Origin of the sequence: Rhodococcus sp. ACPA4 (assembly GCF_002300185.1) — a bacterium.
GTDB lineage: Bacteria > Actinomycetota > Actinomycetes > Mycobacteriales > Mycobacteriaceae > Rhodococcus_F > Rhodococcus_F globerula.
Window position 1 is genome coordinate 1 of sequence record NZ_NSDY01000003.1, and the last position, 115,343, is coordinate 115,343.

94 protein-coding genes and 4 pseudogenes are annotated in these 115,343 nt (G+C 60.1%); 51 read left to right on the forward strand and 47 right to left on the reverse strand.

Going from position 1 to position 115,343, the window contains the following annotated elements; genetic code table 11:
- Window positions 1-564 precede the first annotated feature (564 nt).
- Window positions 565-1,107, forward strand: coding sequence for a DUF6630 family protein (locus tag CJ178_RS30140; RefSeq protein ID WP_095888754.1), 543 nt, complete (start codon window positions 565-567; stop codon window positions 1,105-1,107).
- A gap of 124 nt (window positions 1,108-1,231) precedes the next feature.
- Here CJ178_RS30140 and CJ178_RS33425 read toward each other — a convergent pair.
- A pseudogene (locus tag CJ178_RS33425) lies at window positions 1,232-1,462 on the reverse strand (transposase); the annotation flags it as partial.
- A gap of 349 nt (window positions 1,463-1,811) precedes the next feature.
- Between CJ178_RS33425 and CJ178_RS30150 the strand changes: the two are divergent.
- Window positions 1,812-2,504, forward strand: coding sequence for a hypothetical protein (locus CJ178_RS30150; protein ID WP_095888756.1), 693 nt, complete (start codon window positions 1,812-1,814; stop codon window positions 2,502-2,504).
- 146 nt (window positions 2,505-2,650) lie between these two features.
- Here CJ178_RS30150 and CJ178_RS33830 read toward each other — a convergent pair whose 3' ends face one another.
- A complete protein-coding gene (locus tag CJ178_RS33830; protein ID WP_179300875.1) occupies window positions 2,651-2,788 on the reverse strand; it encodes a hypothetical protein in 138 nt (45 codons plus the stop codon).
- Between CJ178_RS33830 and CJ178_RS30155 the strand changes: the two genes are divergently transcribed.
- The 5 genes from CJ178_RS30155 to CJ178_RS33095 all read left to right on the forward strand — a co-directional run bounded on the left by CJ178_RS30155 (window position 2,777) and on the right by CJ178_RS33095 (window position 8,153).
- A complete protein-coding gene (locus CJ178_RS30155) occupies window positions 2,777-3,058 on the forward strand; it encodes an IS30 family transposase (protein WP_095888757.1) in 282 nt (93 codons plus the stop codon). The genes CJ178_RS33830 and CJ178_RS30155 overlap by 12 nt on opposite strands.
- A 611-nt stretch (window positions 3,059-3,669) precedes the next feature.
- Window positions 3,670-4,542 carry a hypothetical protein gene (locus CJ178_RS30165; protein WP_095888759.1) on the forward strand — a complete coding sequence of 291 codons (873 nt, stop codon included), beginning with the start codon at window positions 3,670-3,672 and terminating at the stop codon, window positions 4,540-4,542.
- A 547-nt stretch (window positions 4,543-5,089) separates the two neighbouring features.
- Entirely contained in the window at window positions 5,090-6,355 is a 1,266-nt protein-coding gene (locus CJ178_RS30175) for a hypothetical protein (protein WP_095888761.1), read from the forward strand.
- Between the two features lie 271 nt (window positions 6,356-6,626).
- On the forward strand, window positions 6,627-7,241 hold the full coding sequence (locus CJ178_RS33090; RefSeq protein ID WP_257013666.1) for an ISL3 family transposase: 615 nt from the start codon (window positions 6,627-6,629) through the stop codon (window positions 7,239-7,241).
- 27 nt (window positions 7,242-7,268) lie between these two features.
- The gene (locus CJ178_RS33095; RefSeq protein WP_218833765.1) at window positions 7,269-8,153 is read left to right on the forward strand and encodes a transposase; all 885 of its coding nucleotides are present in this window, start codon (window positions 7,269-7,271) and stop codon (window positions 8,151-8,153) included.
- 321 nt (window positions 8,154-8,474) lie between these two features.
- On the opposite strand, the gene CJ178_RS30185 is transcribed toward CJ178_RS33095, so the two are convergent.
- Window positions 8,475-12,044 carry an Lsr2 family DNA-binding protein gene (locus CJ178_RS30185; protein WP_095888762.1) on the reverse strand — a complete coding sequence of 1,190 codons (3,570 nt, stop codon included), beginning with the start codon at window positions 12,042-12,044 and terminating at the stop codon, window positions 8,475-8,477.
- 299 nt (window positions 12,045-12,343) lie between these two features.
- On the opposite strand from CJ178_RS30185, the gene CJ178_RS30190 reads away from it, so the two are divergent.
- Window positions 12,344-13,252, forward strand: coding sequence for an HNH endonuclease (locus CJ178_RS30190; RefSeq protein ID WP_095888763.1), 909 nt, complete (start codon window positions 12,344-12,346; stop codon window positions 13,250-13,252).
- Window positions 13,253-13,287: 35 nt separating this feature from the next.
- On the opposite strand, the gene CJ178_RS33430 is transcribed toward CJ178_RS30190, so the two are convergent.
- The 7 genes and pseudogenes from CJ178_RS33430 to CJ178_RS30220 all read right to left on the reverse strand — a co-directional run bounded on the left by CJ178_RS33430 (window position 13,288) and on the right by CJ178_RS30220 (window position 26,817).
- Window positions 13,288-13,581: a hypothetical protein gene (locus tag CJ178_RS33430; RefSeq protein ID WP_257013680.1), complete on the reverse strand. Its 294-nt coding sequence runs from the start codon at window positions 13,579-13,581 to the stop codon at window positions 13,288-13,290.
- A gap of 253 nt (window positions 13,582-13,834) precedes the next feature.
- Window positions 13,835-13,879, reverse strand: a pseudogene (locus CJ178_RS33760) (hypothetical protein); the annotation flags it as partial.
- On the reverse strand, window positions 13,870-14,064 hold the full coding sequence (locus CJ178_RS33435; protein ID WP_373557496.1) for a hypothetical protein: 195 nt from the start codon (window positions 14,062-14,064) through the stop codon (window positions 13,870-13,872). The gene CJ178_RS33435 and the pseudogene CJ178_RS33760, both read right to left, overlap by 10 nt.
- Before the next feature lie 849 nt (window positions 14,065-14,913).
- A complete protein-coding gene (locus tag CJ178_RS30205; protein ID WP_257013574.1) occupies window positions 14,914-15,228 on the reverse strand; it encodes a PhoD-like phosphatase N-terminal domain-containing protein in 315 nt (104 codons plus the stop codon).
- A gap of 76 nt (window positions 15,229-15,304) precedes the next feature.
- Entirely contained in the window at window positions 15,305-19,828 is a 4,524-nt protein-coding gene (locus CJ178_RS30210) for an NACHT domain-containing protein (RefSeq protein ID WP_095888767.1), read from the reverse strand.
- Window positions 19,829-20,368: 540 nt separating this feature from the next.
- On the reverse strand, window positions 20,369-25,378 hold the full coding sequence (locus CJ178_RS30215; RefSeq protein ID WP_218833766.1) for a hypothetical protein: 5,010 nt from the start codon (window positions 25,376-25,378) through the stop codon (window positions 20,369-20,371).
- 356 nt (window positions 25,379-25,734) lie between these two features.
- Window positions 25,735-26,817 carry a hypothetical protein gene (locus tag CJ178_RS30220; protein ID WP_095888768.1) on the reverse strand — a complete coding sequence of 361 codons (1,083 nt, stop codon included), beginning with the start codon at window positions 26,815-26,817 and terminating at the stop codon, window positions 25,735-25,737.
- A gap of 815 nt (window positions 26,818-27,632) precedes the next feature.
- Here CJ178_RS30220 and CJ178_RS30230 point away from each other — a divergent pair.
- From CJ178_RS30230 to CJ178_RS30245, 3 genes are all read left to right on the forward strand, one after another.
- Entirely contained in the window at window positions 27,633-28,361 is a 729-nt protein-coding gene (locus tag CJ178_RS30230) for a hypothetical protein (RefSeq protein ID WP_095888770.1), read from the forward strand.
- Between the two features lie 46 nt (window positions 28,362-28,407).
- On the forward strand, window positions 28,408-29,802 hold the full coding sequence (locus CJ178_RS30235) for a hypothetical protein (protein WP_143547557.1): 1,395 nt from the start codon (window positions 28,408-28,410) through the stop codon (window positions 29,800-29,802).
- Between the two features lie 599 nt (window positions 29,803-30,401).
- Complete coding sequence (locus CJ178_RS30245) at window positions 30,402-30,695, forward strand: hypothetical protein (protein ID WP_095888773.1); 294 nt, start codon at window positions 30,402-30,404, stop codon at window positions 30,693-30,695.
- 323 nt (window positions 30,696-31,018) lie between these two features.
- Here CJ178_RS30245 and CJ178_RS30250 read toward each other — a convergent pair whose 3' ends face one another.
- Window positions 31,019-32,533, reverse strand: coding sequence for a UvrD-helicase domain-containing protein (locus CJ178_RS30250; protein WP_143547558.1), 1,515 nt, complete (start codon window positions 32,531-32,533; stop codon window positions 31,019-31,021).
- Window positions 32,530-34,632 (reverse strand): ATP-dependent nuclease, encoded by a 2,103-nt coding sequence (locus CJ178_RS30255; RefSeq protein ID WP_095888775.1) that lies wholly within the window; start codon window positions 34,630-34,632, stop codon window positions 32,530-32,532. Before CJ178_RS30255 ends, CJ178_RS30250 begins: the two co-directional genes overlap by 4 nt.
- Between CJ178_RS30255 and CJ178_RS32955 the strand changes: the two genes are divergently transcribed.
- The 5 genes from CJ178_RS32955 to CJ178_RS30280 all read left to right on the forward strand — a co-directional run bounded on the left by CJ178_RS32955 (window position 34,631) and on the right by CJ178_RS30280 (window position 38,605).
- A complete protein-coding gene (locus CJ178_RS32955; protein WP_179300876.1) occupies window positions 34,631-34,798 on the forward strand; it encodes a hypothetical protein in 168 nt (55 codons plus the stop codon). The two genes, CJ178_RS30255 and CJ178_RS32955, sit on opposite strands and share 2 nt — an antisense overlap.
- A gap of 399 nt (window positions 34,799-35,197) precedes the next feature.
- Window positions 35,198-36,121 carry a hypothetical protein gene (locus CJ178_RS30270; protein ID WP_095888778.1) on the forward strand — a complete coding sequence of 308 codons (924 nt, stop codon included), beginning with the start codon at window positions 35,198-35,200 and terminating at the stop codon, window positions 36,119-36,121.
- An 87-nt stretch (window positions 36,122-36,208) separates the two neighbouring features.
- Entirely contained in the window at window positions 36,209-37,195 is a 987-nt protein-coding gene (locus CJ178_RS30275) for an ATP-binding protein (RefSeq protein ID WP_257013578.1), read from the forward strand.
- Window positions 37,196-37,324: 129 nt separating this feature from the next.
- On the forward strand, window positions 37,325-37,447 hold the full coding sequence (locus CJ178_RS33440; RefSeq protein WP_257013581.1) for a hypothetical protein: 123 nt from the start codon (window positions 37,325-37,327) through the stop codon (window positions 37,445-37,447).
- Between the two features lie 156 nt (window positions 37,448-37,603).
- Complete coding sequence (locus tag CJ178_RS30280; RefSeq protein WP_095888779.1) at window positions 37,604-38,605, forward strand: hypothetical protein; 1,002 nt, start codon at window positions 37,604-37,606, stop codon at window positions 38,603-38,605.
- A 68-nt stretch (window positions 38,606-38,673) separates the two neighbouring features.
- Here CJ178_RS30280 and CJ178_RS30285 read toward each other — a convergent pair whose 3' ends face one another.
- The 5 genes from CJ178_RS30285 to CJ178_RS30310 form a co-directional block, all read right to left on the reverse strand.
- Window positions 38,674-39,630, reverse strand: a complete 957-nt coding sequence (locus CJ178_RS30285) for a hypothetical protein (protein WP_095888780.1) — start codon at window positions 39,628-39,630, stop codon at window positions 38,674-38,676.
- A 245-nt stretch (window positions 39,631-39,875) separates the two neighbouring features.
- Window positions 39,876-40,163: a hypothetical protein gene (locus tag CJ178_RS30290; RefSeq protein WP_095888781.1), complete on the reverse strand. Its 288-nt coding sequence runs from the start codon at window positions 40,161-40,163 to the stop codon at window positions 39,876-39,878.
- Window positions 40,164-40,638: 475 nt separating this feature from the next.
- Window positions 40,639-41,193, reverse strand: a complete 555-nt coding sequence (locus tag CJ178_RS32960) for a DUF2510 domain-containing protein (RefSeq protein ID WP_179300877.1) — start codon at window positions 41,191-41,193, stop codon at window positions 40,639-40,641.
- 680 nt (window positions 41,194-41,873) lie between these two features.
- Window positions 41,874-42,959: a 5-methylcytosine restriction system specificity protein McrC gene (locus tag CJ178_RS30305; protein ID WP_095888784.1), complete on the reverse strand. Its 1,086-nt coding sequence runs from the start codon at window positions 42,957-42,959 to the stop codon at window positions 41,874-41,876.
- Window positions 42,960-42,969: 10 nt separating this feature from the next.
- The gene (locus tag CJ178_RS30310; RefSeq protein WP_095888785.1) at window positions 42,970-44,772 is read right to left on the reverse strand and encodes an McrB family protein; all 1,803 of its coding nucleotides are present in this window, start codon (window positions 44,770-44,772) and stop codon (window positions 42,970-42,972) included.
- 67 nt (window positions 44,773-44,839) lie between these two features.
- Here CJ178_RS30310 and CJ178_RS30315 point away from each other — a divergent pair, with 67 nt between their 5' ends.
- The 8 genes and pseudogenes from CJ178_RS30315 to CJ178_RS30345 all read left to right on the forward strand — a co-directional run bounded on the left by CJ178_RS30315 (window position 44,840) and on the right by CJ178_RS30345 (window position 52,445).
- Window positions 44,840-45,193 (forward strand): transposase, encoded by a 354-nt coding sequence (locus CJ178_RS30315; protein WP_257013582.1) that lies wholly within the window; start codon window positions 44,840-44,842, stop codon window positions 45,191-45,193.
- Between the two features lie 310 nt (window positions 45,194-45,503).
- Complete coding sequence (locus CJ178_RS30320) at window positions 45,504-45,905, forward strand: hypothetical protein (protein ID WP_095888786.1); 402 nt, start codon at window positions 45,504-45,506, stop codon at window positions 45,903-45,905.
- A 250-nt stretch (window positions 45,906-46,155) separates the two neighbouring features.
- Window positions 46,156-46,764: pseudogene (locus CJ178_RS33445) on the forward strand (uracil-DNA glycosylase); the annotation flags it as partial.
- A 1,560-nt stretch (window positions 46,765-48,324) separates the two neighbouring features.
- Window positions 48,325-48,573, forward strand: coding sequence for a hypothetical protein (locus tag CJ178_RS33450; protein ID WP_257013668.1), 249 nt, complete (start codon window positions 48,325-48,327; stop codon window positions 48,571-48,573).
- Between the two features lie 286 nt (window positions 48,574-48,859).
- Complete coding sequence (locus tag CJ178_RS30330) at window positions 48,860-50,035, forward strand: hypothetical protein (RefSeq protein WP_095888787.1); 1,176 nt, start codon at window positions 48,860-48,862, stop codon at window positions 50,033-50,035.
- Window positions 50,032-50,226, forward strand: a complete 195-nt coding sequence (locus CJ178_RS30335; protein WP_095888788.1) for a hypothetical protein — start codon at window positions 50,032-50,034, stop codon at window positions 50,224-50,226. The genes CJ178_RS30330 and CJ178_RS30335 overlap by 4 nt, the downstream gene beginning before the upstream one ends.
- Window positions 50,210-50,536, forward strand: coding sequence for a hypothetical protein (locus tag CJ178_RS30340; RefSeq protein WP_095888789.1), 327 nt, complete (start codon window positions 50,210-50,212; stop codon window positions 50,534-50,536). Before CJ178_RS30335 ends, CJ178_RS30340 begins: the two co-directional genes overlap by 17 nt.
- A 121-nt stretch (window positions 50,537-50,657) precedes the next feature.
- Window positions 50,658-52,445 carry a DUF3293 domain-containing protein gene (locus tag CJ178_RS30345; RefSeq protein ID WP_179300879.1) on the forward strand — a complete coding sequence of 596 codons (1,788 nt, stop codon included), beginning with the start codon at window positions 50,658-50,660 and terminating at the stop codon, window positions 52,443-52,445.
- Between the two features lie 200 nt (window positions 52,446-52,645).
- On the opposite strand, the gene CJ178_RS32550 is transcribed toward CJ178_RS30345, so the two are convergent.
- Window positions 52,646-52,945 carry a hypothetical protein gene (locus CJ178_RS32550; protein ID WP_143547561.1) on the reverse strand — a complete coding sequence of 100 codons (300 nt, stop codon included), beginning with the start codon at window positions 52,943-52,945 and terminating at the stop codon, window positions 52,646-52,648.
- 114 nt (window positions 52,946-53,059) lie between these two features.
- Between CJ178_RS32550 and CJ178_RS30350 the strand changes: the two genes are divergently transcribed.
- Complete coding sequence (locus tag CJ178_RS30350; RefSeq protein WP_143547562.1) at window positions 53,060-56,527, forward strand: DEAD/DEAH box helicase; 3,468 nt, start codon at window positions 53,060-53,062, stop codon at window positions 56,525-56,527.
- Window positions 56,528-56,613: 86 nt separating this feature from the next.
- On the opposite strand, the gene CJ178_RS30355 is transcribed toward CJ178_RS30350, so the two are convergent.
- The 3 genes from CJ178_RS30355 to CJ178_RS30365 form a co-directional block, all read right to left on the reverse strand.
- Window positions 56,614-57,174, reverse strand: coding sequence for a DUF5067 domain-containing protein (locus CJ178_RS30355; protein WP_095888792.1), 561 nt, complete (start codon window positions 57,172-57,174; stop codon window positions 56,614-56,616).
- Window positions 57,175-57,638: 464 nt separating this feature from the next.
- A complete protein-coding gene (locus tag CJ178_RS30360) occupies window positions 57,639-58,103 on the reverse strand; it encodes a TIGR02391 family protein (RefSeq protein WP_218833767.1) in 465 nt (154 codons plus the stop codon).
- A gap of 23 nt (window positions 58,104-58,126) precedes the next feature.
- Complete coding sequence (locus tag CJ178_RS30365) at window positions 58,127-58,402, reverse strand: hypothetical protein (protein WP_095888793.1); 276 nt, start codon at window positions 58,400-58,402, stop codon at window positions 58,127-58,129.
- Between the two features lie 132 nt (window positions 58,403-58,534).
- Here CJ178_RS30365 and CJ178_RS30370 point away from each other — a divergent pair, with 132 nt between their 5' ends.
- Window positions 58,535-59,398, forward strand: coding sequence for a DNA adenine methylase (locus CJ178_RS30370; RefSeq protein ID WP_095888794.1), 864 nt, complete (start codon window positions 58,535-58,537; stop codon window positions 59,396-59,398).
- Here the strand turns inward: CJ178_RS30370 and CJ178_RS30375 are convergent.
- Window positions 59,388-60,200 carry a hypothetical protein gene (locus CJ178_RS30375; RefSeq protein WP_095888795.1) on the reverse strand — a complete coding sequence of 271 codons (813 nt, stop codon included), beginning with the start codon at window positions 60,198-60,200 and terminating at the stop codon, window positions 59,388-59,390. The two genes, CJ178_RS30370 and CJ178_RS30375, sit on opposite strands and share 11 nt — an antisense overlap.
- A 391-nt stretch (window positions 60,201-60,591) precedes the next feature.
- On the opposite strand from CJ178_RS30375, the gene CJ178_RS30380 reads away from it, so the two are divergent.
- Window positions 60,592-61,005 carry a hypothetical protein gene (locus tag CJ178_RS30380; protein ID WP_095888796.1) on the forward strand — a complete coding sequence of 138 codons (414 nt, stop codon included), beginning with the start codon at window positions 60,592-60,594 and terminating at the stop codon, window positions 61,003-61,005.
- Window positions 61,006-61,327: 322 nt separating this feature from the next.
- Here the strand turns inward: CJ178_RS30380 and CJ178_RS33765 are convergent, their stop codons facing one another.
- Together CJ178_RS33765 and CJ178_RS30390 are read right to left on the reverse strand one after the other, a co-directional pair.
- Entirely contained in the window at window positions 61,328-61,891 is a 564-nt protein-coding gene (locus tag CJ178_RS33765) for an HNH endonuclease (RefSeq protein ID WP_373557499.1), read from the reverse strand.
- Between the two features lie 68 nt (window positions 61,892-61,959).
- A complete protein-coding gene (locus CJ178_RS30390; protein ID WP_179300880.1) occupies window positions 61,960-63,501 on the reverse strand; it encodes an AAA family ATPase in 1,542 nt (513 codons plus the stop codon).
- Window positions 63,502-65,117: 1,616 nt separating this feature from the next.
- Between CJ178_RS30390 and CJ178_RS32555 the strand changes: the two genes are divergently transcribed.
- The 3 genes from CJ178_RS32555 (at window position 65,118) to CJ178_RS30405 (ending at window position 67,839) form a co-directional block, all read left to right on the forward strand.
- Window positions 65,118-65,435: a hypothetical protein gene (locus CJ178_RS32555; protein ID WP_143547563.1), complete on the forward strand. Its 318-nt coding sequence runs from the start codon at window positions 65,118-65,120 to the stop codon at window positions 65,433-65,435.
- 404 nt (window positions 65,436-65,839) lie between these two features.
- On the forward strand, window positions 65,840-66,067 hold the full coding sequence (locus CJ178_RS33455) for a hypothetical protein (protein WP_257013585.1): 228 nt from the start codon (window positions 65,840-65,842) through the stop codon (window positions 66,065-66,067).
- Between the two features lie 1,517 nt (window positions 66,068-67,584).
- Complete coding sequence (locus tag CJ178_RS30405) at window positions 67,585-67,839, forward strand: hypothetical protein (RefSeq protein ID WP_095888799.1); 255 nt, start codon at window positions 67,585-67,587, stop codon at window positions 67,837-67,839.
- Window positions 67,840-68,458: 619 nt separating this feature from the next.
- On the opposite strand, the gene CJ178_RS32970 is transcribed toward CJ178_RS30405, so the two are convergent.
- Window positions 68,459-69,109 (reverse strand): hypothetical protein, encoded by a 651-nt coding sequence (locus CJ178_RS32970; RefSeq protein WP_179300882.1) that lies wholly within the window; start codon window positions 69,107-69,109, stop codon window positions 68,459-68,461.
- 418 nt (window positions 69,110-69,527) lie between these two features.
- Between CJ178_RS32970 and CJ178_RS30420 the strand changes: the two genes are divergently transcribed.
- From CJ178_RS30420 to CJ178_RS30430, 3 genes are all read left to right on the forward strand, one after another.
- Window positions 69,528-71,405, forward strand: coding sequence for a DUF2075 domain-containing protein (locus CJ178_RS30420; RefSeq protein WP_095888801.1), 1,878 nt, complete (start codon window positions 69,528-69,530; stop codon window positions 71,403-71,405).
- Between the two features lie 107 nt (window positions 71,406-71,512).
- A complete protein-coding gene (locus tag CJ178_RS30425) occupies window positions 71,513-72,376 on the forward strand; it encodes an HNH endonuclease (RefSeq protein ID WP_143547565.1) in 864 nt (287 codons plus the stop codon).
- 339 nt (window positions 72,377-72,715) lie between these two features.
- Window positions 72,716-73,534: an HNH endonuclease gene (locus tag CJ178_RS30430; RefSeq protein WP_179300883.1), complete on the forward strand. Its 819-nt coding sequence runs from the start codon at window positions 72,716-72,718 to the stop codon at window positions 73,532-73,534.
- A gap of 428 nt (window positions 73,535-73,962) precedes the next feature.
- On the opposite strand, the pseudogene CJ178_RS30435 reads toward CJ178_RS30430, so the two are convergent.
- From CJ178_RS30435 to CJ178_RS30465, 6 genes and pseudogenes are all read right to left on the reverse strand, one after another.
- Window positions 73,963-74,181 (reverse strand): annotated as a pseudogene (locus CJ178_RS30435) (helix-turn-helix domain-containing protein); the annotation flags it as partial.
- A gap of 167 nt (window positions 74,182-74,348) precedes the next feature.
- Window positions 74,349-74,630: a type II toxin-antitoxin system RelE family toxin gene (locus CJ178_RS30440; protein WP_257013590.1), complete on the reverse strand. Its 282-nt coding sequence runs from the start codon at window positions 74,628-74,630 to the stop codon at window positions 74,349-74,351.
- A complete protein-coding gene (locus CJ178_RS30445; RefSeq protein WP_373557497.1) occupies window positions 74,627-74,902 on the reverse strand; it encodes a type II toxin-antitoxin system Phd/YefM family antitoxin in 276 nt (91 codons plus the stop codon). The genes CJ178_RS30440 and CJ178_RS30445 overlap by 4 nt, the downstream gene beginning before the upstream one ends.
- A 166-nt stretch (window positions 74,903-75,068) precedes the next feature.
- Window positions 75,069-76,358, reverse strand: coding sequence for a Vps62-related protein (locus tag CJ178_RS30450; protein WP_095888805.1), 1,290 nt, complete (start codon window positions 76,356-76,358; stop codon window positions 75,069-75,071).
- 584 nt (window positions 76,359-76,942) lie between these two features.
- Window positions 76,943-77,587, reverse strand: a complete 645-nt coding sequence (locus CJ178_RS30460; protein WP_095888807.1) for an RES family NAD+ phosphorylase — start codon at window positions 77,585-77,587, stop codon at window positions 76,943-76,945.
- Window positions 77,588-78,217 (reverse strand): helix-turn-helix domain-containing protein, encoded by a 630-nt coding sequence (locus tag CJ178_RS30465; protein ID WP_095889102.1) that lies wholly within the window; start codon window positions 78,215-78,217, stop codon window positions 77,588-77,590. It lies immediately after the preceding gene.
- A 1,081-nt stretch (window positions 78,218-79,298) separates the two neighbouring features.
- Between CJ178_RS30465 and CJ178_RS30470 the strand changes: the two genes are divergently transcribed.
- The gene (locus CJ178_RS30470) at window positions 79,299-80,045 is read left to right on the forward strand and encodes an MptD family putative ECF transporter S component (protein ID WP_143547566.1); all 747 of its coding nucleotides are present in this window, start codon (window positions 79,299-79,301) and stop codon (window positions 80,043-80,045) included.
- A gap of 1,070 nt (window positions 80,046-81,115) precedes the next feature.
- Here the strand turns inward: CJ178_RS30470 and CJ178_RS30480 are convergent.
- Window positions 81,116-81,535, reverse strand: a complete 420-nt coding sequence (locus tag CJ178_RS30480) for a hypothetical protein (RefSeq protein ID WP_095888810.1) — start codon at window positions 81,533-81,535, stop codon at window positions 81,116-81,118.
- Window positions 81,536-81,922: 387 nt separating this feature from the next.
- On the opposite strand from CJ178_RS30480, the gene CJ178_RS32975 reads away from it, so the two are divergent.
- A complete protein-coding gene (locus CJ178_RS32975) occupies window positions 81,923-82,066 on the forward strand; it encodes a hypothetical protein (RefSeq protein ID WP_179300884.1) in 144 nt (47 codons plus the stop codon).
- Window positions 82,067-82,251: 185 nt separating this feature from the next.
- On the opposite strand, the gene CJ178_RS30485 is transcribed toward CJ178_RS32975, so the two are convergent.
- The 4 genes from CJ178_RS30485 to CJ178_RS30510 form a co-directional block, all read right to left on the reverse strand.
- Window positions 82,252-82,611 carry a histone-like nucleoid-structuring protein Lsr2 gene (locus CJ178_RS30485; RefSeq protein WP_095888811.1) on the reverse strand — a complete coding sequence of 120 codons (360 nt, stop codon included), beginning with the start codon at window positions 82,609-82,611 and terminating at the stop codon, window positions 82,252-82,254.
- Between the two features lie 118 nt (window positions 82,612-82,729).
- Entirely contained in the window at window positions 82,730-83,869 is a 1,140-nt protein-coding gene (locus CJ178_RS33465) for a hypothetical protein (protein ID WP_257013594.1), read from the reverse strand.
- Window positions 83,862-84,782, reverse strand: coding sequence for an N-formylglutamate amidohydrolase (locus tag CJ178_RS30500; RefSeq protein WP_095888813.1), 921 nt, complete (start codon window positions 84,780-84,782; stop codon window positions 83,862-83,864). Before CJ178_RS30500 ends, CJ178_RS33465 begins: the two co-directional genes overlap by 8 nt.
- 448 nt (window positions 84,783-85,230) lie before the next feature.
- Window positions 85,231-87,225, reverse strand: a complete 1,995-nt coding sequence (locus CJ178_RS30510; RefSeq protein WP_095888814.1) for a cutinase family protein — start codon at window positions 87,223-87,225, stop codon at window positions 85,231-85,233.
- A 196-nt stretch (window positions 87,226-87,421) separates the two neighbouring features.
- On the opposite strand from CJ178_RS30510, the gene CJ178_RS32980 reads away from it, so the two are divergent.
- Window positions 87,422-87,949 carry a hypothetical protein gene (locus tag CJ178_RS32980; RefSeq protein WP_179300885.1) on the forward strand — a complete coding sequence of 176 codons (528 nt, stop codon included), beginning with the start codon at window positions 87,422-87,424 and terminating at the stop codon, window positions 87,947-87,949.
- Window positions 87,950-87,975: 26 nt separating this feature from the next.
- On the opposite strand, the gene CJ178_RS30520 is transcribed toward CJ178_RS32980, so the two are convergent.
- The 5 genes from CJ178_RS30520 to CJ178_RS30540 all read right to left on the reverse strand — a co-directional run bounded on the left by CJ178_RS30520 (window position 87,976) and on the right by CJ178_RS30540 (window position 94,038).
- Complete coding sequence (locus CJ178_RS30520) at window positions 87,976-88,701, reverse strand: hypothetical protein (protein ID WP_257013596.1); 726 nt, start codon at window positions 88,699-88,701, stop codon at window positions 87,976-87,978.
- A gap of 99 nt (window positions 88,702-88,800) precedes the next feature.
- Window positions 88,801-90,024, reverse strand: coding sequence for an insoluble domain protein (locus CJ178_RS30525; RefSeq protein ID WP_095888815.1), 1,224 nt, complete (start codon window positions 90,022-90,024; stop codon window positions 88,801-88,803).
- 76 nt (window positions 90,025-90,100) lie between these two features.
- A complete protein-coding gene (locus tag CJ178_RS30530; RefSeq protein WP_095888816.1) occupies window positions 90,101-91,513 on the reverse strand; it encodes a chromosome partitioning protein ParA in 1,413 nt (470 codons plus the stop codon).
- The gene (locus tag CJ178_RS30535) at window positions 91,513-91,869 is read right to left on the reverse strand and encodes a hypothetical protein (RefSeq protein WP_095888817.1); all 357 of its coding nucleotides are present in this window, start codon (window positions 91,867-91,869) and stop codon (window positions 91,513-91,515) included. The genes CJ178_RS30530 and CJ178_RS30535 overlap by 1 nt, the downstream gene beginning before the upstream one ends.
- 57 nt (window positions 91,870-91,926) lie before the next feature.
- On the reverse strand, window positions 91,927-94,038 hold the full coding sequence (locus CJ178_RS30540) for an FtsK/SpoIIIE domain-containing protein (RefSeq protein WP_095888818.1): 2,112 nt from the start codon (window positions 94,036-94,038) through the stop codon (window positions 91,927-91,929).
- Window positions 94,039-95,274: 1,236 nt separating this feature from the next.
- Here CJ178_RS30540 and CJ178_RS30550 point away from each other — a divergent pair.
- From CJ178_RS30550 to CJ178_RS30585, 8 genes are all read left to right on the forward strand, one after another.
- Window positions 95,275-95,601: a hypothetical protein gene (locus CJ178_RS30550; RefSeq protein WP_095888820.1), complete on the forward strand. Its 327-nt coding sequence runs from the start codon at window positions 95,275-95,277 to the stop codon at window positions 95,599-95,601.
- A gap of 44 nt (window positions 95,602-95,645) precedes the next feature.
- Window positions 95,646-96,047, forward strand: a complete 402-nt coding sequence (locus CJ178_RS30555; RefSeq protein WP_095888821.1) for a hypothetical protein — start codon at window positions 95,646-95,648, stop codon at window positions 96,045-96,047.
- Window positions 96,044-99,097: an ATP-binding protein gene (locus CJ178_RS30560; protein WP_095888822.1), complete on the forward strand. Its 3,054-nt coding sequence runs from the start codon at window positions 96,044-96,046 to the stop codon at window positions 99,095-99,097. Before CJ178_RS30555 ends, CJ178_RS30560 begins: the two co-directional genes overlap by 4 nt.
- A gap of 86 nt (window positions 99,098-99,183) precedes the next feature.
- Entirely contained in the window at window positions 99,184-101,202 is a 2,019-nt protein-coding gene (locus CJ178_RS30565; RefSeq protein ID WP_257013597.1) for a hypothetical protein, read from the forward strand.
- Between the two features lie 3 nt (window positions 101,203-101,205).
- Window positions 101,206-102,042: a hypothetical protein gene (locus CJ178_RS30570; protein ID WP_095888823.1), complete on the forward strand. Its 837-nt coding sequence runs from the start codon at window positions 101,206-101,208 to the stop codon at window positions 102,040-102,042.
- Window positions 102,039-103,622 (forward strand): peptidoglycan DD-metalloendopeptidase family protein, encoded by a 1,584-nt coding sequence (locus CJ178_RS30575; RefSeq protein ID WP_095888824.1) that lies wholly within the window; start codon window positions 102,039-102,041, stop codon window positions 103,620-103,622. The genes CJ178_RS30570 and CJ178_RS30575 overlap by 4 nt, the downstream gene beginning before the upstream one ends.
- A complete protein-coding gene (locus CJ178_RS30580; protein WP_095888825.1) occupies window positions 103,619-104,209 on the forward strand; it encodes a hypothetical protein in 591 nt (196 codons plus the stop codon). The genes CJ178_RS30575 and CJ178_RS30580 overlap by 4 nt, the downstream gene beginning before the upstream one ends.
- Window positions 104,210-104,367: 158 nt before the next feature.
- Window positions 104,368-104,988, forward strand: a complete 621-nt coding sequence (locus CJ178_RS30585; protein WP_095888826.1) for a hypothetical protein — start codon at window positions 104,368-104,370, stop codon at window positions 104,986-104,988.
- A 193-nt stretch (window positions 104,989-105,181) separates the two neighbouring features.
- Here CJ178_RS30585 and CJ178_RS30590 read toward each other — a convergent pair whose 3' ends face one another.
- Window positions 105,182-106,213, reverse strand: a complete 1,032-nt coding sequence (locus tag CJ178_RS30590) for a DUF3068 domain-containing protein (protein WP_095888827.1) — start codon at window positions 106,211-106,213, stop codon at window positions 105,182-105,184.
- Window positions 106,214-106,339: 126 nt separating this feature from the next.
- On the opposite strand from CJ178_RS30590, the gene CJ178_RS30595 reads away from it, so the two are divergent.
- The 3 genes from CJ178_RS30595 to CJ178_RS30605 are packed head-to-tail and all read left to right on the forward strand — an operon-like array spanning window position 106,340 to window position 108,494.
- Complete coding sequence (locus CJ178_RS30595; RefSeq protein ID WP_095888828.1) at window positions 106,340-106,822, forward strand: hypothetical protein; 483 nt, start codon at window positions 106,340-106,342, stop codon at window positions 106,820-106,822.
- Window positions 106,819-107,895, forward strand: coding sequence for a hypothetical protein (locus CJ178_RS30600; protein ID WP_095888829.1), 1,077 nt, complete (start codon window positions 106,819-106,821; stop codon window positions 107,893-107,895). Before CJ178_RS30595 ends, CJ178_RS30600 begins: the two co-directional genes overlap by 4 nt.
- The gene (locus CJ178_RS30605; protein ID WP_095888830.1) at window positions 107,892-108,494 is read left to right on the forward strand and encodes a hypothetical protein; all 603 of its coding nucleotides are present in this window, start codon (window positions 107,892-107,894) and stop codon (window positions 108,492-108,494) included. Before CJ178_RS30600 ends, CJ178_RS30605 begins: the two co-directional genes overlap by 4 nt.
- Here the strand turns inward: CJ178_RS30605 and CJ178_RS30610 are convergent.
- From CJ178_RS30610 to CJ178_RS32565, 3 genes are all read right to left on the reverse strand, one after another.
- On the reverse strand, window positions 108,491-108,853 hold the full coding sequence (locus tag CJ178_RS30610; RefSeq protein ID WP_095889106.1) for a helix-turn-helix domain-containing protein: 363 nt from the start codon (window positions 108,851-108,853) through the stop codon (window positions 108,491-108,493). The two genes, CJ178_RS30605 and CJ178_RS30610, sit on opposite strands and share 4 nt — an antisense overlap.
- Window positions 108,854-109,101: 248 nt before the next feature.
- A complete protein-coding gene (locus tag CJ178_RS30615; RefSeq protein WP_095889107.1) occupies window positions 109,102-109,533 on the reverse strand; it encodes a helix-turn-helix domain-containing protein in 432 nt (143 codons plus the stop codon).
- Window positions 109,534-109,826: 293 nt separating this feature from the next.
- Window positions 109,827-110,426: a hypothetical protein gene (locus CJ178_RS32565; RefSeq protein WP_143547567.1), complete on the reverse strand. Its 600-nt coding sequence runs from the start codon at window positions 110,424-110,426 to the stop codon at window positions 109,827-109,829.
- An 86-nt stretch (window positions 110,427-110,512) separates the two neighbouring features.
- On the opposite strand from CJ178_RS32565, the gene CJ178_RS30630 reads away from it, so the two are divergent.
- The 4 genes from CJ178_RS30630 to CJ178_RS30645 all read left to right on the forward strand — a co-directional run bounded on the left by CJ178_RS30630 (window position 110,513) and on the right by CJ178_RS30645 (window position 112,159).
- Window positions 110,513-110,821, forward strand: a complete 309-nt coding sequence (locus CJ178_RS30630; protein WP_095888833.1) for a hypothetical protein — start codon at window positions 110,513-110,515, stop codon at window positions 110,819-110,821.
- A 128-nt stretch (window positions 110,822-110,949) separates the two neighbouring features.
- Window positions 110,950-111,261, forward strand: a complete 312-nt coding sequence (locus tag CJ178_RS30635) for a hypothetical protein (RefSeq protein ID WP_143547568.1) — start codon at window positions 110,950-110,952, stop codon at window positions 111,259-111,261.
- 11 nt (window positions 111,262-111,272) lie between these two features.
- Window positions 111,273-111,833, forward strand: a complete 561-nt coding sequence (locus tag CJ178_RS30640) for a hypothetical protein (RefSeq protein WP_095888835.1) — start codon at window positions 111,273-111,275, stop codon at window positions 111,831-111,833.
- A complete protein-coding gene (locus tag CJ178_RS30645; RefSeq protein WP_095888836.1) occupies window positions 111,830-112,159 on the forward strand; it encodes a hypothetical protein in 330 nt (109 codons plus the stop codon). Before CJ178_RS30640 ends, CJ178_RS30645 begins: the two co-directional genes overlap by 4 nt.
- Window positions 112,160-113,880: 1,721 nt before the next feature.
- Here the strand turns inward: CJ178_RS30645 and CJ178_RS30660 are convergent.
- Both CJ178_RS30660 and CJ178_RS30665 read right to left on the reverse strand, forming a co-directional pair.
- Window positions 113,881-114,126 carry a hypothetical protein gene (locus CJ178_RS30660; RefSeq protein WP_095888839.1) on the reverse strand — a complete coding sequence of 82 codons (246 nt, stop codon included), beginning with the start codon at window positions 114,124-114,126 and terminating at the stop codon, window positions 113,881-113,883.
- Window positions 114,127-114,768: 642 nt separating this feature from the next.
- The gene (locus CJ178_RS30665) at window positions 114,769-115,020 is read right to left on the reverse strand and encodes a hypothetical protein (RefSeq protein ID WP_257013599.1); all 252 of its coding nucleotides are present in this window, start codon (window positions 115,018-115,020) and stop codon (window positions 114,769-114,771) included.
- Between the last annotated feature and the right edge of the window lie 323 nt (window positions 115,021-115,343).

Sequence of the window (115,343 nt, forward strand, 5' to 3'; positions counted from 1 at the left end):
CCGCGGCGCTCTCCCGATGCTCCGCATCGGGACCGGAAGCGGCTCGCTCCGCTCCCCGCCAGGGAGCCGCTGCGCGGCTCGCCGTGGGTCCAGCCAGGCTGCCGTCGATCGAGTCGCTTCGCTCCTCTAGATTCCTGAATCATATTTGTCACCAAAGGATTTGATCGGAACGTAAAATCGGTACCCAAGTACCAAACGAGGCTGAGGAAGGGCGGAGTGGCACGAAACCACGCTCTCTCCCGCCTGCCAGCTCATCGTCGTCATGCTCTCAATCATACAGGGCGCACTCCAAAATTGCAAAACAATTCGAAAACACGAAACACTGAAAAATTAAGCACCACAACAATATTCGAAACTCAACAAAACTTCGATGTGCACAACAGCCGAAACCAGCACTGCACCAAATGAACACCCAAAGTTTATGCCACACAACAATATTCAAGAACACCCAAAAACCGGTCCCCAACCCACCCCGCAACAACCGAGCGAACCCCGCGGCACTCCCCCACCACCTGATGGAAACCAGGACGGACACCTGTCGGTGACAGCGAATACTCTCCCCGCATGCCCGACACACAGCAGATAACGCAGGCTTTGTCCGAGATCGTCGAACTCATCGCACCCGGCTCGAAGCCGAGCCAGGCACGATTGGCTGAAGAAATCGCCGGTCGTGGAATCGCGGGCACATGGGCTCCGTCCAGTGCGTTGCTCCGTGCCCTGTATCCCGACGGCCCCGACATCCGCGCGGCCGGCGGACTTTACGAGGCCGGCATGGCCTATTGCGATTGCAACGACACCCCTGGCATGATTCGCGAATCCCTGATCGAGCTGCCCGCCTGCCCAGCAGCACTCGACTGGGACTGGGTCAACGAGTTCGACGAGTCCGACGACCGCTGGGACCCCGAAGAACTCGAAAACTTCCTGTGGCCACTCGCCGCACGGTGCCGCGAACTCGGCTCCGCGCTGATCATCCTCGACACCGGCTCGGACGGCTACGGCATCGGATTCGTCTCAGCCGACCACATCGACCGAATCGTGAAGTTGGCGCAGATCGCGAACTGCGACCTCAGCGTCGTACACCCGGGCGTAGAAACCTTCCTGGTCTGACCGAACACAACCACACCGGTCATCGAAGCCGTCCAGCAATTCATCACGACTGGTCCACAGACGACAAAAGACCCCGCACCAGGATTGAACTGCTCCCCGCAAGTCGGAGAGGCGAAATAGGAGTCTAGGCGGCGAGGGCCTGGGTTCGGTACTGCACCGGGCTCAGGCCCTCGAGCTTTGTGGAGATACGTACGTGGTTGTACCAGTGGATGTACTCGTCCAGCGCCGTAGCCAGCGCATCGATATTGAGATATCGGACGTGGTGAAAGACCTCCTCTTTGAGGTGGCCGAAGAAATTCTCGATCACAGCGTTGTCGAAGCAGTTGCCCTTCCTCGACATCGACTGGGTCGCACCGGAATTCAAAAACACCCGAAACCGCCACACACGAGTGATCAACACCCCCACCACCGAGCCCGAACACAACGCCCAGCACCACCCCGCCGGCCCCACCCCACCGGCCCCCAACTCGCCGGCGCCCCACTCGACGAACACACCACCCCCGGGACGTGTCATCACCGCAGGTCACAAGCCCACAACACCACAACTCCCCTACACAAACCTGTCTTCCTCCGCCGCACGCATGAGCTTCAATACGGGCTTCTTCGCCACCTGCCACCCGGCGTGAACCAGCACTGGTGGATGCGCCGATAATTCCGTTGATCACGGCATCATTCGGATGACCGTACAGAAGTAGGGGCACAGCATGCGGCGCGTAGCTATCGCGGGGTGCATCGCAGCGTTGGCGATCGGATTGAGCGCATGCAGTGGTGGTGGCGCAGCCGCCGGAGCCGCGTCGAATTTCGTTCCGAACCTCCTGAACGCGGGGTTCGGTGACGGGTGGACAGATGAGCAGACCAAGGAGGCGATCACCCCGCCGCAGCGCATCCAGATCACCGGGAACCTCGACCTGACCGAGACGGCCGAGTCGATCGGATACGGCCCAGCGGAGCAGCGACTACCTATGTCGTCAGGTGCGGTCACCTCCAGTTTCCCGACCACGGGGAATAGGGTTCGCATGTTCACCGCCAGGGATAACGTTCTGCATTTGAGCTGGATTTGCGAGTGGGTCCCGGATGATCCGGATGCTGAGAATTGCCAGGATTACCACGTCGCCTTCGATATCTCAGGGTCGGAACCGGAGGTTCTGGCAGCATCAAACTCGGTCGAGGATCTGCTGTATGAGCTGCCGCGGTCGACGACTCTGAGGCATCCGCGGGTTGTGGTCACCGATCCGTCCGAACTGCCGCGGTCGGTGATCCATACGGACAAGGCCACCGGGGCAACCACAGCGTTGCTGCTCGCCGTCGCACAGCCGCGGGAGACCTCCGCCAACGTCTACTTCGTGGTGAACAACTCACTGAAGCTGTACTTCGGCGAGCTGGAGCCCAGCCGATAGACCGCGACGCGAAAACAGAAGACCCGCAACAAATCTGAACTGGTCCCCGAAAGTTGGACTGGCGAAATAGGACCAATCGAACTACCCAACGGCCTGGACCGGCCCGGTTGCCGCGGGCCGGTCCACTACCAACTACCGATCCACGTTCACACGAACCACAACAACGCGATACGCGTGGTGATGGCCAGACCCTTCGGCAGGCACTGATCGAGCGAATGGGCGATCTTCCACCGGATCTGCTGCGATCGATCACCTGAAACCAGGGCACCGAGATGGCTCAGCACCGGGCGATCACCACCGCACTGGGCGAGCCGGTGTACTTCTGCGATTCGCGATCACCGTGGCAACGCGGCTCGAACGAGAACCCCAACGGTCTGCTGCGGGACTACTTCCCCAAGGGCACTAACCTGAGCATGCATTCGCCGCAGCATCTCCCGGCGGTCGAGAACGAACTCAATCGCCGACCCCGCCAAGTAATCCAAGACTGCACTCCCACAGAACTATTCGAGTCACGGCTAACCTCAATCCACGTCACCTGCTGCAACGATGACTAGAACCCGCCCCGTCGTCAACAACGTTCTCACTCGCGAGCTGGGCCGCTCGCTCGACGCGCGACAGTCCGTCTCGTTCGTTGAGTTCCGAGTCTTGCGGCCTGTCCGTGCAGAGGGTGGCGTGGGCAGGCCACGACGGAGCTACTGGCTACCCGGTGCTTGTGAATTCAAGTTGTCGCGTAGTGCAAGGGCTGCGTAGGTGGCGCACTGGCCAGCGTGTCATTCATGTTGACCGTGTCCTTTTCGAGCTCGGGGAGTTGACCAAGGCTCCAGAGCTCGCGCGGAATTAGTTTCGCAAATTCAGTCTGCATGAACTGGTGGTGCCAGACTTCAGTCGTGCCGCTCTCATCCGTTACGTGCTCCACCATGCGTACGAACCGCGCCGAAGCTGTGAAATGTCCGCTTACGGCCATTTCTTGAATATGACAAGATGCCCTATAGTGTCCACCTTGCACTCGCACATTCTGGCGAAATGTCCGATATCTTCCTTTGTAGCGGCCGATTCTCGTGCTACGGATGGTCGAACTTCAATCAGAGGGAAACATGACCTTCCAGATCGACAGCGCCAGTGCGGTTCCCGTTCCATCGCCTGATAGCCGTTTGGGAGGGGACATATGAGCGTCGGAGGTGACATCGATCCCGGAATGGGCGAAGCGCCCGATGGCGATGACGCGGAGGCGCAGTTCCAGGCGGATCTTGCCGCCGCCGAAGCTGACGAGAACCAGAACGCGATCGAGATAGAAATGGCTGTTCTCGGCGCAAGTCGTGCTGCTCTGGCTGCCGACCCGGCGCTTGCCCAACAGCAAGCGAGACCGCTCGTCGCCGTGGCAGGTGCTGTCGCGCCAGTGGCTGCCGACGTCGCCGTGGATCCAGTACCCGACCCCGACGACGATGCGCAGAACAATGCGCTCGCCGCTGTGGAGGCGGTGGCAGCCGAGGCTCCGCAGGCTGACCGCGACTACAACCTCAATCGATGGGCGCTGATGTTCGGCGCCGGAGGCACGCTGGTTGGCCTCGCATCGATGATCTACACGGCAGTGAAGGATCACGAGAGCGGCTCAACCGACCCGTCACCCAACGTGCCACCGGCGGTCGATGCGCAGATTTCGCGACTGTGCGCGCTCTGGGGCACCGGAAGCGACACGGCCTTCTGGACGCACCTCGCCGATTACGTCGACCACGACGCGACGACCAACGACCCGCTGACCTTTGGCGACCAGGTGCAGTTCATGAACTACACGATCGACCTGTGGCCCGACACGAAGGGTTGGATGTGGGACACCGCGACGGACCGAGCGCGGGTGGTCTCGGACCTCATTGCCGAGTACGGCAAGCAGAAGAAGACCTCTGACATGTACCGGCTCGTCACGACCTACCAGCATGTCGACGCGTCAAGCGGTGTTGCGACGGTGATGCCTCGCGCTGTGGCGGCAGCGCGTCTGCGCCTGGCCCTCGCGGTCGTCCTCTATCCGGTCGTACCCTCATGACCGAGCCGCTCCATATGCAGACGGTCGCCGACCAGCTCGCCCACTACCCGACAACTGCCGGATATTGGGCCGGCTTCGCCGACACCATCACCGAGTCAGAGAACGTGGCCCCCATCGTCACGCTCCAACAGCAGATCGATTTCTGCAGCATCACGATGGCGGCCAACAAACCGACGACGACGTGGACAACTGAGCAGGTGATCCTCGGCGCGATCTACACGGGCTACGACGGCACCAACACGACCGTTCTGCAAGACCTGTGGCGTGCTCAGCAGCAGAACAGTAGCCAGTTCTTGCCGGACACGGTCGACCCCGGTATCGCCTACATCGGGCACCCGTCCGTCTACCAGGACAGATACACCTCAGCGCGTGTGCTCCGGCTCTCTCTGGCGATCCGGAACGGCATTCGGCTGTCCGCAGTTGTAGGGGGGCAGGGTCGGTTCCGTACAATCCGAAGGGGGGAACGTCGCCTGCCTCGCCTGGTGGCGACTCCGCCTCCGGCGCCATCAAGTCGGCACTGTCGCTTGCGGCAACGCTGTCCTTCGCAATGCCCGCACCGTATGGGGCGATTGCGGCAGCAGGCTTCGATCTCGTGTCTTTGTTCGTCTCGCCGGGAACGACCTCGACGGAGGTCATCCTCAAGGAATTAGAATCGGTCAAGACACAGCTCGAGGAATACATCGCGCAGGTCGCATTCGATAAGGACTTCGCCGACATTTCTATCTGCGCCGGCGCAGTCAAAGACCAGTTGAACATTATGCAGGCGATGAACTGGCAGGCATTTCCTAACCCAGGCTGGGTTGCGCTGCTGCAGGACAACACCCAGCCCGGCGCCTCCTGTGCCTACACCGCAACCGGTCAAATCTGGGAGTTGTGGCTCACCACCACCGAACAGTTGGGCGCGTTGGACGCATGGGTGGCAGGTGAGTCGGTCGTCCTGATGTGCATGAAGCTGCAGATTCAAACCGCCGCGACGTTGGAGGCTCAGGCTCGAGCGAAACTCGACTGGCAAGGTGTCTACGACCAGCAGGTCGCCTGGTGGACCTTCTACAACATCTTCAAGCAGGAGGTCGAGGAGAAGTCGGCTGCGGTGCTCGCCTGGATCATCGACCAGATCGACGATCGGTTCGTGCGGGTGAGCGGGGTGCACGATGACTTTGACCATATGCTGGACCGTGGCGAAACATTCACCGATACCGGCGCCGGGGACGACCCCCAGGAAACCCACTTTCTCGCGAGTGGCGGTTCGGACTTCCCTGGTCCCGATTACGCGCCGGTCGCCGACACCCACTCCCTGGCCGGAGCGACGATTAGCCCGGTGACCGCCAATTATCACGCCTACATGGGCGCACTCGGGACGGATCTCGACCGTTGCTATGCCGGCGCAACCTCAGCAGTGAACGCTTGGACGGCCGCAGCGCAGACATGGCAGATAGCGCTGCCCCCGATAGCACCTGACAAAGCTCCGGCGGTAAAGATGGAACCAGGCGACGGTACCCCCTGGCCAGCTGGATCCGAGGTGAAGTATTCGTACGCTCTCGGGAACTCGCGCGGCGTCGCGACGCCATCGTTGACCGATGATCCCCATGGGATGCCAACGAACTGGACCATGCCCCAACCGCCGCCGGCCGGCTGCTATCCGACGCTGACCTTCGATACCGCGACGGACGCCGAGCTCGGTGGGGTGACCCGGTACCTCTATCGCACGCTCTACCAGGGCACCCCGTTGGCTACGACACTTCAATGCATCGCTGCGATGCCGGTGGCCCAGGCCACGTTCACAGACGACTTCGTCCACCCACCGAGCGGCTGACGCCGACTGCCGGCAAGCACTTCAACGACCGATTTTCGGCGCCGCGCAAGCCTCATGTCACGTACCGAGTATCTGTTCGCTGTGAACGACGGTCGAAAACCGGTTCTGGCCCAATTTCCGTGACGGCTCCACCTTCGCGCCGCGTGTCGTTCCGGTAGGACGTGGACCGTGCGGGAGATGATCGTTCTAGTGTTCTGACCTGCGTGTCCTTCTTCCGCATCTGGCGGGTGTCGACATCGATTCGGTCGATGCGGCCGCAGGTGGGGTCCGTATTCGTGCGTCGCCGCTGTCGACTTCGGCTAGCTGTCCGACGTGTGGTGTTTCGTCGAAACAGGTCCACAGTCGGTACGAACGAACGCTCGCTGATACGGCTATAGCTGGCCGATCGAGTTACGTCGTATTGCGGGTGCGTCGGTTTCTGTGCTCGAACAGCGGCTGTGACCGACGCACATTTGTCGAGCAGATAGACGGACTGACCACGGCTTACGCACGGACCACTCCGCTGCTGCGTGAAATCCTCGAGAAGGTCGCGCTGGCGTTGGCCGGTCGAGCCGGATCGAGGTTGGCGTCTGCGCTGGGAGTTTCCGTCGGACGCTCTACCTTGTCACGGCTGGTCCGAGCGTTGCCCGACCCTCCAACCGGTGTGGTAACGGTGCTCGGTATCGATGACTTCGCGCTGCGGAGACGATATCGGCATGGGACCGTTCTGGTCGATATGGACACTCACCGGCCGGTCGATGTTCTCGCCGACCGGAAAGCCGGCACCGTCGCCGAGTGGCTCATCGCGCATCCCGGAACCGAGGTGATCTGCCGCGACCGTGCCGGCACATATGCCGAAGCAGCACGCACCGGAGCGCCCGAGGCGATCGAAGTCGCCGACCGCTGACATCTATGGCACAACCTCGCCCAGGCAGTGGAGAAAACCGTTGCAGCCCATCACCATTGCCTGAAAAAGGAGCCCGAGTTAGAGCCTGAACCTTCGATCGAACGCACCTCGTCGGAGCAACTGAGGATAGTCGCCGACCAGGTACACGCCACCCGTCAGGAGAGTTCGATACTCGCCGTCCGCACGAAGAATCGTTTCCAGGCGGTCACAACTCTCAAGAACGAAGGCATAGGAATCGATGCGATCGCACGGCAACTTGGATTGGCACGGGAAACAGTGCGCCGCTTCTACTACGCGAGCAGTGTTGACGAGTTACTGGGAGCACCGCGGGCGGGCCGGCCCACCTTACTGGACGAGTTTGCCGAGTACCTGCACGAACGGTTCAACGACGGGCACACCTCCACGGCTGCGCTCTACGAAGAACTTCGAACACGTGGATATCGAGGCAGCCACAGAACGGTCCGCGACTACTTGAGACCTCTGCGCACCCTCGGCGCCGTGCCGGCCAGGAGACAAATTCCGAAGGTCCGGCGAATCACCTCGTGGATGTTGCGTCATCCCGATAACCTCACTGCCGACGAGCAGATCGGACTCAAACAGGTCCTCACCAGCTGTCGACATCTCGAGGCCACCGCAGGGCATGTCAAATCGTTCGCGGAGATTCTCACAGAACGCCTTGGTGCACAACTGAACTCGTGGATGTCAGCCGTCTCGGCAGATGACCTTCCACACTTGCGCCGCTTCGTTCGAGGGCTCGAAACAGACCACGCTGCGGTACTGAATGGACTGACTCTGCCTTACAGTTCCGGCGCGGTCGAAGGGCATGTCAATCGGATCAAGATGCTCAAACGGCAAATGTACGGACGAGCCGGATTCGACTTGCTCCGCAAACGAATACTCCTCAGCGACTGATGCTTTCAAACTAAATCACGGAAAGTGGGCCAGAACCAGTTTTCGACCGTCGTTCACAGCACTCATCGAAAGTTTCCCAAGAACGCCCTGCAATACTGCACCGATCCTCGCTGGAGTCTTCTACCCAGTCCCTGTTCGACTTCTCGTTGAGTACTGCGAGCGGGGCTCTAATGGCCACGCGATGCTGATCAAAAGGCGAGGATCGTCGAACGCATGAAAACTTTCCAAAGCTTCTGGTGCACAACATGTTTAGGTAAAAACTTGGGCGCAAGCTTGCATCAGTGCGAACGATCGGTGAACGATCGGTGCAATTCTAATGTTTCAGTTTGTTGCTCGCGCCATTCGTCGCTTGGTTCCGCTCGTCTCTCCCCACCCCTGGAGTCGAGCGCGAACGCTGTGGCTGGGATCTAATTCGAGAATCTCCTTGATTCGATCAGTCGATTCCGACCTCTGAGCCTGGAAAAGCGCGCCCGCCAGTGTTCGGCGTACCCTGACCTCAGGGTCATGGGCAAGTTTGACTGCTAAGCGCTCGTTACGAGTGCTATCACGACTACAGAGAACTGCTGCAACCTGCCGAAGAAAAATACTAGCGCTGGCCGCGAGCTGACCAACTGGGATGTCCGCAGTTAGTGATGCGGGTAGACCGTTCAGTACGTGGGCTGCCGAATACAGGTCGTCCTCTTTGCCACTGTGAAGGAAGTCAAGTGCTTGATCCCGGATCCACACGTACTGGTCATCGTTGTCCGCCGAACTGAGCGCGAGAAACAATCCTGGGCCACGCATGGACTTTGGTCCAAAATCTACATAGTCCATTCCGGAAGCATCATTCGGGAACGCATCGTCGTGGGCACTCCCGTCCTTTTCGCCATCGACGAACGCAGCACACCACGAATAGACCTCTGCTCGAGTGGAACTCGGCAGGGTCGCGACCAAGACACTCGCGCCGACCAGAGCACTTCGCCGGTTCCGAGCTACCTCGCGGTTGTCATCCGCCACTGCCAAGAGCTTCCGCAGGCAAACATCGCGATCGGAAGTATCAAGCCCCCTGACCAACGCTGCGTCAGCACTTACTTCGATTCCAGAGTTAGCGTGACTTGAATCCGGCTCAGGACGTTCAAGAATCCGATCCCGGGCAGCATTGGCCGCAGCACGCACCTCAGGACTCTCCGGCGCGATTTTTTGCAGGATCTCCGCCGCTGGATAGCGGCCGTCAGCCGCAAGCTTTCGCACACGATCTTTGAGCCCCGCACGCTCAACGTCAGTTAGAAATGAACTGACGTCAGGCATCCCGATAACTCTGTTGTATTGCTCTGCGCCCAACAGAGCGAGGGTATCGGCCATATTCAATGCCATTAGAGCGTCGTAGGTGTCATTTTCCGCTAGATTAAGCAGCCGTTCCAGCGCCGCCAATGTCAATTCGGGGTGAGCGGTCGCGATCGCTACGCATGCGCTGGCGTGCGCGGCGTCGCTGTACTGGTAATGATGAGGCTTGCGAGGTACGTCGCCCTGGAGAAGATCTAGCACCTCCTTTGCTTGTTCGACAGTCCCCCTCCCGGCCAATGCACAAACACTCTTGGTGGCTTCGAGCGACAGGGACTGCTGCAGGTCTTGGAGCAATTTCCCAGCTCGACCACGCCGAACCAGCTCCATAAGTTCACTCAGCCGCGCCGACGCGACGTTGTCATCGAGTAGATCGACCTGTCCGCCGAGTATCTGACACAGAGCCCGCAGCTCCCACCACGGTCCTCCGTCCAGCGAGCCGACGGGCAGAAGATGGTCACCGGCCACCTCGATGAGGTTGGTGAGTTTCTTTGCGCTGCCTGCCCTCACATAGCAAGCGGCAGCGCGGTCTAGCTGCGAATTCTTCTCGTACAAGTCACCAAACAATTCCCACGCTTGACCTTCCTCTGCCCAGTGCGCGGAAACAACGCTGTCGACGAGCCACCGTCGTGTGGCGACCATCGCCGCAAACGCTGGCTTGCGCACAATCTCATTGAGGGCATTCTCGCGAACATTCCGGTACCGAGGAAGGAGACGCTGATCGGGAGTGATTCTCAAAGACTGCGCTGATCTATGCTCCTCGTCTGGACCAAACGCTAGAAGACCGTACGCAAGCTTCAACCTTCTCAATGAGTACAACCACCACGCCGCATCCTCCAGCAATCCGGCCTGTACTCCCACATAGACGGCATCGCGCCAGTTCTTCTCAACTTTGCGTACGAGGCTCTTGGCGGTGACTGCAGGAGGGTTGAGCGAACGACGCCGCGCTTCCCGGGCATGTACGAGTGCAGAGAATCTCTTATCCGCTATTTTGTAGTTGCCTGCCTGCCAAAACAGCTGATCACGTTCCTCCGAATTGTATTCGGCCACGAGAAGCCGCAGCCGGATCGCCAAGTCCTCAACGCCGCGAATCGACAATTTGTCCGACTGCGCAATAGCGCCCTTGAGCAGGGCATCAATCTTGGGAAGATCATCGGTTCTATCCACCAGCATCGATTCTCCCAGGAGCAATACAAGAAGAGGTTGGTACTCCGGAAGGAACTTCGCTGATGTGTCTTCAAGGGCATCGCGGAGTACATCTGCTCCGCCGATGGGACTGCCGGCGGTCTCTGTTGCCGCACGTATCAATGCGACATGTCGCTTGACCTCGTCCGACCCCTTTCGTGGTTTACCGGTCACTCGGGAGACAAGATCCTCTCCGGCAAGTTCTTCAAGTTTCCTACTCAGCAGGTCAGCTGTGTCGTAGTCGGCGTGATGGAGGCTAACCGCGGCAATACCACCAGCAAGTGCTGCGGCCTCCTCAAGCAGCTCGGCTGAGAGCAGTGAATTAAATTGTCTTTCACGTAGCGAAATAGCATGTGACCGGAAGCCTTTGTCATGAAGAACCTCTGCAGCACGCGCAAAGAAACCGGCAGCTTTGTGCGGATCGGAATCGTCGATTGCCGTCTCAGCCTCGTGAATCAACTGGGCGACATCGCCAGTCTCCAGCGGACCGCCAAGTAGGTGCTCAGCCTGCAGCACTCGGTCGGGAGGAGAGGCAGGAACTCCGCGTTGAGTGACGTCTGTGCAGAACCCCTCGGCCGTCTCGCGGGTCCAGAACTCCGCTACGATATCTTCACGCCGCCGGAGAACCGCGTTGAACGCCTCTGAACCCCAAAGTCGTAGTTTGAGCTTCGGATATTTCTTCTGGAGGGCTTGACGCTCGTCCTCGAATTCCGTCCGCTGGACTGAGGAGCTAACTGCCACGACGAAGCGGTAGACCGACGCTTTGAACGGCAGTTCGCCCGCGACGAACGTCTCGACCGCCTTTCGGAACTTGGCCCTAGTAAAGGATTTACCGAAGTAGTCTTTGCATTGCACAACGCTGTATCGGCCGTCTGGCTCCTCAATGGCAAGATCGATTCCGTGTTGCGTTTGCCCCTGTGTGCCGTACCTATGAACCTGAACGTCCTCAATTCGGATCAGTTCCTGACTCACTCTCAACGTGAGTTTTTCGAACTTCTCCCACCCAATGTTAAGATCCAAGTCACCGCCATGTAATCGATGACCATGCATAGAGTTCGCAGGCAGCAAGAAGACCTTACCTGGATCATCCATAAGCGCGACCCAGTTTTCCGGCTTGCTTGCCGGGGCCTTTCTCGCCGTCACCTTTTTCACAGGAGATTTTTTAGCCGAAGCCTTACCGGAGGTTGCCTTCTTCGCCGCAGCCTTGCCCCCAGGCACCTTCTTCACCGGAATCTTCGTTGCCTGAGCGTCGTGGAAAGCTTGCTCGATCTCGGCCGAGATCCGGCCGCGTGCGGACACTTCGTAGCCCTCTCCGATCGCCCATTCACGAATCTGCCTGGCAGCCGTCTTCCCTGAACCTGCAGAACCCCTCGATGCTACCGCCACCGTGATCTCCTTCTTTTCCAGGCAATCGTTGAACGCACAGTAACCGCTGACTTCTGTCGGCTACTAAGAAGCCCATCCGAGTGATACCGAATCGCACCGGCGAGTCCATTGAATCCCGCTGTGCAAAGAACACCAGGCACGAGAATGCCAACTTCCATTGCTGATTCCGGGAACACAACAGACACGGAAGGCGGCAGAACGGCTCGAGGGACCATCGCGAAGCGCATGAGCTCCGTGCCCAAGCACAGCCCGCAGATGGGATTGCGCCGAGTGTCACCGCCTCTGAATAGAGTTGCTGCATGAACGGATGGTTGTTTACGTCGGTCACTGGAACGACTAGTTGGCAGAGCAACACGGGCTACGACGACGTACTCGGTACTCAATACCCGTACGACAGCGGCGTCGCCTATCACCTTCAGGTGCAGCCGGGCGACGCGATTCTGATCCGTGAAGACGACGTAGTTATGGGCGTTTCCCGTATCGATCAGATCGACACGATGCCGGGAGTAAAGCGACGGAGGCGGTGTCCGGCCTGTAGGCGCACTGGTATCGAATCTCGAGTCCGGACCGCGGACTGGGTATGCACGCATAAAGACTGTGGTAAGCGTTTTCCGGAGCCGGACGAGGTTGACGAGACTGTCATCAAATATATCGCGCGTTACCGCACCCACTGGCAGGCGTTGGATGGCGCGATCAGTTTCTCGGAGCTGAAGCCATGGTTGTCCGGTGTCGCACAGAATGCGATTCGCCCATGCAGCCTTGACGCGATCGCGAACCTTCTGGCAGGTGTTAATGTCTCACTGCCCGAAACTAATACGCCAGGTCCGGCGTTGCCGATCTCGGGTGGTCGACGGCTTACGGAGATCCACGCCCGCGTAGGCCAGGGCAAGTTCCGAACTGCACTGCTACGCAAATACGGACTGTCCTGCGCCGTAACCGGACCGTGCCCAGCGGAGGCGCTGGAGGCGGCGCACCTTGTTCCGTTCGCTAAACACGAGACGCACGATGTCGACAGCGGTTTGCTTCTGCGTTCCGACATCCACCGCCTGCTCGATGCAGGCTCCCTGGCTATCAGCCCAGACACCGGAGCCGTCGAGCTCTCCGCGGAGCTGTTGAACTACCCCGCCTACCGTGACCTCCACGGCAAGCAAATAACCCAGAAACCTACTCCTGCTGCCTTACGCGCAGCTTATGGTGCCCCCGCCTAGCTGGTGGCGAGACTCCGGTCTCGCACTCGTTAGTCTCAGGGTCCGAGGCTCGGTTCCTGGCGGCGTAGCAGTCGCAAGGCAGCCCGTTCCAGGAGATCGTCGTCATTGCCACCGCTCCACTGCACCACTTCGATCGGGGGGCCTGATCCACTCCGTTGAGCTGCCTTACAGTTCGACAGCGGGGCATTCGTGACCAAAAGTGTCGGGGTGCCGGTGCCCGCCGCCATGGTCATAAGTTCTCGGACGTACGGCACAGTCAATGTGCCCTGCAGGTGCTTCACTTCGACATTGATCTGGTTCCCGTCCGCGGACAGGACGAAATCGGGCATAAAGCCACCGCGGGGTGGGAAATCGGGTCGTCAGATGGCGGCTGATCTGCTGCGGACTCCACCGTTGTCCCAGTAACTGTGACACGGTGTCGAACAATTCGGCAGAGGATTCGATTAGTCGCTGACGATGGCGTGCCCGCGGAGAGACGGCCCGTCGGTGGGCTTCGTGGGGGCGATATGTCCCGGAGGGTAGAAGCGTGCGTCGAAGTTCGCGTGAGATCGTCGACGGCGATCGGTTCAACTGTGTAGCGATCTGCCGGATACTCAGCCGTTCGTGTCGTAGATCGGCTACTTGAATACGTTCGTCTTCCGATAGGAACGCGGGCTGATGGCGCGGACTGCGAGTCGGTCCAACGGAGCGACGGTCCGTACCAGTTGTCCGGCGCGGTAGACCGAATAGCCGCGGGCCCGGTTGGTTCCGGACGAGCGGGATACTCCAACTTTGCGGGCGGCGGCGCGGATGCTCCATCCACGGCTCCGCAATTCGATGAAGCGGCGGCGCTTGTCGGAGAGTGGGCGCCGGCCTGGCCCCTTCGTGACACACGACGAGACAACATAACCCCCAGAATCTCAGGCCTGTTGCAACGATCGATTGAGACCACCACCCCTCGACTCAGACGATCGAGAGCGTGCACAACGACTGCACGACATCAACATCCATGTGACTGTTCGGCTGAATGGTCAAGCCGCGTCCGACCGAGGCAAGCTGCTTGGTGCCCTCCCGGATCTCGCCTGGCTCTTGATCGATCATCCTCAAGGTCGCGCGTTAGGCGATATGAGTGCCGTGTTTACCGATCCCGATGCGATGCGCTCCGAGATGTCCCGCCAAAAGAAGATGTTCGAGGCTCAACTCCAACGGTTGATACGGCTACGCAATGCCGCGATGCACGGAGGACCGACATCATTGGCAGCGTGCGCGTCGGTGCGTCCATTCCGCGTATGCTCGCCTTCCACTCCCTCACACTCGTCTCCCGAGCCCTTCTTGAGGCCGTCCCAGTCGCAGAGTTCTTCGACCGCTACCGCACCAGAAACACCGAGCTCCTCGACCACATAGCGCGGGCGGTGAACCCTCTGGACTCATCGTCAGCGATCCAGTGCTTGCGATCGCCCGCTATCAGGTGGACACGGAAGCGGGGGCTTCCTAAACTGGAACATTTATCAAACTACGTCGCGGTAAACACTCGCCTCCGTGTCTGCAAGTGATCGCGTCAGTAAACGATGGGACACAACAGTATCCGTGTGTTTCGGTGCTGCGCGCGCCGGTTCCTGTGCTCGACCACGTCGCCGCCCCGGCTTTCATACCCGACGCGGGCGACTGGTGCGGTGAACGTCTCACACTCGAGGAGCCCGCGCAGCAACGGGGTGCATCGGGCATACATGTCGATCAACCCCTCGATTGGCTCGCGAACGTTCGCGGCGGGGGCAGTCGGTGGTGGACGAATCGAGTCCCGTCACATTAATTTTAGCAATGTGGTCCGAACTTGCCGAAGCCACAACACTTCCCGACGCCACCGCAGTCGCAAAACCCTCATCGGTCGCGACATGCCAGTTCGGCGTCACGACCCGCCCGATTCCCGAATCCGGGGTCACGTCGGTCGTCGGGGTGATGCGGGTCGAGATGACGACGGCGTCCGGCAGCGCTTCCACTCGAAGCTGTTCGCGCGGAAGCGATTCCCATTGCAGGCCCTGCGTCTACGTTCATGAATGTGGCCCGGATAGAAACCTACTCCGTATGTGGTCGCGAAACGGTGAGAACTACTGGCCGGAGACTAACCGCGTTCACCTGGGAAAGACTCGCTGCCTGATCGCCCAGAGCTTTCAGCAACGTGCCGGGCATCAGTTTCTTCGCCTGTGTCTTGCGGCGATCCCCCGTGGCGTCCCAGAGTTCAATTGGGTACCACCCAACGAGGTAGATTCCGGCATCTGTTCCAGCTTCCGGTAGGTACCTGTCCGACAGCTGATCTTCGAGCGATGTCATGATTCCCGGATTCCAGGCGCCTTTCACCTCGATAACCAATTTCACAGGCGTATCCGAAGCCATTGCAGTGCCGTCACCCGGCGGCGGCAGCGTATCAATGAGGATGTCTGTGCGATCCCCTGCTCCGTATGCGTCTGTGGGTTGAACTAGAACCTCGCGGTTCACCGCGACACGGTGACCAGCGAGTCTCAGCGTCAGCTCGTGTGTGAGGTATGCACACAGTGCCGCTTCAGGTTTTGGCCGCCAGAGGTCGGGGATGGCTTCAACCTCTGGGGTCGTCGCGGAGCCTTTTGTCCGGCGCTTACCTGGTGTTCTGTCCCACAGAAGTTCGCCGTGGGAGGGAAGGTCGCCTTGGATTTCTCCTAGGATCTCCTGCACGACGTCCAACAGGTCCATGCTAGTGCGGATCACACGCCGTGCCGGGTCCTGCAGCACTCGGATCACATCGTCCACTTGCACTTGGCTCCAGTTCGCCGCAGCATATTGTTTTCTGGCCGCGACAAGTGCCGAAGCAACAGAGAGTCGATCCGGGTTGCGGCTCGCCAGTCGCCGCAGCTCATGTACGGCCTCCCGAGTTCCCCGCCGGCTCAGTTCGAAAAGCACACCGTCCCTCCAGCGCCGTGCCTCGTCGTCTGGGGTCACCCGCCTCACACCGAGATGGAACACGTCCTTTTCTGGGATATACAGAGTGCTGAGCCACAAATACAGGTCCGCCAATTCAGCCTCATTGAGAGTGCGTTGGACTATCTGAGTACTTTCGCTCCCCACACATTCCTCTGTCAGTTGGCGACTGAGATCTCTATCGGTGCTTACGAGGGCTTTTACTCTCTTCCAGTTTGTCTCGGCATCCACGGTTAGCAGCGCACATGCGGCCAGGACCGCCAACCGTCCGGACGTCGCTTCTCCTGTGTGATTCTCCAGCGTGATGTCTACAAGACCCGCCGCAGGCGCACTGCCAGCTTTCAGCAAGGAGACAAGGAGGCTGTACCAGGTGCGCACTGCAGCCTCGCGTATGTCATCGGTATCGGCCAGACTTAGCTGCTTTTCTGGACCTGACTCCGCGCTAAGACCGCCTCCGTTTTCATTGCCCTGAATGATGCCAAAGTATGCAGATAGTTCAGTAAGGATACCTTCTACGGCTGTTCGCAATTCCACAGTCCAGGTTAAGTCCACGGCGTTCAGTTCAAACGGCTGGCGCCCCTTCGTCAGCGCTGCCGAAACAAGTTGCGTGATGCGCCGAGCGAGGGCTTCGGGTGCGTGAACCGCTGCCTGGCGTAGCAGGTACTTCCTTTCGGTTTCATTGAAACTGGTTGACGTGCCTAAGTATTCGGTGAGGATGGCGGCGGGCCACGAATGCCATACCGCTGGGGGCAACTCGGTAAGGCGATTTTCGCTGTATAGCTCGGCCAGGAGCGCATAGCCAGCCCAGGACCTCTTGTCACCTGTGGAGTGGACGAGCCAAGAATCCGCGTGGTCGTGTTCATCAGTGAGGTAGCGAAGCGCGAGCTCGGGGAGGTCAGCCAACTCATCGTTCAGGGCGGCGGCGCACGTCCAAGTGCGGATGCGGCCGGTCAGATCTTCTCTCTGGCCCGTCTTGGGATTGAAGCGCAGGCCCCAAATGAACCGGTACACACTGTCGTTATCGCCGGTTCTCGCCTCTGAGAGGAGTCGGGCTAGCTCTGCAAGGTGCTCGTCGGCTTCGGGATTGAAGTTGTGCGTAGAACGTCCTTGGCGTAGAGCGTGGGCAAGCGAACTGTCGAGGGCTATCGGTTCGAAACTGGACTTCAGATACGGCCAGGCAGGGTGTTCTTCGTCGTAAGCCAGTTCAACTGCTTGTCGATCGTCGCGCGGAAACAGATAGGCTGCGAGCTCGCCGTAAGCGGCGACGAGTGACTTGTCTCCACACGTGGCTGACTCGACAGCCTGCGCCAATGCCCAGGTAAAGTCGGTGCCGTCCAGTAATTGATTCCGGATAGCCGACTCAGGTATGAAGGCCCCATCCCATCGCAGTGCCGAGCGAAATTTCCAGTCTTGCAAGATCATCCATGTCGCTTGGCGCGGATCGCGTCCTAGACGAGCAGTTTCCTCTACGAGGGCCTGCGCAAAGACCCTGCGGAGCCGCTGAGTTTCGACGGGCTCTTGTCCTTCCTCGTCGGGCTGCAGGCAATCTGGGATTCGGACTTCGCCATGGCCCTCGAATAGTCGCAAAACGATCTTCGCCAAGATCTCGATGTATTGCATCGTGTCCGGGCTGCGGAGAGTGCGATCGATCACGGATTCGATCAGGGAGTTTTCGATCCGGTCGGAGGAGAATACGAATCCAGTCGTCGGCGCCTTCGGATCGAGGACAGCTGTCTTCGCCCAGTCGAGAAGATCGGGCAGGCACTCATTCGCACAGCGGCTGGGTATGTTCCTCAAGAACTGGGTGTAAGCGTTGTGCACATGCGGGGCGGGTGGTCGGAGCGCTGCGAGCATCGTCGCAAGGTCGAGATGCTCGGGCCATAACAATGTCAATACCGTGCCCCGCAGCTCATGGTCGGGATCAGACAGCACCGCAAAAGAGGGGTCGTCGAGCGAATTGAGCATGCGCGCGAGCACCGGCACGGCATGCGCAGCATCGCAAGCGAACGCCGCGCTCGCTGCGAGACGTCGCTCGGTCTGGTGCCATGCGTTGTTCTCCGCCAACCGCAAGAGTGCGACGGCCAGTCGCGGGTGTTGTACGTCAGCCTCCTGCGCCAGTTCGATGGCCAACCGAATTCGCGCTGTGGTCTTCCAGTCGGGTGCACCGTCGTTCGGGGCGGTCTCAAGTACGTCAGCAAGTTGGTCCGCCAGGCCGGGGTGGTGCAGGTCCCAGCGGGATAACTGCCAGCGTGTGTCATTGAGTTCGATTTGCGCTGCGCGTTCAAGAAGCCTGCTAACAGTCAGTCGGCGGACCTCATCAGAACGCACCAGTGCGCTGTGCACCGCAAGGCTTTCGGGGTCGGCGGCGGCCAACCAATCGGTAGCAGTGGGGTTCATGGCCACCAACCATGCGGCGGTTTCTCTCAAAGGCGCAGGGATACTCGCCGAGTCGCTGTCTGGCGTACCGACGAGAAAAATACTCTCAAACTGTCGTTGTGTCGTTCCCCGGTCGGTGAGGTAGCGGGCAGCGAGATAGGCGGTGACGGACGAGTGACGAAACACCACCCTGTTGTCATCGGGCACAGTGAACAGTGCCGTTGCCAATGTTTCTTCCACCACTTGAGGAGTGGCCTCGTATGACCCCGCGGCCGTCCACTCCCTCCCACCCGCCAACGCATCACCGGGTAAGTCGAAGGCACCAGCCCCGAAGGCGGTGCCGCGCCATACCGTCCGGTGGCCGGACAGCAACATCCAGGCGGCAATTCGTCCCGCAACCGCAAGTCGCTGCTGAGCGGTCGCAACCACGGCTCGATTCAGTCGATGGAGATCGGGATCCTCGACTAGCCGATGAACACCGCTGGCAAATATCTCCTCGGGTGTGTCAGGCAATCGACCGGAGGACTTGTAAGTGAGGACGAGTAATTCCAGAGTCAGCGGAATGCTTGCCAGCACGGTCGCCCTTGCTGCCTCTGCCTCTTCCACCAGAATTTTTCCTGGTACACCGGCGCTATCAGCCAGAGCTTCCGCCTCTTCTCGAGTGAGCGGAGCTAGGTCGACGCATCTGCACGTCCCGAATGCTTCAACCAGCGCCAATGTCATTGGCACCGGGTAGTCGGCCGTCCTACAGGCCATAAGAAACCGGACACGAGTGTTGTCACGGCTTTGAAGGGCCTTCACTAATTGCTTAGGCAGGCGCCGAAGAAATGAGCTCTCATCAGCTTGGTCCAGAACCACCGTGAGCACTCCTGTGGGTCCGGTGGCGGAATCTCCTGCCAGGGGCAACGCGTCAAGGTAGCAGCGCAACTCCTCTACATACGACGATTCGGTCAGGTCCCCACCAGACACCCACAGACATGCGTCACTCTCCCCGTCCCAACAGTCCCCCACCCGAGGTAGCTCCGAGGTGAGATCGACCAGAACCGAGGTCTTCCCCGCCCCCGGCTCACCTAGCACAACCACTGCCCCGGACGCGGCAACAACAGATGGAAGCGCCAAAGCGCCGGCCTGCAGTCTTTCGGCATCTACGATGATCTCCTCATCGCGCGAGCGAAATGCGTCGACCGTGCGCAGAATTGGATCTTCGGTGGCCTCTACCGCGCGGACCCTGCACACACGCGGCACGTGAAAACCAAACACATCATCCGTCATGCCGGAATTCTGTCAGCAACGCCGATCTCGTATCGCGACGACCGGCAGGACGAGTGATCGTCCTGCCAGCGGGATGAATCAAGGGTGAAAGTAACGACTCCACCAGTTGGAAGCTCGGCACAACTCCGCTCAGATCTTTTGTTTCGACCGAGTCCTGGTGCAATTCGCTCGCAAACACACGCAAACACAACAGTCGCTGCTCCCGAATTCACCGACACGGCCATATACGCCGTGGTGGTCGGTTGCACCTTCGTGTGCCGCCAACTTCTTGTGTTATCTGAGAATCGTGTCTCGCGATTTCGCTGTAGGTCAACCGTTTCCGCTGTTCTGTCACCGGATGCCCGGAAGAAATAAGTGAGGCAGTCGCTCGACCTGTTTGGTGGCGAAGGTCCACAGAATCCGCGAACGACTCGATTCGCTCACACTCCTAGCCTCCGAACTGATTGCAGCACTCAGTGATTAACTGATGTGACCCGGCACCGGGTGCAGCTCATCCTGAACTCTCGGGAGCATTCGGACACCGACGTAAGTTCTGCTGCCCTAAGTGCTCAACAACGCAAGGTCTGAGTTCCCGGCGACCACGAGAGCGTCAACCAGGGCTTGCCATTCCGGGAGTGTCCCGTGCTCCTCTGCTGCTGCGCGGATCTCTTTCAGCCATTCATTGGATAACCACGATTGGGCGACCGCGACTCGGTCGCCTTGGATGCAAAGGTCTGCAACCCAAGCAAGGCCGCGGGTGGCTTGCTCCCTTATTGGCAGCATGCGTACGAGCCGGATCAGTGCGTCGACGCAGCGTTCCTTGCCCCTGCCAATAGGAAGCCATCGATCCACTAGATCGGTGAGTTGAGTTGGCTCGACCCAGTCGATGGGCGGGCCGGACAGTTCGTTGTACATACCCTCCGTCCAGGCCGGTGGGTTTGGCAACAAGGCCGCCGCGGCCCAAGAGCCCCAAATCCCCTCGTTGTACACACTGGGTTCGTCGTCCGCGTAAGTGAGGGCGTGTGTGAGCAGCTGTGGCCACGCGCTTCTCGCCGCTACGGCCAGGACATTGTTCTCTGCACCGGCAGCAGCGAGCCCTTGGAGGATAGTCGTCAGCAGCCCCGACACGCTTCGCAGGACGTCGAGATGTTCGAGTATCGGGCTTACGTTTCCGTCCGCTGCGTAGGACTGCAGCAGTACACGCGCTGCGACGAGCGTGTGCATCCCTCCGTGATCCGGAGTCCAGCCTCTATTTTTGTGTCGCACCATAGCGCTGCGTTGGACCGCAAGCAGATCGGCCAGATATTGCTTGGCGTCGTTCGCGGCGCAGTGATTGGTAGCTGCCGCGGCACCCAGTCCGCGAATCGCGGGGTCGAGAACTGCGATATCAATCGATTCGCCGTTGAGTTCCTTCAAGCGCGAAATGACGTCACCCTCGATTCTCACCCTTGGATTACGTTGGTTGTCGAGGCTCCACGGTCCGATCTCGGCGCGGCGAGCCGATTCAATAATCCATGCGAGTGCGGTCTTGTGGATGCAGGTGTCGCCGACACACGATGATTTCCAGAGCACGTCACAGCCGCGCGCGAGGAAGAGGCGTGTCTCGAGCGGCGCCTTCTCGGCCATGGCGAGGCCCACTGCGGCGACGCTGGCGACCGTCACGTTTGCCTCGGCGAGGGCGGGTTCGAGTGCTGGTGTCAGCAGGGCAGGTAATGCTCGTGCGACGGCTCGGTCGGCGCCGAGTTCGAAGTATTGGCCTTCGAAGCGTTGGTCCTCGGCGTCGATGAAGGTGGCAGCGACTGACATCACGAACTCGACAGCGAACACTCCTTCGTCGCCAAGAGCTTCGGGCTCGCCGTTGACGACCTGGTCGATGGCTGTCCGCGCAACGTGTGCCACGGCGTCGCGGGGCCTCATGTGCAGGTTGAGCTGTTCGGCGTCGAGCAGCGTGTGAGCAGCGGCTAGGTCGCTGGCGACCTCTGCCGCGGTGGGCAGCTCGTAGCCGTCTCGGAACTTCGCTGATCTCCCGTAGCGGTTTTGAAGACGCAGGACTGCTTGAAACTGCTCTTGCTGTGCGACGAACTCGGCTTGTGCTGCAATCACCTCGGACGGTGGGACGACTTCGACGTACACGTCGTCGCCGTCTTCGGTGAGCTGGTATCGGGATGCATCCAGGTTAGCGGCCCAGTTCAGAATGAGGTCTGAATCAAGGCCTTGTCGGAGACCATTGGCGACGAGTTCGTCACCAATGCCGCGGAGTTCGGCTCGCCGTCCTTCATCGGCGTGAGTGATGAGCCAGACGGACACTTCTCGTGGGGTCCATTGGCGGCGTTCTGGGTGTGCGAGGCCTTCGGAGGTTGCTCGGAATCCGTGGTATTCGTTAGTCGCACGGCTGAATTCGAGGGACCAGACGGCGGGCTCGGCGAGGAACCTGTCGAGTTGGTTGCCGGCCTTCTCGATGTTTCGGGCGAACATGCCGTAGAGCATCGCTGGGGTTGCGAGGTTGTCGCAGCCGGTGAGCAGGTATTCGGCGAGGCGCTTTGGGCTGACTCCTATGTCGAGGAGTGTTTCGGCGATGCGTTCCATCGCTGCGAGGGCGCTCATGCAGGGGTTGGGGCCGACGGACGTTCCTCGGTACCAGGCCCAGACCGAGCTGTCGCCAACGTACTTGCAAGGTTCGCCGGTCAGATTGAGCGTGATGCCCGACGAGACTTCGTTTACCTCGGCATTGTTGCCCGACTCTTCCGCGAGTTCTCTATTCTCGTAGTACGACTGGCCGAGTCGTGAGGTGGATTCGACTCCGATTCGTGCGGCGTGATTGAGCACGTTGTTGAGCACTCTGATCGATGTAGTGAATTGTGCGGCGTTGAACAACTGCAAGAACCCGCCGAAGTGGTACGCGGAGAACGGCGGACTTATGGCCGTCCAGCGTCCCTCGTGACCGCGGATGCCTTTCTGAAGGTCGTCCCAGGTGTCGGCGGCGTCTTCGTTGATGTAGTACGCCTCGACCAATAAGGCGAGGAGCTCGGGATCGCGCTGGGCGATACTCCGCGCACTCCACGGTGCATCTACGGCTGGGGCGAGACACTCTGGCTCGTCGGCTGCGAGCATGCGCAAGCATGTTTCGATGTCGGTATTGATGTCCGGACCGAGTAGCGCCAACGTTTCGACGAACTTGTCGTCGGTGATCCGGTAGTCGAGGGCACTGCGCCGGCGTCGACTCGTAGTTCCCCAGCCGAGGGGGTCGTCTTCGGATGCTTCCTGGGGCGGGAATTGTGCCCAGAATTTCAACAGTCGCGTTCGGAGCGCTTCACGTAGGTCGTGACCTGCTGGCTCATCAGCAACGACGAGCGCCTGGATCCAGTTCGTGAGCACTTCGAACGCTGGCTCGGAAATGTTCCAGGGTTCTTCCTGATCGATCAGGTAGCGCACGACAGGTGCCCCGAGCACCGGGTGGATGAACCCGCCGAAGGAAAACCTTTGTTGCACAACGCGAATAAGGTCGGGCAACTGTAGACCGACAGTTCCGGTGTCGACTGCGGTCTTGATGCACTCGTAGGCGCACGGTGTTTCGAGGACTGCTTCGATGGGAACATCTGCCCACCTGACGCCGTGCGCACTGGCGATACCCTTGAAATCCGCAACCAAGCCTCGGAAGGATTGTTCGGGTCGACGATCTGGGTCGAGAAGGTGGCCTTTGCATGCGAGGGTTACGGCAGAGAGGGACCACCGTGGTACGTCGGCGCCCTGAAGTGTGGCGGCGATCTGTTCGGAGCGGACGAGGTGGATGGCGGCCGCGTAGCGGCGCACTTCGTCGTGCGCGAACTGTGGGTGCCGGCGGTAAGAGTTGTAGGGGGCAAGAAGATGATCGGCGCGCAAGGCATCGACAGCAGCAGGATCGAGAGTCCCTGATGCGAGCGGCGTATCCGGGCCTGTCAGTGCTGATGCTGCAAGCGTGAGAAGGACTTCTTCGCGTGCTTGCGGTGAGCCGTGGCTAGGGCGCCCGTCGCCGCGGACGACTTTTCGCCAAATGAGATCTAGGCACTCCCATTCACTCATCGGGTTGTCGAGTACGAGGCCAGTTCGGGACAGCAGGTCGAGTACGACAAGACGCCTGAGGAGAGATGTCTTGGGTAGGTTGCGTAGGAGACCCCGCAATAGCGGAAATCGTTGTGCGACTTGATCTAGTTCGCCGTCATCAAGCTGTTCGACGACGAACGTTTCTGTCGACTGTTTGCGACCGATGTCCATCTGTTCGCGGACGAACTCAGCTGCGGAGTCAGCAGAGACTGCTACAACTCCCAGCCCGGCGTCCGACGCGGCAGAGAGGAGCTCTCGCAGGAGACCAGCTGACCGTTCGACGGCGGCGTCTGCGGCATCGATGACCAGAATTCGATTGGGTGCCGAGAGTTCGGCCATCACTGCGCCGACGGGTACTCCGAGCATGTGATGAAGTTCAGCGCTGGTGTTCGGCAGTTCCCGGAAGTTGACGACGACTGCTTCGAACGACCCGCACTCGGCTGCCTCGAGATCCGTGACGGTGGAGAGCGTCATTGCGCTCTTGCCGGTACCTGAGGAGCCGGTGACGACGAGCGCACCGCGCTCGGAAGCGACCCTCCGCAACTCGGCGGCGAGGTCGGCACGCCGTTCGGTGAACGGCAGGGAGAGCGGGGTTGCGCCGGCGGTGTCGGTACCGAGGGCGCTTCGCACTGCGCCGAATGCCACGGCTCGATGCTGGTGCAGGACATTCCATGCCTGCTTTGTTCGGGTGGACGGGGCATCGAGAAGCCGGTGGGTGTCTGTCCGCAGCAGATTCAGGTCGACTACAGCCCCCAATGGGTCATACCGTCCGGCGTTCGCCGCAAGACGGTCCCGAAGCCCGACTCCGTCCGTCGTGGCCGAGGCAATTCCGTCCAGGGAGGTAGCGACTGCGGCCCAGTCTGCTTCGTCCGGGCTTTGCAACTTGAACCCGATGATACGAAGACGTCTCAGGAGGCCCCAGGTCAGTTCGAGCACCTCGACGTCAGTGAATGTTCGTCCGTTGGACGAAACCATCTTGCGCAGGTGTGCGTAGCGCTCGCGGACGGGTTTCGACCACCGGCCAACCGTTTCCGACGCGGTGTGGAAGTCGTGGGCGTTGCTAATTGTCCGGGCGATGTCGCACAACTTGGCGACTTGTTCCCATTCCGTCTTCCAGCCCGCAACCGCCACGGCGACATATCCGTTGGGGTGTGCGGCCACTTCGTCGAGCAGCAAGCTCACCAACTTGACCGTCGGCGCATCACTGGGCACGAAGCGCGGCGTTGCTCGACAAGCGACAGCAAGTTCACGGTCACCGGCGACCACGAGGAGATCGTCGACCGGATGCGCGGGCCCGGTTTGGAACGCCAACGAAGTGACCGCGAGATCGTTCGTTTCGCTGCGGCGACTGCTGGCGAGCATGCTCGCCAGGTAGATGACGGCGACGCGGCGGGCGAAGGTAACCCCACCCCCACCGGTCGAATACGTATTCGCGCCAGTCAGAACCGTCTCTACGGGGTCGTCGGCGGGGTTCTCGTTCGCGCTGCTCATCGCATCTCCAGATTGTGGTTCACGCGCGAATGCCACCGCTTCGCTTCGAAGAACACTCTAGGACGCTCCACCGACACACCCCTGGTCATGTCGCGCAAAGTAAGTCCACCGCCGCATACCCGGGTGCGGTTGTGTCGCAGTGCTGACTTCAGAGCTGAATGTCGTGAGTATCGACGGGACCTGCGTTAGGAAACTCGACCCAAACACCGGTTCCCAAGATCAAGCTCCAACCCAGTCCGACGAGCCTGCGCAGAGAGTCGAATCATCATCACACCCAGTGCCGTTGTGCGCCATACTATCCCGAATCGACCAAGGAAAATCGCCGAAGGGATCGTTGAGATCGACATATTCAAGACTTAAGCATCTCGATGCGTGTAGGCATAGGGTCGCAGCGCAGACAGTCGCTTCGCGTCATCCGGGTGCATAGTCATCTGCTTAATCTGAGAGAACGCACGATCAGTAGATCCCGGAGCGTAGCCGGCGAACGGTGCCGATGGCACAGGTGTCGCACTGTTGGGCTGACGAAGAAGATCGGGTTGCTCCCGACGGATCGCCCACGTTTTCAGGCATTGTTCGAGTACGACGCTCACAACCTCCGCCGCAGATCGAAGAATTCCCTCCATAGTGATGGCGGCATCTTCTGACAATATGAGGTCACGGATCCCCGCTATCTCGCGCATCGCGGCTCCCTCCGGCAGTTGAGGATTCCTCGGAAGCGGCCGATAGAAACTCGGCGGCCTGTGTTTACCGTGGTTCTCGTGAAGAACGAAATTCGCCCATCGCGCTCGATGTACCAACGCATTTCGCATGTTCATGGTCCATTCCGACCAGTGTGGCGGTCCCGCGTCTCTCACCGCCTCACGCAACACCTGCAACAGTTCCTCCTGGATAATCGCGCCCCCGGTACCGACGTTCGTGAGTTGCTTTCCTAGCTTTGATTTCGGGACGCGCGGCCAAAGCTCGACGTCCCGCGGTCGAACATCTGACCATCCTGCTTTCACAAGATCGGTGTCGATTGCCCCGACCGCAACTATTGTCGAACCCAAGGTGTCAAGCGACGATCCGATGGCCCGGAAGAATGCCGCCGGTTCGGCCTGCATTGCCGCGTCACGTCGTCGATCAACGGCACTGTGGGGTCGCATATCGGGAGCGTTACCACCGCTACGTATGAGTTTCGACCGCAGCTGAATATCAGTAGTTTGGGCGCGTTCCTTATAGGCATCTAGATGATTTGCCGCGTCCTCGAGGTTGATACGAATCGCTCGTGGAAGCGAAATGAAATAATGCGACATCCATGCTCGATCGTGATCATCGAGTTCGTCATACGTAGCCCACCAAGCGATGCCGCTGATTGTCTCATCGAGATCGCTGTTGATCGCTCTTTCGAATGCCGCTATCGCGTCGAGAGCACGCTGGATCGGTTCATTGAACTCTGCCATCGTGCAAGTGTCTCAGCACTGCGGTTAATCACACGCGAAAACCCGTTCCTATCCACTTTTCGTGATGGCTTGCTCCGCGTCGCCCAACGTTCCGACATGAGTGAAATTAGCAGAAAGTGATGTTCTTGCGTTCTGAGAAAGCAAGCCGCGCAATCACCAATCCCGTGTCCAATTTCCGGAGTCAAGGAATATCGACCTCTGGCCATGTGGCCCTCATGTATTCGGTCGATGTCCCCGTGAATACTCGCCGACGCGCAATGCGCGAGTTCGTGGATCAAGATACGAGCGTCGAGCATGGACGGGTGCATCGAGATCACCCGGCGCTCCGGAGTTAACCCACCAACGGGATACGCGAACGACCTGATGAACCCGAGTCCGCTCGCGTCCGAGGGTTCGTCGCCACCCGCGATGACCTCGACGGGCACTGAATGAGGGAACGCGTCCTTCCACCACACACTCGAGGTCACCGCCTCAATGAAAGACACCGCCCCATCGAGCGCGATCGACTCCCACTCACCGACCGACTCTTCAGCCGAATAACACCAGTCAATCAGACAAACCCTATTCAGACGGAACCGTGCGACATTACCGAGCCTGCCAGGAGCGAACGGCGCCATCCAGCCCCTGGTTCGGCGCCGTCGACAAAGTCCTCCAAGGAATTTGCGCTCTGCATCGTCTGCACAGATTTCACCTTCCTGCCATGAATTGAAATAGCCGTGGGCAACGACGCTTTGAGGTGATCGCTGAGACGAATAGGTGTCGGTGGTTGGCGGTAGCGTCATGCCAACGAAATCCTGACATCACGAAGGAGAATCATGTTCGATCACGACGTCGACTACCCGACAGCGGTCGCCAGCTACGACGACGAGGGCGTCGCCGCCGCGATCAAGTGGTGCGTCGAGCATCTGGAGGACGGCGACACACTGTCGGTCTGGACCTCTCTGAAGTCGAACCTCAGAAACTGCGCTGAGTTGGAGAGGTTCGTGCAGCGCTACCGCGACATCGAGCACATCACGGGCCGAGGTCACGGAATGCCAGCCGGCTCCGGTCCCGTCCTGATGGCGTGGCCGGACATGAAAGACATCGGCGAACTCGTCCGCTACAGCCAAGGCATCCGGGCGCTGTGCGTAATCACCTGGAACGAGGATCAGATCCGCCCCTGGGTCGCAGCGATGAAGCCGGACATCCTCGGCGACGGCTCCGCGTGGAAGAGTCGATCACCCGATCTCGATCCGATCGTCGTCGAAGCGCTGAAGGGCCTGACGCTCACCGTGAACCACAACAACACGATTTCGGCAGGTTTCGAGAAGGATCAGGTCGTCGGAGTCCTACTGGCACTGCGTAACGCACGAATCCCGATGGACGCCGACGCAATACAGGGCTGGGTACTCGCCCACGGCTGGTCCGGGAAAAACCCCGACCGACTGGCGCAGTATGTCCGCGATATCAACAGCGGAAAACGCCCGCGCTCCCGGAGCGTTATTCGTGCCAACTACATCGACTCACTGCGTGAGCGGGTGGAGTCGGGAAGCGACGCCAAGTAGCGCAGTCTCGCGAGGGGCAGCGATGCGGTCTGCGAAAATGTCTATGATGACAAGAATCGATCTCACGGTCCTGCGTGACGAGCTGACACAGCCGATCTCACGCCTGAGCTCGTGCACCCACAAAGAACTTGATGCCGAGTTCTCGAAACTGGGCCTGATCGAACCCCCAGGGGACGGCAGGACCAAAGCCGAGCGGGTTGCAGCAGTACAGGCAGCAATACCTGACGACGATCTGGAACGCGTTGCCGCGGAAATCATTAACCGCGACATGACCGATGCCGCCGAACGGAACAACATTCAAGATGCGCTATGGGCAGGCAATGACGTCCCTCAAATCCTGAAGCGGACGCGACGTGAAATCGCTGCTGATCTCGATCTCGAAGACCTCGTTGTCGATCCCTCCCGCTTCACCCACATGCTGGATCAACTATGGGTGCTCGGTGGAGAAAACCCACTCATTGGCATTTTCGGTGCAGTCCCTGCATTCGGTAGCCAACCCAGCCTGCGGGAGCGAATCGAACGCCACGTCTACCAGAACCCTGGTGACTGGCCGGCTGAGAAATTGTTCGAAGAACTGGGCGCGTTCGAGGCATCCGATCGACGCTTCGCACTGTTCCTGGAGCGGCTGGTTTCCCACCAGGTCGTCCCCTACGAAGCGACACAACGCAAGATCCTCGAAGTCATCAATCCTCACCTGCGCAAGAACCGGTTAGAGCTACGCGAGAGCGGCACCGACGGCGGATATCCCGTCTTTCGGCTGGTGCCGACCGGACTCGCACCGATGCGCCGACCAAAGAACCTCATCTTCGCGTCGTCGACAAAGCCTGACCTGCGCCTCAGTGACGCTCTCGACAACGACATCGAAATTCTCAGCAGCGAGTCCGACGTCCTCGTCTTCGACGAGCCGGTCGGCGACGACGGTATTCGCTGGCGAGATCTGCAATCCTGGTGGAGCCGAACACATCCGGACCAGACCGACATCGAAGCCAAGAACGCACTGTACAAACGTCTTTACGACTCTCTCCCTGAAAGCTCCCCACCCCAACAACTCCTGTTCACGCTCTACCACCACATCTTCCGTGACTCGATACCCGAATTGCCCGCGCTACTACCCGAAGTGTGGCTGCACTGGGACCCACAGACTGTCAAACAGCGCGGCGCCGGAGCGATGTTGAAGTTCAGGATGGACTTCTTACTGCTATTGCCCGACCACCGCATAGTTCTCGAAGTCGACGGCAAACAGCATTACACCAACAGTCGGGGCTACGGTGACCCAGCCACTTACGCGGAAAATGTCCGCTCAGATCGAGAAATGAAACTGTGCGGATACGAGGTATTTCGCTTCGGTGCCAGCGAACTTCAAACCAGGGAACAGACCGAGCCAATGCTCACAGACTTCTTCCGGACCATGTTCGACCGATACAAAGTGGCAACTACCTGATACGACAAACCTGCGTATCGGCACCGCACCCGAAAGCGTTTAACGCGCAGTTCCCGAATTACCCGACCCACCAAACAGACTGATGCACAGCACTTATAGTGCCCCGCGGCATTCCTATGATCGCAACAGCTGACACCTCCGAGGACCGAGCCGATGTTCAAGCGTTCTTCCACAGCCACTTCGAGGGGATCGCACCCAACGCTGTCCCGGCCGTCGAGCACGATCATCTGTACGCACCAGTCATCCTCATAGTCTGTGAGACCGGCGGCACTGGAAGAGCTCTCGCTGCTTCATTGTACTGCCGCACAAACGACGTCGCCGGCGTCTTGATGGGTTCTGTTCGGCGGCAACCAGTTCGAGGCCGCCCGGAAGGTTGCTCCGCTGCACAGCAATCTCGATTTACTTGCAACCGACCCGGCAGCGCGTAGAACCGGTCTCACCTCATCTCTCATCCAGGAAACCGAAAAGCGGCTAGCGGAAAGCGGTGTTCGCGTCTGATTCAGCTGTGTCACCAACGATCTCAACTCTGAGCAGCTTCGTCCTATTACCAGCGTCATGGTTATACCGTCCTCGACGAGGGTGCTCCACTCCCACCGCTAGTGGGATACGGCAAGTGGATCTTAGGCAAAGACGATGTGACGTTTCCACTTCTACAAGAGAATCGCGAATCTATCCTGACTATGTCGGCCACCACGAGAACCCTGGCTTCCGTTCCCGTGGGGTTACGAAAAATCAGCAAGGAAGGAAAGATCACCGTCGTCATCCGCCCCGCGCTGGGCAAAAACACCGCCCGACTCATGCGGGCAGAACCCGACTCGATCAACGACTGGACTAACCGCCAGACGGCGAAACATTTTTTCCAGCTAGAGATTTCGGCGATGAAACGTCTCTGAATATTCTCACCTTGACGCCCCGGAAGGTTCCCACAACCGTGGTCACAGCACCGTCACAGAGGAAGGCACGGGTATTGCGAACCGGTCGGGCAACCTCCGACCAGTCCCATCACCCGCAATCGATTTCGCTACAGCAGATTCCGGCACATTGCGGGCTCGGGACGCCCTCAGATCGGCAAGCAAATTCGGATCCGGCCTCGACGCGCAGCAAAAGCTGCATTCGCGGCTATAGAACTTACATACCGGTGCCCGCCGCACGGGAAGGGCATCGTCGTCGAGACGCTCCGGTCATCCACACTGCTTTGCTAGGAGACGGTGAAGAGTCAATGCAGAATACGAGTTGCAGCTCTTGCCCTCGTCGCGCCCACATAAAGCTTCCGATGCTCCTCTTCCGTCGGGTCCAGCCCGCCAGCCAGAATTCGTACTTGCTCCTCGGTTAGTCGAAATCCCACCAGATCCCATTCCTGTCCCTTGGCCTGGTGGGTAGTCAGCCCGGGAATCAACTGAGCCGAGCCGACGAGTCGCTGCTGGATCAGACGGAGCCGACCTGTGTGAGCGGGATGCGGATTGCGCAGTACACGAGGCGACACCCCACGCAACGCTGCGCGGAGAAGCTCGTACGCCTCAATTGGCGCTCTGGCGTGCGCTGTACTCAACACGTCCATGATCACTTGCATGGCGGGTCTCAGCGACGGGAGGACTTGGTCGTCGGTAATGGCCAGGGAGGTTAGTGCCTCGCGCAGATAAGTGGCGTCTGTCCCAAACACCGTTCGCGTGACGTGGCTGAGCACAAGAGTGGCGGCAGCCTCCTCATGCGTCCCGCGAAAGCTCTGGAACGCGAAGGGCAGGACGCTCTCACTGAGCTCCCAGAGCGGCTTCCAGTTGAGTGCGAGAACTGCGTCGCAGCCAGAAACCTCAGCTGCGGCGAGTGCCGGGATGACGCCCGGGCGGCCGGCGCGCAATTCCTCGGCGAGAGAGCGTTGCTCTTCGGTCGTCCAGCGAAAAGATCGGGTCAGGGGTAATACGCGAACGCTGCGCCGTGCGACGAGTTCCCGGACGGCCTCGGGACGGGCTCCGCGAAACACGTATAGCGCTTGCCACGGATCGCCGACGAAGGTCGTGGCAATGCCCGCCTCCATCGCCATTTCGATAATCGCCAGATCGAGATCGTTTGCGTCAAAAACCTCGTCGACAATCAGTGCGCGCAGCCGCTGACAGAGGCGGTCACGGACGTATGCAGCGAACTCGTCAACCTTGATCGCAGCTTCCAAAACAACCCGCACATCGTCATGCGTACAGATTCCGGACAATAAGCGGGGAACGATCCCGGTCGCGGGGATGGCGGGCCGTGCCTTCCTCACCCATCCCTGCTCAACCTGCACACGGTTACCGGCCAGACTCAGTCGGTAGGCGGTGCGGTTGAAGGTTGAGCCGCTGAAGGTGGACCAGCTGTCATGTACATCGAGCTCAGAGTGCCCGTTGGGCCACTCGATAATGCCGTCGCGTAGGAGATCGTGGAGCAAATCGCCGATAAGTGTGTCGAGGGTGACGATTCGGTGTGGAGGGGTCAGGGCTGCCGGTCCCCAGAGCCGTTGAACTCGGCGCTTCAGTGTGGAGGTTGCGGCCCTAGTGAAACTCACAGCCACGACGGCCCGAGACGGGTCGCCGGCGGGATCGAATCGATGTGCCGCGAACCGGTGTGCGGAGACGCTCGTCTTGCCGGTTCCGGGGCCAGCTTCAATGAAGACCGCGTCAGATCTCGACCCCGCGGCCAAGAGTTGCTCCTCAGTGAGCCCTTCCACCGGCCCGTCGGAAGCTGGGGCAGCCGACGAGGTCACGCGTCGCTCAGAGTACTGGGGACTACCTGGTCCACAGATCCGATCACATCTACGGGCTGCACGGTCAAGGGGTCGCCCGCATCCACCGGGATATCAGGATCTGCCGGTGCGTCTTCTACTGTCTCGGTTATCGGATCAGGGTGCAGGCCCTCGAACAGGAACTCGAGTACTTTGACGAGAGGGGAGGGGACGGTGACTCCGTTCACGCCGGACTCGCGGAGCTCGCGGAGCTTGGCGGCGAAGGTCAGTGCGAACTCGCCCTTGTCGCTAGCGCCAGGACCTGCGGGCACGGTGATCTTGTCCGCGGCCTTGTCAGAGCCCTCGGCCGCGACCTTATGAGAGCCACGGAAGATCCTGCCTATCGAATCAGCGTTCACGACAGGAGGTACGTCGAGACCGACCTCGGCGAGAGCTTCCTCGATCAGGGTTTCGTTTCCGGTCGTCATCTCCGGCTCCAGTGTCGGGTGACAGTGCTCCACGCACAGCACGTCAGGATCATGGTCGGGCGCCCAGTACGGGTCGCCGGCCAGGGTGCCATCCCACTTGTCGCTGTCGCGGAGCACTCCGATCCGTCGGCACAGCTCATGACCCCGAGTGGCGAGCAATCGGACCGCCCACGGACCGACCTTCGTGCCCATCGGCACGATGCTGAGTGAGTCGATGAACGCCTGCTTATGGGGGTCGTCATTAGCCCACACCCACCCGAATTCCCGCATCAGAGCTGCCTCGGTGACGCCCTCCACCAGGAGGAGGCGCTCTGCGAAGAGCGCCGCTGACCGTGCTGCATCGAGATGGAGTCGTGTCTTGCGCATCGTGTCGGCCGGACCTTTCATCGGACCGGCCGCGATCGTTGAGATGGCCCGGGCGACGACAGAACCGTCGCGGTGGTCACGGCGCATCACAATCAACTCGGCCGGATCGCACGCAGTGATGACGTCGGTTGCGTGGCTCGACAAGATGACCTGCAGTTCGGGCCGTTGAGCAACCTGGCGACGCAGATACCGAACCAGTGCGTGCTGCAACTGAGGGTGCAGGTGGGCTTCGGGTTCCTCAATGAGCACAGTGACGTGAAAGGCCTCTGACTGGAAGATCGAGTCCTCGAGGCTATCGTTGTCGGCCCTGGCCTGCCGGAGTCGAGCAGCTGCTTCGGCTACCTCCTGATTTTCGCCGACGAGGTTGTTGTTGCTGGTGTCCGGCATCGTTTGCACAGGATCCGGTGTCCCACCGTCGTCTGCGTCGCCAGGCATGCCGGTGACACCACCGGCAGCCGCTGCGGTGGAGTCGGGGATCGCGGCCAACGTGACGGCGATATGGAGCAAGTTCACGTACCCGAGGCCAGCAACTTCGAGGGGCATTGCGTGGTCGCGACCTTCGAGCATGCCGAGCATCAGCTCGAGGACACGGGCGAGATACCGATCATCAACAATCTGTCCGCGGATGTACGAGTGCACGGGTGTCACCCCGTCCGCAAGAGATCGAAGTTGCTCGGAGACGCGCTTCTCCAACGACTCGAGGAGCTTGTTGGTGGCGAGGTTTTCCAACAAAGCAGCCGCGTGCGCGCGTAGACCCGATAGGTTCCTGCCCTGTCCCAGATTCTGCTGCTGAGATCGGAGCAGCTCCACCAGAATGTGCGCCTCACGTCGAGAGAGTTCGTCGAGAGGGTTGCGCCACGCAGGCAGGAAGATGAACGGGAACAGGGTCTCATGGTCGCTGTGAACAAGGGGCTTGGTGGCGACCTGGCCGAGGCTTCGGTGCAGGGTCTTGGCCCATGTAGCGGCAACCGTGCCCGGGGCTGTGCGGCCGCTTTGCGCCTCGAGCATCCTGTCGAGCGGACCGGCGCTGGCTACGTCCTCGGAGTAGCTGTACTCGACATCGACCTGGCGTTCTGGGTCGCCTAGGTTGGCCGACGACGGTCGAGGCAGGCGTGGGAAGTGGTTGCCGTGAGCCATGTACAAGGCGTCACTAACCGTGGTCTTGCCTACGCCGTTGGCGCCAATGAGCACCGAGAATCGGCCGGGGAAATCGACCGAGATCTGCCGCTCGGCGCTGCTTCGGTAACCCTTGACCGTCAACCTGCTCATCCGCATGGATGTCATCATGTCAGTCTGGTTTCCTCCGCTCCGCACACGCCGCGCCCGATTCAAAGCCTGCGACTCAAAGTCTGCGACCACCCGGCTCGCGTTCGCCGACACCGACGCCGGAACGTTCCGTCGCCTCTCCACCGACGAGCGCTCCGAGTTCGCAGCGTGGACCACTGCAGACTGACCTCAGAGCTGGATGCGCCGCCATGAAACGAGGGGTCGGTTTCGCTCTCATGAGGCGTGCAACGGGTCGGCCGAGTCATCACCCCAGCCCACAGCCTCGGTTATTGGTCTCGTTGCACCTTCACACCCACTTCGACGGGTGTACTTCGGATAACCCTGGCCGGTGATCCCGCAGCAACGACATGATCTGGAACGTCATGCAACACCACACTTCCAGCACCAATGACAGAAGATCGTCGACGATCTGGTGCCGGCTGCCAAATGCCGGCCGCCTGGACATGAATCAGATTGACATATTCACCCAGGTCGCCAATTCGGGAACCTTGGCTATAAGTCCCGCTCCCGCCGGGAGAGACCCCGATCCGGTGTTTCGCCACCAAGGAAGGGACGATGGACCTCTATGAGACCGGGTACTGAGGTAGACAAGGGAGCCGCTGGGCTTCTCGATGCGTGGGCCACTTACATCGACAGCCTGCTCGATGCCCAATGGGATCTGATGATCGGACATAGATGGGACCCGGCCCCCGAATCACCATTTGAGAAATACAGGACCCACCTGACGACGAAGAAGTTCGGTCCGACCGGCGCATGGAACGGCTCCGAGGCAGCCTCGGCTGGACGCCTCGCCACCCTGATGCTGGCAGTATCCGGCCACCACCTCGAAGGTATCCGCGCCCTTCTCTCAAGCCGACAGGTCGTCTTTCCTATCGCTCCCCTTGCTCGCTCCATCGTTGAGGCGACGGGCCGAACACTCTGGCTGATCGATCCACGGGTGGCCAACTCGCGAGACCTCGCAGCTCGAGTCTGGATGATGCAACTCGACAACGCGACCAGACAGATCAAAACCACAAAGGGGTGGAAGGATGCCGACCAGAATGCACTCGACACCATGGTGAAGACCAAAAAGAGGATCCGAGGCGTCGAGATTCCCACCCGGTTCTACCCGAGCGAGATTGAGAACAACAACGGGGAGATCACCATTCGCGACGAGCAGATGCCCGGACTGAGCGGTGGCCTCAAACACATCGCCGCTGCTATGGGGATCGAAGACTGGCACACGCCGATGTACTCCTTCCTCTCCGACGCCACACACCCAACGCCGTACGCCGCATTGGCGACATTGCGGCCCTCAGCCGACAGCGGTGATACCGACCTACACAGGTTCGGATCTCGTAACATGCATCGCGAATACATGATCTTCCAGGCCGCCGTGTACGCATATCAGCAGTCTTGGCTCATAACGACGTCGTATTTCGGACTCGATACGGACCCGATCATGAAAATATGCGACAGGGTGAACGAACTGCCGAAGCCGGGTAAATAACTCGACGACGAAGCCGAGATGTCCTCCCGTCGGCCGCAGAAATCTGGAAACGCAGGACCCCTACCGCCCCGTGATACACATCCGGATATGTACTTCACCGCCCTGCACCGCTTACTGGGATACCAGCCCGGTCCGATCACCGACGAGATGATCGACGACGCCGTTGCCGCCGGACTCGGTGAAACCGCCGACCTCGACTGGAAATCGGAATTGCCACCGACCAGCGGGCTAACCAAGCCCGATTTCCCGAAGGACATCGCCGCGATGGCCAACAACGGGGGCGGCATCATCGTCTACGGCATCAGAGAAGACCAACGCAAGGCCACCGGCCGGCGTGATGTCGGCGAGCTGACCGAAAATCACGAACGCACACTTCGGAGCGCCGCGGTCACCGCGATCACCCCGTCGGTCTTCGGACTCGACATCCAGACCATCGGTGAAGCTGGCAACCAGGTCGTGGCGATCGTCGTCGAACCTAGCGTCGACAGCCCGCATCTGATCTACCGAAACGAGTACTTCGGCGCTCCGATCCGCAACGACGCAGACACCGTCTGGATGAATGAGCGCCAACTCGAGATCATGTACCGCGCTCGCTTCGACGAACGCCGCCACGCCCACGACGCACTCGACCATCTCTACGACGAGCAATCTGCTGGACGAGATACCGATCAGCGTGCGTGGCTCATCGCCGTTGCGCGCCCCCGCATCCCTGCTGCCGGCCAGACCCGTCCGACCCTTGCGGACGCACAAACGATGTTCGACGACGCCAACAGCCACGGATTTACTACGACGGGGATCTCGCCCCTAGGATCGGTCTTCCGCCAGAACCCCCGCCCTGGACTGCGCCGATGGATCTCGCCCAATACGGCCGACAATGATCACACCAGATGTAAAGAGGCGTGGGCGAGCATCCACCACAACGGTTCCGTCACCCTGGCAGCCGCGATCGACGGACAACGCGCAACCGGTATAGTCCTTGCAGCCGATCACGTCGATTACGCAGCCGTCGAGCACGCGGTCGCCGATCTCATGGCTCTGGTCCGCGTCGCCGGCAAACGATTCGGAACGAACTAATACGAAACTCGGGTCGGCATCGAATGGGCCGGCGGCACACCTCTGATCATCCAAACCGCTGATGAAGACAACGAGTCTGATACCCGTGGTTCTCTCCCCCTGTCCCGGTACAGCCCCGTCACCACCACCGTGCTCGCTCTCACGGACGACGCCGACTACCTCCGGCAGCTCCGAGAACTCGCCGAAGACTGCATCAACCAGGGTGGCATCACCACACTGCGCGTCATCCGCGCAGCTGAACCGGCCTCGTAGAAACGTGCTGTATCTGGTCATACGCGCAGTTAGTCCGGTTTTCGTCTGATCCCCATTTGTGGATTCGGTGTAGTCCGTATCGACACATCATCCCGATGGTTCCCAAACGGGAACCAATTTGTGCGATTTACGGAACCGTGGGTGTAGCTTGGTCCCATGGAACCCCAACTGGATGCAAGAGCCCTTGAAATAGCGCGAGCCGCAAAAGCCACCGCAGAAAGCTACGACTCCACCTTTGCCGCATTGACGGCCATGCTGGCAATGAACCCGATAGTCAAACAGCTGCTTGCCGCTGGACTGACGCATGCGAATGTGGCCCGCACGGTACATCTACGCAAACAACAGGTCGGCATCATCGCTCGGACACCGTTTCATCCGTTGCCGCTGGCCACAGCACTCTCGGTCGACGCGTGGTCACTCGGTGCCAGCCTGTGGGGAAGGAAGGAGTCCTTCGACCAGGCCGTCAACCACGCACTGGAATGGGATTCCGAATTACTGGCCGAGACCGCACCAGTGGGTGATCACGCCGCTGAATACGGCATAGTTTCATACGACGACGAGATCAGCGCATACCAGTGCGCCTATGCCCGCTGCCACTCCTCAGGTCCGTACACACCACGAGCAGAGGACCTTCGCGACCTTCGAGTGGGCGCTTTGCGTGCCGCCGTTGCCGGCGCAACCGACGACGATCTCCGTAGCGCCGAAGCCTCGATCATCGAATTGGTGAAAACGTCTATCGTGCCGGAGATACCGAATCACACTTACGATGCCGTACGGCGCTACCCGATCGCCGATCGCGGGAAGCCCTGGCTCGCAGCCCGTTTCGACGCACGTGCAGCGCGTGAGGCCGCCGAGTTGAGGCAATACGGATGTCTTCGACCCACTCTGCCCGACGATTCGCTCGACCCGCGGGTCCTCGCACGCGACATTATCGTCTACAACTTCGGTGATGCCCGCGTCCTCACCAGCAACACAAATCCCGAAACAGGGTGGAACGGCAGCAGCCGCGAGCGGACCCTCAAGGAATTCGCGGACGAGCTCGGTGTTCGATGGGACCAATGGCAAACCTTCAGCCCGGAGAAACGTGATCCCGACGACGTCGAACGCGAAGTCACCGCTGCTCTCACGGCTTACCTCGCCCACACGCAACGGATCTGATGATGTACCTCGCCGGCTACTTGATCTCTTCACCGCGCCGGTGGCCTGGAGAGAAGTATCCCCATCTACTAATTCGGTACCGCAGCGTAATCGATCGAAGGGCAATAAGAAGTGCGCAGGAAACGGTTCATCGTCTCGGCATCGCGACTGCTCGCTCCCGTGCTCATGTCGGCTTCGATGGATTCCTGCCACGACATGGTTCCGTCGGCAATGTCGACACAGGCCCAGACCATGACATAGGCCAATTCCTCGAGGGCTTCGCGCTCGAGAGGAACATTGCGTCGTAGACCGTAGTCGGTTGCGGACGCGGTGGTTTGTAGCTGTTGAACAAGGCTTTCAGTGATACCGATAGCTTTCAGTTTCCGCATCAATGAACTGTCGGTCGACTCGTATGTCGAATAATCGCTCGAGGCCTGGCCGGTCGTGGATGCCGATAGACCGTGCTGCGCTGTGGTCGCATCGTCCTTGCCGAAAGCACCACCTTGCCACAGCACAAGCCCCGCAATAAGTGCTACCAACGCGGCCGCAGCCGCGACAACGCGAAATCGTTGCGCGGCAGATGAATGTCGAAGGGGCTGCGGCGACGCCGCGTCGTGCTTCGCGCGGAGATCTTTGTCAGCCAGAGCGTGCAACCATTCGAGTGGCAGTGCGGGGATCTCTTGTGGCCCTGGTATTTCAGGGATCGTTGCCAACAGATTCCCTGGCGCATATGCCGTCGTCTGAGAGTTCGTGAGCGCTCCGGGAAAAGAAAGGGAATGTGATGCCCAGATCGACAGCGCAGACCGACCGAGAGGAAACCGCTCACGTCCAGGTCGCCAGTCTTCGGGAGCACTGTAAATGTAGTACTGCTCGTGGTACTCCTCGCGCGGTGCAACGGCGATGAATGTCCGTGGAGGAACGGGTAGCCCGTAGGCGCGAGCGAAGCACTCGATCCCCTGATTGCCCTGGACATCCCGACCACAAGAGAAGACCACTACCCCCGGTCGCAGACGCTGCGCCTGAATCAGGTTGTGTGACAACGTCATCGATACTCCTTCGTTCAAGCCACGGCTCAGGGCCCTCCCGCGCGGCGCCCTTGTTTCATCAACGAAAGACGAAGACACCGTTACAAGGTGCGGCAGATTCTTGCACCGACGACAATCGCCCGTCCATCGACAGTGACTTCGCGGCCAGTCGACAACGAAAACACCTGACAATTAACAGATCTCAGGATCGTCCCACTTCTCAGCTCGAACCACTCGCAGAAAAAATTGCGCCCGTGGTGCGGCGGCTACGACAGGAACGGCACCAGCGGCAGATTGAAGAACCAATTAGCAAGCCCGCTGAAAATCGGCTCGAGCCACGGCCGGATCTGAGGGCCCATCCACCAGTACGGATCCGGTCCACCAGGAGAAGCCGATGCAGCCCCGCCGCCGAGAAACAATGCCAGGCCCACCGCGGCGACGACAATCAGTACCCGCACTCGTGTCATACCCGGGATATCGCCCCGCAGCCCCCGGTCCGTTACCGGCGCACCTCCCAGCGCCGGCCACGAAGTGTCGGTGTTCCGCCAACGCATCGACCGATCCCCGAGACAACCCGAATTTCCAAGCCAATCACCAAATTCCGACCCCACGCGATGACGCGCCCTGCCAACGCCGCGTGAAGAGCCACCCAACACCTCAAAGGCGACGACAATGCGATCCGATGACGGGTGCTCGACCCTCACCCCATATTCGCACCGCAAACGCGATCAACCCGACTGACCCCAGGCCAGCCAGACACAGCGGATCGGTGAACTCGGCGATGACCATGCGCGACCGATGCACCGACCAGGTCCGAAATAGCGATGCCACTAGCGAGATTGCACGGCCACTGTTGGGAACAGCTAGATCAACGCTGCGGAGTACGTCAAGATGCGGCGGGAACAATGCGCGGTCCACACCGCCAATTCTGCGCAGACATGCTGCGCCGTATCGACACTCGAAGCAATCCCCCGCGCGCCTCACTCACGCGCAGAACTACCCACCAACGAACCGCGACGAGCCACGCACCTAGTCACACTGATTCATCTCGTCCAGAGTGTCAGCCTGATCCATGCAATCGCTGTAATCTTGCAAGTTGGTTCCGATCTCATCCAGATCGTCACCCAGTTGATCGACAGCAGTGAAGAACATGACGATTCCCACGATCCCGAAAATCGCCGACAGCGCACTAACAATGGTTCCCGATATGGCGGTCTTCTTGTTGGTTGCCTTGTTCTTTCGACAACGACTGATCCCAGCGAAACCGAGCGTCAGTCCTATGACTCCTAGAATGAAACCGATGAAACCGGTAATCGGCATCAAGCAGAAAAGAAGCCCCACAATACCCAAGATCAGGGACGCGAGCCCGAATCCGTTCTTCTCGGGATTGACCACGGTAGGCCCTCCGTACCCCGGCGGAGCCACAGATTGGCCAGCGAGGCGAGTTTGATCAGTCCACTGATTGCCATCCCACCATCGTTCGATCGTGGGGTTGGTGCTGTCCGCATACCATCCCGATAACGCGCTCATAATGCATCCGATCTGCACAGTAGATGTGATCGGAAAATCGGCCAGAACACTCACTGCGTTACAAGCAATTTCGAAATCACTCCACGACCACCGTTCGGACGTCCACACCAATGCTTCCGCAGCGGTAGCAGATACTCCCCAACGGAACGTAGCTCCGCGATCTCCTGTTGACGACGATTGAAAAGTAGTCCAGAAACGACCGATTGAGACCACCCGGTCCAAAACTAGACCACCCAACCAAGATCGAAGGCATAAGGACCGGACACATAGCTGACACTGCGTGCGCGGGACATCCCTGACACTCTCGAGGGTGCGAGCGATGAGCGTGAACGAACGATGGCTGGAAATCCTGCTGACCCCACTGTGCGACGGCATCACACGCCGATACCTGCCGCCGCTACGGCGTCTCGCGATAGTCGTTCTATGACTATCGCCGCCGGCTGAACACCGAAGGCGCCAGCGCCCTGCAACCGAGGTCTCGTCGTCCTCGCACCTCACTGCGGCAGACGGACCCTGTGGTCGAAGCGAGGATCGCGGGCGATGCGGACGGTCAACGGCATTCCGAGCGCGAGGCTCACCTCCTGTAGATTTTTCTCGGCGCCCTGTGGTGTCCGGCGGCAATGGAAAGCCCTCCCCCAGGCGGCTTTCGATGCCTTGTGGCGGAAGGCGTTTCGCATTCTTCACCCGGGCGGGTCCCTGTCTCAGTCCCCTTGAAACAGAATTTGAGATATACCTCAGCGCAGGCACCGTTGCCATTGCGTGCGAATCTCCGAGGGCGTGCCAGCGAGATCGACTGACATGACTCGAATCCGATGGGTCTCGATCGTGAACTCGACGTCGACGGACTGCTGGCCCTCTGTAAGCGCGAACAGCAGGACCCCTTCGGTGGTCTGACCCAGTGATTGTCTCAGTCGGGCCTGGACACTCACGTACGCATACAGTTGGAACATGTACGTTGGCCGAATCTTCATCGCCCCAAAATGATTCCCGAGGGCGCTGGTGAATTTGGTTTCTATGATGATCCGCCGGCCGGCTACCTGGTTGTCGAGCACAGTGTCGGTTTCGAGGCGTGGGATGAGGTCAAGTGCGGCGGCGTCGCCTGCTGCGCCCCAGCTGAGATGAGGGCGTGACACGCTCCACTCGGCACGGTCGAGGCTGTGCGCGAAATATCCGTTGACAGCCTTCTCGAACAACCTGCGTAGCTGCCCATGGTCTCGACTCAGCACCGGTACCGAACGCCCACCTGCGAGATGGGCGGGCACAGCCATCTCGAGAACCAGCGTGGCAGCATCGATGACTCGTTGATCGGCCCGATCATGGTGCCCGAGACGGTCCTTGGAAATCTCGATACGGGTCGGCGCGCGATCTGTTACCCCGAGACGTTGCATTCGGAAAGCGGCGGCGGTGCACCGGGCGGCCAATTCCTGCGACCTGACGACACGGCCAGACCACCGCAGCGCCGTGCAGATGAACTGGTTGCGTGGCGTGTCGACGGTGAGTTCGTCGAACCGGCAGGCGATGCGGCCCCGATCCATCAGCCGGTTCGCACTCGTCCGAAGATGGTCGATGCTGCCCCGAACACGAGTCATGTCTGCCGACCGGGTCCGGTATGCGGGTGTGAGGTTGTTTCGCAGGCGTCGTTCCACCTCGATGACAAGAACATCAGCGATGGCATCGACGAGGTCGGCGTCACGGCTGCCGGACAACAACGATTCACGTTCGTCAGTGCGCAATGATGGGAGCAGGTTCGAGGCGTAGACCAGTAGCAACCACAAACTGCGCACCGGAATGCGTGTCTGCCCCTGACCAGCGGTGATCACCGTTGCGTCCTCACGCGAGCATCTCGGCGACAGCGCCTGTCGCGGTGCCGGGGTTGTCGAACCAGTATTCGGCGAGCAGCGGCGCGATCTCACTTTCGACTACGCCGACGAACCAGTCGCGACCGTCCGACTCTGTCTCTGCGGGGGTGAAGTAGCTGTGCCCAACCTGGAACGCTGACCCGAGTGCAGGATCGGATCTGATCTGGGTGTTGAGGTTCTCCACCTTCGTACGGATCAACTCGACGAGTTCTGGATTGTTCGGCAATCTCTTAGCCACGAGTGCCGACCAGGCAGCAGTGAACGCCGGCTCGAGTGTTTCAAAACAGAAACGGCGCCGCAGAGCGAAGTCGACGAGCGCTAACGACCGGTCGGCGATGTTCATCGTCGCGACAATGTAGAGGTTGTCCGGGAGGTGGTACTGCTCATCGACTGTCCGTGGGTACGACAGGACGAGTGCGTCTTTCGGACTCCGTTTCGTGCTTTCGATCAGGGTCAACATCTCACCGAACACTTGCGCGGGGTCGCCTCGGTTGATTTCCTCGATCACGAGTACGTGCGGGATGTCCGGCTGCATGCGGGCACGCTCAGCATGCTGCAAGAGGGGACCATTGGTAAGGACAAGTCGTCCCTCACCGCTTTCGTTTGCTGTCGGACGCCAGCCACGAACAAGGTCTTCGTACGAGCTGTTCGAATGGAACTGTAGAGGTCTGACCGCCATCGGCGACTCGGACCCGATCAGTGCGTATGCCAGTCGCTTCGCCATCCATGTCTTGCCGGTTCCTGGTGCGCCCTGCAGCACCAGATTCTTCTTCCCTTCCCACCGTTTGAGGATCTGCTGCAGACGTTCTCGACTGTGGAACGCCCCTTCTTCCACGATGTCCGCAACCGAGTACGGGCGCGCGGTCGGCATCTCTGCGCCGTCGTAGTCGGTGTCATCAACAGTGTCATCATCGTCATCGGCTGTTGCACTCGACGACTCCACGCTATTGGCGCCGGCGGACGTTGCGCGTGTGGACTTCGGCTTCCGCCACTTCGGACCCCACGTGCCATGGTAGTAGTCGACCGCCCCGCCCTCCTTCGCTCGCACACGAGAGTCGATCTCGTGAAGATCCGCATCGACATCATCAGTACTGCCTTCGGGCAGATAATCCGGCGCCAATGCGTCACGGAGAAGCCGCTTCTGGTTGATGTTGACGATCGGCAGGAAGTACCGCGGATGGAACACATACAACAGCGCCTGACGCTGTGCCGGTTCCTTGTGTCCCGGCGAGTCGAACACCAAACGCTTCATCTCCGCCGGGTTGTCAGCCGCTTCCCGCTGCACTGCTGCGTCCTGCGACTTGAAGTACTCGACAAACTCAACGAGGAACGACAACTGCGCCCACCCCCGCTGACTCGACGCCTGCCCGCCGTGGAAGACACCGTCGACAAATGCGTCCACTACCGGCTGTGGAATAGCGACCGGGGACCGCATTCCGTCGAGCACACCCTGGATGTACCCGATCTTCGTGCTCTGCTTGAAGTTCATGACAGGGAGGACATTCAACGCGTAGATCTCGGCGAACAGCTGACGCGCGGGATCCGATACGTCAGCGAGTTGGACCGCCAACTTGTCTGCGAACTTCCCCGTCGATACATCGGGTGCCACGACATACGCGCGATGCAGCTCGGCGAGGTTCTGCCTAGTCCACACCTCACGCTCAGGCGTGAACAACGAACCGTCAGCCAGCAGACAGTTCTCGAGGATCTGCGCAGCGATGTCCTCGACAGCAATGGAGGCGACCCGATCGAAGGTCGGTGCGGTGCTCGTCATGCCTGCATTATCTCCACCAGCTCGAAATCAGAGTGCAGGCGGCTCCAACAAACTTAACCGGTAGAGCGTGGCGTATCCCGCCTCGCTCCCCAAGTCCACCGTGCAGTATCCGGTGATGGACAACTGCGCCACCCACAAGACGGCCGAAGTCCGTAAGTGGTTGGCGGCGAACCCGCGAATCCACGTCCATTTCACCCCGACATCAGCGTCGTGGATGAACCTCGTCGAGGTGTGGTTCGGGATCATCGACCGCCAAACAATTCACCGTAAGACCTTCCGAAGTGTCCGCGAACTGACGAGCAAGATCACAGACTTCATCAACGGGCGAAATCCCTGGGCGGAGCCTTTCGTATGGGCGAAAACTGCCGAACAGATCCTGGCGAAAGCTGACCGTAGAACAACTTCAAACTCGGGGGACTAGATTCTCAACAATCGACGCCAAACCGAAACTCTTACACGCATTACCTTTACAATCCAATTCGTGCTCGACCGTGGCGGCAATTAAAATAAGAAAGATGGTCCACCGGATGACATATCCGCCTAACTCACCCTCTGGTCACCCTGGCAAGGAACCCAGGCCGCCGGAATACTGGCTTTCCCAACACCAGGCGCCCCCAATCGAACAATCGCAGCCGTACGTGCCGAAGTCGGATCCGCAAGCCGAAAAACGATTTGTGGGCGTTCCACCCGTCGGGTATACGCAGGCACCCCCACCGTTACCTACTAACTACATGCCCAACATTATCGCAGCCTTGCTCGCATGCCTCGGAATCATTATCGGCAGCCTCGGGCCATGGGCAACCCTTTTCACCTTCTCCAAGGCGGGAGTAGACGGCGACGGCGTTCTCACACTGATCCTCGCCGTCGTTGCGGCAATCACCCTGTTCACCGTTCTCTCCCGAGGTGGTACAGCAAAGTTCGGTGATCGGTGGGTCGCACCAGCTGTCGGCGCAATTACCGTCGCGATTGGAATCGTGGATGCCATGAACCTATCCAACCTGGAAACTACACTCATGCGGACGACCGTTTCTCCCTCGGTCGGATGGGGTCTTTGGGTCGTTCTCCTCTCGGGCGCTGCGTTATGTGTCACTTCCCTTACAGTCGCGCAGATTGTGGGGAAACGCTCACGCTAACCTTGAAGATCGAAACCAGTTGCAGCCGTCAGTCGATCAATTTTTGCGATGGAGTGTTACTGGTCCCAACCCAGGATTTCGCGGCAACGAGTAATTTCACCCCGCCAACAGAGCGGTGAAATCATCGGCACGTCGTTTTTCGATTGTCATCGCGCGATCGCCCCCAGCATGTTCATAAACGCAGGCGTTGAACGGGGAATCCGCTGAGCACTGCTTCGAGGAGTACACGCGATCATGCACACTCACCATCATGAGTAACGGACGCAACGCCGACCCCGCGATTGTCGCCGAGAAGAAGACTCGAATTCGCGACAACCACGTGGCGGCTTTGAACTCGCTCGCGGACCGGATCGCCGATGCTGTCGGACTTCCCCACGGGCACGTGCCCTACGTGGATCCGGACCAAGGCGGGACCAAGGCGAGAGTCCTTGCTCTGCTGGATAATCCGTCGACGAAAGCCGAGGCCGGTACCGGATCCGGTCTGCTCAGTCTCGACAACAACGACCGCACTGCACGCAACTGCCGCGAAGCCTATGAACGTGCAGGCATCTCCTGGAGCGATGTCGTGCATTGGAACGTTGTCCCCTTCCCCGTCGCGGGCGCCAAAAACGGTGGATCCACCCCGGCCGAACGGACCCAAGCAGCGCAGTGGACCCGCGAATCCGTCGCACTGTGCCCGAATCTGGAAATCGTGCTGCTGTTGGGCGTCGCCGCAAGAGACGGTTGGGAACGCGCCGGCATCGAACGCGACGTGTATGTCGTACCCGGAAACATTCCGCACTGCTCCGATCGGGGCTTGAACACGCCCGGCGGACGAGAGCGATTCGAAGCAGCGATCACCGAAATAGCCCGGATCCTTTCCACCGAAAACCACCACACCAGCAGAAAGCGGACATCGATGAACGAGACGCCCTCGTCAAGCAATTCACCGTCAGACTTCACTCGACCGGGCACTACTGCACTGGACGTATTCGAGGGCACCGGCCCCGGCAACGAACTCGCTGTCTCCGTCGAACCGGAAGGCATTCTCGTTGCCGGGAATCCGGAGGTCGTGGCCGGATATCTCGCGCGCCTGACCGACCTCGCCGGCGAAGCACTCGATGTTTCCGGCGTCAGCAAGACCTCGATGGCCAATGTTGCTGCCGCCGCCGTCGGAGTGAAAGCTATTGCCGCCCAGGCCGGGCAGTTCGTGCGACTGTCCCCGGACAGCGTCCAGGCATTGAAGACGTACAAGGTGTTGCCCGGTGACAGCGGCTTTTTCCGAATGATCGTCGTCGACGAAGCAGGAAAGTTCCGTCAGCAACTGCAGTGGCAGAAAGTGCCCCTCGGCCCCACCCAAGCGTTGTCCCTGCAGCTACTCGCGGTGCAGGTCGCGCTCGAGGTGGCCATAGCGTCGGTGAACGAATCGATCGCCCGCGTCGAGGGCAAAGTCGAACAAGTCCTCGTCCTCGCCCAAGCGTCCCGCGTCGGTGACGTGGTCGGTCATTTCACGACATTGGATCGGCTCGTCACCACGCTCGACGAACACGGAGCACTGCCGACCGCGGACTGGGAATCTGTTGCCGGTCTCCGCCCCACCCTGAATGTGACGATCGAACGCCTCCGCGAACACGTCAAACGCACCTTGGCCGGGTTCGATGCCACTCGCCCGGTCCAAGACCGCGCCGACTACCTCCGCCGGGCAATCGAAGAAAACCGACTCGGCGAATCCCTGCATCTGTTGGTCGTCAGTGAGCAGTCGCTGTATCTGTGGCAGCGGTTGCGGATCGCCCGCGTACAGGCCACCGAGCCGCAGCATCTGCAGATGGTGCTCGACGACGCACGCACAGTGCTGGCCGAACATTTCGAGCGTGACGGCGAACTGTTGCTGCACGCGCGGTCGGAGCTCTCACACTTTGCAAAAATGCACCGACTCGACGGGTTCCGGTGGGGCGCCACCCACAATCTCAAACACGACATCGTCAAACTCAAGGACGACCTCGACGATTTCGCGCAGGCCCGTGGCAGTCAGGTCATGGGATGGACCGAACACGAGAGCCCCAGCGTTGTCGACGCATTGGCGGAGGTCGGAAGTCGAGCAGCATCCGCCGGTGGTGCCGTCGCCGGTGCGGCCGGAAAAGCGATCGGCGCCGGTGTCTCCGGAGTCGGATCCGGACTCGGGTGGGTGGGCCGCGGGATCGGCAACCTCGTCGGTTCAGGAAACCAACACGCGGACAAAGCCGAGATACCCACGCCCACAACAGAACATCATGCCGAGAGTGCAGCCACCGCATTCGCACAACCTGCGACCGAGCAGAACGGCAACCGAGACGGAGACCGAGATGATTTGACCTCCGAATCCTCCACGCTCACAAGGAAAACCGACCCCATCGCGCCGTCTTTCGCCCCGATCGCCTACGACGACGACATCCTGCAACTCATGCTCTTCGGGCACCTGCAAGTCGGCGACAAGCTGAGCTACCACGACACAGAACGCAACCGAACCTACATCGCGACGGTCAAACGAGACGGATCACTCGAAGTCGACGGAAAACGCTACGGCCCCCCATCAGCACCCTTGACCGAAATCATGGGCCGACAGCGACACGGCTGGCGGGACTGGCAACTCGCCGACGGACGTCAACTTCGACAACTGCGGCGCCAGGCGCTTTCGGACGTGTCCCGATAAACATGTCCAGATGACTTACGGAACACCGAGCCTTCGGCACCTCTCTGAACTCTCGGAATAAGAGCAACGAGCCATCCGTCGAGTGCATCCACAAATGTGGCTGGAGGTAATCAACATTCGGACATTTCACCTGCATGGACATGCCGATCACCTTCATCCTCGACCGGTCCGCACCTCTACAAGGCTCTGCGCGTCGACCTCCCCCGCTCCACGTCACAGCACGCCGCAGCCCTGTAGCCCTGTAGCCCTGTATGACCAGACACCGATCCGCATCAGGAGGTCCCGAATGACCGTTGCACCCGACGAACACACCCCGTTGACATCAACACAGGTCGCATCGGCTCGCCGTGCAATTCGACTGTGGCAACGAGCCGAAAACCAGAATATTGATCTGCGCTCAGACGCAGACTTCGACATGTTCCTGGCCGATCATCCGGAACTGAACGAGTCGATCCGCGCCGCGCACACAGTGCAGTTGTCGTTCCGACACCGTCAACTGCAAGTACCGGCATTTGTGCTCATTGCCGCGCACTTTCAGCTCTCACGCAGTGACAGTGCCGGAGCGGATGAGGTCTACACCCGGTTCGACGAGCAGGTTGGCTTCCGGGCTGCGGACTCTACTTCCGAATTCGGGTTGTATCTGAAAATCACCCGATTCGCGGGCCTCGGTCCGCGAGTTCTGGGAGATGCGCATTCTGACGTCGCCGAACTGCCCGCAGACGGCGTCTGGGGGCCGGTATTACAGGTCCAACCGCTCGCAGACGGCATCGTCGCGGTCGAGACACGGCGCCGTATCGGACTTCTGGTGTCCTTGAGCCGGATCGTGGAGATGCCGAAGAGTCTGTGTCCTGACGGCGTGGTGGACGGCCAGTGGGTGTGGCTCGATGATCGGTCGGCTGATCTGGTGCGGCTCGTCCACGCCGACGAGCTCGGTATCGCAGATGGTCAGTTCGACGAACTCGAACTGACCGTCGCTCGTCGGCTGCCACTTCCGTGGGCACGGTGGAAGGCCGGCACAGGCACCCGCACCGTGACGGTGCCATGGAACATTACTTTCTCTGTGCAACAACGACTTACCGCTGTCATTGCATGGCTACCACGAGGTTCCGGTCGCGAGGAAGGCATCGACTGGCTCGTCGAGCAAGGGCTCGATCGTGAGGAACTCCGTGACCAGGTGTGGGTGAACCCGGCCTCCCAGGCTTACAGCACGGAGCGATCGAAGTGGACGGAGCACGCCTTAGATCGCGTCTGCGAGCATGCGGCACGGCTGCACAGCGAACAGAATCGAGCGAAAGACACCCTGATCTCGCGGCTCGTACTCGAAGGCTGGACACGACACGCCCTGCATATCGGTGCATCGCAGGAACAGGTTGACACCGCCGCGGACAACGGCCGAACGCGATCGGAAGATCGGCTCACTCGAACAGTCCGCCAGCTCAATCAGGAGGGGAAGCAACGATGACTGACGATCACGTCGACCATTTCTTCATCGAGGGCCGAGCGGTGACGGAAAACCCCGACGCGGTAGCAGGTGCCCTGCACGGCGGGCTCGAAGCAGTCGCAGGATCGCGGGCAATGATCGTCGCTGAGAGCGGGGGCCGAGCCGGAACCCAGCGCCTGGGTACGGTCCCGGAATATGCAACGCGCGTATGACCGCGAACTCGCTGCGCTGAAGAGTCCTGGTGGCAAAGGTTCGAAGGCGAAAGCAGCCGCGGTCGCACGGGCGAAAGACGAAGAACATGTCCGTCAACGCGCTCTTGCGCGGACCCGAAAAGCACAGGAATACGCAGAGCAGGCGCACCGCCACAGCGCCGAAGCCGAGTCACTTCTGGGGAACGTCGACGACGTGCCGGGCGCGCTCGAATCGCTGGCGCAGGCCAAGGCGTCGCACGAAGCAGCACTGCGCGTCCTCGAGATCAATCGGGAGGCCCTGAGTTCGTTGGTGAAACGCCGAAATTCGTAAAACCTGCGTGGGATCTGTTGTGCAATTGACGAGCCCAGCGGCACTGCAACACCACGACAACCACGTCCATATGCTGCTGCGAGCCACAAGATCGTCGGTGCACACCCCTACAGTGCACCTCGTGGCTACGAAGGTGAACTGGGCAGCGATCACAGCCGAATCGATCCTGACGGCAATTGCCGATCACGATCGGAAAGGGCAACAACAATTCCTGTCCGACGCGGGATTCCGCCCATCCACGAACTTCAGACTGGTACACCAGGGACGCTTCTACGACTCGAAAGCGATCGTCGGTGTCGCCAACGGCCATGCCACCACCACGTTTCTGCGTAGCGGTGACTTCACCGGAGGCAAAGCTGCCGTCGTGAAAAATTTGGATGCACTCGGATTTATCGTCGACTACCGCGACGACGACGGCGCCACCGGCGGACTGCTGTGGGACCTGGCCACCACCCGTACCCACACCGACGGTGTCGTCCGGGCCCCGTACAAGTACATCGTGCTGCTCTGGGCCATCGCCCGCCGTCAACGCGGTCTCGACCCGGCACCGGCGCTGCGGGATATGCGTACCGAACTCGGCACACTCCTGGCCCCATTCGCGGTCTCCGACACCGCCCCTGACCCTGAATATCCGTGGATCGCGTTGGACGGACATTCCTGGTGGAACCTCCGTATTCCCGAAAACCTTCGCGATGCACCGCGACGTCACCTGCGCAGCCGCAACATCGCCGACGACCTCCGCGGCGGACTCAGTCAAGCGGTATCCGACCGGATCGACACCGACCCGCAATGGACACGTGAAGCTCTCGCACTCCTCACGAATTTGATTACCGAATCCGGCGCGCCAGGCTCGATCGACGAACTCCGGTCCAACCTGAACCTCGCGCCCCTCACCGTCGCGCTGCGCTACCCTCCGAAGCCATCCGCTCCTCGCCGCGAACATGTGGAGGTTTCAGTGCAGAGGCGGCCGGTCGAACGCAACGAAACCGCCGAATTCACCCCTACTGCACCCGATCCCGAAAAAGAACGACGCTCACTGCGACGCGAAGCGGCCCTACAGAACCTGTACGTCGCATATCGCGAATCCGCGGGTTGCGTCGTCAGCTCACGCACCATCACGATCGACGACCGAACCGAAATACCCACAGTCCTGTCGATCGACGTGTTCGACGACACCGCCGAAACCCTGATCGAAGCCAAAGCCGACATACGGCGTGAAACCCTGCGCACCGCACTCGGTCAGATCCTCGACTACGCCCGGCACGTCCCGCACCAACACACAGCTCTCCTGCTGCCCGAATCGCCCGCGGCGGACATGACTGCGCTGCTCTACGACCACGGCGTCGACGTCATCACCCCAGTCGGTGCGGTCGCCGACTCCGACGGAGTGATCACCGCGGTCGACTCGTTCACAGTCAACAGAAGTCCACGATCACTGGCCGTCCTCGCTGCCGACGACACACTGTGGAATGACTATTCGCAGGCGGTCATCGAACTGCACCTACCGAATAGCACCGTGCAAATCACCCCGACCGACCCGATCACGGCGAACGATCCCAGCGACAAAGTCATCGGTAGCGACATGCTTCCCGACGAACCGCTACACATCCTTGCCGCGTGCCACCCCGGCGAAGATCCTCAAAGCTCCACCGCAACTACCCGTTACCGGAAACTACGAGACCACCTCCATGCCCGCGGATACACCACCTGGGACGCTACCGGCGGTAGCGTCGACCTCGCCTACAGCGAACCAAGTATCGCAGTCGCAGGCCTTACCGACACCGAGGCCCAGCACATCGGGGCCGACTTCGGACAGGTCGCATTCTTCACCCTCACCAGACATCATTTGGCTCTCCGTGCCTGCACCAGCCCCCGCACCACGATTCGTCGCTACGCTCTCACCATGTAACCGCTCGTTTCAGCGGTCGGCCACGAACAAAACAACGTACATCCCACTGCCCCCGAGGACGCACGCCGATGCATGTGTTGTTGAAGCCAGGCCGGCCTCGACGGCCACACAGAACAGGGGACCGACGAGGCCGAGAAGATGCTGAAACCAGCATCAAAACTTACATTTCGACCATACATGTAAACATCATGATGCGATGGCTAGACGCCCCAATTCTGTTGAACGCTCACCGCCAGTACCGTCACCGCCAGGGCTTGATCGTGCTCCACAGCTGTTGCGAGACCACCGCGATGGCCAGACCCAGACCCATCTGTGACTCGCCGGACCGCAGGTGACGGCTCGGGCTGTAGGCGACGATGCTGGCGAAGGCGCGAGACATACGCGGCGCCACTTCGGAGTTTGCGCCCCCGATGCCGTGGTTCGCGGGGGCCGGTGTCTGCGGCGTCGATCGGCCAGTCGACGACGCGCAGGAAGTTGGCAAAGTACACAAATTCAATCACCGGATCACCTGCCGTAAACCTGCTCAGACCACGATCCTTTCCGATCACAGATTCTCGGTATGAACTGTTACGTCGAAACCCACTGATCGCCCTTCGGCAGGTTTGGTGCGCGTTGTGACCATCGTCCTGTCCGACCGAAACCGGCACTATATGCTGATCGTTCCGTCGAACTGGACAATCAGCAAGGGAGTACATGCGGTGGATCCGCTGCGTGTCTCCACCTATGGAGGCGGCGAGAGCCTTCATGAAAAACTGCTCGAGCTGATGGAGGGCGCTCAGAAGCGGATCTGGATCAAAGTTCCGTGGTGGGATGCCTCACCACCAGCCCGACTACTGGCTAACGCCGCAATCTCGGCGAAACAACGCGGTGTGGATGTGGTCCTTCTCTGCCGTCCCGAGGCCTCGAACGATGCGATTCTCAGAGACCTCAGACGCGCCGGTGTTTCCATCACGGGTATCCGGTATATCCACGAGAAAGAGCTCATCGCCGACGATGTAGCGGTCTCGCACTCGATGAACTTCACTCAGTTGGAGATCGAGCGAAATCAGAACTCGGGCTTCGTTCTCCAAGAACACGATGTGGTCGAAGCTGTGGAAGCCGGCTTCCTCAAACTGCTGGAGAACCAGGCCGCTGCGAATGTCGGTGATGAGAAGTGGACGCCGAGTACGGTTCTCATCCCGTCCGATCTGCAGAAATTCTTGACCCGGTACGACCGTCTGAATCCGTTGCAGTCGAAAGCCGTGCCCGCTGTTTTGTCGACTTCCGGGCACGTGATGGTTGTAGCTCCTACGAGCTCGGGAAAAACCCTTATTGGAGAGGTGGCAGCCCTCCGTTCGATCGTCACCGAAGGTAAACCGGCGGTCTGGCTTTTACCGGCCCGAGCACTTGCAGCCGAGATCGGTGACACTGCCAAACGGTGGAATGAATACGGAATTCGCACAGTCGAGCTCACCGGCGAAACCAGCATGTCCAGTGACGCAGTTCGCAACGCACAGTTGTGGGTCGCGACGACCGAGAAGTTCGAGGCGCTCTACCGTCGATCCTCTCTGCGCGACTTCATCGCGAAGGTGGGCTGCCTGATCATCGACGAGGTACACCTCGTGGGAGATCCCGAGCGTGGTGCGACCCTGGAATCACTTATTGCACGGCTACGCGCTGCCGAGGAACGGACGAGGATCGTGGCGCTGTCGGCGACGGTATCGAATGCCGATCAGCTCGCGGAGTGGTTCAACGCTCAGCTCATCAGCTCCGCCTGGCGGCCGACCAAATTGATGACCCAACTCATTCCGTACAAGGCCCCGCGGCCTGGGGCGAAGCGGGAAGAACACGAAGCGGCGAAAGACCGAGCGCTCCGTCCACTCCTACAAGATTTGCTCGCACCCGCTCCCCCAGGGTCCGAGGTGATCGACGCCAGAGCCGTCAGTGACGGCGGGGGTGTCCTGGTCTTTTGTGGCAGCAAGAACGGTGTCCGGCGAACCGCTGCACTGGCTGCGGATGTGCCCTTCCGCAATATCGAAGACAGCAAGCTCGTCGAGGACGCCTTCCACGCTGGTGTCGGCCTCCACTTTCGAGATGCACCGAGAGCAAACCGCGCGCTCAACGCATTCAAGGACCGGTCGATACGAACCCTCGTGGCAACATCCGGTCTGTCGACGGGCGTGAATACGCCGGCAAGAGCCGTAGTCATTCGCGACCTGGAACTGGGCATGTCTGCCCTCGAAGTCAGTCAGGCGCAGCAGATGTTCGGTCGCGCCGGCAGGGCGGGACAGGAGCTTGAAGGCTTCGGCTTCATGCTGGTGCCCCATGATCAAGAAGCGCTCTGGCGTCGGAAACTCGACGCCGGTTACACGGCGCACAGCCGAATCAGCGATCGACTGGGCGATGTACTCCTCGCTGAAATCCTGCTCGGATCGATCACGGACAGAGTGGGCGCGTCCTCCTGGTTCGAGGAGACCTTCGCGTACGCCCAGACGGGTGAACCGCAAGATGTCGATGATGCGCTCGATCACCTCGTCCGGCGGGGTTTCGTGACCGAATCCGAAGCAAGACTGACGGTCACCGAGATCGGCGCACTGACGTCACGGTTGATGATCGATGTCGAATCGGCGGGCGAACTACTGACAGCGCTGGCAGAATCGCCTCTGCCGACTCACGCGAGTGAGGCCGAAGAGTTCGTGTTGCAGATCATCGCCACCCACGTCGGTTCGCTGCGGGAGTGGCCGGTGAACCAGAAGGTGTACGACGCCATCGTCCAACACATCCTGGTGACATGGACGCCGCGTGTGACAGCTCGTGTGGGAAAGAACTTCGGATCTCGATTCTGCATGGCCGCTGCGCACTTGGCGCTGCGGGACCGACAGAAGCTCAACGCGAAACCGCCACAAGGTATCTTGCTAGCCGATTTCAGGCGTGCGATCGAAGACATGCCCCGTTACCTGGCCTGGATTGCGGCACTCGGCTATATCGGCACAGGGACCTGGGCATCGGCAGTAGCGGGGGATCTGGCACGGCGACTGTCGTGGTGGAACCTCTCACCGCACCCAGAACGAGGCTCGGGTCGTCTTCTCTGGATGCTCGAACGCATGCTCGCCGCGGAGAACCGGAAGTTGCAAATGCAGGGCCTCTGGTCTCGCGCCAGCGGCGCAGGTTTCTCGAGTCCGGATCGTCTCAATGCGAAACCTCGAGATGTTGATGTTTCGGCTGAAGGTTTCACAGATCTGTTGCACGGCCGCGCAGATCTAAAACTGGAATCTCTTGTCGGACTGAGCCTTCTGGTCAAGACCGCGGCAAAGTCATCGCGGCTAACGGCATTGAGCAACACCGGAGTACGGCGGGCTGTGGCAACGGTGCAACCGGTCCCGGGGCAAATTGAGCTGACAGTTCCGGCGTCTCGAGACTCCGGCCAGATCGCCGTGGATGCGTTTCTCTACACACGCGAAGGAGATTTCGCTTATCAGAACCTGATCGCAGACCTTCCCCCGGATCTAGAGTCTCTGGCCCTCGACCCGAGGGTAGAAGCGAGCCGATTGGTGGACCAGTTGGATGACCAAACGGTGGTGGAACCGCGACTGGCAGGCTTGCGGCGACTCTTGATGAGTGATCGAAAAAAACGGTACAGATCGGCGCTTCCATTTTTGTCACCCGATCCGCAACTACGACACATCGCACTCGCCCTCGCCGAACACGAAGTTGAACCTGAACTTGTCATCGTCAACCTTCGCACGAACCTAAGATCGTTTCTGGCGAGAACCAACACCGCTAGCCCGCGACTTGCATCGACAGTGCTGCGTTCTGGCCGCGCCTCGGAACAAGAGGTTGAACTGACCCTGTTGGCGCTGGCGGGCTCGCTTCAGATCGAGACCGGCGTAGCGACCGCTGCCGAGAAGCTAGTGGCATTGGTCCGCATTGACGACGAATGGAAACTCGCGATGTCATCGACGTCAAACTTTGTACGGGTCGAACCGCTGATTCCCGATTCGCTTCCGCAGGTTCTCAGCTCGGTCCAACCCCGCCGCGCTGCCCCAGAGGTAGCCGCGACACCGCGGTGCGGGTGGATGCGAGATTTCGCACCTCCACAATGATCGACTCGCATCACGCCCACACCACTGCAGGAAGGGCCGCCAGGCAATCATCCTGGCGGCTCTTCCTCGTGCGGGTCTCTTGGCGTCTACTTGAGCTCGATGGTCATCGATCCGATCTCGTCCTGACCCAGGAGCGTGGAGGCGACCAGCGTCACGGGGGTGGTCGTGTCGGACAGCTCGTACGCGATCGCGTTAGGGACAGTGCCGCCCTTCTTGATCTTGCTCGTCTGCGAATCGAGGAACGCAGCATCCGGCAGTGAGCAGACACTAAGCTTGTTCTCCGCGTTGGGGTCGTTTTCCTGGTATGCAGCGAAGAGGAATATCCACGCCGTCATCGAATCCGTCTCCTTGCCGGAGACGTTCGTCGTGTCGTACCAGAACGCGACGACGGGCTCCTTGCCGTACTCGTTACCCTTCTCACCTACTTGAATCGTCTTCACGTCGGTGATCTTGATCATGACGTCCTTCGTCGTGAGGACGTTGTCCTCGAACGACACCTCGGCAGGAGCCGCGGCCGGCGCGTTGGCGGCGACTGTCGAGCCCGGCGTCGGTGCGGCAGTCGATCCTGCCGAGCTGCAGCCGACGAGAGCGATAACCGCGATGCCGACGGTCGCGATGGTGAGAGAGAGCTTGCTGATGCGGTGCATGTGACGTCCCCTAGTAAATGTCAAGCAATGATCAGAAACCGATGCTAGGGCTAGCCATGGCGTGCGTCCCTCGAACAGCTGCATCGTGACCGTAGTCACCGACATCACGCCCGGATCATGCTGCACGCCTTTTCACAGAGTTGGAAGACACGCCCAAGTAGGCGATCAGCGTTCGATTCCGCGGCCACATCGTGATCTGCGCTGAAGGCACGTGCGTAGTGGAACAGCATCTGGCGGAATAGCCCTCGCGTGGGTTATTCGACAGAGATTCTCGACACGAGTTATCGACAGATCCGAACAAATCTGACCTGCGTGAATGAGGTGGCCGTTCAAGCGTCGTAAACCGATCGGTTTTCGACGCCAGGATGCTAGCTGATTCCCTTCACATGGCCTTGAGATGCGCAGCAGAACTAAGTCATCTCGTCGATTCTCAAGACGTCGGAACAGCTCTCATTGTCGCAGCGTCAGTACGTCGATGAATCAGAGAGAGTGCCGAGAACATCCAGTGCGGCTTGTTCCGACATTTGCCATTCAAGTCGGGGTTCGTGGGCTACCGGATTGCGAAAAGCGCTGAACAAACCCTTTGCGAGGTTGGCGACGCCAAGTTGCTCATCTCGGTCCGTTCGTGTGATCAGGTTATTTATCACCAAAACTGGCTCCTTTCCACACATCGTCGCCTCGATCAGTCCGTATCCGTCACCTTCCGTATTGGTCATCTGCCGAATTCTGCTGCCCAGCCCCTTTATTGCTTCGAACACTGCCTCGTAAAAGTCTGTTCGCAAAAGCTCGGTACAGCAGTATGCCAAGACTGCGTCGTGTGCATCGCGCCGAACGAAGAGGTTACGAAGGTGCCGGATCCTATCCAACGCTTCACTGTCGGTGCGGGCTCGCTTCGCAGTTGCGACTTTCCCATCTTCGCGAACCTTCATTCCGGCTAGGGATAGTGCCTGGGTCAATTCGTCCCTGGCTCTGTCTGGCTGTGCTTTTCGGGCCATCTTTCTGCCTGCGTTTCAGCGAGAATCTGATTCACCCGAGCTCGTGTGAGGCCGGTAATCGATACCAAGTCGGTGATGCGGACGCCGCTGCGATGAAGTTCTCGGATCGCGTAGTTGCGCGCGGCGAGCACCTCGGCTCGATTTGCCTCGATCTCGGACAGGAGTCCCAGGAGGGCGTTGAGGCGCTGGCGCGGATCCTGAACCGACATCGCGAGGTGAGTTCGGGAGTCCATGATGGCGAATCGTACTGCAGAATGTATAGCGCGCTTGACTCAGCAATGTATAACGCGCTATACATTACTGGTGATTAGACATACTCTTGCTTCGCGGCGCTCGACCCTGACGACCTACCTGACAGTGGCCGCATGATGCGGAATGTCGCCCCAGATACCTTTGGCAGCATGGATCCCAGCGCTCCGCTCTCTCTTTTCACTGCAGATGAGGTGGTGGAAACTCCTAAGCGGCGGTCCGCTGCTCTGCGATACCCAGGAAGTAAGTGGTCGCTGGCTTCCGAAATCGTCAGCCACTTCGGTGAGCACTACCACTACATTGAGCCCTATTTCGGATCTGGGGCGGTGTTCTTCACCAAGGATCCCAGCGGCCATGAACTCATCAACGATGCGCACAGCCTGGTCGTGAACTTCTTCCGCGTCCTGCGCGACCGAACTGACGACCTTCTGTTTGCGCTTGAGACCACGCCGTGGAGTCGAGAGGAGTACGACGACAGCCACATTGTAACTGGGGACGAGCTTGAGGACGCCCGCCGCTTCGTCACTCGAATCTGGCAGGCGCACGCATCGGATCTCGCCAAGAAAACGGGCTGGAAAAATCGGGGCTCACGGCAGCGAGCAGGTGGCATGTCACTCCGCTGGCAGCGCGTGCCGAGTGAATTGTCTGAGCTTGCAATGCGGCTCAAAGACGCAGAGATCGAGCACCGTCCTGCGATCGAAGTTATCCGCCGCTTTGCAACCCAGGACACGCTTATCTACGCCGATCCGCCGTACCTGATGGAGACTCGGACCCAGAAGATGTACGCCTCGGAGATGAGCGTCCAGGAACATGTCGAGATGCTCGATGCCCTGGTCGCACATCCCGGGCCGGTCGTCATCTCGGGCTATGCCAATCACCTATACGACGAGAAGCTGACAGGCTGGAAGAAGATCCTGATCAAGCCCCCCAAGGTAGAGAAGGCAGCAGAGCGCATGGAAGTGCTTTGGGTCAAAAAGTGATGACCCCGGGGGCGTTAGGTCCCGGCCACGCCCCCGGCCAGTAATCCTCAACTTTGTCCCTCAAGTCGTGAACGGGCGGTTCGGAAAGTTCGAACTCCCCTGTTCGCCATTTCTCCCAGCCGATAGGTGGGTAGAACTTCAGTTGCCCCCCTGAATTGGCATACCACTGCCACAAGCGATGCGGCCTGCGGTCGACTTCGATATACCCCGCGACGGATGAGGGCTTGCCAGCGCCAACCTCTCGGCCCTCCACAACCCACTCAATGTCAGAGGACGCAAACCAGGTCAGAATATGAATGTCGAACGCCGCCATCTCAAACTTGCGCCACCGGGAGTCGTGCGTCAGCAGCAGGTACTTGCTGGCATCGATGTCGTAAGTTCTGCGCACCTTCTCGTGCCATGAACCGACAGTCCCCACCAGAATGGGGCCTGCCGCCTCAGGATTCGTCTGCCAGTGGATCCCCTCGGCCAAGAGAGCATCAGTCAGGTACTTGGCGGAGTTCGAAAGCTCCATGAACCAGCAGCAATTCTTAACCGGTTGAGCACTCGCCATCTTGCATGAGACGCCCCACTGCTCGCGGCGGGCTCCGCCCGGGACAGCAACGTCGAAGACGCCCTTGTCCTCGTTTGTGAATCCTCCGAGTACGTATGCGGTGACCCGCTCGAAGGACAGAAAATCGGGCATAAATCCAGCCTTCACTCGCTGCCCAGAGCCATCGCGAAATGTGCTTAGGAGCAAGCGCATCTGCTCGGTTTCATCCTCAGTAAACGGTCGGTCGCGCACTGCCTGGTAATGGTTCATTCCGCGACAGTAGCTAATTGCTTCTGCAACACATCCCACCGCCCTAACCAACTCCCGTAGTAGTCGTTAACGAAAACCACATACAGAATTCAAAATCTGATCGGCTGGGCGAATCGCACCGGCGAGTGATGTACCCCGAGTTTCCGGAGTTCGTTTGTTTTACTTCTGCAGCTCAGCTCGTTCCGGACATTGGCCGGCTTTCGGGACGTACCTGTCTTCGTTCGGCTTTCGGGTTCCGCTCGCTAGCACCAGTCTTGGACACACTCATGACGAGCCGAGGAGTGGTCCGCAGTTGGGACGTGGGGGGTATGCAGGGCGCGATCGACTCCGCAGACACCCCGGCGGTAGCTGGACTCCGTGCATATCCGTAGCGGTTCCCGGGTTCCCCGGTTTGACTGAAGGTCAAGAAGTCGAGTTCGAGTGGCGTCAATTCGACGAGCCGGTGGACGGTTACGACTTTTACACCGTGCGGGCGTGGTCAGTCGGCACCGAGCACTACACACGGCCGGGGCCGTTCGGCTCCAGGGCTTGGGATATCGATCCCGACGGGACCGATCACGAGATCACCCACCTCGACAACACGATCCCGCCCCGGATCGGCACCCCAGCAAGCGGCGTCGTCACCACGTGGAATGACGACGAAGGCTGGGGAGTCATCGACTCTGCGAACACCCCGGGCGGCTGTTGGACCTTCTACAGTGCCCTACACCCCGACGAAGTCATCAATGCTCAACCGGGCGACAGTTTCAGCATCGGCGGAGGAATCCGTGGTCTCGACGTCGGCGAGCAGGTCGACTTCGAATAGGAGCCGGTCATCGACCAGGACGGATACACATTCCGTGCGGTCAAGGTCAGACCACAGCGGGAGATGAAACGGTCGGCGTTGTACGCAAACATCGAGTTAGCCCGTACCGAGCGGGTAACCATCCGAACTATTAGCCGTCGCCTCACGTGGCACCGGGGTTTCTCTCGAACTTCGCCCTAATTTCGATTCTTTTTTAAGTCCTCGTTCGTCCTGTCCGCATCGTCATTCTGCTGTACGACAGTCGTCCCGTAGTAATTTATCTTGGTCGAAATCATTACTTGCGATGCCCCGGGGATTCTTGGCGGTCGATTCAGGATCCATTTCAGTTAGGGAATCCTTGAAAAGTGGCGAAAGCTCGAAGCATGGCACAGAACTCCGATTCCTGACTTAAGCAATCTAGAACGTCATCCTCTAGGACACTCTTTTTATCGGGATCATCCTCACGGTTCCAGAGTTGAATTCGATCGTCTAAATCCTGAATCCTCCGAGCCTTTGAGGTAATTAGAGACCCGCGATTAAGTTTTAGCTTACGAATGGTGTTCTTGCCTCGCTCGCTTCCTAGCGAAGGGACTATAACCGGCCCAGAGTGCTTGATGTGGTCTGCCGGATCATCCTCGTACGGATTCAATAGCTTAAGATCTTTGTGATCCTTCCAGTAACTACCCTTGTTGGTGTTACATCTAGTACAACACCAACCTAGATTTTCCCACTGGAGGACGAGGTCCGGAAAGGACTCTTTGGGCTTAATATGCTCAACTGCAGGATACGAACCATCATCGGGATCGACTTCGCAATACATGCACTTGTTCCAACATTCAGATTTCAACGCATCCCTTAATTCGGCCTGGCTCCAGGGACTGGGTTTACTGCCTTTTTTGGCAACCATATATTCAAGGGTTTTCTTTTCCTGATTTTTCGCTAGCCAGACCGGAAGGGGCCCCTTGGTTATCTTGATCAATTGTGTCCCTCGCCGATCGCCGCGACTGCGGCCGGGAACTGTCGGTCGAGACCGAGCTCTATCAATTTGGACCGTAACTGTCGCAGATCATCTCCGGTTGCCTCCTCGGGGATGCTTTCTACAGCATCGGCCACCGCTTTCTGCGCCCATAATGGCAATGCCGTCTCAAGACCCAGAACGGACTGCAACGTCTCGTCGGCCGTTCCCGAGGCATTTAAGCGGTCGAGCAATTGACTGCTGATCTTGTCATCTTCTCCGAAGCGGCCGAGCGCGTACACGGCGCAGTCCCGCGTCGAGGTGACCACAAAGGGGCTATGTGTCGCAATAATAAAGGTTGCTTGGGGAAATGCTTCGAGTAGGGCAGGCACAATTATACGTTGAAGTTCAGGGTGCAGGTGATTTTCTGGCTCATCAATACAAACAGTAAAGGAGGGCGAGTGCTGCCCGCGTAAGAAAATTTGCCAGGAAAGCTCTAACATGGCGGATAGGCCACCCGAGGCGGCCTCAATCGGAAATTCACCGGTCGCGGTTTTCAGAAGTAGCTCGCCGTTTTCTACAATTAGATTTTCGAATTGCAAATCTTCAGGAAGGAAGGAGCCCAATATATTCTGAAAACCTTCCCATATATCTATCGCGGGGAGAGTTTCTCTTACTACCTGATTTCCGTAACCGTGTAGAGCGGCAGAAATTAGCGCTTCTTTCATTCTATACAGTGGCGGATACTGGCTCGATCCTCCGGAGTAACGTGACTGCACCTCGCTTGCAAATTGCTGCAGCATAGTATCCGCCGCAGAGAATCGAGCTGGCAGGCTTTCAAGCGGCCGATAACTGCTTACTGAGCGATGAGAAGAGATAAAAATTCCTGGGACAGGTTCCGTACCCGTATAATGCACATTTGACATTGAGATTCCAGGCTCCGAATGGTGCCAAAGATTCGTATGTACGCCATTGCTATAGTGAAGTTGGCCGATCTGGATCGCTGCTGGGTTCTCAGAAATTTTAGTTTCTTGCCCTTTGCTGACCAGTTGCGCGTTCCAGTTGAAGTGGGGGGCGAAGAGATTTAACAGTGTAGTCTTTCCAGCCGCATTGGCCCCGGTCAATATTGTGAGGCGTGGGTGTATTTGTAATTCCACAGAGGAGAACTGACGCCAATTCGAAACTGAAAGATGCGTTATAGTGAGTTCATTCCCAGGCCGTTCAGCATCCATAGCCTCGACGAGGTTCTGGAGTTCTATCCATTCTTTAGTTGATGGGTCTTCCGGATCAGGCATCCATGCGGAGGGCGGGGTACCTACGGTCCGACTTCCTCTGTCGGTTAGACGGATGCTCCCACCAAACTCTCCGGAAATCATCGACTGACGTTCCAGTAAGTCGAGCGCCTGGTACATCGATCGACGAAGATCCGAGTTCGAACTCCAATTCGGATCGTTCTCGTTCGCCACCGTCATGGTGGAGTTCACGTCGACTGCGTTACCGTTGAAGATTGCTAAGGCATTGATAAGGCGACTAGCTGATTCGCCGAGTTGGATCCAATCCATAACGTAATCATACTGCGTCGAAACCAGTACCCGATTTCCTAGCCTGGAAAGACGGTCGGGATCCGACCCCGGAAGGCGATGTGAGATGACACCATATGGCTTATGGCTCGGCCCGCTCGGTGTTGCCATCGACGTTTTCTTAGCTTGACTGAACTACGGGATAATGCCCTGGTGATAACGAACTGACAGCGGGCCAGCGTGATTCAAGCTGCTGGTCCGCTGTCATCAGAGTCAGGGTCCTTCGACAATCAGTCGCTGGTGGCATGCTGACACTGGACACGTTCAAACCCGTTCTACAACATCTCGACTCTGACCGGCATTGAGGGCGAATGTCCTGATCACGGGATTATCTGGTCATCGTTCGGACCAGTGGTCGGTGTTGGTCACAGTGCGGCTCGCAGGGGTGTGGTGATGGTTGCGCCGATGTCGGGGATGGTTCGCCAGATGACCGATCCGGCGTCGTCATCGCTGATCTCCATGCGCCCTGTCTGCGCTGAAATCCTTTGCCGCCGGCCGCGACTTCGTGCTTCAGCCCAGACACACGTCCGTGTCCTTGTTCCAGCCCTGTGTATCCGACTACGCGAGATTCGATGCGTAGATCCGGCCCGTCCCAGCGTCCATTGTTTACGACTAATACGGCGCCCTTCGAATCGTGCCCGGGCGATCACGGTGTGTGTATGGGCTGATCGCCTCTCCGGATAGTTCGAGTATGACGAGGCCATGGACTTCGAGCAGGATTGCTGCGACTTCGATCACGGATGATTCGGGCTTGGACACGAGCCCGATTTTCGCGAGGTTTGCGCCTTGTTCGGCAGCTGCAAAGTAGTCCGAGTCTCGGCATCTCGATAACGGCGGCGTGTCCCCCACCTGCGGTGACAGCGGCGAGTAGTCCAATGGGGACGGATGCGGCGCCGTCGATGCTGACGACGGTCCCGCGGGCAAGTCCTCCGTGTGGAAGTAGGTCTGCGATTGGGGGTGGTACCGGGAGCATTCGAAGCGTCGACTGCGCGGTGTCCACGATAGGTGTCGGCTCTCGCTCGCCGACTGGGTGCAGCATCACAGAAGGTGTGACCGGTTCGGTTCCGTCGGATCTGGCAGGTATCGACGCCATCGTTCGACGGAGGTGTTCGAGCTTTTCGGCCTTGTCGAGTGATGTTTCCTCTTGTGAGGGAGGTGCGGTCATTTGATCCCCTCCTCCAGCTGCGCGATCTCCCCTCCACAATTCCACAATTCTCGCTCATACGTTCGAATCTCTGCCTGGATGGATGCAGTTCTCGACACACTGACGAACTCATCTCTAGATAATCATTTCTCACTGCTTATCGGATGAATTCTTTCCCTTTCAAATTAAATAACTTTAATGCGATCTCGCATTTCGGCAGCGGCCCGAGAGGGCCGCGCCTGTAGTAGAGTTACGTCCTAGCCGAAACAGCAGAAAAGGCTTTTGGATACCAGCTCGCCAGAGGTACCGAAAGCGCCTTGATCCTGTTATGGTTGGTTTCCGGTCACGAAAAGCGTGTCCGTTTTCATACCAAATTGAATGGAGATCAATCAACAGATGTGCACTTTTTCTGTAGGTAAAGAATTCAATTGTATCTATTTCATTGGGAGAAAATATGTCAGAAGATTATAGAGAAGATATTAATCAGAATGTGGTCGCTCAAATGGATTGGACTCGTTGGTGGTCCTTAAAAGAGTGGGCCAAGATAGTTCCTGGCGGCAGAAACATGCCTCAAAGGATTCGATTGCTGCTTGGCGGCTTTGGGTGGTGGATTTGGCCCGTTGTGCAAGTGCTTCCTGGTCCTGACTGGCTCGCCTACGCTGCATTCGTGCTGCTCAAGGCATATATTCTGCCATTGGCTGTTTGTGCGTTGTTGGTGTTATTTGGCTGGTTGACCAGGAAGTTTTGGCGGGCTTGGCAACAGCGTTTTTAGTTGATGTAGTCGCAATTTTCATGGGTCTGGGGCATTTTCGATGCTCACTCCAGGCCCTTCTGCCCGGATTGGGGCTCCGCCCGCTAACGAGCACTCGAAGGTGGGCGCCTCGACTTGCCTTGCTGGGTGGTGATTGTGCGGGAGCGACGGAGGGTGAGTCCGCTTGGTGTCGCGGTAGCTCTGGTTTGGGGTGGTGAATGAGAATCAGGTCGCCACATATGACCGATCAGCAAGGGTTATTGCAGGTCAGGACCTTAACTTTCGCTTCGGTCGGGTCAGTGTAGCGACCTGGTGCTCGTCGCGCTTTTGATGGTAGTTCGAGGGTCTGACAGGTTTGGCGGGGTCGAGTTCGTGGCCAGCAGGTGTGAGTCTGGGCGAATCCAGCTTTTGTCGCTAGTGCGACGATGTTTTTTTCGGTGGTGTGTGCGCCGGAGTATGCCTTTGTCGGGTTTCGGAACGGCGGCGAATATCTGTCGTTTGTTTCGGTCGTCGCGGCGGCCTCAGGTGATGTCGATTTCGGTGGCGCGATCTCCACCGAACAGGAACTGGTCGTGAGTGTGACTGACATCGTCGCGTTGTATCTCGATCCGCCGGAAAACGCGATCCTCGTGTGCGTGGACGAAAAGTCATAGATCCAGGCGTTGGATCGGACTGCGCCGACGTTGCCGATGCAGATCGGGATCCCGGAGAAGCAAACCCATGACTACGTCCGTAACGGCACCACCATCTTGTTCGCTGCGTTGGAGACCGCAACCGGAAAGGTGACCGGGATCTGCCGGCCCCGGCACCATCACCAGGAGTTTCTGGTGTTCCTCAAGCACGTTGCGCGGGCGTATCCGAAGCAGGAAACTGCACCTGGTGATAGACACCTACGCCACCCACAAGAAGGCCGAGGTCCGCGAGTGGCTGGCGGCGAACCCGCGGATCCACGTTCATTACACCCCGCCATCGGCATCGGCATCGGCATCGGCATCGTGGATGAACCTGGTCGAAGTATGGTCGGGATCATCGAACGCCAAGCGATCCACCGCGGCACTTTCCGCAGTGGCCGCGAACTCACGACGAAGATCCGAGAGTTCATCAACGGGCGGAATCCGCGGGCACAGCCGTTCGTCTGGACGAAAACCACCGAACAGATCCAGGCGAAAGATGACCGCAGAACAACTTCGAACTCGGGGCACCAGTTTCCGAACGCGTTGCAGAATTCCCTGACAACTGCCGCTGATTGCCCGCTACCGTTCAAGAACAGTCGTAGGACTCCACTGCAACGACTCGATCAAGCGGTCTTCGAATGTCAGCCCCAAAAACCGACCGTGAACGGGACTTGTGTACTGAGCCCACCGAGAAGGATGCCGTGTTCCTGGGCCCACGTGCATAACTCCAGTATGTCCAGCCTCGGATAAACCGCGAAGTGCTGAATTCACAACATCAGCCCAGTGCCGGACTCGCCAACCTGATGGCGCGTTTGTGCCCCAGGCCGCAACGGCGATCGACGACTGAGACGCTGCGCTTCGAACTCTGCACCCGAGGTTTTCAATATCGACGGCGCCAGTGAGATAGCCAAGGTCCTCGGACGAGCGGGTTCGCACTTCAATTAAATTGCAGATCGTAATTTCTGTCGCTCCGACCCCTTTTCGAAGCGTTTCGAGGTTCTGCCAAGACCTCGTCAGCGCCGTCTCCCGCAATGGCGGGTTGCACAGCACCGCAACAATTTGAGCATCCTTACACCGGCCTACGAGATCATCCACCGGTCCATCTTTCCCCAATGTTGTGCCAACCCGTCATCGACACACACTCGCCCAGGGTTATGCCACTCCCACAGACGGAGGTGACTCTGACCGCAAGGCCAGCAACAAACCCGGAACGAACCGCACGCACGCAGCAGAGCACTTCACGAAGCCGTTGTCCGTCGATACCGGATGCACCGAATGCCCCGACGCGCGTATGGACGACTAGTTGCCACCGGAGGGAACCAGCCAGGATCGTCCGGTATGTACCGCGTCTCTGGTGGCGCAAGAATATCTTGATCCGCACGGCTTCTATCCGCAAGAGCCATCGACTTATCTGAGGACGATGACGATCAGGTTTACACGCATGCCGGGGCAGCCCATGCCCGAATTTGCCGACCGTGGCGCACTCGAATGGTTCGATGGCCCTGGAGTCAGCATGCGCCACGCCTTCCATCAGGACTGTCATCTCGTCGTTGTCACCCATCACGGCCGGTGCGAGAGGAGCCGGATTCGGTGATCCTCGAACGAACAAGGTGGTCGAAGACGCTGCTGTCGGCACCGCCACCGACCACTACACAAACCTTGGCTACGACGTCGAAGATGTCGGCGCACGCAACCTCGGCTGGGGCCTTACTTGTATCCACGTTTCCGGAGACATCCGCGAGTGGAGGTGAAAGGTGTTTCAGGGCCCACCCCGTCTATTCTGCTGACCAGAAATGAGGTCCGTTCTGCCTACGAGGACGAGACCTGGGAGCTCGCGGTGGTGACTCGAGCTCTGACGAAACCGACGCTCGCGGTGTATCTAACCAGCGAAGTTCTGGAGCACGCAGAGAGCTTCGTCTATCAAGTCGACTTGTAGGTGGCGGCCACCAAAAGAAGGTGTGGCAACCGATTGACGACGCACGTAGCTCGATGCCTGCGAACAGAAATCAGTGTCCACGGCGGGCAGTCGAATTATCCTCCCCGAGTTCATATTTAAGGTACCCGGCTAGACAAGTCACCAGTGCCTGACAATCGACGGTCGTGGTTGGTCATCGCGGCTCACTTTGCGCGAACCAACTACCAACGATCACTTTCCACGACATCTGACGACGCTCTTGCCGCGGAAAGAAACCCACTCAACTGTCTTAGCGAGACAGAGACCTCCTACGAAGTGCACCGCGTGGCAGGACACGGGCGGACGAGGCGTGCAGCAGGTCATTCCGAGGACCATGCCCTCCTACCTGGATTGCAGAGCGACATCGGATCAACGCTCGAAACTACGATCACGAGACCGGACTTCTGAATTACGTACTACGGCAGGGTATGAGGTTTGATGTCCTCGCTCGACCCCATCTGCAATTCCGTGTACTTACGGCTCGACCCCCGACTGAGGTCGACAGGGTACCGCTGCTCGTTCGCTGCAAGCTTGGCGCTGGCTGCGTCAAGAACGTCGACACCGATGACCTTGGCAAGGCCTATCAATGATGTTGCAACGGAGCGCAACCGGCGCGCCAACTCCACCTCGGCCATTCGCGACGGCAACGCTGTGTGTGTCGATTCTTCCCATTGGAAGACTTCGAGAACGAGGCCTGTCGATCCATTCAGTCTGCACACCGCTTGAGCAAGGGAAGCTGGAGTTCCGGAAATCGGGCACGATTCCGAAGTCTCGGTGCGGGACAGAGCGAGGCTGAATGCTTCGGCCGGATCGAGGGACAAGACATCGTAGAGTCGCAGCAGATAGAGCGCGACGTCGCCCACTTCGTTCCGCAACCGTGTGTGGGCGACACTCGTGAGCTCGATAATGTCGGTGCCGGCTTCGAAGAGTGGATCGATTTCGAGACAGAGCTCTCCGACTTCCCCACCCAACGCCATCGCCAGATTCTTTGGTGAGTGAAACTGTTCCCAGTCCCGAGCCATCGCAAAGTCACGCTGCGCTGAGATCAAATCGTCGAGAGTGCTCACGACGTGCCACTGTACTTCGGTCGGTTCTCAGCGCAGCCATCATTGTGGTGGACGCGGTGATCCGTTCGACGGCCGCGACACGGAAGCACACGTCATTCGTAGCTTCCGAGGAGCCATTGTGCTCGTTTCGGAACGGAAACACGACACGCTAAGCCGGCCGCAGACATCGCACACCGGCTATCTTCCATGATCGTTGCACTCGGGCAGAGACGAACTGGGAGCGACCCAGTACAGGCGGCCGCAGTGGCATAGGTCCTACATAAGGTGTGTACCCCGCGGGTAGCCCCGGTGACTGAAGAACAGCCAGGGCATTCGACTAGATTGTTCGATGCGGCCCGACGGACTTCCGCTGTGATTCACAGCTACGGACATGCCCCCACCCGCACGACTGGATTCGTGCTGCCTTGGGGACCTGACCGTGACGTTGTTTCGTACTACCGCCGACAAGATTGTCGGCATGCCTCACCCTGAGTTGCTGGCTGAGCAACTGCAGGACGCGATGCGTTGTCGTACCGACCACGGTGTAAGCGAAACGGAACTGAAGTCTTGGAGTGCTGGCCTCCCTGGGTTCGCACGCGAACTGGCCGATGCCGGTCTCGGTGGGGTCGACATGCTCGTCGAGTATCAACTCCCGTTGACGTCGCAGCGCGCTGACGTCGTACTCGCAGGGACCCATCCTGATACCGGCGCACCATCGTATGTCGTGTTCGAGCTCAAAGGGTGGTCGGCCGCGCACAAGTATGAAGACAGCACTGATCTCGTGGAGACTCCCGAGCTTCCCGGTAGACCTAGGTTGCACCCTCGAACTCAAGTGCAGAGTTACTGCGACTATCTCGCCGATTTCGCGACTGCCCTCGCTGATCAGCCGGACCCGGTAGCCGGAATCGCCTACCTGCACAACGTGACCGACCCCGGAGCCGTCACCGAGCTGCGTTCATCATCGACTGGGCACACCGCCCGCCTGTTCACCGCCGCAGATCGCGACGACATGCTTACCTTCCTCCGAACACGTCTGAACCCAAACAGCGGAACCGATGCGGGCGATGCACTTCTGCATTCCCCGACCTCGCCGTCACAGCAGCTCCTCGCCGTTGCCGCTGCTGAACTACGCGAGCGATCGCAGTTCCATCTCCTCGGCGAGCAACAATTGGCAGTGGACCTGGTCCTTCATGCCGTCGAACATGCCCGTGGCCTCGACACCAAGCGAATCATCGTCGTCACCGGCGGTCCTGGCAGCGGTAAGAGTGCCATCGCCCTGTCCCTCGTCGGCGAGCTCGCCCGGAGCGGCAGCACTGTCCTCCATGCCACCGGCTCACGCTCGTTCACCCAGACCCTGCGGAAAGTGGCCGGCGCCCGCGCTCCCCGCGTGCAGAAGATGTTCAAGTACTTCAACCAATTCATGACAGCTGAACGCAACGGCCTCGACGTTCTCATCCTCGACGAGGCCCATCGGATCCGCGAAACGTCCGTCGACCGCTACACCAAAGCCGAACTGAGAACCAACCGCCCTCAGATCGATGAATTGATTTCCGCCGCAAGGGTTCCCGTATTCCTGCTCGACGAACATCAAGTGGTCCGGCCAGGCGAGATGGGCTCCCTCGAACAGATTCGGCGCCACGCCAGGACTTTGGGACTTGAGACGCAGCACGTCCATCTGGGAGAACAGTTTCGCTGCGGCGGCAGTGAGGAATACGTGCAGTGGGTCAAACGCCTCCTGCATCTCGGCGACGAGAAACCCTGCCAGTGGACGGGCGATTCACGCTTCACCGTCCGAATCGCTGACACCCCACAAGAACTCGAGAACCTCCTCTCCCTACAACGAGAGCAGGGATACTCTGCGCGCATGACAGCCGGATACTGCTGGCCGTGGAGTAACCCGCGCAAGGACGGTGCACTCGTCCCCGACATCCACATCGAAAACTGGTCCAAACCGTGGAATAGCAAAAGCGACAGGCGAATAGGTGATGCTCCCCCAGCACCGCTTTGGGCGACAGAAAACGGTGGATTCGAACAGGTCGGATGCATCTACACAGCCCAGGGATTCGAATTCGACTGGAACGGCGTCATCATCGGCCCTGACCTCGTGTGGCGCGACGGCAAGTTCACAACCGTCCGCACGGCGAACCAGGACCCGGACCTCCGTAACTCCACGAAAATCAGCGATGCGCGGTTCGACAAGCTGGTCCGCAACGTCTACAAGGTGCTGCTCACCCGCGGAATGATCGGCACAGTCATCTACTCCACCGACGAAGAGACAAGGAACGCCCTGCACAACTTGGTAAACGAAAACTACTGAACCACTAAATAACTGAATAACCACACGACACATACGAGCACGGCCCGACAGGCTTCCGCTGCAGGACACGCCTCCACCCGATGCGAAACGGGATAGGCGCATGAGCGTTGACTGCATGGGTACTGGTCATATCGAAGGACTACCCAGACCACTGGGACTTCGCGCAACAAGACGGATTTTGGGACACCAGACCACGAACCAAAATCGAACCAGGCGATGACATCTTCTTCTGGATGTCCGAAACCGGCCTCATCGGATGGGCCCGCGCCACATCCGCAACGTTCGAACTAAACGCCACCCATCCGCCAGCACACTGGCACGACGTCGCCACCGGCAACTACCGGTGGCGATTCACACTGCAAACACAAAGCTCAACGCCGCTGCAGACCCCCCGATGGAAAGAACTGGCCGCCGCAACGGGCATCACCGTCCCCGCGAGCAACGGACGCATCGAAGTGAAAGACCCCGCCGGACAAACGTACCTACGCGCTCTGTTCGAGCAACTCCCCGAACCCGATCAACCCCTGCCCGGTGATCCACGCACCTACCAGCCCGGCGACGACCTCCGCACATTCGCACAACGCGACGTCGCGCAGCGACGAGGACAAGCACAATTCCGAGACTCCTTGATCGACGCCTACAACGGCAGCTGCGCCATCACCGGATCCACAGTGCTCACCGTCCTGGAAGCCGCACACATCGACCGCTATCACGGCGACCACACCAACCACGTCAACAACGGATTGCTCCTTCGCTCCGACCTCCACACCCTGTTCGACTTTCAACGCATCACCGTCGACGAAAATCTCCATGTCCGAGTAACGCCAGCACTACTGGAAACCGAATACGGCAGCCATAACGGTGTGCCGTTGAAACTGCCTGCAAACCCGAACCATCACCCCGATCGTGACGCACTGCGCCGCCATCGCGAAAGTTGCAGTTGGGCCGTTCCCGAACCAACCAAGAACTGACCCCCACACCGACGCCGGCGAGTTCGGGTGAGGCAGCGATCATTGTTTGTTGTTCTCGTCGCCCGAATCCGCTCCCCCGGAGGGACTCCCAAGAAAGCGTGGGCGTCACCTCTGAATTCCAGGGCGTTTCATTCCCGAAACCGCCGGGGCATGCCGTCGATGTCAGACTTCACCCGTACAGTCGTCGCAGATTGAGATCGATCCAGAAAGACTAGGGGCGCAGGGATGGGCGAAGCGCGGGCGTGGGTATTGACCTCAGCAGTCGAAGGCGAGCGGAGCTGGCACGGGAACGATGGCTACGCCGACGTACTGGGAGTCCGGTATCTGTACGACAACGACGTGGCGTACTACAAGCAAGCGTCAGTCGGCGACCTAGTCATCGTTCGGGAGTCGAAAACTGTATTCGGCGTATCCAGGATTGACACAATTGAACACGCACCGGGCGAGAAGCTCCGCCGTCGCTGCCCCGTCTGCGGAAATGCCAGCGCGGAGTTACGAAAAAGAACCAACGGCTACGCCTGCGGCAATCGGCGATGCAGCGCCCGTGCAATCGAGCCTGTCGAGCGATACGAACCTGTCGAGAAGTATGTCGCGAGTTACGGAATAGGCTGGCGGGCGCTCGATGGTGCAATCTCGTATGCAGATCTCGAACCTCATCTAACCGGCGCTTCGCAACACTCGATTCGGCCGTGTGACATCAAGGAGTTAGAAAAGCTCCTTGACGATCTCGGTGTATCCGTTCCGCCCGCGCAGGCCGGTGAACTCGATGTCAAAATCCCTGGTGGCAGGCGCGACAGTCGAACGAAAGCCCGCAACGGACAGAATGAATTTCGGAAGGCTCTGTTGCAGAAGTATGGACTGCACTGCGCAGTCACCGGCCCCTGCCCCGCAGAGGCTCTCCAAGCAGCACACCTACGCCCGTTCGCCGAGCACGAAACACACAGTGTCAGTGAGGGAATGCTGCTGAGGTCCGATATCCACCAGCTGTTCGACGCCGGCCTGATTGCAATCAATCCGATAACTATGACGGTCGCAGTCGCCCCTACCCTTGCCCAATACACCGATTACATGAAGCTTGAAGGCGCAAAAGTGGGAATGAACTCGATAGACGTAGAGCTCCTCCAGCAGCACCATGCCGAAGTATCTGCTCTGTGGTGAGAGTTCGCCTCGGTTGGGCCTAGCGCGTTGTGACAGGATGCGAAAACTGCCTTGGGAGCAAGCCGTCGGGAGTTGCTCACTACTGGAGTCGATATGGATGCAGATCTGGTCCCACCGCGGACTACGGGCGCACGGCATTCGAGGCGATCGATGCACAACTTGACGCGCTGTTAGCAGAGCGCCCCCACAGACTAGCGAAGAAAAAGCATCGACTGGCTCGTCGAGCGGTTCAGCACGACGCTGTCCAGCGATAGCCGCAAGATGCCAGACCTCTCGTTCCTGACAGCCCTACAGCTGGTTTCCGATCCCGAACATGTTGAGGCACAGTCAGTACAACTTCTGCTCAATCACCTGCCGCACACGACCCGAGTCGAACTACTGCAATCCATGGTGCAGGCACTCATTGGCGAATACAGGAACGGCCCTACCTCTGCTGCTGTGGCGGCCGGGTGAGTGTGTGGCGTGCTGGATCGGTCCTGTAAGCCCAGGTCACCGCACTTGCGATACCGGTTGACCCATGTGGAGGCGCATTGGCGGGAGATCCCCATCTCGGCGGCGACGTGGGCAATCAGACGACTCTGACACCGCTCGACGAGTCGTCGTGTTGGCGCCGGCGAGGAGGGCGTCGATGCGGGTGATCTGCGCAGCAGGCGATGTCGGAGACATCGCCTGCCGACCCCTCAGCAAAAAACGACGTCTCGAACCCCTCGAGTTCGTGGGGTTCGTGACCTCGTTATATGGCAGTTCGTGGAACTACTTCCTCAACCTCGAAGGGGACATGTCATCCACACGTCACAGGGCTGTTTTGGTCGGCTCAGGTGCGGTAGGCATCGGCGCGGTGCGAAATCGCGGTAACCGTGACCCGACGGGATCGCTCATCGATCAGATACAGCACCCGGTACGAGCCGCGACGAGCCGAGTAAGCCGGCACCAGCGGCGGCGAGAGCGCCTTGCCGACCCTGTGGGGGTTCTCGAGCAGCGGCCCGGTGATGAACTCGTACACCGCGGCGGCGACCTTCTCGAGAAAGGTTTGCTTGAGGGAGCGGGCGGCAGAGCGGGCCACCGCCAGAGTGTAAGGCACGTCGGAAGTGCTCACTCCCGAATCTTGCCCAGGAAATCGGCAAGACCTGCAGCGTCGAGGGTGTCACCGGCCTCGACGTCGGCGATGCCGGCCAGATGATCCGCCAGCAGCGATTCATCGGCCAGCACGGCGATCGTCTCGCGCAGCGCGTCGTAATCGTCGGCACCGAGCAGCACCGCCGCACGGTGCCCGTTGCGGGTGATCTCGAACCGTTCATGTGTGCGCTCGGCCTCGTCGACGAGGCGGGATAGTTGCGCCCTGGCATCAGCGACCGGAAGAGTTGCCATGTACACAATTCTAGCGCATATGCCCGGACAAGGCATTGCCGAACCGAGTGCGCGCTCAGGAATCTGCCGCACAGCGCCGAGCGCCATCCATACGGACAACCCCGCCCCCTCCCCGAGCCAGGACAGATGAGGGACTCCGTCAAACCGAGGGCACATCAGGCGTCGATCAGGCTTGGATCGACATTCGGATGTCTCGGAAGCCGTAGGGCGTCTGCATCTTCGATCCGTCGCCGCGGAAGACGGCAACCTGCAGCATAAGTTGCCAGAAGCCGATCTGTTGCGCCGAGGGGAGCGTGATCGTCGTGATTACCTCCACCTCCGTATCGACCCCGGCCGTTGTCTGCGTCTCCATCGAGAAGGTCTCTGTGTATTTGGTCGAAACGCTGGCGGACAAACCTTCAAACTCCAGTCCGAAATCTGCTGAGATTTCCATGGAGGTCGACTGGGAGAAGGTCTGCGAGTTGGATTCGGAGGTGCCCAGCATCCGGCGGATATCGTAGCTCCCACCGGCCGGCGAAGGGATATTCTCGATCGACTGCCAATAGGGTTCTGCGACAACGAAATAGAAGGGGGAATTGTCCGGCCTGTCGGGGAAGCTGGAGTCATTGGCGACGGCCATCCAGGGGACGACGGCCACAGCACTAACACCTGCGTTCAACTTCGTTCCTGTCGGCTCCGGCGTATTCGGATCGGGTAACTGTGCGTCCAGTTCGAGCGTAACTGCCGGCTGTTTCAGCAGCAGCGCATAGTTGGGTATCGAACCATCTTCCGGATCAGGCAGGAAGGTCTGAGGAATGACCAACATCTCGGCATGGTCGAGTCCGGACTGCGCAGTCGCAGTCATCACTGACGAGTAGAGGCTCCCACTGTGGGACGTCCAATATTGTTTGGCGGATGACCAGGTCAGCTGGCGGTCGACGAGTCGAACAAGGTCCGCCCGGACGCACCAATAGGCAGTTGGATCGGGATGACTTCCGTTCTGCCCCCAACAAAGTCCCATCGCTACATACCCCGTCGGCGCGACTGGAACAAAGTAGGCAATATTGTTGGGGTTTTCCGAGTGCTTGTCGTCGGCAATCCAAGAGAAGCCTGTTGGCTGCGCTAGAACCGTTGGATCGCTTGTATTAGGCGCGAACAGGAGTGTTCCGGGCGGCGCGACCTGTCCGTCCGTCTTGCCGTTGGCGAACGGCAAGGCTGTTGTCATGATGTCACCGAGGGGGCGATAGGCACCGGGCACCTTCGACGACTGGCACTGGAAGAAGGTCGCGTTTGGCGGAATTTGAAGATGCGTCAAGGCCGACGTCCAGATTGACCGGAAACGGCCGGAATTCTTCTTGTCTACCTGTACCATCATCGGCCCGAAATCGATTCCTGGCGCGGTGTTGGCTTTCTGTATTTCCGCGCGAACGGCGGCAGATGCGGCATCGTCAAATGCGCTATTGGTCTCGATATTCATGATTTCCCCTCGACGGAATTGTGAAACCCTACAGTTTGATATCCCAGATCGACTGAATTCGATTGCTGGGTAACAGCTTCGAAACGATCAGGTCGATGCCGCCGTCGTTTGTAAGTGACCACAGTGGTGCGTCACCCGGTCGCGAGAACGAAGTCCCTGCGGACACCGATCCAGCGCTGAGGGCCTTCACCACGGTCACGGCTCGCGGTAGCTTGGCTGCCCAGCGGCATGAACGTACTGTCGGCGCGCGCGGAAGGTAATCGGTGGCCGTAACCGCCACGGCAATGGAGAGCGGTCCGATAAAAGTGTGGAAATGTCATCGTCATCCGGGCCCGCCACCAGTGTGGGTGTGGCGGATGGAGAACTGTCACGAATGTGTACGCCCTTCCAGTTCGACCGCGCGCGTACGGAATGTGCAGGGGCCACGGGCAGGCACCCACCAGACGGAAGATATATGACAAATCGTTTATACGTAACAGTTTCCGTGTGGCCATTTGAGGACACCGCTATCCAATGGACACTATCGCCCCACGTTTGGCGGGGCCCCGTACGGTCCATGCCCTCGACGCGCCGAAGCGGACGCCTCAGATGATCGTGTAGCCGAGTTCATGCGCCGCGGTGTAGATGCGGTCGGCCAACGCCGGATGACTCAACGGCTGCGAGAACTCCGGAAGAGCAGGGAATGCGTCGGTAGCGCGTTCGAACAACTCCATGCACACGGTGCCGGCGTACCGGCCCCGGTAGATGATTCCATCCAGATTGTCATGGGCGCGGTGAATTGTCCTGGCCCAATGCTGGGTTCGGCGGTGCGCTGCCGAATCGAGCGCATGGTTCCCGCCGACACGGGTTGCCCACACGCCGGTACCGATTCCGGACACATCGAGCAGGCGCAGTGACCTCACGAGCTTTACGCCTGTCAGGAACGGTTCGCAGTGCCGCCTGTCAATGGTGCGTGAGGATTGGAATGCTTCGGCCAGAGCACCACGGGGATTGCTTGCGCCGTACCAAATTCCGTATCTCGCCCGATCGGCCGGAGGGAGCGGATGATGATCGAACCGAAGGACCGGCCCGAAGGTGCGAAGTCCGTTCCAGGCAAGGACGTGGGGGCCGGTGGTGCGGTGCACCCGCCAAATCACGTCGCCGGGTTTCCACTCGATCACCTCGTCGGGAAGAATTCCCGCATCGCGGAGGTCCTCGATCGACGGCGGCGCAGGTAACATCGACGCCATCTATGCGGATTCCCACTGCGCCGAGGTGATCACATCGACGGCCTGGCTGATGTCGTCATCGGTTCCAGCGCACCCGGACAGCCACGCCACGATCGACACCGGATCTCCCTCGACGATCAACGACTGCTGTGGCGTAGTGAGCAACGCCTGCACAGACAACGGATGTATGTCGCCCTCGAGCAGCGGAAGGATCCGGTCGAGGTGCGGTACCTGACCGATAGAGGTGAACTGGGCGGGCGGAAGCAACCGGTTTCGGCCAGAGGCGAACGCCCACAGCTTGTGTTCGGCGAGGAGTTGGCGGATCCGCGCCGGCGTGACGCCGAGCCGCTCGGCGGCGTCCGGGATGGAGAAGGATTCGTGCACCAAGTTCTGCATGCGAATATCGCGATCGACCCGCGCCGACGCCGCCGCCACCGGATCAGCGACAAACCCGGCATCGTCGAGAATGTGTGCGTCGTGAGCAGAAAGTACTGGCGCGGTGGCTCTGCGTTCGGAGGCGAGGCCTTCGAGGATATGCCAGAGATGACTTCGGTCGAGGTCGGTACCGGTGACCTCTTTCAGTGCGTCTTCGAAGGGAAGGTCACCGTGCAGGAAGCGGTCTTTAGTACTGCTGGTCGCTGCGTCCGACATCTCCACACCTTTCGTTGATTTTCGCACGTAAATCAATGATAACGCACGGGAGAGGCGGACGGCCACCGATCAAGACCCGCGGCTGCCCGTGGCTACCGTGCGGACGATCGGCATCCGCCCGTTCGTAGATGCCCGTCGCGATGCCATCACTTGTCGGGATGTGCATGAACCTGTAGCTCCAGCTCAACAATCGGCTCATCATCTCTATCGGTGTGAATCTGGCCGGCTGCTCGTTCGCTAAGACGAGGTCTGTGTCTGTGGTCTGCGTCGGCGAGTGCGGCGTGTCAGGACCACCAAGTGGGGTTGCGGAGGTAACCCATCATCCAGATCACCCATGGTCGGTACTTTCGGCTCGACCCTCACAGTGAGAACATCGGCGGTAATGGACCCGACCGAAACAAGATTTGACTTCGATTGGCTGCGCGGTGGTTCCGCGGTCGTACAACAGAGCGCCCTGAGGTACCTGCACCGATTTTCCGGGTTGTGGCCAGTGTGAACACTCCGAGAATGGCCGTGACCAGTCCGGTGGCCGCGCAGGCAGCATCGATCGCCGGCGTCCATGCACCTGTGGGCGACACAGCGGACAACTGTTACCGCCATGGTGGCCGCGCGAAGAGGGTCAGCGTGACAAGGACATTCACCGGTAGTGGAGAGCCATACGCAGTGGGCGATGATCGCCCGCGGAAAACTGGAACCCCTTGTATATAACGACACCCGCAGATCATCCAGATCCGGTATTTTCAACAATCTGACAGTGCCCCGATAAGGATTCACCGCTGTGTGGACATTGTTCGCATCCACGTGCTTTTTCGTATTTGTCACTGATGTCTGCTTATATCTGAGAAGCACTTCGAACATCCACCTCGAAAATGAGTCCATTTCGGAAATGGATAACCCGCAAGGCGGATGCACCACACACTCGAATTAGCCAAGCAACAACCCTCTACGCGCGGGCGGAAATTCGCCACGCGACAGGCACATCACTCTGATGGAGGACACGACTATGACCATGCCGCCGCCCGGACCCCCCATGGGCCCGCCCCCCGGTTATGCCCCTTACCCCCCAATGCCCGAGCAGCCGGTGAAACAGAAGAACACCATCGGCTTGATCGCCGTCATCACCGCAGCACTCGGCTTCGTCTTCGCATGCATTCCCGGCGCCCTCATCGTCGGATGGATCCTGCTCCCCATCGCCTTCATCCTCGGCATCGTCGGACTCTGCCAATCCGGCAAGGTTAAAGGCACAAGCATCGCTGCGGTCATCGTCGCGATCATTGGCACCCTCGTCGGTTTCATCGTCTTCTTCACCGTGGTCACAGATGCTGTCGACGAAGCATTCAGCGAATCAGACCTCTCGGCAGCCGAACCCAATTCCACCGGCGGGTCCGCGACGAGCGGCGAGAGCAAAAGCACCGCTGGCAGCCGGGACAACCCCCTTCCCATCGGCGCGATGGTCGCCAACGACGATTGGGACATCGTCCTCGGCACTCCACGCGAGGCCGGCAACGAGGTCAGCGCCGAAAACCAGTTCAACGATTCGCCGAAGCCCGGAATGGAATTCTGGATCGTGCCGGTCACCGCGACCTACACCGGTGATGACACCGGGACCGCCTGGATCGACCTGAGGATCAAGTTCGTCGGCTCGGACAACAAGGCGTACGGCGACAGATGCGGCGTCATCCCCGATGATCTCAGTGACGTGGACGAGGTCTACCCCGGAGGCATCGCGGAGGGAAACACTTGCGTTGCTGTTCCGGCCGGAGCCGACGGGCTATGGTCGGTATCTGCAGGGTTCACGGGTAGCCCCAGCTTCTTCACCACCAACTGACCCTGCGGTTCACATTCCACTGTGTTCGGCCCGAAGCCCCATCAGGCTCGGGCCGAACATATTTGATGTGACCGCGAACCTAGCCCGGAAACTCTCGTGCGACCTGCACAGCACACACCAGCAACCTCCTGAATCATCACCCTTTGCCCACCGCGCATCCCGACCTCGCCCCAGACCCGGCCGACCTTCGCCGACACACATACGAGGTTCTACGACGCCAACAGCCACCGATTTACCACAACAGTGGTCTCGCCTCTGGGATCGCTCTCCCGCCAGAACCCTCCGCCCAGGACTGCGCCGATGGATCGCCCCCGGCACGGCGGACAACGATCACCAGATGGAAAGAGGTAGAGGCGAGCATCCACCACGACAGCCGTCACCGCCGCAACCGCAATGGGGCGGACAACGCGCAACCAGCGGGGTAACGCTGGACGACAAGTGGCCACTGCTGGGCGCATGCACAGGCGACCGCATGGCTGCGACTGTGGACTGGTCTGGGACGAACTCCCGAACGATCGACGCCTACGCGCGTGGATTGCCGAGCATCTGCGGATGTGTGAGCGGGAGGGTGTTGAACCGAACGCCCGGCCTCCGTAGACCGAGTATCGCGCCCACCGACTCCGGCGCCGGGCTGGCGAATGCCACGACCAGGCAGCAGTTTGTGTCGGTGAGACTGTTTACGACTATCCCATAACGAAGAGCTGCGCTACTCCAATCACGTTGGCCGGTGACGATATACGCCTGATCGGCGCGGCAATGGGCATCAGCGTGGGCTCGTTGCAGACGTCGCGACATTCGCCCGGCGTTCCCGACGTTTGCGATATATCCACCTGCCTGGGCGGGATCTTGCCGACAAGTTCGGCCGCAGCATGGGGACCATATCCACGCCCAGCGCGGCGCGATGCTCGCGGCGGCAGGAACACCATGGCGATGGCGACATTGACGGATGACGAACGTATCGCATTCGACGAATTCGGCTGGCCAGAAGAAACTCTGGCTCAGCCGCGTCACTCCCGCACGCCTTCGGTAACGACCGAGAAGACCCGAAAAGCGAACCTGAAAGGTTGAAGCTAATTTCCGGTTAATTCCTCGATATTGAACCATGACGGTTGATATCCAGCTGTCGTGCACGCGGCGAGCGCCTGAGTGTATGAGGTCATGGCATCAGTCACATCATTATCGGGAGCAAATCTTTTATCAGCGGCGTCAGCAAAATGCTGCGCCTTACGATCCGCGTCTTGAATCATCTTTGTAATTGCTAGGCGGATTTCCGAACTGGCTTCGTTGATGATTTTCGATCCGTCTTCATTTTCGCCGTTCGACGCTACCATTGTTAGATCAGTTAATTGTCGAGCGAGGGTAACTGCGGTCATCGAGGAATCTTTCCCTTGAAGAAGGTCCTTGTACGTCGCATAGATACCCAGCCCCCAGCGTTCCAGGCCTTCGTCACCGATGCATACGAGCCGGTCAACTTGCGATTCGGTCGACACTTTCGCGGGTGTTGAAGTGCTCGTATTTTTCGTGCTACTCGAGGTCTCTGGTATCGCATTGGAACTTTCGGCCGAGCACGCAGTCAGCAACATACCGGCACAAGCGAGGGCTACTAGATGGCTAGACTTGATCACGGTCGTCCTTAGTGAATGGTGCTCACCAAATTGAGCATTGGTCGATTCTGATTGCAAATTCAACTGCAATCAGACTGCACAATACCGTACAGTCGCTAGTCCGCTGCCAATTACGCCGTGCAGGAAGGACCTCGATGCGTTTATGCTTCCCTGCCGCACAAAGTCGCCGTCGGCACGGGCGCAAGTTCGCAACACTCAGGGCGGGTTAGCTAAATTCCACCGCAGTTATCGGGCTCGGTCACAATCAGCTCCATGACCGATTCTGACGCTCAACGCACCCGCCCGATTGCGGTCGGTTCTCGGGTCACCGTAATCCCGACACCCGGATCACGGACCGGCGTAACCGAACCGCAGGTCGGGGTCGTGGTCGATGACTACGCCGGTACCGTCCTCTGATCTGGGTCGGGACTGGGCGCCGGTGCTGCGGTAGGCGATCGCCCCCGACGACGGCCATTTGGTCTTCGCCGCCGAGGGTGGTCTCGAGCCCGCCTGAATCCTTCCGAATCTCATCGAAGAAGATCACGGGACATTAGGGGCGCGACTAATAGGCGTCAGTGCGAGAAGATGCTGTTCACTAGCTTTCAGTGTGCGGCGTCGAACGCATCGATGACCTCGGCTTTGATCCGCCCGCGTGGGGAGACGTCGAAGCCGTTGTTGCCGGCCCAGTCGCGGATTGCTTTGAGTTGCTCGGCGGATCGGCCAGACCCCGACGCTTTGGCCGCGGTCGAGGTTTTCGTACGGGGCTTGCTGGCAAAGGAGACCTTCTCCGCGACCTTGATGTACGGGGCGAATACCGCTTCGATCTTGTCGGCATTGGTGGGGCGTAGATCGATTCGATAATCAGCTCCCTGGTAGGAGAAGGTGACTTCGTGTTCCAATCCGGTGTCGATGGGTTTTCCGTCGAGGTCGTCGATGAATTGGCGAATGAATATTTCGGCCACAGAGAATCCTTGTCGTTGTAATGCTGAATGAGTATGTCGTTCATGTTATCTGCAGTATCTGATAATTCAGGACACGCCTGATGCCCTCGGGCATGTCGTTACATAGTGCTTGCGCCCCTCATGTTTTCGACATGCCTGGCTGGTACGCCTGGGAGCGGGCGATACCTACGTCGTAGTCGTCGACGTACTCCCCCGTCCCCGGGGTGTAGATGCCACCGACGCGGTCGGGGTCATACGCCATGAACACCACGTCGGGCCGACCGCCGTTGAAGGTGCCGAACAGCTGGTAGTCCCAGCCCTCGGGTGCGTAGTCGTCGTTCCAGGCGAGCCGTGCGACAGGCACGAATCCAGCGTCCGCATACATATCCGGCAGGACGGTATCGAAACAGTCGAGTCGATGGCCTCCCAGCCGCGTGGCCTGGCGGAGCATCGACTGCACTGACCTCGGATATGCGCAGTCCTTGTGCGCGAATGCGGAGACGATTTCGTCGTCTTTGAGTGCGACGCCGGCTTTTCCGTCGTCGGTGACCAACAGTCGCATCTGCCGGTATTCGGCTTCGTCGTAGACATGGACGGAGGCGGCGTGCGGATTCTTGTGGGTGAGCTCGAGCATCTGCTGGCGATAGACGCCGGCGTCCGCGGATGCCAACTCGTAGAGCGTGGGAGCAGACAAGTTACGCGTCGCAAAGCCGGCGCGTTCCGCCTCGGGAAGAGTGTGGTCGGCGACCGGTCGAACCTGTTGTCTGTCAATCAGAAGCCGAGTGCTTGGGCTTCCTCGATCTTCGGATCCGTGTAGCGCGCCTCGATCGCCTTCCGCTGGTCCTCCGGTAGTTCCGGACTCCAGCCGTACTGCCTCCAAAAGCCCTCGCGGCGTTCCTGCGTCATCGGTTCGTCCATCGTGTTCCCCTTTCTCGTTGTCATTGTCCGCCACGCTGGTTCGTACGCGGCGCAGTGCCTCGGTTTGTTCGGCCCGCAACTGCTGCCCAGCGGCCAGACGCCGCTTCAGCTCGGCCCGGCGCTCCGGATCAGATTCGGCAGCGATCGCAGTGCGGAGTTCGTTCTGGCCGCCTGGAGTGGAGTCGTAAAGCCCGCGGGTGTCACGATATGCGGCTTCTGCCGCGACTACACGCCGGTGCAGGCGCGCTTGGCTGGGGTTTTCGTTGAGCCTGGCGCGGGCAGAATCGATGCGGGCGGCGGCGTTGTCGAGACGCTTGCGGATGTGCGGGGTGCAGCGTGGGCCGGGTTTGGGTTTACACATCGGCGGCTCGATCGCTGACTGCGTCGATCAAGGCGGCGAGATTGCGGCCGAGCTGCGCGATGCGTTCAGGGTGCGGTGCGGCTGGATCGGTCAGGTAGGTGTCGCGGCGCAGCTCGATCATCACCGAGGAGACCCGGTCGTCATGGCCGTAGTGCAGCAGTGGCACGTACGTTCCGCTGTAGGGCGTGTTCTCGGAGATCTCGCCGAGAGACGCGAAAGCGCCACGGGCGCCAGCGATCAGCCATTCCGGGGTGTGCCGAGGGTCGGTGCCGATGCACAACGGTGGCCGCGGCGCGGCGGAGTCTTCGAACGCGGACGGTTTCTCCGGATACGAGTGCAGGTCGATGACGATCGCCTGCCCGAAAGCGCTCAACCGGTCCTCGACGGCGGCGGTGACAGCGTCGGCGTAGGGACGAAAATATGCCTCGATCAGTTCCGCCCGACGGGCGTAGGGTTCGGCGCGCAGCGGCGCCCCGGAGCAGGTCCGGGTATAGACGGCGCCGCGGCCGAACGACTCAGCCGGATCGCCGTCGGGGAACCGTTCCGGGTCGATCACCAGGCGCGATAGATGGTTGATCACGATCGTGGGCCGCACGCGAACATGGGTGATGGCGGCGAGCGCGATTTCGTCAGTGGCGGTGTCGGTGGCCTCGTCCAGCTCGTCGGCGAGTTTCTCGTCGGTGAGCATCAGGTCGGCGCGGATGTCGGGCGGGATCAGGCGGGAGGAATGCGGAACATGGATGACGACCGGCGATCCTTCATCGCCTGGCAGCACCGTGAAGGCGTCCGGCACTGATCCCCCGTACGTGTTCTCGGAGCACTCTGCCTGCCGGCAGGCAGTGACACGATCGTCGGGACGCGAATTGTGCAGGCGAGCATGCTGTTCGGCGTCATCGGAGTTCGTGGAGTTCATTCTGTCGTTTCCTTATTCGGATCGGATGCCGTCGACGTGCAGGGACACAGAGGTGTGGTGCGCATCCGCCGGGCGCGTTCCAGTCGGCGGGTATCGGTGGTCGCGGTGAAGGGCTCGGCGGCGAGCGTCTGGTGGGAGTGAGATTCAGACGATGACGTCGACGCAGGGCTGTCGTGGCCGGCGCGACGCTGAAACCTTCTGGTGCGGTATCGGATTTCAGGGCCTGAACTCGTAACAGACCGCGATCGATCTCCCCGATACTCAACGCATTCGGCCGGTGTCCGACATAAAACAAGCCCTCGGTGTGCGGGCAGGCGAACACGGCCATCCCTTTAGCGCCGTGGTGTCGTTTGCAGACCACCTTCGCATCACCCCGTGTGTGATAGCCGCGGTGACCGCACTTCTCACATGACGTCCATCGGGCAGCAGGGTTGTGGGCTCGTGGGGTTCATACGGCACGTCCGATCTGGAGATTGAGCCAGTCCGCGAGCCACACGATGGCACTACGTCCGGCGTTGTCGACGACGAGGGCGTTGTAGTTGGTGTGTGCACCGGAGGTGAAAAAGTCCGCGGCACGCAAACCTTCGTCGACCAAGGACGCGAGGTCCTCCGCCCCTTGTGACTGGGAGAGCTTGACCAACGAGTTCGACAGTTGCGGCAGATCCAGGTTCTCCGCCGCGGTAGTGATGCTCGTGGAGACCGTGTTCGTCTGTTTACCCAGCAGTGCCGGCGGGGTTTTGGTGGCCTTGCCTGAGAGCATGTTCATCGCCACCGACGCCAGGTCCAGGCCGACCGGAACGAGTCCGGTCATGGCTGCGGCTGCGCCGAGGGAGTCGGGCAGCTGCCCGGGCGGAGGAAGAAGCTTTTCGACAGCAGCCCAGGCGATCTCCTGGATCTGCCCGACGATGTTCGCCAACTTGATCACATCGACATTCGCGAGGATCGACGTGACGAGCGCCGCGATCTGGGTAGCGCCGGAGGGATCCGGGATGACCGAAAGCACCTGCGAGACCCATGTCAGATCAACAGCTGCCGCCATCGTGACCAACGGTGAGAACTGATTGTTCAGCTGGCCCGCGATCTCGTGGGCACCGCGGGCGTCGAGTCCGGCGACCTTCTGCGGCAGCAAAGCCAGATTGGTGAGGATGCCGGGCATGTCGAGCGAGGTGATACCGGTGGCGACACCCAGAACCTGATTGACCACCACCGTCGGTTTGAGTACCGACAGCACGCTGATTGCGGAGGTAAGTGCATCGGAGGGCGTCGACGCGAGTGGAGCGACCAGTGCGCCGAGAGACTCTGCGGCCTTCGTCAGGGTCTGCACCTCCGCCGACGTCGACGGCAGCCGCAGCGATTCACCGCCGTCACTGCCGGTGAGCGTGGTCGCGGTGTCAGCGAGCGTCGTGGCCGTGGCGAGCGCTGCAGTGAGATCGGATTGCCCCGCGTTGGTGAGGACTTCGGACGCGTTGTATTCGGCGGTACCAACAGGTGCGGCCTCGAGTTGACCGTTCGCGTGCGGATTCGCCGCTCCGGAGTCGAGGAGGTCCGCCAATGGAGCGAGGGTCTTCGCGATAGATGTAGCGGCCACGGCTACCTGTTTGAGGTCGACGACCGGTTCTGCGAACTGTTGCCTGAGAGTGGCCACATTCGCCGCCAGTGCAGGCAAATCGGCCCCAGAGAAGTCCGATGTCAGCGCGGTGGCGAGTTGACTGTTCCCGCCGGCCGATATGTCGGTCGCGGCGCCGCTAGGGCCCTTGGTCAGGATCGAGCCGAGCGAACCGAGTATCGGGCTCGCACCCTTCTCGATCGAGCAGTACAGGTCTCCTGGATCGCAGATCGAGGCGACACGGCCAGAAAGGGCACCCATCCCCTGTGGGCGCGGGTCGGCGATGCCGCGGCCCGACGTGCGCGGGCCGACCGTCGCAGAGCCTGTCGTTCCGGCACCAGGATCAGCGAGCAGACCGACTGCGAGGACTCGACCAGCGTCCACGGGGCCCTTGCCATTCCCGATCTCGGACGCGAGGTCGCCGGCAGCGTCCGCGCCCTGCGAGTAGCCGACAATAGTGAATTTCGTTTTCGGGCAAGCATTCTCGACCTTCGACAAGACCTGCTTCGACTTGGTGAGGGCGTCGGCTTTGCTGTCTGCATAGGTGCGACCGTTGTCGAATGCGCGCGCCATATACGGCAGCGTGTAAACCTCGGCGTCGCTGCCATGCGCGCTCTTGAGAGCATCGGCCACAGGCTTGAGCATGCCCACCGGCTCGGCGGGGTCGGCGCTCTCGTTGGTCTCCCAGGTGCCGGGGATGAACAGGTTGAATGTTGCCCCGCATCCGGATTGAGCGGAGGCGATGGCCGGTGCGGTGAGTGCGACCGAACTTGTGGCGACGGTGGCGGTCACCAACAGGGTGACCGCGCGGCGAGCTTTCGGACGTGGGAGCGCCATGTGCACCTCATCTACCAGGGGACAATGCACCTTCCGGTGTGCACCGCCGATGTCCCGTCAGCCGCGCCCACCTTTCAGGTGAGCGCACACAGTGACGTATCTGGGCGCGCCGCATCAACCCGCCTGTGGATAACTCTCCGTTGACATTGGGCCATGACGTTAGTTGTCGAGCCCTCACCGATCAGGTGCAGTCGACGTGCAGGGACAGATAGACACGTCCTTGCCCGTAGGACGAGTTCCAGTCGGCCGGCGCATCAGCGGTGGCCGCGATGTCGACCTGGTCAGGGTTCGACCAGTCGATCGAGTGCAGGGCTTCGAGGAACTGGTTTGTTGTGTCGATGTCTCCGGACAGGTCCTGCTCGGTGTTCTCGACGGTAGAACTTGGGACGGTCTGGATGCCTTGATCTTCCAGCCGTGCGGTGCCGAGATGTCCACGACGAGGTTCTCGCCTGTGCCGGTGCAGCGGGCGGTGATGTCCTCGGGTTTCGGGGTGATGATCTCGATGTCGGCGTGCTTTTCACCCAAGCCGATGATGATGGACCCGAGATCGTCAGTCGAGTCGGTGACGATCGTGCCACTTCTGGAGGCGGATACACCGGTGGCGGCGCGACTGTCGTCGCTGTCGCACGCGGTCAACGCGGCGAGGGCCCCGATGGCGGCTGCGACAGCGATTGATCGTCGGGTTCGCTTGGCTGAGTGGTTCATTGGAGTTTCGTCTCTCTGAAGAAGAATGTCGTCGCGGTCGTGGGGTCAGCTGATGCTGTCGACGAACCAGCGGCCGTCGATGTTCTTGGTGGTGATCGTCTGTGGGTATTGCTCGGGGGCAATGCCGGGACGCATTTCCGCGAGAACGACGGAGTAGACACCGGCTGTGATCGCAGTGATGCGCACGCAGTGCGTGGTTCCTACGGGAACGGAGTCGATTCCAGCTTGAATTTTTTCCGCAAGAGGTAGCGAGGTGTCGGGGGTGGCCAGTGCTCGGACGGCGTCTGCGGAGCGGGTGATGTAGTAGGCGTGTTCGAAGGCTGCGATAACGCCCGCGCCTGTCTTCTGATCGCCTTGGTCGGTGCGGCAGGCGCTGGGGTCGGCGACTGGTTCGGTGCTGACTGCCGGCGGGGTGACCGCCAGGGCCGGCATCGATGTGGGAGCTACGTCGTCGCTCTGAGCGACCACCGGCGCGGAAGTGTCCGATCCGGAGAACACGCGCAGCAGGAACCAGCCGAGTAGTGCCGCAACCAGCAGTACTGCTGCCGCGCATCGCAGTAGGTAGGGGCGCCGCGGCGACTCGCCCTTCGGCGAGCGTGGTGCTTTCGGCGCTCTTGAGGGCTTCGGCGCTTCGCTGGCTTTAGGTGCTTTGGATGTCTTCGGTGAGCCGGTTGCGGGTCGAGCGGCTTGCGGTATCCCCGCAGGTGCGCCGCCGAGCGTATCGATCACTGCTGGATGCCTCGTCGTCTTCGTGCTCAGTATCGACTTCACGTCTGCGTACTCACCTTTCGTCGGTGTCATCGCCATTGGCAGATCGGGGCGGACGGCAGGTGCGCCGCCTGCCCCGACCGAGCTATCCGTTGCTGTGGGTTACGCCTGTGCGCCGCCGCCGATTGCTTGGCTGATCAACGTGGATGCCAGACCCGGTGAGGCGTTCTGGAAGAAGTCCGTCAGAGCTGCGTCGACCTGCTCGATGACTGCCTCGCCGCCGGGTTGCCCGCCGACGAAGTCGCGGACCTGCGCATCGAGGGCCGATGCGGAAGCGACCGTGTCGCGGACCGTGTTGGCTGCGAACTGCCCGACCGGTCCGGAATTCTCCCACTCGGTGAGGACCTGCTGGGTCTGCGCGGTCACTGCGGGCTGGTCGACGTCCGGGATCTCGATGTCGACGGGTTCTCCGAGTTCGCCGGCACCGTATGCGGTTGCCGCCACGAATCCACCGATTCCCCCGCCGACTGCGCCCGTGAGGAAAGCCGGAACACCTAGTGCCAGTGCGCCGATACCTACGCCTGCGCCGGTTCCGGCCAATCCTCCTGCCACCCAGCCGATTCCGGGGACGAATACGTTGCCCAGGCCCATTCCGATGTTGCCGCCGATGGTGCCGCCGATCAACGCTCCGCCCGTCGCGAACGGCGCTGCGAGCGCTAATCCGCCGGTCAATGCTCCACTGGCTGCGCCTGCGATCTGCGCAGCGGACTCACGGCTTGCCTTGTCGACAGGGACTCCGGTCGAATTCCAGAACGTTGCGACCATCGACTCGACGACAGAGGTCGTGTTGTTGGTCCTTTCGAGGTCGGCGTCGGAAACCCAGTTCGGCTGCGCGATATGGAACGTGCCGAAGCGGAGGGTGTCACGCGGAGCGATGATCGGCGCGATGATCTCGACCGGACCGGGGAGGTGAAGCTGGCTGTAATCGATCGGTGTGGCGTCGTAGTCAGCGGGCGGGGTGTAGGTGTTGGTGTTGTAGTCGAAGTTCTGCAACGGCTGGTACGTGATGTTCTGGTACTGGGCGGGCGGTTCGACCCAGTAAGTCGGCGCGGGCTGCGCGGGAACGACAGGGGCCGGAGCGGGAACGTCGGAGGTGACACCGGACTGGCCACCGCCCTGCGCGATGCCTGCCTGTCCGCCGCCGTCGGTGATTCCGGCTTGACCTGGTGCGGCCAGCGCGGAGGGGGCGAGGGCGACACCGGCCGCGACCGCTGCGCAGGCTATGACAGCGACAGCGCTCTGACGGGCGGCACTGCGGTGGCGGTGCCGGGCGCGGGGCTGTGCGCGGCGAGCGGCTCGGTTACCCGCGGTGATGTCGATACTCATTGTGGTGCCTTTCGATGAGGAACTGCTGGTGGAGGCCGATATGCAGGGTCGAACGGCTGTGCCGAACGACAGTGGGTCAGCCAGCGGCGTGTGCAATCAGTTCGACGACTGCCCCGGCAACGACAGTCAGGGATTCGGTGGTCGTGGAGCGAAGCTGGGAAGTCGCGATCCGCTCTCCCGACGCGAACAACGGCTCGAACGGCATCCGACGAACCGAATGGACGCCGACCTCAAGGAATGCATCGACGGCCTCGATCTCGACCATCGGAGCATCACCTGGTCCGTCAGTAATAACGACGATCGTGCGGGCCAAGATGTCTGATCCCGCGGCAGCAGCGAGGTCGAGCAGCATCCGGTGCGCAGCAGCGGCAGCATCGCGGCGCAATGGCACCGGAACGACGAGGACGTTCGCGTTCGAGGTCGCCCACTGCCAACTCCCGGCCAACCGATTGTTGCCGGTATCTGCGATGAGAATCTCGCGATGCTCGGACAGAACATTGGCCAACGACTCGACGTCGTCGTATCCCAGGGCGGCACCGTCGAATCCGTCGAAAATGCCGGCCACGACGTCTTCACCGCCTGGCTGACGTGAGAGGAACCGCGACAGCTCGGAAGGACGGATACTTCCCGGTGCTGCGGCCTGCGCGGCAACTAGTGCGAGTACATCCTGACCGGCGCGCGGTGGAACGGAGACGCGGTCAGCGAGGCTGCCCCCGACCTCTGCAACATCCGCGCAGACCGTACTTCCAGCTCCCCGATGCTGAGCGATGACAGCGTTCAATCCGACTGCGATCGGGGTCTTGCCGACACCCCCTTTCGGGTTGGCCACTGTCACGATCGAGAACCCCGGAATCGGACCGGTGATCGCAGCGATTGCGGCGCGGTGACGCATCTCGGCGGACTCTGGTTTCGGTGCCAGTCCCAGGTTCAGAACGGCATTGAGTCGACCCCGAATACCTGTGCGCGCGGGTTCGCTTGATCCGGGCGTGATCTCTGGAGCAGCGAGTACCGACATCGCGGGACGCGTGCTTCGTGTCGAGGCGTGAGCCTGTGAGCGACGGACGCTTGTATCGGGGTTGGGACGCTGCCACGGGACTGGTGGGCGCTGCTTCTGCACGTTGCCTTCCCGCCACATTGTGTCGGGGGCGGAAACTGGCAGGTGGCCGATGGGGGCCACGGACATCGTGACCGGTTCCGGTGCAACATCGACCTGCGGAACTTCCCGCCCAGCAGCCGCTGCGATTGGCCCTGTCGGCAACGACCGCGAGACATTCCCGTCAGGCTCGACGGTGAGGTAATTCGTGCGTCCTGCTTCGTTCACGACGACCTCTACCGGTGCACCCGCATCAGCTGAATGCTTGCGGCTGTACGCAGCGATCACAGCGTGGATTGACTGCCCTTTGTCGGCGGTCAGGTCCACCTCTTCGGCCCCTGCCCCGCGCGCGACGGCGGTCCGCTCGCCGGTGATCTCGATGGCAAGGGCCGACATCAGGCGTTCGTTCCGCTGAATGCAGCGACGCCGGAGAGTTCGTTGTCCATCTCCGAGACGATGGTGACTGCTTTGTCGAGTGCCGCCAGAGCGTCCTCTCGTGCCTTGCCTTCGGGCAGAACCTCGATGATCTGGCGGCGGGTCGCGACGGCACTCTTGATCTCGTCGAGGCGCGGCTGAGTCAACTCCTGCTCTTCGCTGAGCTTGGCGAGCCACGTCGGGACGCCGTCTTTGAGGACCTTGCGCAGTGCGGTGATGACCGGATCCCCGCCGCCCTTGGTCGGCGCGAAGGGACCACGAAGCAACGTGATGTCCTCGGTGGTGGGGGTGATCGACTGGGAGATACGACGAGCCATGGCGATGGACCTTTCTTGTGGTGTTTCGAGGATTTCGGGGGTGGAGCGTTCAGGGGGTCACACGGACTCGAGGACCTTGTCCGGCTCAGGTAGGAACACCACTTCGTGCGGCCCGTAGGTGATGTGGTTTTTCACCCGTCCGGTGCCGCCCACGGTGATCGTGGTTTCGGTGACGTCGCCGGTGTCCTTGTTGCGGATGACGGTCACGGCGAGGACGGTTGCCTCGTGTTCGGTTCCGTCCTCGCCGGTAACGAGGATCGTCGTTCCTTCGGTCACCGAGTGAGCCGGAATCGCATCGATATCGTCGTGCACGGCTGCGGCAGGTACGGCCTGATCCGTGCGGTCTTGGCCGAGTTGCGTCGGCTCCGGGGCGTAGCCGCGTTCGCGTGCTGTCGTGGCCATCGAGCGTTCGGATTCGACGAACTGGCGCAACTCTTTCGAGTAGAACGCGATCTGCGGTTCCACCTGTGGCCGGAGCCCGTTGATGATCGCCTTCTCGGAGTCCGAAAGCTGATTCCACTTGTTCGGGTGGGGGTCGACGTTCGGGGTCCACCACATCTGCGCATCCACGGGGGAGCCGTCGTTGCCCAATGCCACACCACGACCGGGAACGGAGGTGTCGATTACGCGGCCGACTTGGGACTCTCCCCACAGCATCATCGCGCCGTCCTGCGAAAGATTGCCGAGCGAAATTCGGGTGCCGAAGTTGTCGCGTGCGTTACCGGAGGCGCCGCCGAACAGTGACGCGTCGGGACGCTGCACACCAAGCAGCAAGCGGATACCGGCGGATCGTGCGAGTACCGCGAGATCGGCCCACGCACCGAGCGGATCGAGTTCCTTGAGCATCTCGCGGGTCTCGTCGTCGCCGGTCTTCGCCAGTCGCTGCCACTTGCCGGAGAGGATGAAGAATTCGTCGAGCACGGTGATCAAAAGTGGAAGCTCCGAGGGCTCGATCTTCTTCACGTGCACGTAGTGATTGCGGGCCATCATCTCGCAGTGCAGCGCGCGCACCAGCATTGCCGAGCGGACAGCGTCGTAGACGATTGCAGCGCAACCGGGATACCCCTCGAGTCCGTCGAGTTCGATCATTTTCGGATCGACGCCCAGGAACGGAATTCCGCGGCGCGCGGCTTCTGTGAGGAGTGTGCGGATAACCGACGTCTTGCCGCCGCCGGTCGGTCCGACGATCAGGCAGTGCGGCTTGTTCGACTTCGTGGAAATGTCCCAGAACATGGTCAGATCCGATGCCGCTGTCGCATAGGGAAGGTGGCGCAGATTCTCGTCGACGAGTTCGAGTGGATGATCGACACGCGTCGGTAGCGGAGCACGCAACATCATCAGAAGAAAACCTTCGGACGGGAACCATTGTGTCGCCCAGGTGCGGCCTGACTCGTGGGTTCCGGCGAGGGAGGTGAGAGCCTCGTCGATTTTGCGCTGGAACCCGTGCACGCCGCTCGACATCGACTGGCTGTAGGTGATCTTGTAGCCGGTCTCGGAACCGTCGTCGTCGTACGAGTCGACAGTGACGGCCGCGTCCTTGAGTGGTCCGCCCACGAGGACCTGTTCGAGGACCCGGTGGCGATCGGAGCGGGTGTCGGGTTCCACGTGCTTACGGGTGATGACGATCTGATCGCGGTGCGCTTGATGAGTAACCGTGTGGGTCCACTTCCCTGATCGCCGGTTTACGGAAGCACGTACTGCACTGGTGAATTCGTCCATCTCTTTCGGACGGATGATCGCTCCGCAGGGAAGTTTGATCTTGGCGCTGCGCAACGCGCTGACACCGGACGGGAATCCGACGGTGACCTTCACCGGAAGGTGCCGGGTGGCTTGTCGTACGTGGGCATCGAGCCGAACGCGGTGACGGTACGAGATGAACCGCACGACGTCGAATGCGATCAGTGCGAGGGTAGCGAGCAGGAGAAGCCAGCGGTATCCGTGAATCGCCACGGCTGCGATAGCGCCCTGACTTTCGGGTGTTTGCCCAGTCAGCTCGACAATTCGTGGAGCGTAGAACGCGAAAGCTGTTGCGATGATGATGAATGGCGCGATCGCGCTGTACTTGCCGACCGCAGGTTTCTCCGATTTACAGGGCTGTCCTGTTGTCTTCTCGGAGCTGAACAGGTCGACGAGGAAGTCCTTGAGGGGGTCGTGCTGACCTCTGCCCATCGACTGCTCCTTTCGCTCGATTCGCACCCCGTTACAGGTCGCCGGTGTGTGGTGGGAGCACTTTCGCAGAGTCGGGAAAAGATTCTCAAGGCGCCTGTGGATAACTTTTTTTCCTAGCCTGCAGCCGACGCGCTGACGCCAGTTCCCCGCATGCTGATTAACAGCACCGAAACTCCGTCGATGACAGCTCGAACCGACACCGATTGCGGCACTGGATAAGCCCGCCGCGAACCGTGGAATCCACCGCCCAACAAGAGGTGAAACGGCGGCGGAAATGATCTTGAATCGAGTGCTTCGAGGGGTATTGCGAGGCACTGAAATCAAAGCGCCGAATACACCTCTGCGCACCGTCCGCAGTCGCGAATGTCGGACCCGAGACGCAGCTTCGTCAGTCACCTTTCAACCCTGCCTGAAACGGTTCTCGATCACCCCGATGGCGACTGTTCGCGCCCTGATCTTGGTTCGGCGATCAACACCCGAAAGCAACCCTCTGACCAGCAGTTCCCGAAAAGAGTTGGCGCGGAGCAATTTTCATGAGTACACTGCCGCTTTCCGGCCCAGAGGGCCGGAAAGCGGCAGTGACCCCCGGAGGGGGAGGTGTGAATACACCTGTTTCACACACCATTTCGGCACGCCGCAAAACTACCCCGTGAAACTACCTCACTTCACACCTGCCGACGCTGGTACGTGAACGACAGCTTCCGCGGGCGCCTGACCGATGAGTTCCCTCTTCGCCACACCCCCACACTTCGCTCACTCATGGCGGCGTTCCCACTCCTTCGCGACGGGCTTCATCACACCCGCACATGAGTGGTCGAATCCACCTCTGCGACAAAGCCCTTCCGCAGGACTTCGATGGCACCATGCCGGAAGAGTATCGACAGCCTCATCGCCACCACTGTCGACACAACGCTCGGAACCCGGCGCGACCATCTCCGTCCACACCCTCAACTGCTCTACCGGTCAGGACTTTCATCACCACGTTGACGAAACCCCTCTCGGCAACGATGGAAGGACCCGCAACCACTCGACGGAAACCGGCATACACGAGCCGAAGAACCTCGCGCTGAGCATGACTCGTCCACCACAGCGCACGGAGTAACGCCGAACCCGATGCGCACTCACGGGAATCGAAGAAGTTATCCACAGGCGGATTGAAGTCGAAGCACCACTTCTTCTATGTTCCCGCGCAACCACATTCGTGGGATCTGGTTTTCAAACTGTTGGAGAGTGTTCATGTTTTCTATCGCTTCCACCGTGATCGACCTGTCGATCGCGACGGCGCACCCACCTGCCGCTGCGGATGTCGTCACTCTCGCGCAATCGACGGACGTCAACACCGGCGGGTTGCGTGCGTGGATCAAGGACAACGTGGTGTTCACGATCCTGATCGCACTCGCGTGTGTGGTCCTGGTCGGCGGACTCAAAGGCAATCTCTCGAGAGTCTTCACCGTCGGCGGCCTGGGTCTGTTCGGACTCGCGTATCTCGGGATCGCGACCTCGGAATCCGCCGCCACCGGGATCGGGAACTGGATCCTCGGCCTCGTCGGCATTCAGACGTAGCCCCTCCCGATGTTCACCCCGAGACCACACGAACGGAGCACACAGTGATCGACAACGACGACCTGATGTACCGCGTAGACCGGCACTATCTCGGTCCGACCGGTTATCCCCTGCCGGTACGGATCCGTTACACCGCCGGCCTTGTCGGTGCTTCCGCGTTCGTCGTGGTGTTCGTGATCGCTCGGGGAATTTTGCATGTAGCGCTCGGCTTCAAGACTCTGATGGTGCTCGCGCTGATCACGGTCTGGATCACTACCCGCATCGCTAAGTTCGTCACCCCCGACCGGCCGCTGCGCTCGGTGCTCAAGGCCGCTCTCAACGACCTCGCCGCTCCGCGTCCACCGAAGGCAGGCAAAACCGTGTTCGTGTCCCTCCCGGCACGGCTGACCAGGCGCGCATCCACGCCAGAAGCCTGTGCCCATTTCGACGGTGAGGATCACCGATGACCGCCTCCGACAACGATATTGCCGCACTGTTCGACCCGAAGGTCGAGGATCCGGTTCCGGTGATTCTTCCAGGCTCGCTACCGCCGTCGTGGGCAGCTGCGCAGTCGAGTGCGCGCCGTCCTGCACAAGCGTGGTCCGAAGCCGACCCGACACCGGTTCCGGAATACGACGACAACGGCGAGGACGACTACGGCGAGGACACCGAGCCGACACCGTTCACCGATCCCGAGCAGATTGCAGAAAAAGTCATGCGGCGTCGTGGTCGCCGCGGCCGGACTACGAAGAAGGCACGCAAGTCTGCCACCGACCGCGAGAAGGATGCCGCGAAGAAGCGGGTGGAGCGCGAACGCAAAGCTGTCCATCTGAAACTGACCGGCACTTCTGCCAACATCACCCGAACCGCGACAACGTCGACGGCGTGGTTCTGGCAGCAGCAAGGACCCTGGAATTTCCGCACCACCGGTAAGCAACGGCGCTTCATCCAGGACGAAGCGATGATCTTGACCAACCTGCAGAAAGCAGGCGTACGCACGCTGCACCGCCGCTTGGTGCGCACCCCGTTCCCGGTGACGCAGTGGGCGATCGACCACAACGCCTGGGCCACACCTATTCCTGATGTGCCCGGCGCACTGTCGTGGGCGGACTACCTACGCGGTCAGCAGCACGCGATGTTGTGGTCGAACGCAACAATGAAGGGCCGCTACTGGGGCATCGAACTACCCGAGCGTTCCGGACTCGGGCAGGGTTTGGATTGGACTGCTCGAACTCTGCGGTACACGGCCAACTGGCCCCTGTTGGGCCGGGTCTGCACGTGGGTAAACCGATGGGCCGACGACGCCTTCGAGCGCGAGCAGAAGGCACTCGCCGATCACCTCGCCGCGTTGGAGCGGATCATGTCGGGCCGCGGCGCGAAAGCTGTTCCCGCGTCCCCTACTGCGATCGATTACCTGCTGCGCCGCTCCGCGACGATCGGTCTCCCTCTCGAAGCGGGTGGAGCGATTGCGGGCGCCGGCGATTGGGAGGAGACCGACGTCGCGGCCCTCGAAGATCTCACCGACCTGTCCCTGACCCCGGGTGATGGCTACACCACTGTCTCCGGTGTGGTCGACGGCCGCACGTACACCGGTGTGGTGATCGTGTTGACGGTCGGGCGCATGGCACCTTTGCCGATCCCCGAGCGGATGCTCCCGTGGCAGATCATCGGCGACCCTTCCGGGGAGCCGCTGGAGTGGTCGGATCGAATCGAACTGCACGACAAGGCATCGACCATCCGCAAGATGCGCTCCCTCACCGGCAAGATCGAGAGCCAGTTCGACCACTACACCGTCGAACACGATCAGGTGCCGCCGAAAGAGTTGGCGCAGCAGCATGCTCGCGCGCAGAACGTGATCTCCGACGTCGAGGAGGACCATTCAGGGCTCTCGACGCGCACCACCGGCTGGTACCGCGTCGCCGTCGTCGGCACCAGTCCGGACGATGTTCGGCAGAAGGTCTCCGCTCTGCAAGAGATGTACTCCCCGCACATCGCGCTCGAACACGAGCACGGCCAGTACCAGTTGCTACGCGAGTTCATTCCCGGTGAGCCGCAAGCGAACATCGCACATGCTCGCCGGATGGACGTCGAAGCGGTCGCCGCCGGCATGGCCACGGTCAGCGACCGCATCGGTGACCGTCGCGGAGTCGTCCTCGGCGAGACCTCGTCGATCTCTCCACGTCCGGTGATCTGGGATCTGTTCGCCGCTCACGAAAGGAAACACAAGTCGGGGCTGACTCCGATCGTCGCTGTGCCTGGATCGGGTAAGACGTTTCTCGCCGGCATGATCGTGTATCAGGCAGTTCGCGCCGGCGCCTACGGCGTCGTTCTCGACCCGTCGGGGCCGCTGTCGAAACTGGCGAGCCTCCCCGAATTCCGCGATATCGCCCGCGTCTACGCACTCACAGGTCGGGACTCACGCGCGGGAGCGTTGAACCCGTACCGGGTGATCACCAACCCCCGGCGCGAGGATCCCGAATACGACACCGCCAACACCGAGTTCGCACGCGACGCCGATCCGTATGCTGCGGCGCAATCGAAGTTCGATGCCGACACGCGTGCCGCCGAAGCGGAACGTGTCGAGGTCGCTGTCTCGGTCCTGAAGATGATGCTCACCGAACGTCATCTGCATCAAGAGCACACCGAACCGGTTCTGCATTTGGCGGCGAACATGGTCGGCGGCGATAGCAACCACAACCTGCGCGAAGTGCTGGCCGCGCTCGAGACCATCAGTGAGAAAAATCCGGATCAAGCGGTCAGGACCTGCGCGAGTGGGCTGTATCAGCAGCTCGACTTGATGTCGAGGCTCACCGAAGCTCGTGTGCTCTTCCCCGAGGAAGGCACGATCGGCAGCGGTGGCGATTCCTTCGACAACGACATCCGGCTCACCATCCTGACGATGCCTGGTCTGCAATTGCCGCCCGAGGGCACACCGTCCTCGCAGTGGACTCCGCAGCAGCGGATGACCGCGCCCCTGATGCACATGGCTGCCTGGCTGGCCAACCGTCTCGTCTACGAAAAGCCGCGCCACGTCCGCAAAGTGCTCTTCCTGGACGAGAACAAATACCTCGAATCCACCGGTGCCGGCCGCACCTTGAACCTGCGCATTGCACGCGACTCACGCAAGTACCTTCTCCGCGCGCTCGTGTGCTCGCAACTCCCGGACGACTTCCTCGGATTGGACGGCAGCGACGACAAGACCGCACTGACCTACGAAGTGTTCGTCGGCGACGTCGGCGGCGATCCCCATGCGATCGCGGGCGCCCTGAAACTGCTCAAACTCCCTGCCGGGCAAGGCTTCGAGCAGTTCCTCGCCGAATTGGGCAGCGGCGGTGAAGACACTCTCGACGAGGACACCGACACCTCGTACCAGGATCAAGCGCGACGCTGGATGATCCGGATGGCCGACGACGTCGAGTTGGTGCGCTCGAGCTGGATCCACTACGTGCATCTCGCGCACGTCTTCGAGGCGCTGAACTCCTCGTCGTCGAAGAACGCTCTCGGCGGGCCAGCGTGATTGCCCTCGAATGCCGCCCTGTGCCAGCGATTGGGAACACCCAAGTTGAGCCCCTTCGGGGGCGCGGTCACCGGTTGGGTGGGCGTGTGGGGCACATCCTGGCGGTTCTGGCGTTGTTGCTGCTGTCGCTGATCGGTGGCGGTGGGATCGCATCGGCGGGCGGATTCGACTGCAAGGACGTCCCTACCCCCGAATATCCGAACTCGGTCATGGCGTCGGAATTCGATTCTTCGAGCAAGAACCGCGCACCGAAAGAGAGCGGCACCGGCTACGAGACCTACGGGTGGGCCGGCCTGTCGTGGCACACCTACGATCTCGGCTGCGGCAATGACCTGGTCAACGCGCCCCGCGCCGTTGCAGACACGTCAACAGGCAACCTTTTCCTGGCGATCGGCAAGGGATTCGCTGCCGCGGCATTCTGGCTCGACGACCAGACCAAGACCGGCCAAGCCGCTGAGGATGCCGGCATCGCTCCGGCGATGGTTCAGTTCGACCAGATCGTCTCCTCCATCGCCGACGGCATGTTCGGTGTCTACGGGATGTGGCTGGGTATCGCACTGACCGCAGTTGCGGCGATGATCCTGTGGAACGCGCTCAAATCCAATGCCGCCGCTGTCACTCGCACTGTCGCTATTGCCGGAGCCGCGTTGGCGATCGGGGCGTTGTTCGTCGGAGCACCGCAGAAGGCGATTCAGATCGCCGACGACACCTTCGGATCGATCATCACCGACACCCAAGGGCAGATGCTCTCCGTGTCCGGAAACGACGCAGATCCACGCAACGTGTTGGTCGACAAAATCTTTCTCGACGACTGGCGCAAAGGCTGGTTCGGAACGAACTTCAACGACAACGAGTTGCAACTCGGTCCGAAACTGCGCGACACCTTGGCGTTTTCGTACGCAGAGCAGCTACAGATCACCGATGACAACGAGGCCGCAAGCGAACTGGCCGATAAGAAGGCAAAGGATTTCGAGGACAACATCATCAAGAAACTCGAGGGCCTGAACCTCTCCTACAACCAGTTCCAGGGCAAGGACTCCGGGCGCACCGGCACCGGATTCATGGCGATGATCAAACTGATGATGCCGTCCGTCCTGTGGATCGGAGCCTCGATCCTCAAACTGACTGCGCTACTTGCCATCAGGCTAGCGATCCTATTCGCGCCGATCTGGGTTCCGCTCGCTGCTATACACGGCGGCACCCTCGCTCGGGTATGCCGCGCCATCGCAACGGCATACATGTGGGGTGTGGTCGGCGCAGTCGTCATCGCCCTCTACTTGATGGCGCTGGTCAAGCTTTACGACACCGGCAACGGGATCGTCGACGATACGTGGCGGCTATGGTTCATGATCATCTTGACCGCGGTGTGCTGGATGATCATGAAGCCGTTCAAGCGGATGTCGCAAACAATCACCCAGAACAAAGCCGGCCCACTCAACCGCAAAGCCCGCGGCGCTCAGTCGATGATGAAAAAGACATTCTTTGCTGCAGCGACGGGTGGGACGGGAGCAGTCGCAGGAGTGGCCGGTGCTGCTGCCGATCGAGTCTCGCAGAACGTGAAAGACCGCTACAACACCAACACTCGAGACGGCGAGGACAGCGGCGAGACACTGCCACGCCCTGAGGGACGCGAGCTCAACCAACGCCGCCGCCAGGAAGTCGACCAGTCCCGCGTCGAAGCACGCAAGACGATGGATCGCCAACAGCGGCTGACGAATTCGCGACGGGAATCGGACCACGACGCCGCCAAGCGCGATCTCCAGACGAGTGAGCCCTCCGAAACCGACACAGACAACGCAGCGGTGAAGCCTCGGATCCAGCTGCCAGCGACCAACAGGGGCAGCGTGGTCGCTCACCAACCCGTGGGATCCGAGAGCGGCTCTGCACGCAGTTTTTCGTCGGTGAGTGAGACCTGGGACGGCGGGCCGCGCTCGAACATAGCGCCGACCAAGGTGTTCACTCCAGTCTCTGCCGATACCTCCGTGGAGAGTTCGGTGCCGAGACCCACACCCCGGTCGGCCCCGTCGACGCCGCCTCGGTCGACGGGGCGGTTGTGGACGCCGTCGTTGACCTCCGTAGGCGCTGCCGACCACGGTCAGGGGTGACAGATGTCCACCAGCACAGCCAATCCCGTACTCGCGCCGATCCGGCGATGGGTGCTCTACTCACGGACCAACCTGACGATCACGATCGTCTCCGCGTTCGCCGTGTTGTTCGTCGCCGGATCACTGTTCGGCCAGTCCCCCACCGCGGCGAACACGGCATCCGCAGCGGATATCACCGCCACCACGGCGACTGCGTCTGCCGATGCGGCGGTCGCCGGCGACCTCACCTACGACCTGGTCGAAGTCACCGAATCCGCCGCCGCAGGAAAGTCCGTCGCTGCTGTCGCAGAGAGCGCCCCGGCCACAGCGATGACATACGCGCACACCTACGTCGACCAATCGCTCTCCAACAGCGAATGGAAAACCAAGCTCGGCAAGCACACCGCCGACGCACCTAGTGCGACCCTCGTCAACGCCCGCCCGCTTGTGCCGGTGGCGATCACCGGGCCGACGCGGAGCGAGAGCGTGGCCGGCACCGGCGGAGAAAGCGCCGTGCAAGTGACCGTGCCGACGCAGGTCGGCAACCTACGCATCACCCTCAAAACAGCTGAATCCGAATCGGGTCCAGTGTGGCAGGTGCAAGCACCACTGCCGACGCTCGATCGCAGTGAGGTCGACAAGCTCGGCGCTCCTTCGCTGGCCAGTGCCCCGACTTCCGAGACGGTCACTACCACCGCGGCGCCACGATCGACGACCAGCTCCCCCGCCGCGTCGACATCGACGCCGGAACCTGCAGCATCGACACCCAGCCCGACGACAAGTCTCGAGCCCGCACCGATCCCGGTGCCGGGGCCTATCCCGAGCCCCGATCTCGACACCCCGCTACCGGGGACGCTGTGACGCGCCGGACGGTGGCGCTGATCCTCATCGCCGGCACCACCGCTGTTCTGGGGTTGTCCGGGTGCGCGCATGATCCGGTCATCCCGAAGAACCGCTGCGGCAGCACCTCGTCGAGCGAGAGCGACACAAGTGAATCACCAAGCAGCAACACGGAACTGAAAGCGTCTGGGCCGATCACCCAGCCCACCAAAGCCGGTACGACGACGCAAACCTCGCCGTTCGGGCCCCGTTGGGGAACCGAGCACAAAGGCGTCGACTTCGCCGGGCCGGTCGGTACCCCGATCTACGCCGCCCTCGACGGCATCGCGGTCAAAGCGGGCCCCTCCGGTGAAGGTCCCGGCGTCGGATTCGAGAACTGGATCGTCATCGATTCGCTCGTCGACGACCAGCCCGTAAGCACGGTTTACGGACACATGTTCACGGACGGGATCCTTATCATCCCTGGCCAACAGGTCAAATCCGGTGACCATATCGCCAACATCGGCAACGCCGGTGGATCCACCGGCCCGCACCTGCATTTCGAGTACTGGGAAGGAGGACGATTGCAAGGCGGATTCGCGATCGACCCGATGACCAAGCTCGGCGGAGCGTCCTCACCTGCTGGTGAGGACGGCGGCGGCAGTCCGAACATCGCGCTGGTCGCATCGTCGTCCTCAATCGACTGCGGCGACGGATTCGGCGTCGCCGGCGGCGGGGATCTCAAAGCCGGATCAGTTCCTCCCGAGATGGAGCCCTGGTTCCGCACGGCGGGGTCGTTGTGCCCGCAGATCACACCGTCGCTACTGGCTGCGGATGCGAAAGCAGAGTCCGGGTTAGTTCGCGGATTGGAATCCACAGACGGCGCGAAGGGCATCACGCAATTCATGGACCCTACGTTCACCGTGTACGGCCAGGACGACGACGGGAACGGCAAGATCTCGATCTGGGATGACGGGGACGCGATCATGGCTCAGGGCCGGTACTTCTGTGACATCGCAAAGAACGTCGACGGCTGGATCGCCGACGGATCCGTCACAGGCGATCCGCGTTCGCTCTACATCGCCGGATACAACGGCGGCGAATACTCCGTCAAAGACGCCGGCGGCATGCCCAGCGGCGGCGACTACACCACCCAGACGCAACCGTACGTCGCGAAAGTCCTTGCCTACGAAGCAGAGTTCGCGACACCTGGAGGTAGCGGCGAGTTGGTCGTCTCCCCCGGATCTGCTTCCGGTTCGCAGGTCGTCGAAGCTGCACGCCAGTACATCGGCACCCCGTACGTGTGGGGCGGCGGCAATATCAACGGCACCACCGGCGGCGGGTTCGACTGCTCCGGACTGACCAGCTACGCCATCTACAAAGGCAGCGGAAACCAGGTCACGTTGCCTCGCACTTCAGAGCAGCAATGGACAGTCGGCGTCGAGATCCCGATCAACCAGGTACAAGCAGGTGACCTGGTATTCGGCGCATGGTCAGGATCCGGTCCCGGCCACGTCGGAGTCGCGATCGGAGACGGCCAGATGATCCATGCCCCCACCGCCGGGGACGTCGTCAAACAAGCTCCGTTGCAGAGCGATATGAAAGCCCGGAGGGTCATGTGAGTACCGCACGCAAGCTCGTTCTCCTCGCCATAGCCGCAGCGATCGTTGCGGGGTTGGTGTTCTTCTTCGCCGACTTCGGGAGCGAGGACACTGGCACCGCAACGCCAGCCCCCTCCTCGGCGACACCGTCCACGGTCACGACGACCACGGCGACACCCTTCCCAGCCGTCGATGTCCCATCGGACCCGGATACCCACGCAGCGGAAGACACTGTGCGTCAGGCGCTCTCCATCGCCTTTACCTGGTACCCGGCCACCGATCGCAGCCCCACCGACGCTTACGCGCGCGCACGGAACTGGTTCACCGAGTCTCTCGCAGAGTCGCTACTCGTCGACATCCACACCAAACGCGGACCCGGCGCGCAATGGGGACAGTGGGCTTCCGACAACGCGAAAATCGTTGCCGACGTGAACGTGGGCTGCTCGGGCTGCCCACCTGACACCGACACCCTCATTCACCGCGTGGCCAGCATTCACCAGACGGCAATCGTCGGCCACGAGACCACCACGGTCACACCGGAGACCACCGTGTGGGTCACGCTCACCAAGGACTGTGACCAGTGGCTCCTCGACAGCATCAGATACTGATCGACACACACGCGACCAGCGCACCAAAAGTGAACGCTCGTCGATCGAGTAAGTCCATATCCACAAAGACCTCAGCACCCAACATCGCACAGGCACAAACGGTTTCAGAACTACCGGACGCACAGAATCCGGCAGTTCACCATCGAAGGAGAATGCAAATGAAACGCACCACACGGACTATTGCTGTCACGCGCATGATCGGTATCGTCGTCGCAGCAGCCTCGCTCGGCGCCGGACTCACCGCATGTGCAGCCGACAACGTTGTTAACGATGCCAGTCCGCAGTCCGAAACTACCTCTGCCGCAACTCAGATGCCTGCAATCGACGTCAACGACAGCGTCGACGTGCGCCGCTACTACACCGTCGAGTCGATCGTCAGAATTGTCACGGGACGAGGCGGCGACAAGACGATGGCGCTTGGCGCTCTCGCTGCCGCGGAAGCCGAGAGTGGCTGGTACGCGGGCAACAGCGGCGGCGGGCCAGGGATGACACGTACGGTCGATGTGTTCGGTTGGCAATCCAGCTATCCGGGTGGCACAGAAAGTGGCCAGGCGACGGAGGCAGCCGTGCAGCACTTCATGGACGTCGCAGCGACGGTGCCGCCCGAAACCCGCAACGATCCGGTCGCCTTCGCAGTCGCCGTCCAATTCGCAGATCCGCGCGGCTATGACCCCGGTAAAAGAGTGTTCTCGCGGGCAAGTACGAACAGGGACAGCGTTGCCACCGAATACACCGCGAGCCTGCCTAAAGCCGACGCCGCGCTCCAACAGGTGCAATAGAGGGCCGAGCATCCACGCGACCGTACACAGTAGCCATTGACCTTGCTGGACCATAGAACGGTCATGCCAGGTGTGCAATCGCCAGCAATCACGCAGCGAAAGGTCTGCAACCGTTGATTGTTACGGACCCTTCGCGCGGGATGAGACTGTACCTGTGAATTCAGACCAGGTCGCTGGTCCGCTTGCGAAAGGACTACTGACTGATCAGTTCAACGGATTTTCGATTCTCGACACTCTCGATGCGCATATCGACTCGTGAAGCCTTTCGAGCGAGATAGATCCCACCGATGACTAGTAGCAGTCCACCGAAGACGCCAATCAACGGACCATAGACCGTGCCCCACTGGATGAGATTCCTGTACGTGATCGCGCGTTCAAGTTGTTCATGCTGTGTCGCAGCATCAAGCCTAGGTGCTACGTCTACAATCGTTATCGCTTTCGGATCATCGACAGATGTTCCGAAGTATTGCTTATAGTGTTGCTGCACTTGGACAATCGCACCTGAAACTGGCTCTATCGAGAGGTCGCGAGTTATGCCGTAGAAGCGCGTCATAGTTACCGGATCAGTTCCATCCCTGCCCCAATTGGATGCAGGCAGGGTGAATTTGCTGCCGATCGCCACGGGCTCTATCTCTTGCCGAAACTGGTAGATACGAACGCCTTCCAGGTCGGATTCACCGACGAAGTCTGCGTCATAACTCGCACGCAAGGTCGTATCAAAATAGGGATATGACTTCTTTTCGGTGGCAAACGGAAATTTGAACTGAAAACCCTCGTGCACAACAGTTTCTGCGGGTCGATCCATGTCAGTCTGGATCGATCCCGGCGGATCCGCGAGTGCTATCCCAGATGTTCTGTCGACAGTCAATAGGTCGATGCTTGCGTTGACGATGGCGGCGGTTCCAGATCGATCGTCACGCAACATTTGAACGGCCGACTGCAGTGTGACGACCTCGGAGTTGGACGGGTCTTGCACGCTGACACGCTGCGAAACAGTAATCGGGACAGTCGGTTCGACAAGTAACTTTCCATTTGCGAGAGCTGCTATGTCTAGCAGTTCCGCAGTTCCAGTTGAGACGGTGGCAGCGTCGATACTCAGCGGAATCTTGACGAGCTGCCCTGCGGTATAGGTGTAGACAACAACGCTAGCGGACAACAAAGACGATCCAATGCCGATGACAACACATGCAGTTGTGTAACGAAATATACGGAGGTTAAGCGACATTCGGTCGAGACTAGCGGTTCCGTCTGCTCATCCAAACCACTACCAACTGGTTTGGGTGAACAGCTGCCAACCGATTACGGTATTCGTCGGTGCCGTTGGGGACACAAGGTCAGGAGGTGCCGCATAGTGGCAGAGAAGACGGTGGCGCGTGCCGTCGAGCGCATGTTTCGAATCGCAGTCGGCGATGAAGCACGCTCTCTGGACGGTATGGCCAAGGCGCTCTCCCGCGAGCGCGGTCGACCACTCATCGTTCTCCACGACGCGAAACTGCCCCCGGGCGTGTTCGGCCAGTGGGTTCGCCGTCCGGACCATGACGAAGTCTCTTGCGCTGCATGGGTTCATGCCCGTGATCGAACAATTGCGCATGAGTTGGGTCATATTGCCTTGGGACATTTCGGCCGACCTGCAATCGATTTGGCCACTGATTTTCTTCCGGCGTCGGCTCATGACCTCGCGACGCTGATGCTTCGTCGTGACTGCACCGACACGTATTCCGTTGAGGAAGCCGATGCGGAAGCGTTCGGAAGTTTGCTTCTTCGGAGACTTCAAGACACGAGAGGTTCGGGTAACCCTGCAATTCGATCGCGCTTGGACGAGGCGCTCGGATGATTGCGGGTATTGCAGCGGCACTATTGGCGGTGACCGCTGCGACGAGGGTTCAACGCTGGTGGTTCTCACGGTCATTGACACTTGCCGGATCCATTGTCGTACTGATCTGTATGTCAATCCATATGGCTCTCAACATGAAACCCGTTGAGCAGTTCGTGCGGCAAACTTTTGGCGCGAGCATGCCCGGCACCATAAAGATGCTTCTGGTCTGTGGGATTTGTGTAGGAACAGCGATCATATTCACGAATGTGACGAGCTCTGCGAATCCCAAGAAGATCCTCTGGATTCACATATCTCTCTCGTTGTTCACTGCGATTTTGTCGTTCTACTTCTTCTTCAAAACGCCTTGGCCGGCTTCGAATCCCGATAACCAAACCTTCGACAACGAGTACGCCTTCCTACCCGGATACGCGGAAGGTCTGATGTTGGGAATGACATATCCATTCTTGCTGTGCCTCCTCGTGACAATCGTTACTATCAGGCAGGCCGACCGACGAACGGTCACTGGCCGCGGATTGATCATCATCTGTCCAGGTGCCGTCGCGTTAACCACGTACGCAGCACTCAGAATCGGCTACCTATTTGCCACGCGCTATGGCTGGATCGATCCAACTCCAACACCGTTCGCAATCTCTAGAGTCTTGGCGATAGTCGGGGTGTCATTCATTGCAGCAGGAGTGCTTTCGGCCTTGATCGACAGTTTCCTCGCGGCGCGATCCGAACAGAAAATGTTCTCCGAACTCCATAGCGAACTGATAGACCGCTGGCCTGGCGCCCAGCGGAAATCAGAAAGAGGCAGTAGTGCGGCTGATCGTGTCGCAGATCGGGCTGCCGAGCTCCTCGATGCACTCAGCCTGGAAGCCAGGCATCGCGACCTTCCCCAAGAAGGGCCACAAGCGCAAGAAAGCACCGTGGCTGCGATCGCTCGATGGTTGATCACCGGTCGCATCCCTGATGGCCTCGGCTCTGCGGATCTCAGGCCCCGGCCCGGCACCACTGACGTTCAGTGGGCGTGCATCCTTGGGGATGCGTACACCCGTGAAAGCAAGCAAAGATTGGCGTCCAAGCAATGACAGAAACACCCGATCTCAGTAGCAAACGCCCCATCGACCGAGCCGCCCGAATCTTGACTGAAGTTGGCGCCCCGTGGGTTATCAACATAGCGACATCGCTGGTGATCGGTCTTGCGATCGGCGCCCCCGGATGGGGAATCTTCGTCGCTGTTTGTACCGGTGTCGTTCCGATGAGTGTCATTTTGTTCGGTATGCGGAAATCCACAATCGGTGATCATCACGTCACCAAAATCAGTGAACGTCACGCTCTGATCGTCGTTCTACTCACCGTGGCGTTGGGTGGGCTGATCATCCAAATCCTGGCGCACGCACCGATCGAGATGATCGCTTTCATGTCGGCAGGACTGATCGCACTCGTCGTGGCCGCAGTGATCACGAGTGTTTTCCACTGGAAGGTCAGTATTCATACCGGGGTCTCGGCTGGCGTGACAGTCGTTTTGGCCCTTGCGCTTTCACCGTGGTGGCTTGTCGCACTTGTTTTCACTCCACTAATCGGTTGGTCCCGCGTGCATCTCGGTGACCACACCAAGGGTCAGGTGATCGTCGGGGCGATCGCCGGAGCTGTGGCGACAGGCATCACGTACTCGTTGATCGCTTAGGACGATTCCTCGTCACGACGGATCATCCGGCGGAAGGGGTTGTATGAGCGCGCCGCGACCTGCTGATTCTCGGATTCCCGTAAATCTTGAATCCAAGCGATCTGTTCCTTGACCTCTTCATAGGTCTCTTCGTCGCCAAAGTAGTCCAGCGGTACGTGGAACACCCCACATATATCGCGCACCGTCTCAATTCCTGGCGATTGACGTTTGCCGCTCAAAAGTTGGGACATGTAACCAGTCGTCATCTTGCCGCCACCAAACCGGATCATATCTACAACTTCGGTTTGGGTGTACGGGCCTCTGTCCTTGGGATGGACGGTGTCGAAGAGGTGCCGGAGCCGTTCAGCAAAGGTGCTCATCGATCCGTCCTTTCCCTTCAAGAAGCGAGGCGCTGTCGCCACAGGTCATCCAACGTTTCTCCGATCTTCCCAAGCGGACCGTATCTAATGCAACTTGCAATAGTAAGTTTCGGGTTTTAGGCTGACCTCGACCGCGAGAGGGAGCAATGGTTGGCAACACCGAGTTCAGCAAGCCCACACCACGATCCACAAACCGCGCCCTGATAGCGGAGGTCGCCAAAGAACTGCATATGTCTCGAAGAATCGTCTCAGGCTGGGGTCTCAGGGTCTCGATTACGGGCCCTGAAATGCGAAGCGCGAAGCTCCTCGACCGAGATGCCGAGAGTTCGAGCCAGCCTCTCTGCCACGACATCGGACAGAGATATTTCGCCGCGCTCGACACCGCCGACGATGGGCGTCCTTACACCCGCCTGACCACCAAGTTGCGGTTGAGTCAGACCCTTGAGGACTCGCCAGTCCCCGGGAAACCTCTCATCTTTGGGCACCTGCACAACGTCGGAGATTTCGAGACCAAGCTCGACGACAACAGTTGCCAAAAGATCTACCTGAGGAGACGAGTCGGCCTTCTCCCAACGCCTGATCGTGGTCTCGCCGATTCCAGCACGCCGTGCGAGCTCGGCTCGCGAAATACCCATGGAGCGGCGCGCAGCTACAAGGTTTTCAGGGGAGAACCCCCGCATCACTCGTCGACTCACAGGCGAAGCCCTACCAATCTTGTTTTCATCAGTAGACACTGTGCCGCCTCCTCGTTACGATACGCATCTGAGACTATTTTTAGATGAATGGTTTTAGATGGCGATTGCTAGAACAGCCGGGACGGACATACCAGTTGTTCGAGCGGCCGCCCTAGCCCAGAGCCATCCACAAAACAAAGACGTCCCCCGGTCGCGCCAACGACCGAGGGACGAGACCAAACGGGGTACAGCCCGTCCAGCATTTCTTCCTATGCAGAAAGGATTCTGCGATGTCTATCTTAGTTGACCGTCCAGGTGTCAGCGGCAGATCTGGTGCCCTGTTTGCGCCACAGCTTTCGACTCTCGCGTTTCGTCGGGTCGCGGCGCAGCATGTTTCGATCGACGGCCGTTGCGATGCTTGCGGTTTCACGGTTTCGGAGCGCACTCCGTTGTGCCCGGATGCTGCTGTTGCGTTGCGTGAGTTGTCCCGCCGGGACGGCGGTCGCTCCCACCGCGTTCAGTTGTTTCATTACGCGACGATCGATCTTCTTCGGATCGCGGGTGTTCATCATGAGGATCGCGTGGGCAGGTGCGCTCGCTGTGGGTTCGTGTTCACCGCCGAGTGTGACGTGTGCCCGACGTTGCGGGCTGTCCGGAGGGAGCTGGAGGTTCGGGGCGTGGTTCCGGTTGTCGGTGCCGAGCAGGGTAAGGGTTTGTGCTCGGGGAGGGCGCGGTCGTGGGAGATGGACGGCCGCAGCGCGAGCGAGTGGCGCCGCGCGATCACCACGTGTGAGGCGTGTCCTCTGCTGGCGCAGTGCCGCGCGGATATGAATTCTGCGATCGAGTGCGGGGCTGGCCCTCGACGAATGATTCTGGCGGCCAACGCGTACGACAATCACGGCAAAGTCGTCGATCGAGATCGGTTAGAGCTGTATGAGTCGTTGACGAGAGCGTCTCGCCCGCGTTCGACATCGACGGCGGCGGCGTGAGTTCCGCGGTTCCACCGCCAACGGTGTTGGCGTGTGCGATTGATCCGCAGTCGTGGGATCTCGATGAGGGTTCGTACCGTGCTGGGTTGGATGCGCGAGCGGAGTGTTTCCGCTGTCTGCGTTTGGCGGAGTGCCGGCAGGAGTTGTCCGCCATGGTCGATGCGGGGACGCCGCCGCAGTCGATGGTGTGGGCGGGTGTTGCGTTCAGCCATCGTGGCCGTCCACTCACCTCGGACGCAGCGTTGCGTTCGTACTATCGGCGCGTCGACGGTCAGCGTAGTTCCCGACGCGGCAGCGCGGCGTGAGGATTCAGGTGGGGTTGGTCGATCAAACAACGACCTCTCTCATCGACAGTCCGGCATGCGATGTGCCATCCGTACTGGTTCTGCACACCTTCGAGTCAGCATGGACGGTGTACGGAGTTCTTGCGGACATGAAAGGGCACTTACCGGTTCTGGATCGCTATCACCGGGCGTGGGTCCTCGTGGAAGTCGCTGGACGACTCCGCAGCCGCCAGTCCTTCGTCCGCACCAGCGCCCACCCGGGCGATTCTCCAGACGTGCACGGCTTGATCGACGTCGACTCACGAGCGGTCCTGCATGCTCGCGACCTCATCGACGCTCACGGACCGTTGACAGTCGCCCCGTCCCCCACGGCGATCCCCGCACCATTCCTGCTCTCTTGCCTCGAATTCAGTAGCCCTTGCGCGATTAGGCCGCCGGCTTTGTTCGACGCCACCCGATAGGACACTTCGACATGAGTACCGATCCACTGCTCGTCAACCTCGTAGACCGAAACCGACCTCTCTCCGAAATCATCCTCGACCTGAGCACGGGGGCACTTCCGTCCCCAGCCTCAACAGGTCTACCGTCCCAGCGATGGTCGTGGATGGCGGATCTCCTCACCCACCCGCACTGGGGAATGACGGCGGTCGTTGACGGACTCGACCACATCTGCGCACCAGTAGCCCAGTTGTGCCGACTGACCGCCAACGCGATACATCCATTGAACCTGCGCCAACTCTGGGCAGCCGAGCAACAACCCACCGCTGAGATGCTCGCCCTGCACTCACCCAACAACACCGGCCATTGGGAAGTACTGACCGCGGTCCTCGAATTGCTCACCGACGGACTCGACCACTGCCAGGGAGCAGACGTCTCCGGCGTCGAAGCTGTCACTGCAGCGTTCACCGCCGTCATCACCTCTCAACACCCCGACACGGCCCGCACAATCATCATCGCTGCGATTTCACGCGCGGCACACCCCGTACCCGTCGAATCCCCGAAAACACCTGTACGACTGGAAGTTGCATCATGACAACATCGACGTACACATCACCGTTGGTTGAATCCATGATCAGTACCGCCGCTCGCTCCATCCTCGATGAAATCGGGATCGACTGCCCCACCGCGTCCGAGTCCGCAGAAGTACGTCAGCTCGCTGAAACGATTGTCCGAGAGACTGTCGATGCGCTCGCGGGACCTCGGAGACTGTCCGTTGGTATGCGTGAGAGCCTCCTCGACGTCGCTGATCTCGTGGCCACCGACGCGGAGACTGCCTCGGTCGATCAGATTCACGAGGTTGCGATCGCGCTGCGTGACCTGCTCGATCTCCACATCCCGGTGAGGGTGGATCGACAGTGATGGCGCTAATTCTCTCTGGAGTACTGGGACTGGCAGGTGTTGCAGGCGCGGTGCTTTCGCTGCGCACCGCGCATTTCTGACACCTCGCACGCCTGCGCATCCAATACCTGAACTTTGAGGCCGTCTCGCCTTCACCACGACGTGCCTCGTCCCGCCGCGCCCGCATCACCGAACTCGGCCCTACACCTAACGAAAGATGTCACCCACCACCAAGCATCAAACGTTGAAAAGCCTTGATATCCAACTCAATACACGCAGTGCTCGCAGAGACGACGAAACCCCCTTGCGGGGGTCCGTAACGATTCGCCGAATCAACACAGAGCCTGGCCGGGCTCTCGCCACCACTGACTGAAGACGAAATATCTGCTCCGCCTTCGGTACTGCAATTTTCTTCACTCACATGAAGGGACTTACCTGATGACAGGTAATACGTCTCAGGGTATCGCACGCCCTGAATCAGCGCCAACACTTTCACAACACGACCCCACCGGATCGGTCCACGCCCTCGACAGTCGGCCGGCAACGCCCATACCTGCGCTACCGACTGATGACGAATGGGACCGCGTGGTACGTCAAGCCACCGAAAACGTTGCCCGCATAGAAACACTCAACGCAACAAGCAACCAACGCGGCAATTCCTGGGCCCTCCCCATCAAAGATGGCCAACATGCCCGGACCCCCATCTGGACCAGCCGCACCCAATGGCAACACCAAGTCCGCACACTCCTCAACTCCCCCACCGGCGCCCAACTCTGCAAATCTCACACCGTCAGCACCGAAACCGTATTCGCTGTCGCCGTCACCCACGCCCACTACGCCGAAAGTAAAACCGGCCGCTCAATCACCGCCTCCCGCCGCACCATCGCCACCCGCGCCGGAGTCAGCGTTAGCGCCGTTAAACGCGCCAGACGAGTCCTCACAGGCCTCGGAGTCGCCACAGAACTCGTCCGCGGCCGCTACCTTCAAAAAATTGAATCCATGGCCGCAGAAGCACACCACGGGCACAGGCAGTTCCGTGCAGCGTCCGTCTGGGCACTGATCTCGCCCCGCGTCGCTGTCACAACTATCACCGCGCCCTTCAAGAGGTCCAGAAAGCGCTCTCGCGCAACACTTTGCGTCGCTGCACACCGCGCCCGCACAACCTCTCGAACTTCTCCACAACCCGGCGGCCGTGGCCCCCTATCCCCCTCTGGGGGATTTGTTCTTCCATCTCTTGTTTTGAAGTTCTCACCAACGCACGCGCACACGCGAGCGGGCAAGCCGAAGAACTCACAAAGATCCACGCCGCACCCAATCGAGTTGCAACGCACCGCCGCTCAGCTGATTTCTCACATTCCAGCGCTGAAAACGATCAAGCATGTCGGCCAGATCTGCGACGTGCTCGACCAAGCTGGCATCGACACCACCCGATGGACGGGCCGTGATATTGCCCGTGAACTCACCAGAGACACCCAATCTCGGGGCTGGGTCTGGCCTACACAATTCACACGACCGATTGCGTTCCTGCGCTGGCGACTGGCACACATCGACTGGTCACAGCCTTCCCCGGCCGAACGTGCCCGCGACAATGATCGGGCTCGACTGGCCGAACAAGCAGCGCGTCGACACGAAGCGTACGAGCGAGATTCACACATTGCTCACGCTCACACTCGCGCCAAGATCATGCGACAGCTGCGGGAGCAACTCTCGACGAGAACGCCCGCATGAGCCCGAGCAATCCGTCAGTCGGCGGCCGCAAGATCCTCGTCATCGGCAAAAATCAGCCTTCCGTCATCCAAGGCGATAGCCCACCGATGTACCGGAGCCCAATCCCGACCCACCGACTCCGAATCGATCACCATGTCCGCGTAATCCTCAACCACCACACCGGTACATGCCACGCCGCCGCTGCCGGGGCCAGGCGCAGTGACCTTGACCCGAGAGCCAACACCCGTCGCGCTATTGGTTCGGCCGTTCTTTTCGTTCATTCACGGATCCTCCACCGACCACACCCACTCGCGCGCACCATCCATCACACACTCACGACAGAACTACTGGTAATGAGGGCGCGCGTAGCGAAGTATCCCAAGATGCCACTGCCCAGCTGTTTGCCTACATCCAGGCGCCGAAAACAAGAATCTTTCCGACCATTTACCGACTATGCCCGATGCCCGCATTACCCGACGTTTCATTTCAGCCGGCAACAGCCACGGATGTCGGGTGCGGCAGCACTGCAACGAGTGAACAGCGAAAGCCGCCCCGAGAAGGTTTGAGGCGTCACCCAACGCCGGGCGTGCTTCGGTAAAGTTTCTCTCTGCATTTCGAATCCGAGATCGGAGTGCACCCTGCCCGCCATCACGCTGCCACGCAGAAGTCAGCGGGCCGCTACATTCTGCGCGCCGTCTCCCCAGGGTTGGCGCGCACGACTCGCCTGGCCGGTACTGACGACCGGCCAGGAGGATCACCTTTCTGGGCAACATTCGTTCGGTAAAGTCCAGTCTGCGTCCGACCCTCCAACGTCGATGCACGCCTCACCCGTGATGCGGTCACTCGTAACTCGGGTGAGGCATTTATTCCCTTCATGGACTGCCGCGCACGTCGCCTGAACCGTTAACCCCGGCCGATGGCAGTCAGTGTTGGTGAATTACGCCGTCGACGCGCACCGGAATCGGTGACCCGCCACTATCTTGGCTTGCCCGCCGGCGAAGTCCGTCGAGAATCTGATCGGTGGACAATCGGCGAAGGGACATCGCCACCGCATCCATCGGAAGGCTCTCTTCCTCGGTCATGTACCCCGACGCAATCAGCACTTCTTGTATCGGTGCATCGAACAATATGGCGACCCGTCGCAACACCTCCGGGGACGACGGAACTCGCACCATTGACGTCCACTGTCGAATCACAGACGGATACACTCGGAGCGCTCTCATCTCGCAGCTTCCTCATTGCTCGTATAGCTCCGCGCATCGATCTGTTCGCGACCCAGATGCTGAAGCCACTCTTGTTCGTGTGCGTCCTTTTCCCACGGGGTTATGGGATTGTCGGGACAGCAAATTGCGGGCAGTATCGACAACGTGCCGCGAGTGATCCCCCGAGGACTATGAATCAATTGGGGATAGTTCAGCGTTCAAGTGTCTGTTACCTGACGAAGACTGGCATTCGGCACTCAGTGCCGTATATCGTGTTTTTGCTCTCGCAGACTGCT

Bases quoted from the DNA above. Each gene is read 5' to 3' on its own strand.
- CJ178_RS30210 (WP_095888767.1), bottom strand. From the start codon at position 19,828: ATGACGGATGATGTGTTTGGTTTTCACGTGCCGCGTGTGTGCAGGGTC.
- CJ178_RS33765 (WP_373557499.1), bottom strand. From the start codon at position 61,891: ATGGTTGCCAAAAAAGGCAGTAAACCCAGTCCCTGGAGCCAGGCCGAA.
- CJ178_RS30615 (WP_095889107.1), bottom strand. From the start codon at position 109,533: ATGCGGGGGTTCTCCCCTGAAAACCTTGTAGCTGCGCGCCGCTCCATG.
- CJ178_RS30635 (WP_143547568.1), top strand. From the start codon at position 110,950: ATGAAAGGGCACTTACCGGTTCTGGATCGCTATCACCGGGCGTGGGTC.
- CJ178_RS30335 (WP_095888788.1), top strand. From the start codon at position 50,032: ATGACTGACGATCACGTCGACCATTTCTTCATCGAGGGCCGAGCGGTG.
- CJ178_RS32955 (WP_179300876.1), top strand. From the start codon at position 34,631: ATGTCAGTCTGGTTTCCTCCGCTCCGCACACGCCGCGCCCGATTCAAA.
- CJ178_RS30535 (WP_095888817.1), bottom strand. From the start codon at position 91,869: ATGGCTCGTCGTATCTCCCAGTCGATCACCCCCACCACCGAGGACATC.
- CJ178_RS30150 (WP_095888756.1), top strand. From the start codon at position 1,812: ATGCGGCGCGTAGCTATCGCGGGGTGCATCGCAGCGTTGGCGATCGGA.
- CJ178_RS30550 (WP_095888820.1), top strand. From the start codon at position 95,275: ATGTTTTCTATCGCTTCCACCGTGATCGACCTGTCGATCGCGACGGCG.
- CJ178_RS30140 (WP_095888754.1), top strand. From the start codon at position 565: ATGCCCGACACACAGCAGATAACGCAGGCTTTGTCCGAGATCGTCGAA.
- CJ178_RS30600 (WP_095888829.1), top strand. From the start codon at position 106,819: ATGATTGCGGGTATTGCAGCGGCACTATTGGCGGTGACCGCTGCGACG.
- CJ178_RS30450 (WP_095888805.1), bottom strand. From the start codon at position 76,358: ATGAATATCGAGACCAATAGCGCATTTGACGATGCCGCATCTGCCGCC.
- CJ178_RS30570 (WP_095888823.1), top strand. From the start codon at position 101,206: ATGTCCACCAGCACAGCCAATCCCGTACTCGCGCCGATCCGGCGATGG.
- CJ178_RS32555 (WP_143547563.1), top strand. From the start codon at position 65,118: ATGTCAGAAGATTATAGAGAAGATATTAATCAGAATGTGGTCGCTCAA.
- CJ178_RS30645 (WP_095888836.1), top strand. From the start codon at position 111,830: ATGACAACATCGACGTACACATCACCGTTGGTTGAATCCATGATCAGT.
- CJ178_RS30390 (WP_179300880.1), bottom strand. From the start codon at position 63,501: ATGGATTGGATCCAACTCGGCGAATCAGCTAGTCGCCTTATCAATGCC.
- CJ178_RS30460 (WP_095888807.1), bottom strand. From the start codon at position 77,587: ATGGCGTCGATGTTACCTGCGCCGCCGTCGATCGAGGACCTCCGCGAT.
- CJ178_RS33465 (WP_257013594.1), bottom strand. From the start codon at position 83,869: ATGTGTAAACCCAAACCCGGCCCACGCTGCACCCCGCACATCCGCAAG.
- CJ178_RS30405 (WP_095888799.1), top strand. From the start codon at position 67,585: ATGGCCCTGGAGTCAGCATGCGCCACGCCTTCCATCAGGACTGTCATC.
- CJ178_RS30560 (WP_095888822.1), top strand. From the start codon at position 96,044: ATGACCGCCTCCGACAACGATATTGCCGCACTGTTCGACCCGAAGGTC.
- CJ178_RS30355 (WP_095888792.1), bottom strand. From the start codon at position 57,174: ATGCACCGCATCAGCAAGCTCTCTCTCACCATCGCGACCGTCGGCATC.
- CJ178_RS30340 (WP_095888789.1), top strand. From the start codon at position 50,210: ATGCAACGCGCGTATGACCGCGAACTCGCTGCGCTGAAGAGTCCTGGT.
- CJ178_RS30175 (WP_095888761.1), top strand. From the start codon at position 5,090: ATGCCCGCACCGTATGGGGCGATTGCGGCAGCAGGCTTCGATCTCGTG.
- CJ178_RS30370 (WP_095888794.1), top strand. From the start codon at position 58,535: ATGATGCGGAATGTCGCCCCAGATACCTTTGGCAGCATGGATCCCAGC.
- CJ178_RS30605 (WP_095888830.1), top strand. From the start codon at position 107,892: ATGACAGAAACACCCGATCTCAGTAGCAAACGCCCCATCGACCGAGCC.
- CJ178_RS30230 (WP_095888770.1), top strand. From the start codon at position 27,633: ATGTTCGATCACGACGTCGACTACCCGACAGCGGTCGCCAGCTACGAC.
- CJ178_RS30585 (WP_095888826.1), top strand. From the start codon at position 104,368: ATGAAACGCACCACACGGACTATTGCTGTCACGCGCATGATCGGTATC.
- CJ178_RS30155 (WP_095888757.1), top strand. From the start codon at position 2,777: ATGGCTCAGCACCGGGCGATCACCACCGCACTGGGCGAGCCGGTGTAC.
- CJ178_RS30360 (WP_218833767.1), bottom strand. From the start codon at position 58,103: ATGAAGGTTCGCGAAGATGGGAAAGTCGCAACTGCGAAGCGAGCCCGC.
- CJ178_RS30610 (WP_095889106.1), bottom strand. From the start codon at position 108,853: ATGAGCACCTTTGCTGAACGGCTCCGGCACCTCTTCGACACCGTCCAT.
- CJ178_RS30525 (WP_095888815.1), bottom strand. From the start codon at position 90,024: ATGAGTATCGACATCACCGCGGGTAACCGAGCCGCTCGCCGCGCACAG.
- CJ178_RS30365 (WP_095888793.1), bottom strand. From the start codon at position 58,402: ATGGACTCCCGAACTCACCTCGCGATGTCGGTTCAGGATCCGCGCCAG.
- CJ178_RS33455 (WP_257013585.1), top strand. From the start codon at position 65,840: ATGTTTTTTTCGGTGGTGTGTGCGCCGGAGTATGCCTTTGTCGGGTTT.
- CJ178_RS30590 (WP_095888827.1), bottom strand. From the start codon at position 106,213: ATGTCGCTTAACCTCCGTATATTTCGTTACACAACTGCATGTGTTGTC.
- CJ178_RS30665 (WP_257013599.1), bottom strand. From the start codon at position 115,020: ATGGTGCGAGTTCCGTCGTCCCCGGAGGTGTTGCGACGGGTCGCCATA.
- CJ178_RS30330 (WP_095888787.1), top strand. From the start codon at position 48,860: ATGACCGTTGCACCCGACGAACACACCCCGTTGACATCAACACAGGTC.
- CJ178_RS33450 (WP_257013668.1), top strand. From the start codon at position 48,325: ATGCTCTTCGGGCACCTGCAAGTCGGCGACAAGCTGAGCTACCACGAC.
- CJ178_RS30290 (WP_095888781.1), bottom strand. From the start codon at position 40,163: ATGCGTTGGCGGAACACCGACACTTCGTGGCCGGCGCTGGGAGGTGCG.
- CJ178_RS33430 (WP_257013680.1), bottom strand. From the start codon at position 13,581: ATGCCCGATTTCGTCCTGTCCGCGGACGGGAACCAGATCAATGTCGAA.
- CJ178_RS30220 (WP_095888768.1), bottom strand. From the start codon at position 26,817: ATGGCAGAGTTCAATGAACCGATCCAGCGTGCTCTCGACGCGATAGCG.
- CJ178_RS30190 (WP_095888763.1), top strand. From the start codon at position 12,344: ATGAACGGATGGTTGTTTACGTCGGTCACTGGAACGACTAGTTGGCAG.
- CJ178_RS30445 (WP_373557497.1), bottom strand. From the start codon at position 74,902: ATGGCAACTCTTCCGGTCGCTGATGCCAGGGCGCAACTATCCCGCCTC.
- CJ178_RS30310 (WP_095888785.1), bottom strand. From the start codon at position 44,772: ATGACGAGCACCGCACCGACCTTCGATCGGGTCGCCTCCATTGCTGTC.
- CJ178_RS30510 (WP_095888814.1), bottom strand. From the start codon at position 87,225: ATGGCGCTCCCACGTCCGAAAGCTCGCCGCGCGGTCACCCTGTTGGTG.
- CJ178_RS30500 (WP_095888813.1), bottom strand. From the start codon at position 84,782: ATGAACTCCACGAACTCCGATGACGCCGAACAGCATGCTCGCCTGCAC.
- CJ178_RS32975 (WP_179300884.1), top strand. From the start codon at position 81,923: ATGACCGATTCTGACGCTCAACGCACCCGCCCGATTGCGGTCGGTTCT.
- CJ178_RS30275 (WP_257013578.1), top strand. From the start codon at position 36,209: ATGTACTTCACCGCCCTGCACCGCTTACTGGGATACCAGCCCGGTCCG.
- CJ178_RS30285 (WP_095888780.1), bottom strand. From the start codon at position 39,630: ATGACGTTGTCACACAACCTGATTCAGGCGCAGCGTCTGCGACCGGGG.
- CJ178_RS30235 (WP_143547557.1), top strand. From the start codon at position 28,408: ATGACAAGAATCGATCTCACGGTCCTGCGTGACGAGCTGACACAGCCG.
- CJ178_RS30640 (WP_095888835.1), top strand. From the start codon at position 111,273: ATGAGTACCGATCCACTGCTCGTCAACCTCGTAGACCGAAACCGACCT.
- CJ178_RS30375 (WP_095888795.1), bottom strand. From the start codon at position 60,200: ATGAACCATTACCAGGCAGTGCGCGACCGACCGTTTACTGAGGATGAA.
- CJ178_RS30215 (WP_218833766.1), bottom strand. From the start codon at position 25,378: ATGAGCAGCGCGAACGAGAACCCCGCCGACGACCCCGTAGAGACGGTT.
- CJ178_RS30540 (WP_095888818.1), bottom strand. From the start codon at position 94,038: ATGGGCAGAGGTCAGCACGACCCCCTCAAGGACTTCCTCGTCGACCTG.
- CJ178_RS30320 (WP_095888786.1), top strand. From the start codon at position 45,504: ATGCCCAACATTATCGCAGCCTTGCTCGCATGCCTCGGAATCATTATC.
- CJ178_RS30660 (WP_095888839.1), bottom strand. From the start codon at position 114,126: ATGAACGAAAAGAACGGCCGAACCAATAGCGCGACGGGTGTTGGCTCT.
- CJ178_RS30530 (WP_095888816.1), bottom strand. From the start codon at position 91,513: ATGTCGGCCCTTGCCATCGAGATCACCGGCGAGCGGACCGCCGTCGCG.
- CJ178_RS30270 (WP_095888778.1), top strand. From the start codon at position 35,198: ATGAGACCGGGTACTGAGGTAGACAAGGGAGCCGCTGGGCTTCTCGAT.
- CJ178_RS30165 (WP_095888759.1), top strand. From the start codon at position 3,670: ATGAGCGTCGGAGGTGACATCGATCCCGGAATGGGCGAAGCGCCCGAT.
- CJ178_RS30255 (WP_095888775.1), bottom strand. From the start codon at position 34,632: ATGATGACATCCATGCGGATGAGCAGGTTGACGGTCAAGGGTTACCGA.
- CJ178_RS30280 (WP_095888779.1), top strand. From the start codon at position 37,604: ATGGAACCCCAACTGGATGCAAGAGCCCTTGAAATAGCGCGAGCCGCA.
- CJ178_RS30465 (WP_095889102.1), bottom strand. From the start codon at position 78,217: ATGTCGGACGCAGCGACCAGCAGTACTAAAGACCGCTTCCTGCACGGT.